The following is a 103,214-nucleotide window of genomic DNA, read 5'->3' as shown; positions in this document are numbered from 1 at the left end:
CGCTCGACTTGCATGTGTTAAGCACGCCGCCAGCGTTCGTCCTGAGCCAGGATCAAACTCTCCATTAAGGTCCAACGACCAACCAGAGGGCGAACTCCGGCCGGCCAAACCTCGAAGAAAATCCCAGCAAAAGCACAACCCCCATAGGAGGCTGCGCATTGCCTCAAAGAAATCCCCACCATCGACCCGACAAGGCCGACGGCCACGGGGCGACCCGACCCTGAAACAGAGTCGAGCCGATAAGGCACTGGCTTTTAACACGCTGTTGAGTTCTCAAGAAACGGATACCCACCGCGCCGAACCCCGCTCCCGCAGGCCCCGGCTCCGGGGCAACCCTTCTAACTTACCTGGCCCACACCCGCTGTCAAGCCGATCAATGAAGATCGTTTCGACGGTCGGAAGCGTTCCAGTCCCCCCGCGGCGACGACTCGCCCCCAGGCACTGAACCTGGCGATGATCGATCCGTAGGAGATGCCCTGCGGGCCGGCCACCTCGCGGCGTCCTGCATCCCGTCTGGGCTTGCCTATCCAGAGTACCCCGGCTCGAAGCAAGCTGCGAACCGTTTTCCTCTGTCGGCTTCCCCCGGGGCCGGCCGCCTCGTTCGGCGTCCCGCATCCCCTTGGGGCACGACAGAGATTAGGCAGCCCCGGAGGGCCCGTCAAATCAGCGCTGCCCGCGCATCCGGGCGCGGAGACCGCCGGCCGCCCCCGGGTGTCCGCTTCGTCCAACACCGACGGCAAAGGCAAGCCGCCGCCCAAAATTCCACCCCGAACGTCGAAGCCGCAGGTCAGGACCGCCTTTCCGGGTCGGCATCAGTGCGGCGTCAGCGGTCTGTCAGCGTCCGGACGCCGATGTACGCGGCATGTCAGCGCCTTCCCGCACGGTGGTGACCGTCACAGATGACGCAGATGCGAAAGGCGAGATCGATGGACGAAGTGATCCGCGCGGAGGGGCTGCGGAAAAGTTTCGGTGAGACCAGGGCCTTGGACGGCGTGGACATCACAGCGCGGCGCGGCACGGTGCTCGGGGTGCTGGGTCCGAACGGGGCCGGCAAGACGACCGCGGTGCGGGTGCTGGCGACGCTGCTCAAGCCGGACGCGGGCCGGGCCGAGGTGGCCGGCTACGACGTGGTCAAGGACTCGGCGCGCGTCCGGGCGAAGATCGGGTTGACGGGGCAGTACGCGTCGGTGGACGAGGAGCTCACCGGCACCGAGAACCTCGTGATGATCGCCCGCCTGCTGGACTTCAGCCGCAGGGAGGCGAAGGCCAGGGCCCGGCAGCTGCTCGACCGGTTCCGCCTCACCGACGCCGCGTCCCGCGCCGTCAAGACGTACTCGGGCGGCATGCGCCGGCGGCTGGACCTGGCGGCGAGCCTGATCAATCGGCCGGAGGTCATCTACCTGGACGAGCCGACGACCGGGCTGGACCCGCGGGCCCGCAACGAGGTGTGGGACACGGTCCGGGAGGTCGTCGCCGACGGCGCCACGGTGCTGCTGACGACGCAGTACCTGGAGGAGGCCGACGCGCTCGCCGACCGGATCGCGGTGTTCGACCACGGCCGCGTCATCGCCGAGGGCACGTCCGACGACCTGAAGGGGCAGATCGGGCAGCAGACCCTGGTGGTGCGCGCGACGGAGCCGCACCGCACCGCCCAGCTCACCGCGATCGTCGCCGAACTCACCGGCGAGCGGCCGGAGGTGCAGGACGCGACCGGGGTCGTCACGGCCGCGGTGAACGACCCGAAGCTCCTGTCGGCGCTGGTCCGGCGGCTGGACGACGCGTCCATCACGGCGGCGGAGCTGGCGCTGCGGCTGCCGAGCCTGGACGAGGTGTTCCTCACGCTGACGGGCCACCTCGCCGAAGAAGCACAGTCCGAACTCGTCCCCGAGGGGAGCATGGCATGACCACGATGACCGTCGACGTCCGCCCGGCGGCGGCCGAGCCGCCCGCGCGGATCAGCCCGCGCCGCACGCTCCGGCACGGCCTGACGCTGGCGTGGCGCAATGTCGCCCAGCTGAAGCACTCGCCGGAGAAGCTGCTGGACACGACGCTGATGCCGATCGTGTTCCTGATCCTGTTCCTGTACGTGTTCGGCGGCGCGGTCGCCGGCGACACGCACTCCTACCTGCAGAAGCTGCTTCCGGGGCTCGTCGCGCAGATGGCGATGTTCGCGACGATGGGGCTCGGGACGGCGCTGAACGAGGACATCCACCGGGGCGTGTTCGACCGGTTCCGCAGCCTGCCGATCGCGCGTTCGGCGCCGCTCATCGGGACGGTCCTCGGGGACACGGTCCGGTTCATCACCGTGATGACGATGCTCGTCGGGTTCGGTTCGATCCTCGGCTTCCGGTTCCACACCGATCCGCTGTCGGTGCTGGCGGCGTTCGGGGTGGCGTACGTGTTCTACCTCGCGATGTCGTGGGTCTCCGTCCTGGTGGGGCTGCTCGCGCCGTCGCCGGAGACGGTGCAGGGGCTCGCGTTCCTGTGGGTGATGCCGCTGACGTTCGGCAGCAGCATCCTCGTCCCGGACACGTCCACGATGCCGGGCTGGCTGGAGGCGTGGACGAAGGTCAACCCGGTCACGCACCTGGCGGAGGCGGTGCGGGCGCTGACGGTCGGCGGCCCGGTCGGCGACCACGTCTGGTACACGTTCGCCTGGGCCGCGGGCATCATCGCGGTCACGTTCCCCCTGGCGATGCGCATGTACTCCCGCCGCACCTGAGACGATCCCGCGCAGCGTTCCCGCCGGTGACCCGCCCGGGCACCCCCCGGCCCCTCCCCCCCGCCGCGGACCCGCCGTACCCCGCCCGGGCCCGGCCGCGTCCGCTGCTTTCGGAAGCCGGTCGCGCTCCTCGGGCGGCGCGGGCGCCTTCCGCGATCGGACGGCCGCCGCCGCGGGCGGAGGTCAGATGGAGGTGACCAGGTCGACGCCCAGCTCGAAGATCTCCTCGCGCGTGACCGAGCGGCCGCGCTCGTAGGCGGCGGTGAACGCGTCGCCGCCCAGTGCCCGTTTCGCGGTGGACAGCGTCCGGGTCACGTCGTAGGACGCCGAGTCCGGGTAGCCGTGCAGGTTGTGGGCGGTGCCGAGCAGTTCGGCGGCGCGGACGTGGTCGCCGCGCGCGGCGGCGTAGGCGGCGAGGCCCTCGATGAGGGTCGCCACGGTCGGGTTGCCCATGAGCGCGTCGCCCCCCAGGTTGCGGAACGCCGCGAGGTGCCAGCGCCGCGCCGCCTCCAGGTCGCCGTCCTCTTCGGCGAGGCAGCCGAGGCGGCTGTAGGTGCGGCGGGCGGACTGGACGACGTCGGGCCGGTGCTCGCGGTGCTCGATCCACTTGTAGGCGCGGTCCGCGTGGCCGCGTGCGGTCTCCCGGTCGCCCTCCTGGAGCGACAGCTCGCACAGCAAGAGGGAGGCGGCCGCGGCGTCGGCGAACTCGCCGATCCGTTCCGTCTGCGCCATGGCGCGTTCGAGGTCCTCGCGGGCGCGGGCGACATCGCCGAGCCGGGCCCGCGCGAGGCCGAGCTGGGTGAGGATCGCCGCGCCCTGCTCGTGGCTGACCCCGGTCGTGGCGTAGCCGTACGCCTCCTCGCCGAACCGGACGGCGTCGGCGAGCTCTCCGCGCGCCAGCGCGACCTGCATCATCCCGCTCAGGGCGACGATCATCCCGAAGCGGTCGCCGAGCTCCCGGAACCGGGCGTAGCCGTCGGCGGCCTCCGTCGCGGCCTCGTCGATGTCCCCGACGTTGATCCCCATGTGCGCCTGGAGGACGCGGGCGACGGCCCGGACCCACGGGTCGGGGTGCTCCCTGATGCCGCTCAGCCGCTCCCGCACCTCGTGGATGTCCCCGGTGAAGATGGCGGACGCCGGGCGGGCCAGGGCGAGGACGGGGTGCATCGGCGACTCGGGCACGACGGCGAGGATGTCGTCCATCATCGCCCGCAGCGACTCGGGCGTCGGCCCGGACTCCCTCTTCATCTCGCTGACGAGGCCGGCCGAGATGGTGCAGAGGGCGTACTCCTCCTCCAGGCCGGCGGGCGGGGCGCCGCCGGCCATCTCGCGGATGGCGACCGCCCAGCCGCCCCCCTCGACCTCCAGGTCGCGCAGCGTGTAGTACCACACCAGCGCCGCGATGAGCCGCAGCCCCATCCGGACGTCGCCGGTCTCGGTCAGGTGCCGGAACGCGACCGTGATGTTGTCGCGCTCGGCGGCGACACGTTCGACCCAGCGCAGCTGGTCGCGGCGGCGCAGCTCCGGTTCGGCGCGCTCGGCGAGCCCGACGAGGTAGGCGGCGTGAGCGTCGCGGACGCGCCGCTCCTCGCCGGCCTGGGCGAGCCGCTCCGCCGCGTACACGCGGACGGTCTCCAGCAGCCGGTAGCGGACGTCGGCGTCACCGTCGACCATCACCAGCGACTTGTCGATCAGCGCGGCGATCACGTCGATGACGTCGTGGGACTCGTCCCCGTCGAGCCCGCACACGTGGACGGCGGCCTCGGGCGTGGCGCCGCCCGCGAACACCGACAGCCGGCGCAGCACGGTGCGCTCCACGTCGTCCAGCAGGTCCCAGCTCCAGTCGACGACGGCGCGCAGCGTGCGGTGCCGGGGCAGCGCGGTGCGGCTGCCGCCGGTCAGCAGCCGGAACCGGTCGCCGAGCCGCGCCGCGACCTGGCCGGGGGTGAGGGAGCGCAGCCGGGCGGCGGCCAGTTCGATGGCGAGCGGGATGCCGTCGAGCGCCCGGCAGATCGCGACGACGTCGGCGACGGTGCCGGCGTCCACGGCGAAGCCGGGGCGGACGGCGGCCGCCCGGTCGGCGAACAGCCGCACCGACGCGTAGCCGAGGGCGTCGGCCGGGTCGGCGACGTCCTCGTCCGGCAGCGGCAGCGACGGGACGGGGCACAGCGACTCGCCGGTGATGCCGAGCGGCTCGCGGCTCGTCGCGAGGATCCGGACGCCGGGCGCCTGCGCGAGGACGTGGTCGACGAGCCGCGCGACGGCGTCGATGAGGTGCTCGCAGTTGTCCAGGACGACGATCATGCGCTTGGCGGCGAGGAAGTCGATCAGCCGTTCCATTGGCCGCACGCCCACGCGCGTCTCGCCCGGCCGGACGGTCTCGGGGACGCCCAGCGCGGACAGCACGGCCTGCACGGCGTCGCCCGGTTCGGTGACCGGGGCGAGCGGGACGAACCAGACGCCGTCCGGCATCTCCTCGACGAGCGCGGCGGCGCTCTCCCCGGCCAGCCGCGTCTTCCCGGCGCCGCCGGGCCCGGTGAGGGTGACGAGCCGGGTCTCGCGGAGCAGCTTGCCGACCCGCCGCGACTCCTCCTCCCGGCCGACGAAGCTGGTGAGCTGCGCGGGCAGGTTGGTGCGCGGCACGGGCGGCGCCTCCGCGGCCGCGGCCGGGGCGGGCGCCGGCGCGGGAGCAGGTGCGGGAGCAGGCGCGGGAGCAGGTGCGGGGCTCTCCCCCCGCAGGATGGACAGGTGGACGGCGGCCAGCTCCGGGGACGGGTCGACGCCGAGCCGGTCGGACAGGGCGCGCCGCGTCTCCTCGTACACCTCCAGCGCCTCGGCCTGCCGCCCCGCCGCGCACAGCGCCCGCATGAGGTGCCCGCGCAGCCGTTCGCGCAGCGGGTGCGCGGCGGCGAGCGGCTCCAGCTCGGCGACCGGCGGGACGGGCCGCCCGAGGGCGATCTCCGCGTCGACGCGGTCCTCGACGGCGGCGAGCCGCAGCTCCTCCAGCCGGGCGGCGATCCCGTACGCGAAGTCGGCGTCGGCGACGTCGGCGAGCGCGGGGCCGCGCCAGAGCTCCAGCGCCGCCCGCAGCCCGTCGGCGCGCCGCGCCGGGTCGTCCTCGGCGCGGGCCGCCGCCACGCCCCGCTCGAACGCGACCGCGTCGACCTCGGCCGGGTCGATGCCGAGCCGGTACCCGCCCGGCCCGTGCCCGACGACGTCCCGCCCGGCGACGCCGCGCAGCCGGGATACGAGCGCCTGCAGCGCGTTGCCGCCTCCCGCGGGCGGCGCCCCCTCCCACAGGTCGTCCAGCAGCCGCTCGGCCGACACGGGCCGCCCCGCCTCGGCCGCGAGCCGGACGAGCAGGGCGCGCAGCCGCCGGCCGCCGACCTCGACGGGCCGCCCGGCCTCGTCCCGCACTTCGAGCGGGCCCAGGATGCCAATGCGCACGACTCCCCTTCCCCGGAGTCGATTCTCTCCCATGTGTGGACCACGTGGGTCGGGTACGTGTCCGATATGCCTAGAGCACAGATCAAGGATGAGAAGACTTACCAGAAGCTCCGCGACAAGGGCGAGAGCAAGGAGAAGGCCGCGCGCATCGCGAACGCGTCCGCGAACCGCGGCAAGGGGAACGTCGGCCGCAAGGGCGGCAAGAACCCCTCCTACGACGACTGGACGAAGGACGAGCTGCTGAAGCGCGCCCGCGAGATCGGCATCGAGGGCCGCTCCTCGATGACCAAGTCGGAGCTGGTCAAGGCGCTGCGCGACCACTAGACGGAACCCCGGCGCGCCGGCCGGCTTCTGGGCGGCCGCGGAGGTCGCCCGCGGCCCGTTCGTGGCCGACGGGTGGCCGACCACGGTGCTCGCCGCCCCGTAGGGCAACGAGTTCTGCCCGATCGTCCCACCACGAACGGAGAACGGATCATGAACACGGTGGTCGACACGGCACGCCGGCAGAAGGAGGGGTACGCGGACGGCGAGGACCGCCCGCTCGGCTCCTACCTCGCCACCCTCGGCGTGTACGCGGTCACGGCCGGGGCGCTGGCGCTGCTCGGCCGCAGGCTGCGCGACCGGCCGCCGGCGGTCGGCTTCGCCGACCTGGCGCTGATGACGGTCACGACGCACAAGCTGGCCCGGCTGATCGCCAAGGACCCGGTGACGAGCCCGCTGCGCGCCCCGTTCACCCGGTACTCCGGGACGTCCGGTCCCGCGGAACTCGCCGAGGAGGCGCGCGGGAGGGGCGTCCGGCACGCCGTCGGCGAACTGGTCACGTGCCCGTTCTGCACCGCGCAGTGGGTCGCGACGGCGTACGCGGCGGGCTTGGTGTTCGCCCCGCAGGCGACCCGCCTGGCCGGCGCCACGATGACGGCGGTCGCCGGCTCGGACTGGCTGCAACTCGCCTACGCGCGCCTCCAGCAGTCAGCCGAGGGCTGAGCGCCCCAACGCCCGCCTTCTTTACGTTTGTCCCAGCTAGGAGGGGTACGGCCACCCTATGGAGCTGGCATTCCTCAAGACGCTGTATCAACGTCCGGGCCCGTACGCGTCGGTGTACGCCGACCTGACCCGGACCACCGAGGACGCGGCCAAGGCCGTGGAGCTGCGGTGGCGGGCGCTGCGCGCGGACCTGGAGGACCAGAACGCCCCGGAGGACACCCTGCGCGCGCTGGACCGGGTCATCGACGAGGAGATCGCGGAGCGCCGCTCGGAGGGCATCGTGGTCTTCGCCGCGGACGGCGAGGTGCTGTACCGCGAGCGGCTGCCCCGCCCGCCGCAGAACCCGCGCGCCACGTTCGGCCCGCTCCCGGACGTCCTGCCGTACCTGGCCGAGCGAGGTGAGAAGATCCCCCACCTGACGGCCGTCGTCGACCGCCGCGGCGGCGCGATCGACTGCGTGACGGCGAAGGACGAGCACTGGCACATCGACGTGGAGGGGGACGAGGAGTACCCCATCCGCAAGACGAAGGCCGGCGACTGGAACCAGTCGCGGTTCCAGCGCGCGGCGGAGAACACCTGGAAGATCAACGCGAAGAAGGTGGCGCACGAGATCGACCGCGCCGCCGACCGCTGCGGCGCGGAGGCCATCGTGATCGCCGGCGACACGCGCGTCCGGAACGCCGTCCTGGAGGAGATCTCGGAGAACGTCCTGGAGCACACCGTCGAGGCCGACAAGAACACCGACATCGACGACCCGGACCTGGACGCGGAGCTGCGCCGCCTCCTGAGGCTGAAGACGTACGAGCGCGTCATGACGGTCGCGGAGCGTTTCGACCGGGAGCTCGCGAACGGGGACCGCGCGGTGGCGGGCCTGCCGGAGACCTCGACGGCTCTGCGCCACGGCCAGGTGGAGACGCTGCTCCTCCCGGACGAGCTGGGCTCTGACGCCCGCCTGTGGATCGGCCCGGAGCCCGTGCAGGTCGCCGCGACCGCGGAGGAGCTCCGCGAGGAGTTCGGCGTCACCGATCCCGAGCAGGAACGGGCGGACGCCGCTCTCGTGAGGGCCGCCGTCGCGACGGACAGCGAGCTGGTGGTCCTGCCGTCGGACGACGGGGCGAGCACCCCCGTGGGAGCCGTCCTCCGCTTCAGCACGGTCCCCGCGCAATAGAAAAAGAGCGGCGATCGGCTCAGCCGACGCGCCACTCCGCTGTGGAGCTATGGGGATTCGAACCCCAGACCTCCTCCATGCCATGGAGGCGCGCTACCAACTGCGCCATAGCCCCTCGGTCGAGGAAGAGCTTAGTGCACTTTGGGAGCGCTCAGCACGCGGGGCCGCGGAGGGATGTCCCTCCGCGGCCCGCCGGCGTCAGCGACGGGACGTGTACGTGTACGTGCCGTCGTTGAAGGTCGGGACCTTGATGGTGAGGCTTTTGGGCCATTCCACCGGAAGGCCCAGGAGCCTGTTGTCCTTGACGGTGCGCCCTTGGGGATCGGTGTAGGTGCTCTCCACGGGCCCGGTCTGCGCGTCCTCGGGCTTCTGCTGCTCCTTCATGGAGCACACGGCCTTGGTGAGATCCTCACCGGCCGGCAGGCCGCTCAGCAGCGACGACAGGAAGCCCAGGGCCTTGCTGCAGTCGTCCACGGTGTAGCTCTGCGGGACGGGCGCGGGCGCCTCCTCGTAGGTCTGGGGCGCGGGCGGCGGCGCCTCGTCGGCGGACGCGGGCGCGGCCATCGCCGTGACGGCGGCCGCGACGAGCAGCGGCCCGGTGATCCGGCTTCTCATTGAGGTCAACCCTCTCGATCATGCATCGCCACGTCTTGGCTGTTCCCGCATGATCGACACCGCGAAAAGCGCCGGGTGGAAGGTTGGCGAAGCCTTTGCGGTCAGCTCCACCCGAGCTGTTCGGCGACTTCGTCGGGCGCGTACCCGCGATGCCCGCCGTCCCCGATCCACACCATGCCGTCGGCCTCCGCGACGGCCCCGACGGCGTGCTCCTGCGGCAACCGCGGCTGAATGGCCAGCCGCACCTGCGTCCCGGGCTCGAACCGGCGCAGTTCGTCGATGAGGTCCCCGACGGTGACCTCGCGAGTCGCCCCCCTGCGATGTCTTCCCATACCCCGCATGAAACCACTGTGAAGCCCAAGCTCAAGCCCCTCCGCGGCCCCAATTCGCCAGAAGATCCCAACCACAGGCCAAGGGCGCCCCAGCCAATAAGACACACCCAGACACCACCCCCCAAACCCCCACACAAGAAGCATCCCCCAGCCCACGGGGGCAAGGGGCGAAGCCCCAAAGGGGGCAAGGGGGCGAAGCCCCCAAAAGACCGCACCCCGCACCAACGAGAACCAACGAACAAAGAGAAACCAACAAGGGGGCGAAGCCCCCAAAGGGGGCAAGGGGCGGAGCCCCAAAAGACCGCACCCCGCACCAACGAGCACCGACGAAGAAAGAGAAACCGGCAGGGGGGCGTGGGGGGCGGAGCCCCCACATCGGGGGCCCGGGGGTCGCCCCCCGGATGAACACGACGAAGGAGTGGCGGGGAAGGAGCGCCAGCTCCGACCACACCACTCCCACACTCCGAGTGGAGCTATGGGGATTCGAACCCCAGACCTCCTCCATGCCATGGAGGCGCGCTACCAACTGCGCCATAGCCCCGCCGCCGCGTGGACGTTCATCCCGCAGCGCCCCGCCAGTGTATAGGACGGCGGGGCGTGGTCTCGAATCGTTTGCGGGTCAGGTGCCCGCTTCGGGGCGGTCGTCGCTGAGGACGGGTTCGGGGAGGGTGCCGGCGTTGTGTTCGGCGAGCCGCCAGCCGCCGTCGCGCATTTCGGTGATAACGGACCAGCAGCAGTTGGAGAGGCCGCCGAGGCGTTCCCAGGTCTCTTCGGGGAGGCCGAGGAGGTGGCACATGCCGAGGCGGAGCGCGGCGCCGTGGGAGGCGACGACGAGCTGCCCGTCGGGGGGCAGCTGGTCGAGGGCGCGTTCGAGGGCGGCGCCGACGCGTTTGGCGACTTGGGCGCTGGTCTCGCCGCCGGGGGGTTCCCAGGCGGCGTGCTCGGCGGGGTAGCGTTCGCGGATCTCGCGGGAGGTGAGGCCCTCCCAGGCGCCGCCGTCGCGTTCGATGAGGTCCTTGTCGTAGCGGATGGGGAGTCCGGTGATGTCGGCGAGGGCCTGGGCGGTGTCGGCGGCGCGTTTGAGCGGGGAGGCGAGCAGGGCGGTGGGGCGGAGCCCGGCGAGGAGCCGGGCGGAGCGCCGGGCCTGCTGGACGCCGGTCTCGTCGAGCGGGATGTCGGTCTTGCCCTGGAAGCGGCGTTCGACGTTCCACGCGGTCTGGCCGTGCCGCCAGAGGACGAGCCGCCGCCGGCCGGGTTCGCGGGCGGGGCGGGCGTCACTCACTCGGGCTCCCGACGGCGCGGGCGCGCTGGGCCTGGTGGGCGGTGACGCTCTCGGGCAGGTCGAGGAGGGGGCAGTCTTTCCAGAGGCGTTCGAGGGCGTAGTACATGCGGTCTTCTTCGTGCTGGATGTGCACGATGATGTCGGCGTAGTCCAGCAGGACCCACCGCCCTTCGCGTTCGCCTTCGCGCCGGACGGGTTTGGCGTCCGCCTCTTCGCGCAGGCGCTTCTCCACTTCGTCCACGATGGCGCGGACCTGCCGGTCGCTGGGGGCGGAGCAGAGCACGAAGGCGTCGGTGATGACGAGCTGCTCGCTCACGTCGTAGGCAAGGATGTCGTCGGCCAGCTTGTCGCCCGCCGCCTCGGCGGCGATCCGGACGAGCTCTGCCGCCCTCTCGGATGCGGTCACGATGCGCTCGCGATCCTCCCTGTAGGGGTCGTCTCCGTTGACACCCTCTCACGGGCGGCGGCGGACTGGCCCCCTTGTCGCTGTACGGCCGCGATGCTCATGCGGCCCTTCCCCCTCAAGGGTATGCGCCGCCACCGACACGCCCCGCGAACGGCGCGGTCAGTAAAGGTTGCGCTTGTTGATGTACTGGACGATGCCGTCGGGGACGAGGTACCAGATGGGTTCGCCGGCGTGGACCCGTTCGCGGCATTCGGTGGAGGAGATCGCGAGGGCGGGGACCTCCATGAGGGAGACGCGCCCGTTGGGCAGGCCGGGGTCGGCGAGGCGGTGGCCGGGGCGGGTGACGCCGACGAAGTGCGCGAGTTCGAACAGTTCGTCGGTGTCGTGCCAGGTGAGCATCTTCTCCAGCGCGTCGGCGCCGGTGATGAAGAACAGCTCGGTGTCGGGGCCTTCGATCCGGCGCATGTCGCGGAGGGTGTCGACGGTGTAGGTGGGTCCGGGCCGGTCGATGTCGATGCGGCTGACGGAGAAGCGGGGGTTGGACGCGGTGGCGATGACGGCCATGAGGTAGCGGTCTTCGGCGGCGGTGACGTCGCGGCCCTCCTTGTGGGAGGACAGGCCGGTGGGCACGAAGACGACCTCGTCGAGGGAGTAGAAGTGCGCGACTTCGCTCGCGGCCACGAGGTGCCCGTGGTGGATGGGGTCGAAGGTGCCGCCCATGACCCCGAGCCGCCGCTTTTGCGTCATGGCGACGAGAATAGCCAGCGGGGCCGGGGCCCGGAACGCCCGGGCCCCGGGGTCAGCCGAGCCCGGGGATCGGGGGGCGGCCGTCGTCCCAGGTCACGACGCGGACGGCTTTGCCGACCTCGACTCTCGGCACGGTGCCGGCGGGCAGGACGTGCACGTCGGCGGTGAGGCCCAGGGTCTCGTACAGCGCGTGGGCGAGGTCGTCCTTGGGGTCGCCGGAGAGGGCCTCGCAGGCGACGAGGAGCCGGGTGGTGGGGGTGCGCCGGTCGACGACGAGCTGGTAGTGCGGCCGGACGAGCCCGGAGCCGAGCAGGACGCGTTCGACTTCGCTCGGGTACACGTTGACGCCGCGGACGACGAGCATGTCGTCGGCGCGGCCGAGGACCTTGCTCATCCGGACGAGCGTCCGCCCGCAGGCGCATTCGCCGCGGGTGAGCGACGCGATGTCGCCGGTCCGGTACCGCAGCAGCGGCAGCGCCTGCTTGGTCGGCGTGGTGAAGACGAGCTCGCCGGGCGTGCCGTCCTCGACGGGGTCGCCGGTCTCGGGGTCGACGGCCTCGACGATGAAGTGGTCCTCGTTGACGTGCAGGCCGTCCTGTTCGAGGCATTCGGTGGCGACGCCGGGGCCGATGACCTCGGAGAGGCCGTAGATGTCCATGGCCTTGAGGGGGAGGACGGCTTCGATGGCGGTGCGCAGTTCCTCCGACCAGGGTTCGGCTCCGAACAGCCCGGCCTTCAGCGCGGGCAGCTCGACGCCCGCCTCGGCGACGGCCTCGCCGAGGCGCAGCGCGTAGGCGGGGGTGCAGGTGAGGATGTCGGCGCGCAGGTCGGCGAGCATCCGCACCTGCCGGTCGGTCATGCCGCCGGACATCGGCACGACGGTCGCGCCGAACGCGACGGCGCCCTGGTGGATGCCGATGCCGCCGGTGAACAGCCCGTAGCCGTAGGCGTTGTGGACGACGCTGCCGGGCGACGCCCCGGCGCAGGAGAGGGAGCGCGCGCACATCGCGGCCCACAGGTCGAGGTCGGCCTTGGTGTAGGCGACGAGGGTGGGGCGCCCGCGGGTCCCGCTGGAGCCGTGCACGGCGGCGACCTGGTCCTGCGGGACGGCGAGCATCCCGAACGGGTAGTTGTCCCAGAGGTCCTGCTTGGTGGTGAACGGGAGGTTCGGGAGGTCGGCGAGCGTGACGTCCGCCCCGCCGCCGACACCGGCCTCCTTCAGCCGCCTCCCCTGGACGCCGCCCGCGGCGAGGAGCCGGTCGACCAGCCCCCACAGCCGGTGCCGCTGCAGCGCGGCTCGTTCGTCCAGGGACATCGCCTCGGCTTTGGGGTCGAACATAACTCGCCTCCCGGGGAGGGCCATAACCGCTCGGGTCCCGCGGCGTGGAACCCTGCGGCACGCTGGATCGTCGGGACTACCATGCCAGACATGACGGAGAACACACCGGATCGAGCACGTACGCGGTTCCCGGGGATCAGTTCCCGGGCCTACGAACACCCGGCGGACCGATCGGCGCTCGTGGCGCTGCGCTCGCTCTCCGGGTTCGACGTCGTCCTGCGCAAGCTGTCGGGGCTGGTCAACGAGCGGTCGCTGCGGCTGATGTTCCTCGGCGGGACGGTCCGCGCCGGGGAGGACCAGTTCCGCCACATCCACGACATGGTCCGGGACGCCTGCTACATCCTGGACATGCCGGAGGTCCCGGAGCTGTTCGTCCGGCAGGACCCGACGCCCAACGCGATGGCGCTCGGCTCCGACCACCCGTTCATCGTGCTGAACACCGGCCTGATCGACCTGCTCGACGACGAGGAGCTGCGGTTCGTCATCGGGCACGAGGTGGGGCACATCCTGTCCGGCCACGCCGTCTACCAGACGATGATGCAGATCCTGCTGCAGCTCGGGTCGCGGCTCGCGTGGCTGCCGCTCGGCAACGTCGGCATCGCGGCGATCATCATCGGGCTGCGGGAGTGGTTCCGCAAGGCCGAGCTGTCGTCCGACCGGGCGGGGCTGCTCGCCGGGCAGGACGTGGACGCGGCGAAGCGGGTCAACATGAAGCTCGCCGGAGGGGTCCGGCTCGGCGAGATGAGCGCCGAGGCGTTCCTGGAGCAGGCGCGCGAGTACGACGCGGCCGGCGACGTGCGGGACGGGATCCTGAAGTTCCTGAACCTGCTCGGCCAGTCGCACCCGTACGCGGTGATCCGGTTCGCGGAGATCGACCGGTGGGCGCGCAGCGGCGAGTACGAGCGGATCCTCGGCGGGGACTACCCGCGCCGCGAGAACGACGGCAGCGCGTCCGTCCGGGACGAGATCAAGGACGCGGCGCGCGCCTACCGGGAGTCGTGGGAGCGCACGGCCGACCCGTTCGTGGGGAAGGTCCGCGACATGGCGGACGCGGCGGCGGGCGCGGCCGGCGGGCTGTTCGACCGGATCACCCGCCGCGACAACGGGCCGACCGGCCGGTAGCGAGGGCCGGGGCCGCCGCGACACGGACGCGGCGGCCCTCCTCCCGCCCGCCGGTCCTTCTCCCGCGCCCGGCGGCACCCCTAGAACGGCGCCGGGACGAGGAGCTCGACGTTGCGGTCGGAGACCTCGCCGCGCCGGCCGGAGTCGCGGTCCTGCCAGTCGTTGCCCGCCAGTTCCCGCGACAGGGACGCGAGCCGGACGGGGTCGGTGAGCCGGCCGCCGTAGGACGCGGGCCCCGCCGAGTCCAGGATCGTCGCGAAGATCGACAGGGTGCCGTCGCGGTTGTCGGCCAGCTCCACGATGCGGCTCTGCTGCGGGAAGTCGATGTGCGCGGCCGTGTTGACCTCCCAGAACCCCCCGCCCGTCTTGCGGGCGTGCGGGATGACCTGGTTGCGGTGCGTGTGGCCGTTCACCCACAGGACGACGTTCGGGTAGCGCAGCAGCAGCGCCAGGACCTCGTCGCCGAGGACGCGGTCGCCGCCCAGCGGGTTGTCCAGCGAGCCGACCGGGTGGTGGCTGAACAGGACGAACAGCCGGTCCTTCACCGCCTGCCTCACGACCGACCCGTCCGCGGCGAAGTAGCGGCTGGAACCGGCCTTCAGCTGCGACTCCAGCCACGCGAACTGCTTCTTGTCGAGGGAGCCCTCGGCGTAGCCGTTCGGGTTGACGGTGTCGAGGACGAGGCCGCGCACCACGCCCTGGTCGAACGCGTAGTAGGCGGTCCCGTCGCGGAGGTTCGCGGCGGTGAAGCCGTGGCCGCGCAGGGACGAGCTGGTCTTGAAGTGCTCGGCGACGACCTCGGCGCGCGACAGCATCCGCCGGTTCCAGTCGGGCGTCACGGGGCGGAACAGCCCGCCCGCGCCGCCCTGCTCGCGGCTGAGCCGGACGAGTTCGGCGGCGTCCGCCTTCTGGATCATGCGGGCGAGGCGCTCGGCCTGGCCGTCGTCCGCCGGGGCGCCGATCTTGATGCCGCCGGTGGCGAGGCCGGACACGAGCGGGTTCACCGGCAGGTTGCCCTGGATGAGGCCGTCGTGGTTGCCGAACGCGGCGAGCCACGGCATGTCCAGGCCGGTCGCCTGGAACGGCCGGCGCGCCGCGTCGATCAGGCCCGTGACGCGCGGAAACCCGTACTTGGTGATCGCGACGTCGGCCTGCGCGCCGGGCGGCGGGCCGTCCGGGTGCCAGTACGCGCGGTCGTAGGACGCCCAGTCCATGACGCCCTCGTACCTGTTCGGGTCGCCGGAGTCGGGGCGGACGCGGCCGCCGTCCAGCAGGTCGATGATCCAGCGGATCTCGTTGTACTGGACGTTGTCGGAGGCGTCGCCGGTGTTGATCGTGAACGCCAGCCCGAGCCCGGTCGCGGGCCCGCGGCCGACCTGGTTCACCGCCTGCACCATCGCCTCGGCGACCTGCGTCGACAGGATCTCCTGCGGCCGGTACCCGCCCTCGGGGAACCCGCTGATCAGGTCGCGGACGCGGTCGATGAACTCGACGCGGGCCGGGGACTGCGCGTCGATGATGTGCACGTCGGTGAGGTGGCCGAACGCGAGGATGCCGCGGCGGGTGGCGGCGCGGCGCGCGGCGGCGGTGCCGCCGAGGTCGCGGCGCAGCAGGTGCGGCTCCCCCGGCCCGGTGATCACCGGGCGGTAGCCGCCGGCGCCCGCCGCGCCGAGCACGTACGTCCGGTCGAGGGTGGTGCCGGCGACGGGGCCGGCGAGCGCGGGCGCGGCGGCGGCGGGACGCGCGGGGAACGCGGCCAGCCCGGTGGTGGCGATCCCGGCGCCGAGGGCGGCGCCCTTCAGGACACGGCGGCGGCTGTACTCACGAGTCACAATCGTGAATCAGACCACACCGGCAACGTGACATCAATGGCAAAAATGTCACAACTTGGGGCAATGCCCGGGGATCAGCCGCGGGTGTGGCCTTCACCGGTCACGACGTACTTCGTCGAGGTCAGCTCCGGCAGCCCCATCGGGCCGCGCGCGTGCAGCTTCTGCGTCGAGATGCCGATCTCCGCGCCGAACCCGAACTCCTCGCCGTCGGTGAAGCGGGTCGAGGCGTTCACCATCACCGCGGCCGAGTCGACGAGCGACACGAAACGCTTCGCGGCCGGCTGGGACGTCGTGACGATCGCCTCGGTGTGGCCCGACCCGTAGGTGCGGATGTGCGCGACGGCGTCCTCCAGGGAGTCGACCACGCGGCCGGCGATGTCGAGCGAGAGGTACTCGGCGTACCAGTCGTCGTCGGTGGCCTCGACGACGTCGGCGCTGTAGGAGCGGATGCGTTCGTCGCCGTGGACGGTGACCCCGGCGTTCTTGAGCGCCTCCAGCGCGCGCGGGACGAACGCGTCGGCGATGTCGGCGTGCACCAGGAACGTCTCCGCCGCGTTGCACACCGAGGGGCGCTGCGTCTTGGCGTTCAGCAGGATGTCGACGGCCATGCCGACGTCGGCGGCGGAGTCCACGTACACCGCGCAGTTGCCGACGCCCGTCTCGATCACCGGGACGGTCGACTCCTCCACCACCGAGTTGATCAGCGACGCGCCGCCGCGCGGGATCAGCACGTCCACCAGGCCGCGCGCCCGCATCAGGTGCTTCACCGACTCGCGGGACGTGCCCGGGACGAGCTGGACCGCGTCCGCCGGGACCTCGGTGCCGGCCAGGGCGCTCTGCATGACCTCGACCAGCACCGTGTTCGAGTCGTGCGCGGACGACGAGCCGCGCAGCATCGCCGCGTTCCCGCTCTTCAGGCACAGCGCCGCGGCGTCCACGGTCACGTTCGGGCGGCCCTCGTAGATCATCCCGACGACGCCGAGCGGCACCCGCACCTGCCGCAGCTCCAGGCCGTTCGGCAGCACGCTCCCGCGCACCGTCTCCCCCACCGGGTCCGGCAGGGCGGCGACCTTGCGGACGGCGTCGGCGATCGCGGCGATCCGCGCCTCCGACAGGGTCAGCCGGTCGATCATGTACTCGGAGGTGCCGTTGTCGCGCGCCCGCGCGACGTCCACCCCGTTCGCCTTGACGATCTCCGGGGCGGCGGCGACCAGCGCGTCCGCGACGCGGTGCAGCGCCGCGTCCTTCGCCGCGCGCGGCAGCGGCGCCAGCCCGGCCGCCGCCTCCCGCGCGCGCCGCGCAACCCGCAGGAACTCCTCGCGCTCGTCGCTCATCCCAACGCTCCCTCGTTCGAGTCGTACCGGGGACGGCCCCGGACCCCCGGTCAGTCCAGTATCACCAGATGGTCGCGGTGAATTATCTCGCGTTCGTACTCGGCGCCCAGCTCGCGGGCCAGCCAGCGCGTCGAGCGCCCCATCAGCTCCGGGATCTCGGACGCGTCGTAGTTCACCAGGCCGCGCGCGACGACGTGCCCGGCGGTGTCGCACAGGTCGACCGGGTCGCCCGCGGCGAAGTCGCCGTCCACGCCCGTCACGCCGGCCGGGAGCAGCGACTTGCGACGCCGGACCACGGCCTCGACGGCGCCCGCATCCAGCGTGACGCGGCCCTGGCCGGTGGTGGCGTGAGCGAGCCACAGGTTCCGCGTCGACATGCGGCGCCCCTCGGCCGGGTGGAACAGCGTGCCGACCCGGTCGCCGGCGAGCGCGTGCGCGGCGGACGCGGCGTTCGTCAGCACCACCGGGATGCCCGCGATCCGGGCCGCCTCCACCTTGGTGACCATGCCGCCCGTCCCGACGCGCCCCGACCCGCCGAGCTCGACGTCCTTCAGGTCGTCCGGGCCGCGTACGTCGTCGACGCGGCGGGCGCCGGGCCGCCGCGGGTCGCCTGTGTAGAGGGCGTCGACGTCCGACAGCAGGACGAGCGCGTCCGCGCGGGTCAGGTGGGCGACGAGCGCGGCGAGCCGGTCGTTGTCGCCGAACCGGATCTCGTCGGTGGCGACGGTGTCGTTCTCGTTCACGATCGGCAGGATCCCCATCGCGAGGAGCTGCCCGAGCGTCCGCTGCGCGTTGCGGTGGTGCGAGCGGCGCATCATGTCGTCGGCGGTGAGCAGCACCTGCCCGACCGTCATCCCGTACCGGGCGAAGGACGAGGTGTAGCGGGCGAACAGCAGGCCCTGCCCGACGCTCGCCGCCGCCTGCTGGGTCGCGAGGTCGCGCGGGCGGCGGGTCAGCCCCAGCGGCCCGAGCCCGGCGGCGATCGCGCCGGACGACACGAACACGATCTCGGTGCCGTCGGCGCGGCGCGCGGCGAGGACGTCCACCAGCGCGTCGATGCGGTTCGCGTCGATCGTCCCCCGCGCCGTGGTCAGCGACGACGACCCCGCCTTGACGACGATGCGGCGGGCCTTGGCGATCTCCTCGCGCTCGCTCATGAACCTGCTCCCTGCGGGGAGGCGTCTCCCCGGTCCGATCCGCCCATCACCGGCCGCCCAGGCGGCGGTCGGTGCCGCGCGGGCCCGCGGCGGCCTCGCCGGCCGGGACCTCCGGCTCCCAGTCGAACACGACCGAGTCGTCCATGGTGCCGATCAGGACGGTGGCGCCGGCGCTGGCGCCCGCCTCGGCGAGCGCGTCCTCCACGCCGAGCCGGGCGAGCCGGTCGGCGAGGTACCCGACGGCCTCCTCGTTGGCGAAGTCGGTCTGCCGCAGCCACCGGACGGGCTTGGTCCCGGTGATCAGGTAGGTGTTGTCGCCGAGGTTCCGCACCTCGAAGTCGGCGTCCCCGCCGACCGGCTCGGGCCGGATCACGATGCGGGTCGGCTCCGCCGGCGGCAGCGACGCGCGGTACTCCTCCACCATCGCCGCCATCGCGAACGACAGCTCCCGCAGGCCCTCGTGGGTCGCCGCCGACACCTCGAACACCTTCAGGCCGCGCGCCTCGAACTCGGGGCGCACCATCTCGGCCAGGTCCCGGCCGTCCGGCACGTCGATCTTGTTCAGCACGATGACGCGGGGGCGGTCCGACAGCGGGCGGTCGCCCAGCACCCGGTCGTACGCCCGCAGCTCCCGCTCGATGACCTCGAAGTCGCTGACCGGGTCGCGGCCCGGCTCCATCGTCGCGCAGTCCAGGACGTGCGCGAGGGTGGACGAGCGCTCGATGTGGCGGAGGAAGTCGAGGCCGAGGCCGCGGCCCTCGCTGGCGCCCTCGATGAGGCCCGGCACGTCCGCGACCGTGAACGCCGTGTCGCCCGCGCTCACCACGCCGAGGTTCGGGATCAGCGTGGTGAACGGGTAGTCGGCGATCTTCGGCTTCGCCGCGGACAGCGCGGCGATCAGCGACGACTTCCCCGCGCTGGGGAACCCGACGAGCGCGACGTCGGCGACGCTCTTCAGCTCCAGCACGACGTCCCGCTCCTCGCCCGGCTCGCCGAGCAGCGCGAACCCGGGCGCCTTGCGCTTCGCGGTCGCCAGCGCCGTGTTGCCGAGCCCGCCGTTGCCGCCCTTCGCGACCACGTACCGGGTGCCCTCGCCGACCAGGTCGGCCAGGACCCGGTCGCCCTCCTTCACGACGGTGCCGTCCGGGACGGGCAGGACCACGTCGGCGCCGTCCGCGCCGGTCCGCATGCCGCCCTGCCCCGGCCGGCCGTTGCCCGCCTTGCGGTGCGGGCGCCGGTGGTACTCCAGCAGGCTCGCGCAGTTGGAGTCCACGACGAGGACGACGTCGCCGCCGCGCCCGCCGTTCGCGCCGTCCGGGCCGCCGAGCGGCTTGAACTTCTCCCGGTGGATCGAGGCGCAGCCGTTCCCGCCGTTGCCGGCCGCGACGTGCAGCACCACCCGGTCGACGAACTGCGCGCCCGATCCCGCTCCAGCGGCCACGGTGAACTCTCCTCTGCGAAAACGGCGAAGGGACGGACCCGAAACGGTCCGCCCCTTCGTCAAAGCCTCTTCCCCCGGCGGACTATTCCGCCGGCGGGACCACGCTCACCGCGTTGCGGCCGCGGTAGCGGCGGAACTGCACCGCACCGGCGACCAGCGCGAACAGCGTGTCGTCGCCGCCGCGGCCGACGCCCGGGCCGGGGTGGAAGTGGGTGCCGCGCTGCCGGACGATGATCTCGCCGGCGTTGACGACCTGGCCGCCGAAGCGCTTCACGCCGAGGCGCTTGGCGTTGGAGTCGCGACCGTTGCGGCTGGACGATGCGCCCTTCTTGTGTGCCATGAGACCGCTCTCCCTTACTTCCCGGCCTTGATACCGGTGATCTTGACCTCGGTGTACGGCTGGCGGTGGCCCATCCGCCGCTTGTACCCGGTCTTGTTCCGGTAGTGCATGATGTTGATCTTCGGACCCTTGACCGCGCCGAGGATCTCGGCGGTCACCTCGTAGCGCGCGAGGTCGGCGGCCTTGCTGACGACCTTGTCGCCGTCCACGACGAGCACCGCCGGGAACGTGACGGTCGAGCCGACCTCACCGGCCAGCCTGTCGACGGTCAGGACGTCGTCGACGGCGACCTTCTCCTGCCTGCCGCCTGCGCGGACAATCGCGTACACCGCGGAAACCCTTCGTCTGCGCGCGCTTCCGGAATCAACCGGTCCCACGCGTGGCTTACCAGCCCCCGGATGGGGGCCTACCCCCGGCACCCGGCCGAGGGCGGCACACCAGGGCTGCCCCTGGCGCTCTCTGCTTGGCCTCACCGGATCGGTGAGGTGAGCACCGAACGACCCCCGGGACGGGGCTCGCGGTGCGAGTTCCGGCGACGCGCGCACGGCGCGCCGAAGTCCAAGGGTACCGGATGCCCTGACCGGATCGCGAACGCGTCCGGTCAGGGCATCGGGCCCCGGTCAGCGAGCCTCGTCAGCCGGCGGAGTCGCCGCCGTCGGCGGCCCGCGCGGCGGTGGCGCGGCGGCGGGTGCGGCGGCGGCCGGTCGTGCCGGCGTCACCGGCCTCGCCGGCCTCGCTCTCGGCCGGTGCGGAGCCGTTGGACTCGGCGGCCGCGGCGGCGGGCGCACCGGCGCCGTTGAGGTCCGGTCCGGCACCGTTGGCGGTCAGCGGGACGGGCTCGGCGTCGTCCAGCGCGCCCGGGGAGGTGCCGGCGGCCTCCGCGGCGGCTTCGGCGGCCTCCACGGCGGCCTGCGCCGGGGACTCGTCGATCTCCGGGGGCGGGCCCGCCGGGCGCTTCGCCGGACCCGACTTCTTCGGGCGGGAGCGGGCCGGCTCGGGCTGCGGCTCCGGCTCCGCCGCGGGCGCCGGCGCCTCGGCGGCGGGCTCGGGCTCCTTCGGCGCGGCCTCCTGCTGGGCCAGCTTCTCCTCGACGGCCTTCTCGACGTCGCCCTTGCGCTTGCGGCGGCGGCCGCTCTCCTTGCCGGCCGCCTTGTCGGCCTTCGGCTCGACCGGCGTCAGCTGGACGTGGATGCCGCGGCCGTTGCAGCACTCGCAGGTCTCCGAGAACGCCTCCAGCAGGCCCTGGCCGACCCGCTTGCGGGTCATCTGGACCAGTCCGAGCGAGGTGACCTCGGCGACCTGGTGCTTGGTACGGTCCCGCGACAGGCACTCGACGAGGCGGCGCAGCACCAGGTCGCGGTTGCTCTCCAGCACCATGTCGATGAAGTCGATCACGACGATGCCGCCGATGTCGCGGAGCCGGAGCTGGCGGACGATCTCCTCGGCCGCCTCCAGGTTGTTGCGGGTGACGGTCTCCTCCAGGTTGCCGCCCTGCCCGGTGAACTTGCCGGTGTTGACGTCGATGACCGTCATGGCCTCGGTCTTGTCGATCACCAGGGAGCCGCCGGACGGCAGCCACACCTTGCGGTCGAGCGCCTTGGCGATCTGCTCGTCGATGCGGAACGCGGTCAGGACGTCCTGGTCGCCCGTCCAGCGCTCGACGCGGTCGGCGAGGTGCGGGGCCACGTACTGGACGTACTCGGAGACGGTGTCCCACGCCTCGGCGCCGGACACGACCAGCTTGGAGAAGTCCTCGTTGAAGATGTCGCGGACGACCCGGATCGTCAGGTCCGGCTCGCCGTACAGCAGCGACGGCGCCGACGCCGTCTTCACCTTCTTCTGGATGTTCTCCCACTGGGCGGCGAGGCGCGACACGTCGCGGGCGAGCTCCTCCTCCGTCGCGCCCTCGGCCGCCGTGCGGACGATCACGCCGGCGTTCTCCGGCATGACCTTCTTCAGGATCGACTTGAGCCGGCTGCGCTCCTTGTCGGGCAGCTTGCGGCTGATGCCGGTCATCGAGCCGTCCGGCACGTACACCAGGTAGCGGCCGGGCAGCGAGACCTGGCTGGTGAGCCGGGCGCCCTTGTGGCCGAGCGGGTCCTTGGTGACCTGGACGAGCACCGACTGGCCGGACTTCAGCGCCGACTCGATGCGGCGCGGCTGCCCCTCCAGGCCGGAGGCGTCCCAGTTGACCTCGCCCGCGTACAGGACGGCGTTGCGGCCCTTGCCGATGTCGACGAACGCCGCCTCCATCGACGGCAGGACGTTCTGGACCTTGCCCAGGTAGACGTTGCCCACGTACGACTGGTGCGTGGCGCGGTTGACGTAGTGCTCGACGAGGACGTCGTCCTCCAGGACGGCGATCTGGGTGCGCTCGCCCTCCTGCCGCACCACCATGACGCGCTCGACGGCCTCGCGGCGGGCGAGGAACTCCGCCTCGGTGATCACCGGCGGGCGGCGGCGGCCCTGCTCGCGGCCCTCGCGGCGGCGCTGCTTCTTGGCCTCCAGCCGGGTCGAGCCGCGCACGGACTGGACCTCGTCCTCGGCGGCGGCGCGGGCCTCCCGGGCGGTGCGGACGTGCACCACGGTGTTCGGCGGGTCGTCGGTGCCGTTCCCGCCCTCGCCGTCGGTCCCGGAGCGGCGCCTGCGGCGGCGCCGGCGGCGGCTCGTGCCGGTCTGGCCGCTCTCGCCGTCGTCCTCGCCCTCGGCGGCCTCTGCCTCGGCCTCCTCCGCCTTGGCCTCCTTCTTGGCGGCCTTGTCCTTCTTGCCGCTCTTGGCCGCCTTGCCGCCCTTGGGCTGCTCGTCCTTGGGCTCCTCGGCCTCGGCCTCGTCGGTGTGCGCCTCGTCCTCGGCGCCCTCCTTGCCGCGGCCGCGGCCCCGGCCGCCGCGGCGGCGCCGCCGGCGGGACGGGCGGTCCTCCGACTCGTCGTCGTCCGACGGGCCGTGGTCGTGCTCGTCTTCGCCGGTCTCGGGCTCGGGCTCGGCGGCCTTCTGGCGGGCGGGGGGCTCGGCCGTCGGCTGCGGCGGCTGGAAGACGACCATGGGCGGCTGGAACGTGACTCCGGGGACGCCCACGCCGCTGGCGGGCTCGGTCTCCGACACCTGCTCGGTGGACGCCTCGGCGCCCGCGACGGGGACGGCGGGGACCTCCGGCACCGGCGGGACGGCCGGGGGCTCGGCGGCGGCGCGGCGGCGGGTCCGGGTGCGGCGGGGGGTCCTCGCGGCGGGCTGCTCCTCGGCGGGCTGATCCTCGGCCGGCTGCTCGGCGGCGGGGGGCTCGTCGGGCCGGGTCCCGGTTTCGGTCTCGGTGCCGGGGGAGGTCTCGGCGCCGGTCGCCTGGGCGGGCTCGGGGGTCTCGGCGGCGGCCTTCGCGCCCCGGGTCCGGGTGCGGGTCCTGGTCCGCTTCGGCGGCTCGGGGGCCTCCCGCTCGGCGGCCTGCTCCTCGGCGGCCTGTTCCTCGGCGGGCTGTTCCTCGGCGGCCTGCTCCTCGGCGGCCTGCTCCTCGGCGGGCTGTTCGTCAGCGGGCTGTTCCCTGGCGGCCTTTTCGGCGGGCTGCTCCCCGGCGGCCTGCTCCTCGGTGACCTGCTCCTCGGTGACCTGCTCCCGGGCGGTCTCTTCGGCGGGTTGCTCGTCGGCGGGCTGCTCGTCCGCAGCCGCGGCGGGCTCCTCGGCGGCCTCTTCACCGGGCGGCTCTTCGGCGGCGGCCGCCTCCTCGGCGACCGGTTCCGCGGCGGTGTCATCCTCCGCCTCGGCCTCCGGGGCGGCGGGCTCCTCGGTCACAGATTCCTCGGCCGCAGGCTCCTCGGCTGCGGGCTCCTCTGCGGCGGGCTCCTCTGCGGCGGGGGGCTCGTCGGCGGGCTCGTCGGCCGCGGGGGGCTCGGCCGCGGGAGGTTCGGCCGGGCTCTCGTCCACCTCGGGCGGCGGGCCGGCGGGGCGGCTCGCCCGGCGCGGGCGCGACGTCACCCCGGTCGCCGGGGTCTCCTCGGTGTCGGTCGTCTCGCTATCGATCGTTTCGTTATCCGTACCTTCGGCCGTGGCCGAATCGGCTTCGTTCTCAAGCATCCGGGCAATCTCCCGTCAGGCTCCCGGGCGCGTCCGCTCGCTCCGCCCGGGGGCGGATCGGTGCGGTGCGCCGCACGAGAGCACCTCGTCAGTCATCGGCGTCGTCACCGCCGGACGGTGGTCCGGCCATGACGACGAAGTCGTCGGGGGTGCGCCGGCCGTACCCTGCGGAACCGGTTCCGTGCTCCCACGGCTTCGGTTCCCCGGTCAGGCGCTGACGGCATCCGCGCTCGCGGCGTCCCCGGGCTGCGGCCGCGCAGGGCCGCGGGCCGTCTCGGCGTCGTCGCCGGACGGCAGGCCGATCTCCCGGTCGGGATCCAGGGGATCCGCGAGGCCACCGGTGTCCGCGTCGAGGGGCCCCTGCGCCAGCCTGGTCACCAGCGGCGGTGACGGCGGCGCGAGGTCGGCTACCTGGCGCAGTCCGGTGAGGATGTCGTCGGGTCGTACGGCCGGTGTGGAATGCCGAACAACCATTCGAAGTATCGCACAAGGGGCATCCGCCGCCTCCGCGGCGCGCCGGTCCAGCTCGCAGGCGGACACGGCGGCGCGCACGTCGAAACGGCGCCGTCCCTTCTTCGTGAGGCGTTCCACCTCGATGTGCTCGGCGGCCATGAAGGCGGCCACGGCCGCGGCGGCGTCGTCGTCGGACACGCCGTCCAGCCTGATCCGCCATTCGGACGCCTCGAGCCGATCGGCGAACGCGCTCGGCTTCGCCGCCGCGTCGTCCCGTCCCGCCCGCACCGGCACGACATCGACGATGTCGAGCCCGGGGGGCAGGGCCGCGTCGAGATCGGCCCGCACCCGCGCAGGGTCGCGGGTCTCGGTGAGCCCGAGTTCGAGGTATTCGGCCTCACTGGCCACCCCTGTCGCCGCCGCACCCGCGTACGAGATCTTCGGGTGGGGGGTGAATCCGCCGCTGAACGCGACAGGGATCCCGGCGCGCCTGACGGCGCGTTCCACGGCCCGGGAAATGTCGCGGTGGCTCGTGAACCGCAGCCTGCCCCGCTTGGCGTAGCGGACGCGCAGTCGCTGGGTCACGGGGGCCGGCGCCGGACCCTCCGGCATGGGTGCCAGGGCTCTTGTCCTTCCTACTCGTGTCGAGTCGAAAAACTAGGTCTCCCTATAGAGTACGGGTCCCCGAGCATCGTTCCGCCAAGCACGGGCGCCGTCGTGCCCGGACCCCCGCAGCTCAGGGCGTTCCCGCAACCGGTTCCGGACATGCGGACGCCCGCGCGGGTCGCCGCGCCCCGGGCCGGGCCGCCGCGGGTCAGACCACCGACAGCGGCAGCAGCTTCCGGCCGGTCGGGCCGATCTGGATCTCGGTGCCCATGGTGGGGCAGACGCCGCAGTCGTAGCAGGGCGTCCAGCGGCAGTCCTCGACCTCGGTCTCGTCGATGGCGTCCTGCCAGTCCTGCCAGAGCCACTCGCGGTCGAGGCCGGCGTCGAGGTGGTCCCAGGGCAGGACCTCCACCTCGTCGCGCTCCCGGACGGTGTACCAGGCCAGGTCGACGGGCTCGTCGGCGAGGGCCTTCTCGGCGCAGGCGGTCCAGCGCTCGTAGGAGAAGTACTCGCTCCAGCCGTCGAAGCGGCCGCCGTCCTCCCAGACGGCGCGGATGACCTTGCCGACGCGCCGGTCGCCGCGCGACAGCAGGCCCTCGATGATGGAGGGCCGCCCGTCGTGGTAGCGCAGGCCGATGGCGCGGCCGTACTCCTTGTCGGCGCGCAGCAGGTCCTTGAGGGCGTGCAGGCGGCGGTCGACGGTCTCGTGGTCGCACTGCGCGGCCCACTGGAACGGCGTGTGCGGCTTCGGCACGAACCCGCCGATGGACACGGTGCAGCGGATGTCCTTGCGGCCGGTGGCCTCGCGCCCCGCCTGGATGACGCGCCTGGCCATGTCGGCGATCGCGAGGACGTCCTCGTCCTCCTCGGTGGGCAGGCCGCACATGAAGTACAGCTTGACCTGCCGCCAGCCGTTCTCGTAGGCGGTGCTGACGGTGCGGATCAGGTCCTCCTCGGTGACCATCTTGTTGATCACCTTGCGCATCCGCTCGGAGCCGCCCTCCGGCGCGAACGTCAGCCCGGAGCGCCGTCCGCCGCGGGAGAACTCGTTGGCGAGCGTGATGTTGAAGGCGTCCACGCGGGTGGACGGCAGCGACAGCGAGGTGTTGGTGCCCTCGTAGCGGTCCGCGAGGCCCTTGGCGATGTCGCCGATCTCGCTGTGGTCGGCGCTGGACAGGCTGAGCAGCCCGACCTCCTGGAAGCCGGACTCCTTCAGGCCCTGCTCGACCATGCTCCCGATCGTGGTGATCGACCGCTCGCGGACCGGGCGGGTGATCATCCCGGCCTGGCAGAACCGGCAGCCGCGGGTGCAGCCGCGGAAGATCTCCACGCTGTACCGCTCGTGCACGGTCTCGGCGAGCGGGACGAGCGGCTTCTTCGGATACGGCCACTGGTCGAGGTCCATCACGGTGTGCTTCTCGACCCGCCACGGCACGCCCGGCCGGTTCGGCGCGACCCGCTGGATGCGGCCGTCCGGCAGGTAGGTGACGTCGTAGAAGCGGGGCACGTACACGCCGCCGGACGCCGCGAGCCGCATCAGCAGCTCGTCGCGCCCGCCGGGCTCGCCCTCGGCCTTCCACTCGCGGATCACCTCGGTGATCGCGAGGACGATCTCCTCGCCGTCGCCGAGGACGGCCGCGTCGATGAAGTCGGCGATGGGCTCGGGGTTGAACGCGGCGTGCCCGCCCGCGATCACTATCGGGTGCTCGCCGGTGCGCTCGGCGGCGTCCAGCGGGATGCCGGCGAGGTCGAGCGCCGTCAGCATGTTGGTGTAGCCGAGCTCGGTGGAGAACGACACGCCGAGCACGTCGAACGCGCCGACCGGGCGGTGCGCGTCCACGGTGAACTGCGGGATGCCGTGCTCGCGCATGACGGCCTCCATGTCGGGCCAGACCGTGTAGGTCCGCTCCGCGAGGACGCCGTCGCGCTCGTTCAGGATCTCGTAGAGGATCTGGACGCCCTGGTTCGGCTGCCCGACCTCGTAGGCGTCCGGGTACATCAGCGCCCACCGGACGTCGGTCTGGTCCCAGTCCTTGATCTGCGAGTTCAGCTCGCCGCCAACGTACTGAATCGGCTTCTGCACGCTCGGAAGCAGCGGCTCCAGGCGCGGGAAGAGCGACTCGACCGGCATGACGGAATCCTCCGTGCAGGGGACGTTGGGATGAACGTCCAGCCTACGCGCTGGACGGTCGCTAATCGAACGCGTGCCGCCGGACGTGCACGGCCTGCAGCAGCCCGAACGCGATCATGTTGGCGAAGGTGGCGGACCCGCCGTAGGAGATGAACGGCAGCGGCAGCCCGGTGATCGGCATGATCCCGATCGTCATGCCGATGTTCTCGAACGCCTGGAAGCCGAGCCAGCACACGACCCCGGTCGCGACGAGCGTGCCGAACAGGTCGGCGGCCTGGGTGGCGATCCGCAGCCCGCGCCACAGCACCACGCCGAGCAGCACGACGATGACCGCGGCGCCGACGAAGCCGAGCTCCTCCCCCGCCACCGTGAAGATGAAGTCGGTCTGCTGCTCGGGGACGAAGTGGCCGCCGGTCTGCTCGCCGTTGAACAGGCCCTTGCCGAGCACGCCGCCCGACCCGACCGCGATGCGCGCCTGCTGGGCGTTGTAGCCGGCGCCGCGCGGGTCGGCCTCCGGGTGCAGGAACGCGATGAACCGGTCGACCTGGTAGTCCTTCAGCAGTCCGAAGAACCACACCGCGGCGCCTGCGAGCGCCCCGCCGCCGACCAGGCCGGCGAGCCAGCGCTTCTGCGCGCCGGAGATCGCCAGCATGCCGAGCACGACGGCGATGAACACCAGCGTGGTGCCGAGGTCCGGCTGCAGCATGATCAGAACGCCGGGCACCCCGGCGAGGACGAGCGCGAGCAGCACGTCGCGGCGGCCCGGCCCGATCTCGCCGTCCCGCGGCTCGCCGAGGATCATCGCGAGCAGCACGACGAGCCCGACCTTCGCGAACTCCGACGGCTGCACCTGGAACCCGCCGCCGAGCACGATCCACGAGTGCGACCCGTTGATCGTCGAGCCGAGCGGGGTCAGCACGGCCAGCAGGCCCACGCACGCCACCCCGTACAGGATGGGCACGTAGGCGCGCAGGAGCCGGTAGTCGAGGACGGTGACGATGCCGCCGAGCAGGAACCCGATGAGCAGGTTCAGCACATGCCGCTTGAGCATGCTCTCCGGGTCCTTGCCCTGCTCGGCGAGCAGGTGGAAGGTGGCCGAGCGCACCAGCAGCGCGCCCACCACCGACAGCGCCAGCACGGCGACGAACAGCGGCCAGTCGAGCCGGCGCAGCCCGGCGAGGCGGCCCCGCCACGTCCGCCGCGCGCCGTACCCCTCGACCGGCCCCACGCCGGTTCCGGCGATCACGGGGCGGCTCCCTGGCCCGGCATCCGCGGCAGCTCGGAGGGGAGCTTCCCGTCCTTGAGGATGGGCTTCCTGTCCTTCGTGCCGTACATGGCCTCCCAGATCTCGCGGACGGCGGGGGCGGCCGTGGAGGCGCCGAAACCGCCCTGCGAGACCATCACGACGACCGCGAAGCGCGGGTTCTTCACCGGGCCGAACGAGGCGAACCAGGAGGTGTCCTGCTTGCCGTAGACCTCGGCGGTGCCGGTCTTGCCGCCCACGTCGACGCGTTTGAAGTCGAAGCCGCCGAACGCGCCCGCCGCGGTGCCCTCCTTGGGGACCTGGGCCAGGGCGTTGCGGATGTACTTCAGCACCTTCTGGTCGACCGGGAGCTTCTCCGCCGGCGGGGGCTGGATCCGCTGGACGACCGTGCCGTCCGGCCGGACGATCGCGACCCCGAGCCGCGGCGTCAGCAGCTTGCCGCCGTTGGCGAGCGCCGCGTACGCGCGGGCGAGCTGCAGCGGCGTCACCAGGACGTTGCCCTGCCCGACCGAGAAGTTGGCCGCGTCACCGGGGCGCCACACGTAGCCCTCGGTGCAGTTCTCCGTCGCGACGGCCTTCAGGTAGGCGGCGCGCGCCGGGTCGGTCTTGGCGACCTCGGGGTAGCCCTCCTTAGCGCCCTTGCAGTTGGCGGCCTTGGTGGCCTCCCAGTAGTTCCGCTTCCACTCCCGGTCCGGGATGCGGCCGGCGCTCTCGCTGGGGAGGTCGATCCCGGTCTTCTTCCCGAACCCGTACTGGCGGGCCATCTTCACCATCGGGTCGGACGGGTTCTTCTTCGGGTGCATCCCGCCGTCCGCCTTCCACTCCAGGTAGGCGAACCGGTAGAACACCGTGTCGCAGGACTTCACGAGGGCGGTGTGCAGCGTCATCGGGCCGTACCCGGTGCCTCCTGCGTTGCTGAACGCCCGGTTGCCCACGTTGTAGGAGCCGGGGCACGGGTAGATGCCCTTCAGGCTGGCCCCGTCCTTCACCGCGGCGGCCACCGAGGAGATCTTGAAGGTGGAGCCGGGCGCGAACTGCCCCTGGGTGACGCGGGAGATCAGCGGCTCGCCGTTCTTCTTGCCGAGCAGCGCGTCGTACTTCTCCTGCGAGATGCCGCCGGTCCAGATCGCCGGGTCGTAGGTCGGGTAGCTGGCCATCGCGACCATGTGGCCGGTGCGCACGTCCATCACGACCGCGGCGCCCGCGTCGGCCGGCTTGCCCCCCTTGCGCGCATTGTCGATCGCGTGCTTGAGCGCCTTCTCCGCCGCGCCCTGCACGCCCGCGTCGATGCTGGTGACGAGGTTGCTGCCGGACGTCGGCTGCTGCTCCTCGGCGGTGCCGGTGACGCGGCCCTGGCTGTCGACGAGGACCCGGCGGTACCCCGGCTCGCCGCGCAGCGCCCGGTCGTACTGGGCCTCCAGCCCGGCGCGCCCGACGAGGTCGACGCCGCTGTACCCGGTGACCTTCAGGCCCTTGCGCTTGTCCAGCTCGTCCTGCGTGACGGGCTGGAGGTAGCCGAGCACCTGCGCGGCGCTCGCGCCCTCCGGCTCCGGGTAGTCGCGGACGGCCTGGATCTGCGCGGTGACGCCGGGGAAGTCCTCCTGCCGCTCCATGATCTGCAGGGCGCGCTTGGGGTCGACGTGGTCGTCGACGGGGATCGGCTGGTACGGGGACCCCGGCCAGCACGGCCGCTTCACGGTGGGGCTGCACAGCCGGATCCGCTTGGAGATGTCGTCGTAGGTCGTCCCGAGGACGCCCGCGAGCCGTTTCAGGACGGCCTCGCCGCCGTCGTCCAGCCGGGACAGCGTGGTCCGGTCGACCGACACGACGAGCGCGCTGCGGTTCCGGACGAGGGGCCTGCCGCGGTCGTCGAGGATCATGCCGCGGACGGCGGGGACGACGATGTCGCGGGTGCGGTTCTGGGCGGCGATCTCCCGGTAGTGCTCGCCCTCCAGGACCTGGAGGGTCCACATGCGGCCGACGAGGACGAGCAGCAGCGCGCCCACGAGGACGTACAGGACGACCAGCCGGAAATGGGTGCGGGGGTTCACAGGATCCCGCCCCGCCCGGACATGGCGCGGTAGCGGGCGGCGGGCACCGCGAGGCGGTCGCCGCGCGGTCGTTCGCCGCTCTCGTACCGGCGGGTGGCGCGCAGCACCGCCCAGACGACGAACGGGCTGGCGATGATGTCGTACAGGACCTGCAGCGGGACCATCCGGGAGACGGTGTCCCACCCGGCGCGCGGGTCGCCGAGGATCATCCCGGTCGCCGCGTACAGGACCGTCCCGGCGAGCGCGCCCGCGGCGACGGCGAAGAACGGCACGACCGACTGCCGGTCCATCTCGGTCGCGGCGGCGCCGCACAGGTAGCCGATGAGGCAGTACACCAGCGCGTACCGGCCGATGGTGTGGTCGGCGGGCGGGATGATGTCGGCGGCGAGGCCGGCGAGGAACCCGGTGACCATGCCGGTCATCGACCCGGCGACCAGCGCCAGCGCCACGACGGCCAGCAGCACCAGGTCGGGCTGCACGCCGCCGGGCAGCGGCAGCCGGTTCGCCACCGACACCTGCAGGATCAGGGTCACGACGATCACCACCGCGGCGACCGCGGTGCGGCCGGCCGGCGACGCCTCGGGCGGATTCAGCACGTCAGTCCCTCGCGCTCGGTTCGGTGGACGGGCTCGCGGAGCGGCGGGGCCGCGCGTCGCCGCTCTCCCGGGCCTTCGGGCTCTTGCTCGCCTCCGGGCTCGTGCTCGGGCTCGGCGTCGCGGGCGGTTTCGGCTTCGGCGGGAGCACCGCGTCCCGCGGGTCGGTCTTCGGCGGGGCGACCACGACGCCGACGACGTCCAGGCTGGTGAACTTCACGAACGGCCGGACGTAGGCGGTGCGGGTCAGCCCGCCGGTGGCCTTCTCGATGCGCGCGACCTCGCCGATCGGGACGCCGGGCACGTACGGGCGCTGCCCCTGCGACCCGAGCGTCACGATCCGCTGCCCGACCTGGATGGGCGCGGCGGCGTCCAGGAGCTGGAACCGCAGCGGCGTGTCGCCGCCCCCGCCGAGGCCGCGGCGCCCGCGGCCCTGCACGATGCCGATCTCCTTGGACGCCTCCAGCCGGGAGCCGATGGACGAGGTCTGGTCGGTGGCGAGCAGGACGGTCGAGGTGGCGGGCCCGACCCGGGTGACGCGGCCGACGAGCCCGGCGGCGCTGATCACCGTCATGTCGGGCTTGATGCCGGCGCGGCTCCCGGCGTCGATGGTGACGGTGTCCTCGAAGCCCTGGCCGGCGGAGATCACCTGCGCGGCGCGGATCTTGTAGCCGCCCATCCCGGCGGTGCCGAGCAGCCGCTCCAGCTGCGCCGACTTGTCCTTGTCGAGCCGGCTGGAGCGCAGCTGCTCGCGCAGCTTCTGGTTCTCCCGGGCGAGCCGGTCGGCGCGGCGCCGCTCGCCGGGCGCGTCGGTGATCGCGTCGAAGGCGTTCCCCACCGGCCGGACCACCGACGCCGACGCGCGCTCCACGGGGCCGAACACGGTGGCGCCGAGGCCGCGCAGCCCGCGCAGCGGCGAGTCCGCGCCGCCGCGGTAGTCCACGGTGATCATCGTGAGCGCCACGACGAGCAGCACGCCGAGCACCATGCGGGTGCGCCGGGTGTCCTTCACGCACCGACCTCCGGTTTCCTGTGTACGCCGGGAGCCCGGCGCCGGCCGGCTCCTCCCCGAGGGGTGACGCCCCGGCGCCCCCGGCGGACCACGTCCGATCTAGTGCCGCGGCTCCGGGACGAGGACCTGGCGCAGCGACTCGAAGTCCTCGACGCACTTGCCGGTGCCGAGCACCACCGAGTCGAGCGGGTTGTCCACCAGGTGGATGGGCATCCCGGTCTCCTCGCGGAGCCGCTCGTCGAGGTTCTTCAGCAGCGCGCCGCCGCCGGTGAGCGCGATCCCGCGGTCCATGATGTCGCCCGACAGCTCGGGCGGGCACTTGTCCAGCGTGGTCTTGACCGCGTCCACCACGGCGTTGACGGGTTCCTCGATCGCCCGGCGCACCTCCTCGGCGGAGATCACGACGGTCTTCGGCAGCCCGCTCACGAGGTCGCGGCCCCGGATCTCGGCGTGCGGCTCCTCGTCGCCGCCGGGATAGGCCGAGCCGATGGCCATCTTGATCTCCTCGGCGGTCCGTTCCCCGAGCATCAGGGAGTATTCCTTCTTGGAGAAGGAGATGATCGCCTGGTCCAGCTCGTCGCCGCCGACGCGGACCGACTGGCTGGTGACGATGCCGCCGAGCGAGATGATCGCGACCTCGGTGGTGCCGCCGCCTATGTCGACGACCATGTTGCCGGTGGGCTCGTAGACGGGCAGCCCGGCGCCGATCGCGGCGGCCATCGGCTCCTCGATGATGTAGACGCGGCGGGCCCCTGCCTGGTAGCCCGCCTCCTTCACCGCGCGCTGCTCCACGCCGGTGATGCCGCTCGGCACCGCGACGACGATCCGCGGCTTGGCGAAGTGCCGGCGCTTGTGGACCTTCTGGATGAAGTAGCGCAGCATCCGCTCGGTGACGTCGAAGTCGGCGATGACCCCGTCCTTGAGCGGCCGCACGGCGACGATATTGCCGGGCGTGCGGCCGATCATCCGTTTGGCCTCGATGCCGACCGCCACGATCTTCCCGGTGTTGGTGTTGATCGCCACCACGGATGGTTCGTTCAGGACGATGCCACGCCCGCGCACGTACACCAGTGTGTTGGCGGTACCAAGATCGACGGCCATGTCCCGGCCAAGAAACGACAGCTTGTTACCCATGAAGAAAGGGAGCCCTTCATGATTGACGGGCGTGTATAGCGGCGCGTCCATCGTAACGTGCGCCCCCGTCCGCGGGCAGTCACCCCGCCGTCGCGCGTCGCGGAAAAAACGCGTCCTGACCAGCTCGGTTTTCGCTAAAGAAGACGCGGGCCGGAGTTCCGGCCCGCGCTCGAGAGTCGTCCCCCCGGACGCGTCTCAGCCCAGTTCGGGGAAGAACAGCTTGATCTCGCGCTCGGCGGAGTAGGTCGAGTCGGAGCCGTGCACGATGTTCGCGCCGATCTCCAGCGCGAAGTCGCCGCGGATGGTGCCGGGGGCGGCGCTGACCGGGTCGGTGGCGCCGGCCAGGGAGCGGAACGCCTCGATGGCGCGGGGGCCCTCGACGACCATGGCGACGAGCGGGCCGCCGGTGATGAACTCGACCAGCTCGCCGAAGAACGGCTTGCTCGCGTGCTCCTCGTAGTGCGCCTCGGCGGTCTCGCGGGAGAGCGTGCGGAGTTCCAGCGCGACGAGCGTCAGGCCCTTGCGCTCGATCCGGGAGATGACCTCGCCGATGACTCCGCGGCGGACGCCGTCGGGCTTGACCAGGACAAGAGTGCGCTCGGACACGGGTGGTTCTCCTTGCGGAATTTCGGTTTCGGTAAGCGCGCGAATACTACCCGCCCCGCGCGCCGGAAGTGGCATTCCGGCGCCGGAGGCCGGGCCGGACCGCCGCGGCGGCGAGCACCGCGGCGAGCATTCCGGCGGCGGCGAGCCAGCCGCGGTAGCCCTCCAGAAGGGCCTGGACCTGCTGCGTTTCGGTGACCGGAAGCCGCCCCCGCAGCCGGGACGCCTGCAGCGACAGCACGATCAGCTGCCCGGTCAGCACGGCCGGGAAGCACAGCGTCAGGCCGAACAGCGCGGCGCCGGGCGCGGCGTCCCGCAGCGAGCCGGCCAGGGCCAGCCCGGCGCCCGCGCCGAGCGGGACGAGCATGGCGAGCAGCGTCCACCGGTCGCGGGGGTCGGCGGCGAGGCCGAGCGGCGGCGCCGACGCGAGCAGCAGCAGGCCGGTGCGGACGGCGCCGCGGGCGGGCGCGCGGGTCGCGGCGAGGGCGCCCGCCAGGGCGGCGACGGCTGCGGCGGCGAACGGGAGCAGCGGCGCGCCGCCGGGCCCGCGGGCGGTGGCGGCGAGCCCGGCGAGCGGTCCGGCGACCGGGTAGCCGAGCAGCCCGACGGCGACCATGGCGAGGGCGCAGCCGTGCGGGCTGCCCGTCTGCGCGTCGCGCCCGCCGACGGCGGCGAGGCCGAGCAGGGCGGGCACCGCGAGGCCCCCGACGAGCAGCCGCGCGCCGGGCGACCAGCCGTCGGCGGCCACGACGGCGAGGAACGCGAAGCCCGCCGCCGGGACGAGCGGGACCAGGAGCCGGCCGCGCTCGGTGTGCCGGGCCGGGGGGAGCGTCCACGGGACGCGGCCGCGCAGCAGCGGGCGGGCGGCCGCCGCGCCGGCCGCGGCGACGGCGAGCCACGGGAAGGGCGCGAGCGCGACGCGCCAGTCGGGGACGGGCGCGCCGCCGGCGGGCACGGCCGCCAGCGCGAGCGGCATCGCCGCGATGAGCGTGCCCGCGAGCACGCCCGCCCAGGCGGCGGCCAGGACGTGGTCGCGGCGTTCCCAGACCAGCACGAGGGAGGCGGGCAGGACGGTGCCGGCGCCCGCGCCCTGGACCGCCCGGACCGCCCCGGTCAGCAGCACGGAGTCGGCGAGGCGGGCGGCGCCGAGGCCGGCCAGCAGCACGGCCAGGCCCGCGGCGAGGACCGTCCAGGCGGGGAACCGGCGGGCCGCCGCGGCGGCGGGCGGGACGGCGAGCAGCAGCGCGGGCAGCGACAGCCCGGTGGCGCGCAGCAGGCCGGCGACGCCCGCGCCGCCGAGGCCGAGGGCGTCCGCCGCGGCGGGGACGACGTTGGCGGAGGCGTCCGGCACGGTCAGCACGGCGGCGGGCACCGCGGTGCCGGTCAGCAGCAGCGCGCCGAGCGCCGCGAGCCGCCGCCGCGCGGCGCCCTCGCCGGGGCGCTCCCGGGCCGGGGTCGCCGCCGCACTGGGGGACGCCGCGCTGGACGCCGCACTGCCGTACGCTGCATGGGTGGACACGGCCTGCTCCTCTGGAGGGTCGTCATCCGCCGGACGCGTTTTTCCTGAAAAGGAAAGATGTCCAAGTTGTGGTGATATTCGGAATACGCGGTAATCGGCGGGATGATTGTGCTGCCGTTCCGACCGAACTTAGCGCGGCCGCGCGCTCGCCGCCTTGCGTCCGAGCCAAATCGCCGTCCACCAAAGCGCCCCGAAAACGGCGCCGAGGAAGAACATGGCCGGCACCATGAAGCCGGTCGCGATGATGAGCACCTGCAGCGCGGTGCCCGCCGGGACCGCCCAGGGCCGGCGCAGCAGCCCGGCCAGCACCACGCAGGCGACCGCCAGGCTCCCGCACACCGCGCCCGCGGTCGCGCCGTCCACGTCCAGCACCGCGACGGCGACCGGGATCGCCAGCGCGATCACGATGGCCTCGCACGCCAGCACCATGGCGAACAGCCGCCGCGCCGGGTTGCCGGCGGCCCCGCCCTCGGCGGCCCCTGTGCTCATCGGCGGCCCTCCTCGACGCGCAGCAGGGTGCGGGCGTCGCCCGCCGTGACCACCGACCCGGTGATCAGCACGCCGGCGCCGCGGTACTCGCCGGTCTCCTCGGCGAGGCCGATCGCCCGGTCGATGGCGTCGTCCAGCCGCGGCTCGACATGGACGCGCTCGGCGCCGAACACGCCCTCGGCGATCTCGGCCAGCTCGTCGGGCGGCATCGAGCGCGGCGAGGAGTTCCGGGTCACCACCAGCTCCGCCAGGACGGGTTCGAGCTGGTCCAGGACGCCCGCGACGTCCTTGTCGGCGGCGATCGCGAGCACCCCGGCGAGCCGGGTGAAGCCGAACGACTCGGTGATCGTGGCGACGGTCGCGGCCATCCCGGCGGGATTGTGCGCGGAGTCCAGCAGGACGGTCGGGCCCGTCCGGGCGATTTCCAGCCGGCCCGGCGACGCGGACCCGGCGAAACCGCTGCGCACCAGCGCCGGGTCGAGCTGCCCCTCGTCGCCGCCGAGGTAGGAGTCGCCGGCCGCGATGCGGGTCGCCGCCTCCAGGTTGTGCTCCCCCCTGGTCGGCGCGCCGGAGGCGAACGCCTCGACGGCGGCGAGGGCCGTCGCGGCGTTGCCCGCCTGGTGCTCGCCGAACAGCGGCAGGAAGATCTCGTCGTAGACGCCATGCAGGCCCTGCAGGCGGAGCTGCTGGCCGCCGACCGCGACGTCGCGGCCGAGCACGCCGTACTCGATGCCCTCCCGGGCCGCCGCGGCGCCGACCTCCACGACCCGCCGCAGCAGCACCTCGGCCGCCTCGACCGGCTGCTGCGCGAGGACCGCGACCGCGCCGGTCTTGATGATGCCCGCCTTCTCGCCGGCGATCTCCTCCAGCGTGTCGCCGAGGTAGCGGGTGTGGTCCAGGCCGATCGGGGTGATCACCGCGACCGCGCCGTCCGCGACGTTGGTCGCGTCCCAGGTGCCGCCCATGCCCGTCTCGACGACCGCGACGTCGACCGGGGCGTCCGCGAACGCCGCGAACGCCATCGCCGTCAGCACCTCGAAGAACGACAGCCGCGCCGGGTGCTTGCCGTCGACCAGCTCGACGTAGGGCAGGACGTCCTCGAACGTCTCGACGAAGCGCTCCTCGCTGATCGGCTCCCCGTCGATCGCGATGCGCTCGCGCAGCGTGGTCAGCTCGGGGCTGGTGTAGAGGCCGGTGCGCAGCCCGCGCTCGCGCAGCAGCGCCTCGATGAGCCGGGCCGTGCTGGACTTGCCGTTCGTCCCGGCGATGTGGATCACCGGGTACGCGCGGTGCGGCTCGCCCAGGACGTCGACCAGGTCGCGGATCCGGTCGAGGGTGGGGTCGATCTCCCACTCGACGCCGCGCGCCATGATCGCGGCGACGGTCGCCCGGTAGCCCGCCGGTTCGGTTCGCTGACTCACGGTTTCAGAGCCTACTCGGCGGCGCGCGACGCTCCGTCCGCCCCCACACTGGAGATATGGACGTATTCTTCCGGGAATGGGAGCGGCGCGCTCCGGGCGAGACCCGCGACGTCGGGCGGGCCCGCGCGCTGGCGGACGCCCTGGGGGTCCTGGACCCGGGAGTGCCCGTCCTGACCGTGGTGGGGTCCAAGGGGAAGGGCACCGCGGCGACCTACGCGTCGGCCTTCCTCGCCGCGGCCGGGCGCCGCGTGTGCACCGTCACGAGCCCCGGCCTGCGCACCGACCGCGACCGCATCAGGATCGACGGGCGCGCCGTCTCCGACGACGAGCTGGCCTCCCTCGCGGACGCCCTCGACGAGGCCGCCCGCGCCCTCCCGCCGCCCTCGGCGGGCTACCTGTCGCCGTCGGGCCTCTTCCTGCTCGCGGGCGTCCTGCACGCCCGGCGGGCCGGCGCGGACGTGCTCGTCCTGGAGGCCGGCATGGGCGGGCGGTCGGACGAGGTCGCCCTGTTCCCGCCGGACGTCGCCGCGATCACCCCGGTGTTCCTGGAGCACGCCGGCGTCCTCGGCGCCACCGAGGCGGAGATCGCCCGGGAGAAGCTCGGGGTGGCGGGGCCGGGAACGGTCGTGCTGTCGGCGCCGCAGCCGCCGCCGGTCGCCGAGGTGCTGCGCGGCGCCGAGGTCGTCGGGCCCGGCGTCGTGCCCGCCGGCCTCCTGCCCGCCGGCCTCGGCCGGGCCGCCGCCGAACTGGGCGTCGCCGCCGCCCGCCGCATGCCGGGCGTGCCCGAGCCCCCGGCCGGGACGCTCCGGGAGGTGCTGGCGTCGGTCGTCCTGCCGGCGCGGTCGTCCTGCCACGACGTGCCCGGATCCGCGACGAGGGTGCTCATCGACTCGGCCGTCGACCGCACCGGCGTCACCGCCGCGCTGGCCGCCGCGCGGGAGGCGTGGGGGACGATCGACCACGCCGTCGTCTGCCTGCCCGACCACAAGGACGTGGACGGGGCGGTCGCCGCGCTCGGCTCGCTGCCCGTGACGTCGGTCCGGCTGGCGCTGCCGCACCTGCGGTTCACCCGCCCGGCGCCGCCCGGCTGGGACGTGGTCGACGCGGCCGCCATCACGCCGGAGTCGCTGGCCACGCTCGGGCACCGCGTGATCGTCCTCGGCACCGGCTACTTCACCGGGCACGTCCTCGGCGTGGTCGACGCCGACACCGAGCGGCTGTTCGTCACTTCGGCCGCTCGACGTCCTTCCTGATGCGGCGCATCACGTCGGCCATCAGCGTGAACTGCGGGTTCCGCGTCGGGCGGTTGGACGCGACGACGCCGTAGGAGTCCTCGGTGGCCCACGCGCAGTACGTGTGCGTCTCGGCCAGCACCGCGAACGTGCCGCACACCGCCTTCCCGCCCCTGCCGCCCGCGTCGGCGTCCTGGCCGGCGATGAACGTGGTGGGCTGGATCCGCTGCAGGAAGTCGGCCGGGTCGCCGACCGGGCCCGTCCCGCCCATGAACAGGACGTTGACGTCGCGCACGGGCTCCTCGGTGTAGACGGCCGTGCCGTGCTTCGCGACCGGGACGCCGCCCGCCTCGACGGCGGCCGCGATGAACGGGTACGCGGCGCTCGCCTGCGGCGCCGTCAGGCCGTCCTTGTGCAGCCCGCCGGCCGCCGGGCCCGCGCTGATCACCCGCTTGGACGCGGGGACGGCCGTGGTGCGGGCGTCCTCGGCGCCGCCGCCGTCGGTCCGGAACGCCAGCGCCCCGGCCAACAGCGCGACCGCCGCGACCGAGGCGGCGCCGGCGACCAGCAGCAGCCTGGGGACGCGCCTCCTCCTCTTCGCGGGACCGGGGACGACCGGCACCGGGCCTGTGCCGCCCTGGACGATCGGGTGCCCGCCGGTGCCGACCACCGGGTGCCCGCCCGTGCCGACCACGGGATGGGCGCCGGAGCCGACCACCGGATGCGCACCCGAGCCGACCACGGGATGGGCGCCAGACCCCACCACCGGGTGGGCGCCGGAGCCGACCACCGGGTGGGCTCCCGAACCGCCGACCATCGGGTGCCCGCCCGTGCCGTTCACCGGCGGGAGCGGGCCGGTCCCCTCGCCCGTGTCGAGCGACCACCACGGGCGCGCCCTGCCCCAGGGCGCGCGAGCGGCCTCCGGCGCGTCCCCGTCCTCGACGACCTGTGCCGCGTCCAGGTCGTCGCCCGGCGCGGAGTCCGGCGCACCGGACCGAGGAGGTGATTCGGCCATTGCACTCCCGAAGGTTCATGTACCGCCAAAGCCCGCGGGCCCACCGGGATCGTAACGGCGGCGGGCCCGCCGCGCCGACGGTTCACGGTGCCGAGTCCGACCCGTCACCGGGCCGGGACCGGTCAGCCCGCCGGAAGCGCGGCCAGCTGCGACTCCAGCCGGGTGATGTCGGCCTCCGCCTGGGCGAGCCGGTCGCGGTTCTTCGCGACGACCGCCTCGGGCGCCTTCGCCATGAACGCCTCGTTGCCGAGCTTGCGGCGCGCCTGGTCGGCCTCCTTGCGGGCGGCGGCCAGGTCCTTCTCCAGCCGCTTGCGCTCGGCGGCGACGTCGATCGCGCCGGCGGTGTCGAGCCGGACGGTGACGCCCTCGACGGGCAGCGACGCGGTCGCGGAGAACCCGTCGCCGGGCGCGGTGAGGCGCAGCAGCGCGCGGATGCCCTCCTCGTGCGCGGCGAGCGGCGAGCCGCCCCACTCCAGCGCCGCCGCGACCCTCTGGCCGGGCTTGAGGCCCTGGTCGGCGCGGAACCGGCGGACCTCCGTGACGAGCCGCTGCAGCGACTCCACGACGGCCTCGGCGTCCCGGTCGGCGCGGGCGGGCTCGGCGGCCGGCCACGGCGCGGTGACGATCGTGTCGCCGCCGGTCAGGGACGTCCACAGCTCCTCGGTGACGAACGGGATCACCGGGTGCAGCAGCCGCAGCAGCTTGTCGAGGACCTCCCCGAGGACCCGCCGCGTCGCCTCGGCGCGCTCGTCGGCCAGCTGGACCTTCGCCAGCTCCACGTACCAGTCGCAGACCTCGTCCCACGCGAAGTGGTAGAGCGCCTCGCACGCCTTCGCGAAGTCGTAGCCCTCAAGGTGCTCGTCGACCTCGGCGATGACCGACTGGAGCCGGGACAGGATCCAGGAGTCGACGGTGGTCACCTCGGCGGGCATGTCGCCGCGGACGTGCGCGCCGTTGATGAGCGCGAACCGCGTCGCGTTCCACAGCTTGTTGCAGAAGTTCCGCGACCCCTGCGCCCACTGCTCGGCCACCGGGACGTCGCCGCCGGGGTTCGCGCCGCGCAGCAGCGTGAAGCGGGTCGCGTCGGCGCCGTAGGCGTCGACCCAGTCGAGCGGGTCGATGACGTTCCCGAACGACTTGGACATCTTCTTGCCGTACTGGTCGCGGACCATGCCGTGCAGGGCGATGGTGTCGAACGGCTGGACGCCGTCCATCGCGTACAGGCCGAACATCATCATCCGGGCGACCCAGAAGAACAGGATGTCGTACCCGGTGACCAGCACGGACGTCGGGTAGAACCGCTCCAGGTCGGGCGTCTTGTCGGGCCAGCCGAGCGTGGAGAACGGCCACAGCGCCGACGAGAACCAGGTGTCGAGGACGTCGGTGTCCTGCGTCCAGCCGGCGGGGGGCTCCTCGTCCGGGCCGGGGCAGACGGTCTCGCCGTCCGGGCCGTACCAGACCGGGATGCGGTGCCCCCACCACAGCTGCCGGCTGATGCACCAGTCGTGCATGTTGTCGACCCACTCGAAGTAGCGGGCCGCCATCTCCGGCGGGTGGATCGTGACGCGGCCGTCGCGGACGGCGTCGCCGGCGGCCCGCGCCAGCGACTCCACCTTCACGAACCACTGCAGCGACACGCGCGGCTCGACGACCGTGGCGCAGCGCTGGCAGTGCCCCACGGCGTGCTTGTAGGGGCGGACCTCCGCGACGATGCGGCCCTGCTCGCGCAGCGCCGCCACGACCGCCGGGCGCGCCTCGAACCGGTCGAGGCCCTCGAACGGGCCGACCGCGGTGACGACGCCGCGCTCGTCCATCACGGAGATGGACGGCAGGTCGTGCCGGCGGCCGATCTCGAAGTCGTTGGGGTCGTGCGCCGGGGTCACCTTGACCGCGCCGGTGCCGAACTCGGGGTCGACGTGCTCGTCGGCGACGACCGGGATGCGGCGGCCGGTCAGCGGAAGCTCGATCTCCCGCCCGACCATGTGCCGGTACCGGTCGTCGTCGGGGTGGACGGCCACGGCGGTGTCGCCGAGCATCGTCTCGGCGCGGGTGGTCGCCACGACCAGCTCGTCCTCGCCGGAGCCGTACCGGATCGAGACCAGCTCGCCGTCGACCTCGTCGTGCTCGACCTCGATGTCGGACAGGGCCGTCAGGCAGCGCGGGCACCAGTTGATGATGCGCTCGGCGCGGTAGATGAGGCCGTCGTCGAACAGCCGCTTGAAGATCGTGCGGACGGCGCGGGCGCGGTCGTCGTCCATCGTGAACGCCTCGCGCGTCCAGTCGACGCTGTCGCCGAGGCGGCGCATCTGGCCGAGGATCCGGCCGCCGGACTCGGCCTTCCACTTCCAGACCCGCTCGACGAACGCCTCGCGGCCGAGGTCGTGCCGGGAATGGCCCTCCTTGGCCAGCTCGCGCTCCACGACGTTCTGGGTGGCGATGCCGGCGTGGTCCATGCCCGGCACCCACACGGTCTCGTACCCCTGCATGCGGCGGCGCCGGATGAGGGTGTCCTGGATGGAGTGGTCGAGGGCGTGCCCCATGTGCAGCGAACCGGTGACGTTCGGCGGCGGGATCACGATCGAGTACGCGGGGCGCTCCGGCGCGCGCACGGGGTCGGCGGTGAACAGCCCCGCCGATACCCAGCGCTCGTAGAGCCGGCCCTCGACATCGGCCGGGCGGTACTGGGTGGGCAGGTCGACGTCCGCGGCGGCCCCTCGGCCGCGCTCACTGCTGGGCTGTGTCACGGCTGACGATTCTACGGGGGCGGCGGGGGTGACCGGCCCCGGGGACGCTCACGCCTGCGCGAATCTCCCCGGCGAGCACCTGAGAGCGTTTTCCCGCCGCGATCGGGACACTGGTCACCTGACACCGGGTCGCCCCGTCCGAAAAGGTGATCCTCGAAGGTCCGCGAACGAACCGGGGCGGAGAGAGAGGGACGGGATGCGAGCGGTACTGGCACGCGCCGCCGTGCTGGCCGGCGCGTTCACCGCGGGGGCCGTGGCGGCGCGTGCCGCGACCATCCCTCACCTCCGCAGGCTCACCGCCGACCTGCAGCGCTCCAGGGAGCGGATCCTCGCCAGCCGGGAGGAGGAGCGGCGGCGCCTGCGGCACGACCTGCACGACGGGCTCGGGCCGACGCTCGCCAGCCTCGCCATGTCGCTGGACGCGGCCCGGATCACGCTCGCCTGCGAGCCGGAGCGGACCGACCCGCTGCTCGCCGACGTGCGGGACCGGCTGGCCACCGCCGTCGGCGAGATCCGGGACCTGGCGCACGGGCTGCGCCCGCCCGCCCTGGACGACCTCGGCCTCGTCGCCGCCATCGAGTCCCTCGCGGAGGGCTGCTGCGAGCGCGTCGACGTCCGGTTCGACGGCGAGCCGTCGGGGCTGCCCGCGGCGGTGGAGGTCGCGGCGTACCGGATCGCGCAGGAGGCGCTGACGAACGTCCGGCTGCACGCCCCGGGCAGCTGCGCGTCCGTCCGGCTGAAGCGGGACACCGAACTGCACCTGGTGGTGGCCGACAGCGGCCCCGGCCTGCCGGACGCCGCGCGCAACGGCGGCCGGCCCGGGACGCGCCGCGGGCTCGCCGCGATGAAGGAATGGGCGGCCGAGGTCGGCGGCAGCTGCACCATCACGTCCCGGAACGGCGGCGGCACCCTCGTCGCCGTCCGGCTTCCGCTCGGCGTCCCGGAGACCGCCGGATATCATCGGCCTTCGGTCGGGAGAAGGCGGGCGTAGATGACGGAGACCATCCGGGTCCTCATCACCGACGACCACCCGGTGTTCCGGCAGGGCCTGAAGGGTCTCCTGCACGCGCTGGGCGTCGAGGTCGTCGGCGAGGCCGAGAACGGGCCGGAGGCGGTGAAGCTGGCCGCGGAGCTGCAGCCGGACGTCGTCGTCATGGACCTGCACATGCCGGGCGGCAACGGCATCGAGGCCACCCGCACCATCACCCGCACGAGCCCGCGCATCGGCGTGCTCGTGCTGACCATGTTCCGCGACGACGACTCGGTCTTCGCGGCGATGCGCGCCGGCGCCCGCGGCTACCTGCTGAAGGAGTCCGGCGCCGAGGAGATCGCCCGCGCCGTCCGCGCGGTCGCGGCCGGCGAGGCCATCTACGGCCCGGAGATCGCGCGCCGGGTGCTCACCTACTTCACCGACATGCCCGACCCGAGGCAGGCCGCGTTCCCCGAGCTGACCGAGCGGGAGCGGGAGGTCCTCGAACTGATCGCGCAGGGCCGCAGCAACGCCGAGATCGCCGCGACGCTCTTCCTCAGCCAGAAGACCGTCCGCAACCACGTCTCGAACATCTTCATGAAGCTGCACGTCGCCGACCGGGCGCAGGCCATCGTCGTGGCCCGCGAGGCCGGCCTCGGCGAATCCCGGGCCTGACCGCCCCCGCCCCTGCACGGAAAACGCGGACGCCTCCGGCCGGCGGCCGGAGGCGTTCGGAACGCGGCGCGCCCTACGCGCTCTTCTCGCGCGGTTCGCGCTTGGGCCGGTCGCGCGGGACGAGGGTCGGGTTGACGTGCTCCAGGACGGCCTCGCGGGTGATGACGACGCGGGCGACGTCCTGCCGGCTCGGGACCTCGTACATCACGGAGAGGAGGACCTCCTCCATGATGGCGCGCAGGCCGCGGGCGCCGGTGCCGCGCAGGATGGCCTGGTCGGCGATCGCCTCCAGTGCGTCGTCGGTGAACTCCAGGTCGACGCCGTCGAGCTCGAACAGGCGGTGGTACTGGCGGACCAGCGCGTTCTTCGGCTCGGTGAGGATGTTGATGAGGGCGTCGCGGTCGAGGTTGTGCACCGACGTGATCACCGGGAGCCGGCCGATGAACTCGGGGATCATCCCGAACTTCAGCAGGTCTTCCGGCATGACGTCGCCGAGCACGGCCGACGACTCCTCGAAGTCGGACTTGGAGCGGATCTGCGCGCCGAAGCCCATGCCCTGCTTGCCGACCCGGGACTCGACGATCTTCTCCAGCCCGGCGAACGCGCCGCCGCAGATGAACAGCACGTTCGTGGTGTCGATCTGGATGAACTCCTGGTGCGGGTGCTTGCGGCCGCCCTGCGGCGGGACGCTCGCGGTGGTGCCCTCCAGGATCTTCAGCAGCGCCTGCTGCACGCCCTCGCCGGAGACGTCCCGGGTGATCGAGGGGTTCTCGCTCTTGCGGGCGACCTTGTCGACCTCGTCGATGTAGATGATGCCGGTCTCGGCCTTCTTGACGTCGTAGTCGGCCGCCTGGATCAGCTTGAGGAGGATGTTCTCGACGTCCTCACCGACGTATCCGGCCTCCGTCAGCGCCGTGGCGTCCGCGATGGCGAACGGGACGTTGAGGAGTTTGGCGAGCGTCTGCGCGAGCAGCGTCTTGCCGGATCCGGTGGGGCCGAGCAGCAGGATGTTCGACTTGCCGATCTCGACCGGGTCGTCCCTGCCGGTGTCGCCCGACTGGATCCGCTTGTAGTGGTTGTACACGGCGACGGACAGCGCCTTCTTCGCCGTGTCCTGCCCGATGACGTAGGAGTCGAGGAACTCGTAGATCTCCCGCGGCTTGGGCAGGTTGTCCCACTTGAGGTCGGAGGTCTCGGAGAGCTCCTCCTCGATGATCTCGTTGCAGAGATCGATGCACTCGTCGCAGATGTACACGCCCGGACCCGCGATGAGCTTCTTGACCTGCTTCTGGCTCTTCCCGCAGAACGAGCACTTGAGCAGATCACCACCGTCGCCGATGCGTGCCACCCAACTGTCTCCTTTTCGTGGGGCCGCCCGCCTTGGAGGATGCGGCGCAGCTCGGTTGCGTCCCGAAGGCTTTCGACGTTGGACTCGACGTTACCGCCTCCAACGGGCTTGGAAAGCCCCTCGCCCGGAAGTGTGGCGCCCGGGCTCGGGGACCTCCCGCGTCCTTGTGCCGTCTCAGGACGACACTACCTCTGCTTTCCGCTTCCTGCTGGCGAAGACGTCGTCGATGAGACCGTAGTCCTTCGCCTCGTCCGCGGTGAGGATCTTGTCGCGCTCGATGTCGCGGCGCACCTGCTCGATGCTCTTGCCGCTGTGCTCGGCCAGGATGCTCTCCAGCAGCTCGCGGATCCGCATGATCTCGCGCGCCTGGATCTCGATGTCGCTGGACTGGCCGTAGGTGCCCTCGGTCGCGGGCTGGTGGATCAGGATCCGCGAGTTGGGCAGCGCGGCCCGCTTGCCCGGCGTGCCGGCCGCGAGCAGCACGGCGGCGGCCGACGCGGCCTGGCCGATGCACACGGTCTGGATGTCGGGCTTGACGAACTGCATCGTGTCGTAGATCGCCGTCATGGCGGTGAACGAGCCGCCCGGCGAGTTGATGTAGATGCTGATGTCGCGGTCCGGGTCGATGGACTCCAGCGTGATCAGCTGGGCCATCACGTCGTTGGCGGACGCGTCGTCGATCTGCACGCCGAGGAAGATGATGCGCTCCTCGAACAGCTTGTTGTACGGGTTCATCTCCTTGACCCCGTACGTGGTGCGCTCGACGAACGACGGAATGATGTAGCGGTTGTCGACCGGCATCGGACCGGCGCCCGGCCGGACGATATCGGTGAAACCGGGGCGGATCAGGTCGCTCATGTGTGCCTCCGATAAGTGGTCAGTGTCCTGCGGGGGGCGGCCCCCGGACCCCCGCCGGGGCGGGCGGACGATCCTCGCCCGCCGGCGCTCGCTGCGGTCATCCGCGCACCGTCAGGAGACGGGGCCCTCGGAGGGCACCTGGTTGGCGCTGAGCACCACGTGGTCGACGAACCCGTAGTCCTTGGCCTCGTCGGCGGTGAACCAGCGGTCGCGGTCGGAGTCGCGCTCGATCTGGTCGAGCGGCTGGCCGGTGTGCTCGGAGATCTTCTCGGCGAGCGTCCGCTTCACGTACAGCATCTGCTCGGCCTGGATCTTGATGTCGGAGGCCGTGCCGCCGATCCCGCCGGAGGGCTGGTGCATCATGATGCGCGCGTGCGGCAGGGCGTAGCGCTTGCCCCGGGTGCCCGCGCACAGCAGGAACTGGCCCATCGACGCGGCGAGCCCCATGCCCACCGTGACGATGTCGTTCGGGACGTACTGCATGATGTCGTAGATCGCCATGCCGGCAGTGACGGAGCCACCTGGCGAGTTGATGTAGAGCGTGATGTCGCGGCGGCCGTCCTCGGCCGACAGCAGCAGGAGCTCGGCGCAGATGCGGTTGGCGATGTCGTCGTCGACCTGCTGGCCGAGGAAGACGATGCGCTCGCGCAGCAGCCGCTGGAACAGCTGGTCGCCCAGAGGCAACAGGGGCGCCTCGGCGACCCGCGCCTGGATCCGCGACGACTCGTCGAAAGTCGGAGGCATGCTCACCGGGTGTTCCTCCGGTCCTTTTAATCGGTTCGGATGATTGGACATTAACGCGCCACCGGGCCCGCTTAAGCCCGGGGGGCCGCCTTTTCGCCAGGGGCGTACCCGCGCGGCGCCGGACCCCGCCCCGCGTTCCGGACGATCTTCGCCAACGGGACGGCCGCGCGGGGGCCGTCCTCCTCATCCCCCGGCTCGCCCCCCTCAAGCGAACGCCCCGCATCCGGGGTACGGATGCGGGGCGTGCCGCGGACGCGCGGGAGGACGCTCAGGCGTCCTTGTCCTTGGCGGCCTGCTCGTCCTTCGCCTCGGCGGCCGGGGACTCCTCAGCGGCGGCCTCAGCCGCCTCCGCGGGGGCCTCCTCGCCCTCGGCGGCCTCCTCGGCCTGGACGGTCTCGCCCGTCTCGCCGTTCAGCTCGCGCCGGACGGCCTCGACGTCGATCTCGTTGCCCGACTCGTCCTTGACGGCGACGTGCTCGACGACCAGGTTCAGCGCCTTGCTGCGCAGCACCTCGGAGACGATGGCCGGAAGCTGGTTGTTCTGCGTCAGGTACTCGGCGAGCTGCTGCGGCTGCACGCCCATCTGCATGGCCTGGCTGACGACGTACTCGCTGAGCTCCTCGTTCTCGACGCCCAGCTCCTCCTGGACGGCGAGCTGGTCGAGGACGAACCCGCCCTTGACCGCGAGCCGGGCCGCGTCGGCGACCTCGGTGTCGAACTCCTCGGCGGTCTTCTCCTCTTCCTTGAGGTAGTCCTCCTTGGACATGCCGGCCATCTGGAGCTGCTGCTCCAGCTGCTGGTTGCGGCGGCCGATCTCCTCTTCCACGACCTTCTCGGGAAGCGGGATGTCGACCTTCTCCAGCAGCGCCTCCAGGGCCTTGTCGCGCGCCTCGGACAGCTGCTGCAGCTTCACCTGCCGGCCGAGCCGGGCGCGGACGTCCTCGCGCAGCTCCTCCATGGTGTCGAACTCGCTGGCGAGCTGGGCGAACTCGTCGTCCAGGTCGGGCAGGTTCTTCACCTTGACGCTCTGCACGGTGACGGTGATCTCGGCCTCCTCGCCGGCGTGCTCGCCGCCGGTCAGGGTGCCGGTGAACGTCTTCTCCTCGCCCGCGGAGAGGCCGATGATCGCCTCGTCCAGGCCCTCGACGGAGGAGTTGCTGCCGACCTCGTAGGAGTAGCCGGTGGCGGAGGCGTCCTCGACCTCCTCGCCGTCGATCCGGGCGACGAGGTCGATGGTGGCGAAGTCGCCCTCCTCGGCGGCCCGCTCGGCGTTGGTGAGGGACGCGAACCGCTCGCGCAGGTTGCCGATGGTCTCCTCGACCTGCTCGTCGGTGACCTCGGCGTCCTCGACGACGACCTCCAGGCCGTCGTAGTCGGGCACCTCGAACTTCGGCCGGATGTCGACCTCGGCGGTGAACGCGAACTGGGTGCCGTCCTCCAGCTCGGTCACCTCGACGTCGGGCTGCCCGAGCACGAAGATCTCGGACTCCTCGACGGCGCGGCCGTACAGCTCGGGAAGCGCGTCGTTGACGGCCTCCTGCAGCACCGCACCCCGGCCGACGTACTTGTCGATCAGCGGGGCGGGGACCTTGCCGGGCCGGAAGCCCTTGATCCGCACCTGCTGCGAGATCTCCTTGTACGCCTTGTCGAGGTTCGGCTTGAGCTCGTCGAACGGAACCTCGACGGTGAGCTTGACCCGCGTGGGGGTCAGCTCCTCGACATCGGTCTTCACTGGGGTAGGTCTCCTTGATCGGGCGCTGTCTCGGCCGCGGCGTTCGACGCGTGCTCAACTCGAGGGGCGCGGGCACACCGAATCACGGCTCCGCGCCTTCGCGCGCCAAGTCTATGGGGTCGCGGCCCCGGCTGCGGACATCGGACGCCCACAAGGACGGCGGAATCAGCGTCAGCGATACCGCACAGGCAGTGACATGCACGCCCGGAACCCCCATACTCGTCCGGGATGAACGGGATAGCTGCGGCCTTCAGTGCGACCGGTCTCTACTACCTCGGGTTCGCCGTCTTCAAGCTGGCGGCGGACCGGATGCCCCCTGTGCGCGGCAACCGCATCCTGCACATGATCTGGTCGATCGTGAGCAACTGGATCTTCCTGATCGCGCTAGGGATCGTGCTCGGCGGGCTCAGCCTGCAGATCCTGGCGCTGCGGAACCTGCCGCTGTCCCAGGCCGTGCCCATCTTCATGTCCGGCATGGTGCCGCTGCTGCTGATCGCGCTGGTGTTCTTCGGCGAGCGCCTCACCGCGCGCGAGTGGCTGAGCCTGCTGCTGATCGGCGCGGCGATCCTGCTGCTCACCGCGTCCCTCAGCGGGGACGAGCCGATCAGCGGGGCGGACGCGCCGCTGTGGAAGATCGCGGTGGTGGTCGCCCCGGCCGTGCTGGTCCCGGTGCTGATCCTCGTCCTCGGCGACTACCGGCCGGACGGCCGGCACGCCCGACCGATCACCGGGATCGCCTACGGGCTGAGCGCCGGCTTCCCCGTCGGCACCGCCGAGCTGGCGATCAAGGGATGGAGCGACGCCCCGGACGCCACCAGCCTGCGGATCGCCGCGACGGCCTGGCCGTGGCTGACCGTGCTGGCGGCGGCGATCGGGTTCGGGATCATGGTGGCGGCGTTCCAGCGCTGCCGGGTGTCGATCGTGTCGACGGTCATGACGGTGGCCGCCAAGTCCTACCTGCTGACCATGGGCACGTTCCTGTACGGGGAGCCGTGGCCGCAGGACGCGGGGCACTCGGCGATGCGGCTCGGCGCGCTGGCGCTGGGCGCGGTCGCCGTCCTGCAGTTCCCCCGGCACCGGCCCGTCCGGGACGACCGGCGGGGCTCCGGCGAGGACGACCGCGCGGCGCGCGACCCGTTCGGCGGCCCGGCGATCGGCGGCCCCGCGCTGGGCGGGCCGCAGTTCGGGCAGGGCCACGGCGCGGCGCTGCCTCCGCAGCCCTCCCAGTACGCGCGGGACCCGCTGGGCCAGGGCCCCTACGACCCTCCCGAGGGGTACGGCGGCGGGCCGGAGCAGACGCCGCCGCGGCGCCCCGTCCGCCCGCAGAGCTCGGCCGAGACGGGGTCCGACGGGCGCTGGCGCGGCTTCAGCGAGTGAGCCCCGACCGGCGGTCCCCGGCCTCGCGGTGAGGCCGGGGACCGCCGCGTTTCAGCGGCCCTTGCGGTCGCCGCCCGGGAGGCCCTTGTCGAGGCCGGCGCGGCGCAGGGCGTCGGCCATGGCGCCGCCCCCCTGCCCGCCGCGATCCCGGCCGCCGCCGCGCCCGCCGCGCCGGCCCTGGCCCCGGTCCTGCCCGCCGCGGTTCTGCCCGCCGCGATTCTGGCCGCCCCGGTCCTGCCCGCCGCGGTCGCGCTGCTCGCCGCGCCTGCCGCCGCCCTGCCGGCCGGCCCCCTGCCCGCCGCCGCCCTGCCTGCCGCCGCCCTGCCTGCCCGCGCCGGGCTCGTCGTCCAGGCGGAGCGTGAGCGAGATGCGCTTGCGCTGCAGATCGACGTCCAGCACCTTCACCCGGACGATGTCGCCGGGCTTGGCGACATCGCGCGGATCCTCCACGAACTTGTCGGACATGGCGGAGATGTGGACGAGCCCGTCCTGGTGGACGCCGACGTCCACGAACGCGCCGAACGCCGCGACGTTCGTGACGACGCCCTCCAGCAGCATGCCGGGTTCGAGGTCGGCGATCTTGTCGACGCCCTCCTTGAACGCGGCGGTCCGGAACGCCGGGCGCGGGTCGCGGCCGGGCTTCTCCAGCTCGGCGAGGATGTCGGTGACGGTCGGCAGCCCGAAGGCGCCGTCGACGAAGTCGGCGGGCTTCAGCGAGCGCAGCACGGCGGTGTTGCCGATGAGGCCCTTGATGTCCGTGCCGGCCGCGTCCAGGATCCGGCGGACGACCGGGTAGGACTCCGGGTGCACGCTGGAGGCGTCCAGCGGGTCGTCGCCGCCGCGGATGCGCAGGAAGCCGGCGCACTGCTCGAACGCCTTCGGGCCGAGGCGCGGCACGTCCTTCAGCCCGGCGCGGCTGCGGAACGGGCCGTTGGCGTCGCGGTGCGCGACGATGTTCTCCGCGAGGCCCTCGCCGATGCCGGACACGCGGGTGAGCAGCGGCGCGGACGCGGTGTTGACGTCCACGCCGACGGCGTTCACGCAGTCCTCGACGACGGCGTCCAGGGAGCGCGACAGCTTCACCTCGGAGACGTCGTGCTGGTACTGGCCGACGCCGATCGACTTGGGGTCGATCTTGACCAGCTCGGCGAGCGGGTCCTGCAGCCGCCGGGCGATCGACACGGCGCCGCGCAGCGACACGTCCATGCCGGGCAGCTCGCGGCCCGCGTACTCCGACGCCGAGTACACCGACGCGCCCGCCTCCGACACCATGATCTTGGTGAGCTTGAGGTCGGGGTGCCGGGCGATCAGGTCGGCGGCGAGCTTGTCGGTCTCCCGTGACGCGGTGCCGTTGCCGATGGAGACGAGCTCGACCTTGTGCTCGCGGGCCAGCGCGGCGAGCGTCGCGATCGACTGGTCCCACTGCCGCCGCGGCTCGTGCGGGTAGATCGTGTCGGTGGCGACGGCCTTGCCGGTGGAGTCCACGACGGCGACCTTCACGCCGGTGCGCAGGCCCGGGTCGAGGCCCATCGTCGCGCGGGACCCGGCGGGCGCGGCGAGCAGCAGGTCGCGCAGGTTCGCGGCGAACACGCGGACCGCCTCGTCCTCGGCCTCCTGCCGCAGCCGGGTCCGCAGGTCGATGCCGAGGTGCACGAGGATCCGGGTGCGCCAGGCCCAGCGGACGGTGTCCGACAGCCACTTGTCGGCGGGGCGGCCCTGGTCGGAGATCTGGAACCGGCGCGCGATCTCCACCTCGTAGGAGCTGCGCGCGGACGGGTCGTCGGCGGCCTCCTCCGGCTCCAGGTCGAGGTCGAGGACCTCTTCCTTCTCGCCCCGGAACAGCGCGAGGACGCGGTGCGAGGGCAGTTTCGCGAACGGCTCGGCGAAGTCGAAGTAGTCGGAGAACTTGGCGCCGCTCTCCTGCTTGCCGTCGCGGACCCGCGAGACCATCCGGCCCTGGTTCCACATGCGCTCGCGCAGCGCGCCGATGAGGTCGGCGTCCTCGGCGAACCGCTCGACGAGGATGGCGCGGGCGCCCTCCAGCGCGGCCGCCTCGTCCGCGGCGCCCTTCTCCGCGTCCACGTAGGCGGCGGCCTCGGCGTGCGGGTCGCGGGCGGGGTCGGCCAGCAGCAGCTCGGCGAGCGGTTCGAGGCCGGCCTCGCGGGCGATCTGCGCCTTGGTGCGCCGCTTCGGCTTGTAAGGGAGGTAGATGTCCTCCAGCCGGGCCTTGGAGTCGGCCGTCATGATCTGCGCGCGGAGCTCGTCGGTGAGCTTGCCCTGCGACTCGACCGACTCCAGGATCGCGGCGCGCCGCTCGTCCAGCTCGCGCAGGTAGCGCAGCCGCTCCTCCACGGCGCGGAGCTGCGCGTCGTCGAGCGTTCCGGTCGCCTCCTTGCGGTAGCGGGCGATGAACGGGACGGTCGCCCCGCCGTCGAGCAGGTCCACCGCGACCCGCACCTGCCCCTCGCGGACGCCGATCTCGTCGGCGATGCGCTGGGTGATGGACGGCGTGGACGGCCCGTTCCGGCCGGCGGACGTCTGGCTGATGGTCGCTGTCACAGCTTGGATTCGCTTTCTCCCCTGGGTATCGCCTGTGCATTGTCCAGGGAACTGGTCCGGTTGTCTTGTCACCGCACGAATGAGGGCCGGTCGGGGACGGGCGGTGGGGCCGGGACCCGCTCCTGGACACCGCCTGGGAACGGTAGGGCTAACTCCCCCGCGATGCGCGCGGATTCGGGACTTAGCCCTACTGGCCGAGCCGCCGTCCGGCGACACAATGGTCGCACCTGGCGCCGCCGCGGTGGCGGGCGCACGACGGAACCCAGGGGAGGACGGGTGGACGGCAGCACGCGTTTCATCGGACGGGCCGGCGCGCTCGCCCGGGCGACGTTACTCAACGTCGTCCGCGGGCTGGTGCACATCGTCCTCGCCTATGCGGTGAACCTGCCGCTGTTCATCCTCGGCGTGCTGTCGGTCGTCCTGATCCCGCTGGGCCTCGGGGTGGTGCTGGCGCCGGCGGTGCTGGTCGCGATCCGGACGGTGACGAACCTGCAGCGGAACCTCGCGATGGACTGGCACGGCGTGCGGATCCCGGAGCCCTACCGGCCGGAACCGGCCGACGCGGCCGGCCCGGTCGGGCGGCTGAAGTGGGTGCTGAGCGATCCGGCGACATGGCGCGACCTGCTGTGGTCGCTGCTGAACGTCCCGGTCGCGCTCGTCCTCGGGTTGCTGGCGGCGGGCCTGACCGTGTACGGGCTGGAGGGCGCGTTCGTGGCGTGGTGGGTCGCGCTGCTGGCCGACTACGGCTGGGGGCCCTTCTGGATGATCGGCGACTACGGGACGGCGGGGGTCGCGGGAACGGCCGTCCTCGGCGTCGCGCTGACGGCGCTGTCGGTCCCGCTGGGCGGGATGTTCCTGAAGGCGCACGCCCTGTTCGCCCAGTCGCTCCTCGCGCCGGCCAAGCACGCGCTGGAGGAGCGGGTGCAGCGGCTCACCGAGACCCGTTCGGAGACGGTGGACGCCTCCGCGGCGGAGCTGCGCCGCATCGAGCGCGACCTGCACGACGGCGCGCAGGCCCGGCTGGTGGCGCTCAGCATGAACATCGGGCTCGCCGAGGAGATGATGAAGCACGACCCGGAGACCGCGCAGCGGCTCCTCGCCGAGGCGCGCGAGGCCAGCGGGACGGCGCTGACGGAGCTGCGCGACCTGGTGCGCGGCATCCACCCGCCGGTGCTGGCCGAGCGCGGGCTGGACGGGGCCGTGCGCGCCCTGGCGCTGACCCTGCCGCTGCCGGTGGACGTCCACATCGACCTGCCGGGGCGCGCGGAGGCGCCGGTCGAGTCCGCCGCGTACTTCGCGGTCGCGGAGACGCTCGCCAACGTCGTCAAGCACTCCGGCGCGCGGCGGTCCTGGATCCAGATCGAGCACTCCCGCGGCCGGCTGCTTATGATCGTCGGTGACGACGGGACGGGCGGCGCCGACCCCGGCGCGGGAAGCGGGCTGCGCGGCATCGAGCGCAGGCTCGCGGCCTTCGACGGGACGATGGCCGTGACGAGCCCGCCCGGCGGACCGACCGTCGTGACCATGGAGCTGCCGTGCGCGTTGTCATCGCCGAAGACCTCGCCCTCCTCCGGGACGGGCTGATCCGCCTGCTCGGCGCGTTCGGCTTCGAGGTCGTCGAGGCGGTGGACAACGGGCCGTCGCTGCTGCGGGCCCTCACCGCCCACCGCCCGGACGTCGCGGTCGTGGACGTCCGGCTCCCGCCGACGTTCACCGACGAGGGGCTCAAGGCGGTGCTGGAGGCCCGCAAGGAGGTCCCCGGCCTGCCGGTGCTGGTGCTGTCGCAGCACGTCGAGCAGCTGTACGCGCGCGAGCTGCTGTCCGACAGCCGCGGCGGGATCGGCTACCTGCTGAAGGACCGCGTGTCCGACGTCAAGGTCTTCGTGGAGGCGGTGCGCCGGGTCGCCGGCGGCGGCACCGCGCTCGACCCGGACGTGGTGGCGCAGCTGCTCACCCGGCACGCCCGCGAGGAGCCGCTGCAGCAGCTGACTCCCCGCGAGCGGGAGGTGCTCGGGCTGATGGCGGAGGGCCGGTCGAACGCGGCCATCGCGGCGAAGCTGTTCGTCACCGAGAAGGCGATCAGCAAGCACACCAACAGCATCTTCGGCAAGCTCGGGCTGCCGCCGTCCGAGGACGACAACCGGCGGGTGCTGGCCGTCCTCGCCTATCTGGGCGCCTGACCCGCCGCCCGGCCGCCGCCCGGCACCGCCCGGGTCACCGCCGGGTCATCTCGCCCAGGGCGGGACGAGCCGCTCGTCGCCCTGCGGCGCGAGCTCGCACTTGCCGTCGTCCACCACCTGGTCGGGGTCGTAGGCGAGGCAGCCGGCGTGGGCGGCGACGACGGCGGTGAAACCGGTGTCGCCGGTGGTCATCTGGCGGGGCGCGTCGGCCGGGAGGACGACGGTGTCGCCCGGCGCCGCCTCCAGCTTGCGCCCGTCCAGGTCGATGGTCGCGGCGCCGTCCAGGAACGTCCACACCTGCTCGGTGTCGAACGCGTGCAGCGGGCCGGTCCTGCGGGGCAGCATGTCGACGCGCCAGACGGCGATGCCCCCGGTGCCGCCCTGGGTGGGCGTGGCGAGCGTGGTCATCGTGCCGTTCGGGGTGTCCGTGCGGCGGGTCTCGGCGTTGCGGATGAGCGTCATGGGCTCCGATCCCCTAGGTTTAGACAACATGGTTGTCCATATAGTCAATGAGGTTGTCTTTCATGTCAAGCGACGTCCCCGGCTTCGAGCTGCCGCTGCGCCTGTTCCTCGCGTTCCGCGTGATCATCGATGAGCTGCACGCGGAGCTGGCCCGCCAGGGCCATCCCGACCTGCGCCCGATGCACGGCTTCGTCTTCCAGGCCATCGGCCCGGACGGCACGACGGCCGTGGAGCTGGGGCGGCGGCTCGGGGTGTCCAAGCAGGCCGCGGGGAAGATGGTGGAGTCGCTGGAGCGGGCCGGGTACGTGGAGCGCGCCGCCGACCCGCGGGACGCCCGGCGCAAGATCGTCCGGCTGACCGCGCGCGGGACCGACTCGCTCGTCCGTGCCGCGCAGATCTTCGACCGGATCCGGGACGACTGGGTCCGGGCGCTCGGCGCGGACCGCGTCCGGGCCCTGGAGGAGGACCTGCGCCGCATGACCCCGGCCGACCTGTGGCGGCTCGACATGCCCGGCTGGTTCGGGACGGCGTGAACTTTCCCCGACCCGGTGACCGTATGAGTCCAGGCAGTCGCTTAGACCACCCGGAAAGCCGCGCGCGAGCTCTCCGCAAGCCCTTGAACGGCACGTTCCACCCGGTTACCATCCTCCCAATTCTTAGGAAACTTTCCTAAGAATAGAGCGGGGATTCCTGTTTGCTCGGGGGCCGGACGAACGGAGAATCATGTCAAGACCGGGCGGACGGCGGGCCATCGCGCTCGCCGGCGCAGCGACACTGGCGGTGGCCACCGCCCTCCTGACGGCGCCCCCGGCGTCCTCGGCGGGGACGGTGACCGCGACCTGCAAGAAGGGATCCGACTGGGGCACCGGCTTCGACGGCACGTGCACCATCACCAACGGGACCGGCTCGGCGATCAACGGCTGGCGGCTCGAGGCGGACATGCCGTCCGGGACGTCCATCGGCAACGTGTGGGACGCGACGAAGGCCGTCTCCGGGAACCACTACACGTTCACCAACGCGAGCTGGAACGGTACGATCGCGGCCGGCGCCAGCACCAGCTTCGGGTTCGGCGGCAGCGGCCCCGGTTGGTTCACGAGCTGCACGGTCAACGGCGCGTCCTGCGACGGCTCCGGCACCCCCGGCGGCGACACGCAGGCTCCCACGGCCCCCACCGGCCTCCGCTCCACGGGCAAGACCGCCACGAGCGTGTCGCTGGCCTGGAACGCGGCAACCGACAACGTCGGCGTCACCGGCTACGACGTGTACAACGGCGGCGCGAAGGCGGCGTCGGTCACCGGGACGAGCGCCGACATCGGCGGGCTGTCGCCCGAGACCGCCTACACCTTCACCGTCAAGGCGCGCGACGCCGCGGGGAACACCTCACCCGCGTCGGCCTCCCTGTCGGTCACCACCGAGGCGGGCAGCGGCAACCCCGGCGGCGGCGACAAAGTCGTCGGCTACTTCGTCGACTGGGGCGTCTACCAGCGCAACTACCACGTCAAGAACATCGAGACGAGCGGTTCCGCCGGCAAGCTGACGCACATCAACTTCGCGTTCGGCAACGTCACCGGCGGCAGGTGCGCGGTCGGCGACTCCTACGCCGACTACGACAAGGCCTACACCGCCGACCAGAGCGTCGACGGCGTCGCCGACACCTGGGACCAGCCGCTGCGCGGCAGCTTCAACCAGCTGCGCAAGCTGAAGAAGATGCATCCGGGCCTGAAGGTGATCTGGTCGTTCGGCGGCTGGACGTGGTCCGGCGGCTTCGGCCAGGCCGCGCAGAACCCGGCCGCGTTCGCCGAGTCCTGCTACAACCTGGTCGAGGACCCGCGCTGGGCGGACGTGTTCGACGGCATCGACATCGACTGGGAGTACCCGAACGCCTGCGGCCTGTCCTGCGACACCAGCGGGCCGGACGCGCTCTCGAAGGTCCTGTCGGCGCTGCGCGCCAAGTTCGGGTCGGGCAACCTCGTGACGGCCGCCATCACCGCCGACGCCAGCTCCGGCGGCAAGATGGACGTCGCCGACTACGCGGGCGCATCCCGGTACGTCGACTGGTACAACGTGATGACGTACGACTTCTTCGGCGCCTGGGCCCAGCAGGGGCCGACCGCGCCGCACTCGCCGCTCACGTCCTACCCGGGCATCCCGCAGGCCGGGTTCAACAGCGCCGACGCCATCGCCAAGCTCAAGGCGAAGGGCGTCCCGGCGAGCAAGCTGCTGCTCGGCATCGGCTTCTACGGGCGCGGCTGGACGGGCGTCACGCAGTCCGAGCCGGGCGGCACCGCGACCGGGCCCGCGCCCGGCACGTACGAGGCCGGCATCGAGGACTACAAGGTCCTCAAGACCAAGTGCCCCGCCACGGGCACCGTCGCCGGCACGGCCTACGCCAAGTGCGGCAGCGAGTGGTGGAGCTACGACACCCCGTCCACCATCCGCGGGAAGATGGCCTACGCCAAGGACCAGGGCCTCGGCGGCGCCTTCTTCTGGGAGCTCACCGGCGACACCGCGAACGGCGAGCTGATCAGCGCCATGCGCGGCGGGCTCGGCTGAGCCGAGCGCAGAGCGGTCTCGGCTGAGCTGTTCGCAGAAGGGGTACTCCCAGCCCCTCAGACGGCCGAGACGATCGGGCCCCTGACTCAACGGACGCCGGGTCAGGGGCCCGCCCATTCATCTGGGGACCGGTTCATGTGGGGACCGGTTCATCTGGGGACCGGTCATGCGGGGACCAGCCATGCGAGGGACCGGTCATGCGAGGGATCGAGGCGGGCGCCGCGTCAACCGGATGGTTTAATTCGGGCGTGAGCTGCGACGCCGAGGCGACCCGCCGGCGGATCTTCGAGGCCGCCTCCGCCGCGTTCGCCGCCTGCGTCCTCGCCGAGGTCCGCGGGGCCGGCCCCACCGGGGCCGCGCGGTGATCGACGCGGTGCTGTTCGACCTCGACGGGACGCTCCTCGACCACGAGGGGGCGGCGGGCGAGGCGATCGTCCGGCTGTTCCCGGACGTGGACGAGGCGTGGCTCGTCCGGCGCTGGTACGAGCTGACCGAATCGGCGGTCGACCGGTACCTGGCGGGCGAGCTGGACTTCGTCGCCCAGCGCCGCGTCAGGATCGTCACGCTCGCCCGGGAACTGGGGCTCGGCGACTGGGACGACGCCCGCGCCGACGCCTGGCTCGCCGAGTATGTGGCGCTCTATAAGGCGGCGTGGCGCCCGTTCCCGGAGGTGCGGCGGGTGCTGGACGTCCTGGCGGGGCGCGGGCTGCGGCTCGGGGTGATCACCAACGGGGACGCCGCGCAGCAGCGCGCGAAGGTCGAGGCGATCGGCCTCGCGGACGTCCTGCCCTATGTCGTGGCGTCCAGCGAGGCGGGTTCGGCGAAGCCGGCGGCCGGGATATTCCGGACGGCCTGCGCGGGCCTCGGCGTCCCCCCGGACGAGGCCGCCTACGTGGGCGACCGCCTCGTCACCGACGCACAGGGCGCCGCGGCGGCGGGCCTGGCAGGCGTGTGGCTCGACCGCTCCGGCTCCGCGGCGCCGGAGGATCTGACCGTCCCGCGCATCACGACGCTGGAGGCGCTCCCCCGGCTGCTCGGGAGCCGCTGACCCGCGCAGCCCCGCCGCGCCGCTCAGCGCGGGCCTGCGCGGGTCAGCGCGGGTCAGCGCGGGCCTGCGCGGGCTTGTGCAGGCCGGCCGCGAGCCTCACTCCGTGCGGAGCGCCGCCTGGATCTCCAGGATGATCTGGATCTTCTCCCCCAGGCCGAGCCCGCTGCCGCCGGGGACCTTGGCGGTGTCGCCGACCCCGAACTCCAGCCGGCTGATCTCGCCGGTCGCGGTGAACCCGGCGCGGGCGCCCTTGAACGGGTCGTCCTCCCGGAAGGGGTCGGGGCCGAACCCGCCGATCTCCAGCTTCAGCGGGACCTGCCTGGTCAGGCCGCGCAGCGTCAGCTCCCCGTCCAGGATGTAGTCGCCGCCGTCGGGCCGCACGCCGGTGGAGCGGTACGTCATCGTCGGGTACTTCTCGACGTCCAGGTAGTCGGCGGACCTGACGTGCTCGTCGCGCTTGGCGATGCCGGTGTCGATCGAGGCCAGGTCGATCGTCGCGTTCACGGACGAGTCGAGGGGGTCCTCGCCGGTCACGATCGTCCCCTCGAACGTCCCGAACCGGCCGCGGACCTTGCTGACCATCAGGTGCCTGACGGTGAAGCCGACGTCGGAGTGCAGGGGGTCGATGGTCCAGGTGCCGGCGACGTAGCCCGGGATCTCGACAAGCTCGGCCGTCATGGTGTCTCCTTGGTTATGAATGGTAAGGCGGTTCCGTTCGGTAACCGCACCCATCCTGCGGACACCCGCGGGGCCGGCACAAGAAGGCACTTTTTTCTGCCTCGGTCACCTGGAGATAACCATGGAGCACACTGCGATGAGATGCCGGGCCCGGGAGGTACTCGACCGGGTCGGCGACAAGTGGTCGCTACAGGTGATCGCGCTCCTCGGCGAGCGCACCAAGCGGTTCACCGAACTGAGGCGCGAGATCGAGGGCATCAGCCAGCGGATGCTCACCGTCACGCTGCGCGGCCTGGAACGCGACGGCATCGTCACGCGGACCGTGTACCCCGTGGTACCGCCCCGCGTGGAGTACTCCCTCACCCCCATGGGCGAGACGCTGATGGACGCGGTCAAGACCCTCGTCGGCTGGGCGGAGAGCCACCTGAGCGAGATCGACGCCGCGCGCGCCGCCTACGACGCCCGAGTCCGCGCGGAAGAACCCCTCAAGGCTCGATGAGGCCGCGTCGCAGCGGAATTCGTGTGCCGGCGCTCCGGGCGCCGAGGTAGCTTGGGGCGTGATGGTCATTCACGAGGTGGGACGGCGAGCTAGCCGCGCCGAGCTGGGGAACGAGCAGTCGTGCCCGGCCCGGCTCGGCGGTGTGCGCCGTCATCCCATCGACCTCGTGAGGCCGTCCCATGCGCTCTTCTGACATCCGCGCGACCTTTCTCGACTTCTTCTCCGAGCGCGACCACCGAGTCGTGCCGTCCAGCCCGCTCGTCCCGTCCGACCCGACGCTGCTGCTGACGAACGCGGGCATGAACCAGTTCAAGCCGTACTTCCTCGGCGAGACCGTTCCGGAGCACCCCCGGGCGGTGTCCGTGCAGAAGTGCGCGCGCACGTCCGACATCGAGAACGTGGGCCGCACCACCCGGCACGCGACGTTCTTCGAAATGCTCGGCAACTTCTCCTTCGGCGACTACTTCAAGGCGGAGGCGATCGCCTGGGCGTGGGAGCTGTTCACCCGCCACTACAACCTCGACCCAGAGCGCCTATGGGTCACCGTGTACCTGGACGACGACGAAGCCGAACGGCTCTGGCGGCGGATGGGCGTCCCCTCCTCGCGGATTCAGCGGCTCGGAATGGAGGACAACTACTGGTCGATGGGCGTGCCCGGCCCATGCGGACCGTCCTCCGAACTGCACTACGACCGGGGCCCGTCCTTCGGACGCGAAGGCGGCCCGGCGGTCGACGGCGAGCGCTACCAGGAACTGTGGAACCTCGTCTTCATGCAGAACCTCCGCGGTCCCGGAAAGGACGACTATCCGATCCTGGGCGAGCTGCCCTCCCGCAATATCGACACGGGCCTCGGCCTCGACCGCCTGGCGGCGATATTGCAGGACGTGGACACGGTCTGCGAAACCGACCTGCTCTCCCCGACCTTCTCCCTCGTCCAGGAAATGGCGGGCCGGGCCTATCCCGGCCGCGACGGAAGCGACGACTCGACGTCGTTCCGCGTCGTCACGGAGCACGCCCGCTCGATCGCGTTCCTCATCGCCGACGGCGTGCTGCCGTCCCGCGACGGCCGCGGCTACGTCCTGCGCCGCCTGATGCGCCGCGCGATCCGGCACGCGCGCCGGCTCGGCATCGACCTGGCGCTGCCCGACCTGACGTCCAGCGTGATCGGCACGCTCTCCGGCACGTGGCCGGAACTGTCCGAGCACTCCGGCCTCATCCGCCAAGTGGTCACGGCCGAGGAGGAGGGCTTCGACCGCACGCTCCGCCAGGGCTCCCGGCTCCTCGACACGGCGATCAGCCGCGCGACCTCGACCATCTCGGGCCGCACCGCGTTCGAACTGCACGACACCTACGGCTTCCCGATCGACCTGACCATCGACGCGGCCCGCTCCGCGGGGCTGACCGTCGACGAGGAGGCGTTCGCGGAACTCCTCGAAGCCCAGCGCCGCCAGGCGCACGAGGCGAGCCGGAACAAGAAGGACGAGGCGGTATCCCGCCGGGATCTCTACCGCCGCGTCACCGCCGAGCGCGGCCGCACCGACTTCGTCGGCTACGACTCCCACTCGGCGGAGACGACCGTGCTGGCGCTCATCGCCCCGCACGGCGAAACCCGCGCCGCGGCCGCAGGCGACGAGATCGACGTGATCCTCTCCCGCAGCCCGTTCTACGCGGAATCGGGCGGCCAGGTCGGCGACACGGGCGAACTGCGCACCTCCACCGCGCGGGCGCGGGTCGTCGACACCCGCCTCGGCCTGGACGGCCTGCACGTCCACACCGTCCGCGTACTGGACGGCGAACTCGTCCCGGGCGACGCGGAAGCGACAGTCGACGCGTCCCGCCGGGAGGCGACCGCGCGCTCGCACAGCGCCACCCACGTCCTGCACGCGATGCTGCGCCGCCTGCTGGGCGACCACGCGACCCAGCGCGGCTCCCGCGTGGAACCGGGCCGCCTGCGCTTCGACTTCACGCACCACTCACCGCTTGAAACGACGCCCCTGCAAACCCTGGTGAACGACTACCTCCTGGACGACCCGTCCGTGCACGTCTGGGAGGCGTCCCGGACAGAGGCCGAAAGGGCGGGCGCCATAGCGCTGTTCGGCGAGAAGTACGGCGACACCGTCCGCATCGTCGACATCGGCGACGCGTCCCGCGAACTGTGCGGCGGCACCCACGTGGGCCACGGCTCGCAGGCCGGCCCCGTCCACATCGTCAGCGAATCCTCGATCGGCACCGGCCTACGCCGCGTCGAGGCGCTCACCGGCGCCGACGCACTCCGCCACTACGACCACGAACACCGCGTCCTCACCGAACTGGCGACGCTCCTGAACGTCCACCCGGATGAGGCCCCCGACCGCCTACGCCGACACCTGCAAACCCTGACCGAAACCCAGAACCAGCTCGACAGACTTCACCAAGCGGAACTGAACACCCACGCACAACGCCTCGCGTCCCATGCCGAGCGCCTACCCAGAGGCTGGCTGGTAGCCCAACTGGTGCCCGAGATGACCGACAAGGACCTCCGCAGCATCGCGACGGGCCTGCTGGACCCGCGCGGCGTCGTCGTCCTGGCCACGGAGTCCGACGGCAAGGCGGTACTGACGGCCGCGGCGGGCGCGGACACCGGCATCAGGGCGCGCGACCTGCTGACCCACGCCGCCCGCGAGGTGGGCGGCGGCGCAGGCGGCAAGGGCCCGATCGCCCACGCGGGCGGCCGCCGCCCCGAGAACCTGCCCAGAGCAATCGCCGAGGCCGCGAAACAAGCCCGCGAACTCCTCAAATAGCAAGAAACCGGGTGCGCCTCACGCGGGCGCACCCGGCCATCCCTTGTCGGGCTGGCGGGATTTGAACCCACGACCCCTGGCACCCAAAGCCAGTGCGCTACCAAACTGCGCTACAGCCCGCACGCCACCGCCGACCGCGATGACGGGAGCAGTCTAGACCCGATCACACTCCGCCCGCTGCGCGCTGCCCACCGGCCACGTCCACCCCGGGAACCCTGTACGCTACGGGATGGCGATCGAGGGCCCACGCGGGCCCTCCATCTGCTCGCGGGCGTAGCTCAATGGTAGAGCCCCAGTCTTCCAAACTGGCTACGCGGGTTCGATTCCCGTCGCCCGCTCTCTCGTCTCCCCAGGTCAGAGCCCTGTGGCCGATCTTGAAAGCCCCTCCCAAGATCATTTGTCAGTTGGCTATGAGGAACAGCAGATCGACGGTGAGGTTCCTCTTGTGTTCGCGTCGATCTCCCCAGCGCACGTTGGTGACCGCGAGTGTCCGCGCTACCGCGCGCAGGGCGCTTCCGTACGGAGTGACCGGAGGCAGACGACCGTACGGTTCTCTTGCCGCGCGGTCGTAGGAGTCGGCGGCCTTGGCCGGTTCGCGGTTGCCAGTGATGTCCGCGGTGACGTGCAGGACGTCAGAGGCCGCCTGAATCGCAGCCGCACCGCCAGCCCGCGGTCGCAAACCGGCGAAGGACGCCTCTTCGCTATCAGATGATGCAGCGACCGTGCCCACCTGCCGACGCAGCGCGGTGCGAGGAGGTTCCCCCAGCCCGGCGCGTTCGGCTCGCTCCAGTTCAGCACGCGAAGGTCGGGGCGCCGTCGTCCGGTCCGCGCGGGCGCGGTACGGCACAGCCGGTACGGTTCCTGGACCCTGGGCACGAGGACGCCTCTACGCGTCCTCGTCGCCGTTCAACGCGCGCATGAACCAGTCGAGAGAGCCGGTCTTCTGCGCCTCCTCGGCGAGTCGCTTGGCGGACGCGGTCTGGAGCTGGGCGAATGAGCTGTCTACCCACGGTTGGGTGTTCTGATTGCCGTGCTCTCGGTACTCGATAGCTTGAATGAGGCACTCGAGCTTGTCCGCGTCACGGGCGCACATCGCCTCGGCGCTGGCATTGCCTTCGTACTCCGCGACGACACCCGTGATCATTGCGGTGACCACCTCCGGCAAACCGCGGGTCTGGCGCTCGGTGACCTGCTCGTTGGACGCCTTCTTCACATACGGCTTGGCCACATAGGGGATGTCGGTGAGGCGGGTCTCCTGGCTGTCGTGAAAGAGGCTGAGCAGTGCAGCACGCTCGGGGTTGGCCCCCTCCATCGCAGCCAGGACGCTAGCGATGATCGCCGTACGGAGCGAGTGATCGGCGATGCTCTCGGGATCGTTCACGCCCGCTACAAGCCACCCGGTGCGCTTGTAGCGCTTCAGAAGCCCGATCTCGTACAGGAACCCCGCCAACCGCTCCGTCTCGTTCGCCATGCTCACCCTTCTCTCGCTTAACGCCCGTCCGCGATACGTAGACCGTAGAGGACCTCTTCCAGCTCCCGTCGCGACTGGACGGAGACCGCAGCTTCGTCCAGGACCCGCGCTGCCCGTTCCTGCAACCGACCGAGCGTGCCTGGCTCGTCGTGGACGATGGCGGGGCGGTGCTGAAGAAGCGCCCAGACCGTATGAGCGACGACATCGATGTAGACGTTCTTCGGCTCCAGCTTGCCCACCAGATGAGCAAGCAGCTTCGTGCCTCTCCAGGACCGAGTGGGCAACTCGACCATGAACGTGTCGGCTGTCTGCGGCTCGGTGATCTCCCCCAGCCAGTACGCCCAGTAGTTGAGGTTGGCCGTCTCGCACCTGTCGGTCTTCATCGCCTGGCCGATGAACGCTTGAAGCGCCTCGGGGTCTCCCTTGCGAGCAAGGGAGTGCGCTCCGGACCGCACAACAGCCCAGGACAGCGACCAGTCGGCGGATCGTTGAGACCTGCGCTCCTCTTGGCGCTGCATTCCCGCCAGCCATTCCGCCGTCTCTACGGAATCATCGAAGCTCGCGACGTAATGTGCTTGCCTACGAAGCAGCATCCCGTCGACAGTGCCGACATCGGCTCTCTCTGCGGCGCTCTTAAGGTGCTCGAAGAAGTGAACGTTTTCCACCAGCGCTTGTGGGTGGGTGATCACAGCATGATCGCGGGCGGCGTGGCAGGCCCTGAAACATGAAGAAGCCCTGGTAGGACGGGTGATCTCTCACAACCGACCGATCCCACCAGGGGCTTCACATGCTTTTCTATCGTTCTTCGCTGCCGTTGTCGCGTCAGACGCTGCAGTACGTGACCGGGGTCGTCGGCCGGCACCGCAAGCAGGTCGGCAGCAAGGGCCGGGCCCTGCCGGCGGGCATGCAGGCGCTGATGGCCTTGGCGTACTTGAAGAACGGGGAGACGTTCGCGCAGCTCGGCGCCGGGTTCGGAGTCGGAACCACCACCGCCTGGCGCTACGTCAACGAGACGGTGACGCTGCTGTCGGCCCGATCACCCAAACTCGGCCGGGCGCTGGCCAAAGCCCGCAAGGACGGCCTGCTCTACCTGGTCATGGACGGCACGCTCATCCCGATCGACCGCGTGAAGGCCGACCGGCCGTTCTACTCGGGCAAACACAAGAAGCACGGCATGAACCTGCAGGTGATCGCCTCACCGGACGGGACCATCGTGTGGGTGTCGGGGCCGCTGCCCGGCTCGGTCCACGACCTGAAGGCCGCCCGGATCTGGGGCCTGGTCCGCGCACTGGCCGCCTCCGGGTTCCTGGTGCTGGCCGACAAGGGCTACGTCGGCGCCGGCCCGCACGTCAAGACGCCCTACAAGGGCAAGGACAAGCCCGAGCCGCTCAAGGACGCCAACCGCTCCTACGCCAAGCTCCGCAGACCCGGTGAACGAGCCAACGCCCAGCTCAAGCAATGGAAGATCCTGACCAAGCTACGCTGCTGCCCCCACCGAGCCGGTCACCTGGCCAAGGCCATCCACGTCCTCCAGAACCGCGAGCTCAACCCACGTTGAAAAAGGTTCCATGATCGACAACCGCCGGTGAACGCTTGAGTGAAGTAAACTCGCTTCCCGCGACCGGGAAACATGACCATAAAAATACACTCTCTTGAGTGGATTCCGCTAGCGCCCCTTTTTCATCCGGCTGCCGCGTTCAACGCTGAACTACCTGGCCGAAGTGATCCGGCGGCGCTCAGGCCGCCGCGCGGCCCCGCGCATCGCGGCGCGTCCGCCGACCCCGCCCCGTCCTGTCACCACGGGGCCGCGCCGACGCTACAGGCAATGGCCAAGGCACCGCTCGACGCGGGCACGTACATCGGAACCCAGCTCACCCGCCAGAGCCGTCATCTCCGCCCGCTCAGCTTCGGTGAGGGACCGGTCTTCCTCCGCCAGCCAGTCCGCAACCGATTCGATCGCCAGGCCGTACTCAGCGTGCTTGAGGAAGTCCATGCCCCAGGCGAGTTGGTCGTCAGTCAGCCGATCCGCCACCAGATGCAACAGCGCCGCCATGCGCATCTCCCATGCACGGACGGCGGTGTAGTCCTCGTGCCTGCGGTACGAGCCCATGAGGCATCCCTATCGGCATCACGCGCCACCTCCAAGGGGCTGAGGTGTGCCGTCGGTTGAGCTAAAGGATGCGGGGCTCCCCCGACTCCGCGCTATCAAGGATGGCGGCGGGGACCGGTCCCCACCCGACCCGCAACTCGACGCCGTCGCCGGCTAGGACACGCGGACGAGGAACCGGCTACCTCCAACGTGCTCCATGACCACACGAGGGCGCTGGCCCCGGTGTGTCTCCCGCAAGCCAGGTGGTGGCCACCACCTGGCTTGCGGGAGGAGCATTGGCGTGCCCGGCGGCGGGCCGCCCCCTTGGAGGCACGCGTCCACCTGGGCGGTCAGTCCCGCCGCCGGAGTGGGTTCGGCGGGCCGTGGGCGCGGTCGACGGATCCCGGTCTCGCCATTTTTCATTTGTTTCACGCGTGCCACCAGCGCATTTCATGGTGCTTCCACATTGTTCTGGGCAGTCGCGTGTGTTGCAGGTATAGAAGTCACATGCACGAATGCGTCATACCTGCATGCCGCCGATGAGGGCTGCGCAGCACCTCATTCCGGGGCGGGCGAAGTGGCCGATCGTCGAGACGGCCGGTGGATCGTCACCGCGTATGACGGGCTTCCATCAGGGATCGGTCGGAGGCGCCGCCCTGGCATTGATCGACGCCTCACACGGAAAGGATGGATCATGTCCGATCATCCGCGGGGTGACGGCCGCCGGCGAGCGGTGATCGCCGCCATCGCCGCCGCCTGTCTCGCCGCCGCCGGCCTGGTCGTCGGCGGCCAGGCGAGCGCCGGCACGCTGTCCGGCACCCTCTACCGCGATCCGGACTCGCAGGTCGTTCGGTGGGTCGCGGCCAACCCGAACGACTCACGGACACCTGTCATCCGCGACAGGATCGCCAGCCAGCCGCAGGCGCGCTGGATGTCGGTGTTCAGGCCGGACACCGTGACATCGGAGGTCTCCTCGTTCGTCAACGCGGCGAGCGCGGCGAACCAGACTCCCGTGCTCTCGGTGTACGAGATCACCAACCGCGACTGCGGCGGCGCCAGCGCCGGCGGTGCCCCCGACCTCGGCCAGTACCAGCAGTGGATCTCGCGGTTCGCGCAGGGCCTGAGCGGCCGTCCGGCCATCATCATTCTGGAGACCGACGCGCTCGCGCTGCAGACCTGCCTGGACGGCTCCGAGCTCGCGGCGCGCAACCAGGCGCTCACCCAGGCGGTGCAGACGATCAAAGGCGCCGACCCGAACGCGAAGGTCTATCTCGACGGCGGCCACTCGGCCTGGAACTCCGCCGCCGAGCAGGGCAGCCGGCTGAAGGCCGCCGGTGTCCAGTACGCCGACGGCTTCTTCACCAATGTGTCGAACTTCCAGCCGCTGTCGAGCGAGGCGGCGTACGGCCGGTCGATCATCTCCTACCTGCAGTCCCAGGGCATATCCGGCAAACACCAGGTCATCGACACCAGCCGCAACGGCGGGTCCCCCGGCGCCCAGGGCGACTGGTGCGCCGACGACAACACCGACCACACCATCGGCACCTACCCGACCCTCGACACCGGCGACCAGAACATCGACGGCTACCTGTGGGTCAAGCCGCCGGGTGAGGCGGACGGCTGCGCCTACTCGGCCGGGTCCTTCGTCCCCGACCTCGCCTACAACCTCGCGCGCAACGCGCCCGACCCGCCTACCTCGTCCGACCCTTCGACTCCCCCGCCGGGCGGTGACGCCTGCACGGCGACCTACCAGACGGTGAACTCCTGGGGAGGCGGCTTCCAAGGTCAGGTCACCGTCACCGCCGGAGCCTCCGCGATCAACGGCTGGAAGCTGACCTTCTCGCTGCCCAGCGGCGTTTCGATCAACCAGCTCTGGAACGGGACGCTGACCACCAGCGGGTCCACCGCCACCGTCACCAACACCTCGTGGAACGGCTCACTCGCCCCCGGCGCGTCCGTCGAGGTCGGCTTCACCGCGACCGGTACGGCCACATCGCTCAGCCCCACCTGCACCTCATCGTGAACGGCGCACCGAGTCTCACGGTGTGACTGCCCCGGCGCCCCGGTCTGGTACAGCGTCTACCGGACCGGGGCGCTTCGGTCTCATCGGCACACGTCGCCGCGGGGTGCGCGGGCTGAGGACTCGCGGCCCGACTCATGGGGACCTTGGTCCGTGGGCGCGGGCGGCGGGCGGGCTCACGCTGAAGGCAGCCGGCGAGCGGTCGCCGCGCCGCACCTCTTGGAGGAACCATGCAGACCAAAGTCGAGGAGGTCATGACGACCGGGGTGTTCGCCGTCTCGGAGCGCGCCTCGTTCAAGGAGATCGTCAACGAGCTGCGACTGCACGGCGTGGACGCCGTCCCGGTGCTGCGGGAGGACGGGACGGTCTCCGGGCTGGTGTCGTCCACCGACCTGCTGCTCAAGAAGGCCGACCCCGACGCCGCCGAGGCTCCGCATCCGTTCGCCGGGCCGCGGCGCCGCCGGGAGCTGCGCAAGGCGGCCGGCACGACGGCGGCCGACCTGATGACGGCGCCCGCCGTCACGATCACCCCCGGCGCGAGCGTGGAGGAGGCGGCCGGGCTGATGCGCCGCAGGCGCGTGAGCCGGCTCCCCGTCGTGGACGCCGATACCGGGCGGCTCGTCGGCATCGTCAGCCGCGCCGACGTCCTGCGCGTGTACAGCCGCCCCGACGAGCAGATCCGCCGGGACGTCCTGGACGAGGCGGTCGCCCGCCGTTTCGGGGCGGAGGCCAAGGGCTGCGCCGTCACGGTGACCGACGGCCGGGTGACGGTCCAGGGCACGGTCGCCCGCCGGTCGATCGTCCCGGCGCTGCTGCACGGCATCCGCCGCGTCGAGGGCGTCGTGTCGGCCGAGGCGCAGGTGGGGTGGGAGGTCGACGACACCTACGCCGGCCGGCACGCCTAGCGCAGCTCGGCCAGGGCGGCGGTGTACAGGTGGGCCGGGTCGGTCGCCAGGGTGCGGGACGTCCAGCCGGGGATCGGTGCCACGTCCCGTATCCAGGGGCGCAGCCGGGCGTAGACCTCCAGCGCGTCCGAAGGGCGTGTCTCCGGGGCCTTGGACAGCAGCTCGTCCACCAGGGCGGCGAGTTCGGCGGGGACGTCGGGCAGCGGCGGAGGCGGTTCCGACTGGCTGCGGGTGATCTCCTCGACGATGTGCTGCGACTCGAACGGCCGCGACCCGGCGAGCAGCTCGTACAGCAGGCAGCCGACGGCGTACAGGTCGCTGGCGCGGCTGGCCTCCTCGCCGCGCAGCAGTTCGGGCGCCATGTACCGCGCCGTGCCGGGGACCTGGCCGGTCTGGGTGATGCGGGAGAACTCGCCGCCGGTCGAGGTCGCCAGCCCGAAGTCGATCAGCTTGACCGCTCCGTCCGGGCAGAGCATGAGGTTCTCCGGTTTGACGTCCCGGTGGATCAGGTCCACGGAGTGGGCGGCGGCCAGCACCGCGCACGCCTGGGCGCCGATGAAGGCGGCCCAGGAGGCGGGCAGCGCGCCGTGCTCGTCGAGGAGTTTGCCGACCGAGTCGCCCGGCAGCCACTCCATGATCAGGAACAGGTCTTCGTCCTGGCCGAAGTCGTAGACGGCGGGGACGCCCGGGTGGGTGAGCCGGGCGGTGATCCGCGCCTCGCGGTGGAAGCGGCGGCGCAGTTCCCGGTCGTCGTCCGGCACCCCGATCAGCTTGATCGCGACGGGGCGGTTGAGCCGCAGGTCGGTGCCGGTCCAGACCTCCCCCATGCCGCCGCGTCCGATGGGCGAGGTGACCCGGTACCGGCCGGCGATGTCCCTCACGGCAGGAACTCGCTCTTCGTCCCGTGCCAGGTGATGACGGCGTTGTCGCGCGCCCGGGTGACGGCGACGAACAGCAGGGAGCGGGCGGTGCGCAGGTCGCGGCGGTAGCGCAGCGGGTCGTCCTCGCGGAACCGGGTGATCCGGGCGGCGGGGACGAGGCCCTCGGCGACCCCGGCGATGATCATGTTCTGGTATTCGAGGCCCTTGAACCGGTGCATGGTGCCGACGTGGACGGGCGCCTCGACGTACCGGGGGCCGTCGGCGGTGATGGCGCAGGCGACGATGCCCTCCTTGGCGAGGCGGGCCTCGACGTCGGCGACCATGCGGCGTTCGGGGACGCACACCGCGGTCGAGTCGCCGTCCCACGCCCTGACCTGCTCGACGATGCCGTCGAGTTCGGCGTCCCAGATGGGGAAGCCGCGCAGTTCGGGGACGGCGCCGCGCAGCACCGACCGGTAGCCGGCGAGGTCGTCGCGGCCGTCGTCCAGGTCGTCCCACTGCTCCCCGCCGAGGACGCGGACGGCGGTGCTGAGGATCTCGTGGGTGGTGCGGTAGCTGAGCGTCAGCCGGGACGACCGGCCGCGGATCGCGATGCCGAGGTTGCCGAGCGACACGTGGTTGCCGTAGATGCGCTGGTGGGTGTCGCCGGTGATGAACATGTCGTTCGGGCCCGGGTCGACCATCGCGCGCAGCATCCGCCAGTGCGCGGCGGACAGGTCCTGCGCCTCGTCGACGACGACGTGCCGGTAGCGGGGGCGCAGCCGCATGCCGGACTCGTCCTGCAGCTTCGGCGAGTCGGCCTGCCGCGCCCGGTACGCGGCGCGGTCCCGGGCGCGGGCCGCCTCGATCTGCGCGGCCCGCTCGGTGACCTGCCGGAGCGTCGACAGGTTGTTGTTCTCCAGCCGCATCACGTACCGCTCGGTGAGGTTCCAGATCCGCTTGCGGTCGGCGCGGTTGAGGGGGCGGCCCCGCCCGGCGCGGCGGGCCCGGAAGTACTCGGCCTGCGTCCGCAGCCCCTGCCCGAGGATCACCTGCGACCATTCCTCGTGCAGGAACCCCGCGTCCCAGCGGGTCTCGTTCTCCTCCGCGAGCAGGTCGTCCCACTCCTTGCGGGCCTTCTCGTCGTCGAGGCGGCGGCGCGCCCGGCCCCGCTCGGTCTCCGCGACGATCTCGCTGGCGAGCTTGTCCACGTTGGTGATGTGGACGCGCGCGGCCACCTCCTCCCCCGCGAGGGCGATGAGCCGCTGTTCGAGGTCGGCGGCCAGGTTCTTGTTGAACGTGGTGAGGAGGACGGCCTTGCCGCCGCCGGCGGGAAGCCGCTCCACGAGGTGCTTGACGCGGTGCAGCGCGACGATCGTCTTGCCGGTGCCGGGTCCGCCGCTGACGCGCGCCGGGCCGGTGTAGTCCTTCTCGACGAGCTTGCGCTGCGTCGGGTGCAGGTACACCTTCCAGCGGCCGAAGTCGCCCTGTTCGAGCACCTCGCGCAGGTCGGCGTCGGCGGTGGTGACGGCCGTGGCGGGACGGGCGAGGGCCGCCGCGTAGTCGTCGGTGTCGACCTCGTCCTCGGCGGCGACGGGCGCGGTCACCTGTTCCAGGACGTCTTCGGGGGACGCGCCGTCGTGCAGCGCGAGCAGCACCTCCCCGGTCAGCTGCGGCGCGTAGGACACGAGCCCGAGCAGCTCGTCCTCGGTCGTGATCTTCGCGATGAGCGGCAGCAGCGGCTCGGCGACGCCGAGGTCGAGGAGCTGCTCGGACGGGTACGCGGCGAACAGCGGCGCCGCCTCCACCGGTTCCGGCGAGGGCTCCGGCGAGGGCGCGGGCTCCGGCGAGGGCGCGGGTTCCGCCTGCCCGTTGCCGGCGACGACCTCTTCCGCCACGACGAGGTCGAGGAACTCGATGCCGCCCGTGACCGGGTTGATCTGGTACCGGTACCGGTCGAGGTGGTCGTACACCTCGCCGCGCGGCTTGACCGCGACGAGGATGTACTCGGTGCCGCCGGCGTGCAGCAGCAGCGCCCGGTAGTCGTCGTTGACGCGCGCCGAGTACAGCTGCGAGTTCTTCAGCTGCTTGAACCGAAGCCCCTTGTTGCGGGGGTCGGTGCGGAACTTGTGCTGGAAGTCGTAGATCGCGCCCTTCACCGACCGCGGGAGCTTCAGGATCTCCTTCTCGGCCCGGTCGAGCAGCCGCAGCGTCGCCCCGCTCACTTCGCTTCCTCGTTTCGTTCGGCCAGTCGTTCGGCGAGTTCCTCGTAGGTCCATTCAGCCGCCGGACGGACCTCCCAGCCCGCCTCCGCGAACGCGGTGTCGCGCCGCCGCGCCTCCTCGTCGTCGCCGGCGAGGACGATGGCGACCTTGCGGTCCGGCCAGGCGATCTCGGCCTGCCATCCTTGTTCGCCCAGTTCGTAGCCGACCGCGTCGGCCGGCGGGGTGGGGAAGTCCCCGGCGTCGCGGGCGAAGGCGGCGAGGCCGCGTACGAACGCGGCCAGGCCGGGCTCCTCGGGGTCGATCAGGTCGAGCACGTTCACCCAGCTGTCGGTCAGCACCGTCGGCTCGGCCGCCGGTCCGGGGCCGGCCGTGTCGACGCGGGTCGGCGCGGGCTGCTCCGGGACGGGCGTCGAAGCCGGGCCGGCCGGAGACGGGCCAGCCGGAGACGGGCCAGCCGGAGGCAGGACGGCCGGAGGCAGGCCGGCCGGGGCGGGTTCCGGGGCCGTCTTCGACTCGTCCCGCAGGCCCTCGTCCCGCAAGTTCTCGTCCCGCAGATCCTCGTCCCGCAGGTCTTCGTCGAGCGGGAGGAGGCTGAGCGCGGCCTGCCGCCCCGCGCCGCCGGCCGCCGCGAGCAGCGCCGGGTCGAACCGGTCGATCTCCGACAGCGCGAGCTGCCCGCCGTCGCCCTCACCGTGGTCGAGGAATTGCAGCAGGTTGCCCCAGTACAGCCAGGCCGCCCACCGCCGCCTGTGCGCTTCGGTGTCGGCGACGATGGTGTCGTGCCGGTCGTCGATGACGACGAAGGCGCTCCACACGGGGGCGGCCGCACGGCTCTTATCGAGAATCACCGTGAGCGGATCGGCCGCGTACACCTCGACCGTTCCCTGTTCCAGCGCGGGCAGCGGCTCTCCGCGCAGCGCGGCGTTCACGCGGGCGGTCACGCCGGCGCGGTCGCTCCGCGTCCCGCCCTTCCGGAGGCTGGACTTCAGTACTCCGAAGGTGACGGCCTCGGCGCGCCGCAGCCACAGGCCGCGGTCCGGTTCGGCGAGGTAGGCGAGCAGCGTGTCGACCGGGTTGGTCCACATCGTGCGCGGCAGCTCGTCGGGGTCGCCGACCCGCCCGTACAGCTCCCTGGCCGCGAGCCGCGCGTTGCCCTGGTACGGGCTGTACGCCTCGACGCCGTCGCACGGCTCGTGGCGGCGCGCCTCCCACTCGTCCAGGTCCTTCCACGTGAGGGCGAAGACGACGCGGCCGTGCGCCCGGAGCTGGGCGCGCTTCGCCGCGTCGTCGGCGAGCCGGTTGATCTCCGGCGCCGCGTGGTAGTTGTACCCGTCGAGGTACACCGCGACCTGCTGCGGCTCGTCGTCGATGAGCCGGAACACCACGTCCGGCCGCGTCCCCCGGATCGTGTTCTGCAGCGTGACCCGCCACCGCCGGACGGTCGCGCCGCTCGACTCCGGGTCCGGGATCTCGATGCGCAGGTCGGCGGTCTTGCGGCCGCCGACGACCGGGCCGCGCGTCAGCGAGGCGTTGCCGCCGTCCCGCTTCGCCCAGTTCTCCAGCCCTTCCAGGAACCGCGCTTCGAGTTCGCTCTCGACCTGGTCCCACAGGGAGATCTCGCTCGTGTCAGCGACGGAGGCGGTCTGCCAGCCGTCCAGCAGTTCGTCCAGCATGTCGACGGCCTCGGCCCGGCTGACCTTGTCGAACAGCGTCCCCGGGACGTGCGACAGCAGGCACCGGTGGCAGGCGCGCTTGGCCGGGTCCTCCCGGCACGGGCATTCGGCGGCGCGGGCGCGGGCCGCCTCCAGCACCCGCCGGAACTCCGCCGGGTCGGCGAGGCGGTGCAGGTAGCCGGTGCCGCCGGGCAGCGTGTCGTGCAGGACGAGGAAGCGGCGCCGCCGCCCGGTGGCCTGGTCCGGCATCGTCGCCGTGACGATCTCCAGGTGGTCGGGGTCGCCGCCGTAGCGGGCGGCGACGCCCGCCATCAGCGCCGCCTGGAACGACGCCGTCCGCTCCTCCACGTACAGCGTCGCCACGGGGAGCAGGATGCGCAGCGCCTCCGTGCGGAGTTCGTGCGCGAGGATCATCTTGTGGTGGTCGGCGTCCCGCGACGCGCGCCGGTACGGGCACCAGGTGCGGTGGTGGCGCCGGCTGCGGTCCGCGGAGGACGTGCCGACCAGCGCGTCGCGGCCGTTCCCGTCGTCCTGGCCCGGCGGCCCGTCCACGGTCGTGCCGCCGCAGGACGGGCACACGTGGAAGTGCGCGACCTGCCGCTCCTCCCCCGCGAACCGGGTCGCGTCGCGCCGGTCGGTGCGCCGCACGCCGAGGTTGAAGCGGCGCACGACGGCGTGCCGGGTGAAGTCGACGCCGAACACGGCGTCGGCGTGCCGCCAGGAGCCGGGCGCGATGTCGGCGCGGTCGATGTCGACGGCGACGGCGTCCTCGTAGAAGCGGCGCTGCCGCTCGTCGGAGTCGTCGCTGATCCGGGCCTCGTCGCGCCGGTCGTGGGCGAACACCCGCGTCGGCTTCAGCACCTTGTGCAGGTTCTGCACGGCGCCGATGGCGGGGTCGCCGCACCGCGCGCACGCCGAGATGTCGTCGGCGGCGTCAAGGCCGGTCCGGACGTGCCCGCAGCTCGGGCAGACCCGCCAGTGCTCCCATGAGGGACGCGACTCGGTGCCGATGTCCAGGCCGCTGACCTTGTGCTGGTAGCCGCGGATGTAGAAGGAGTTGCCGGGCGCCAGCTCGGTCAGCGCGAGGCGCGCCGACCGCCCGTACTCGCGGACCTCGCTGTGGTAGGTGCGGTCCTCGCCGACCTCCTCCTCCCACGTGATCGTCGCTTCGAGGGTGGTGACGTTGTCGAGCAGCGAGTAGTTCGGCAGCAGCCCGAGTTCGACGAGCGTGCCCTGCGCGCTGCGGCGCCCCATGTCGCCCATCAGCCGCGCGATCTCACCCCGCTCGGAGCGCAGCGACCGGCGGACGGCGTTCTGCGAGGGGTCCGATTCGAGCAGCGAGTCGATGGCCTCGTCGATGCGGTCCAGCCGGTCCTTCAGGTCGGCGCGGCGGGCCTCCCACCGCTCCTCGACGCCGCGGACGGCGTCCTTCAGCCCGGCGGTGGCGAACGCGCGCAGGTCGGCGGCGGCGTCCGGCGACACCGAGTCGCCGAACAGGTCGAGGAACGGCTCGACGGCGCCGCTTTGCAGTGCGGCGGCGGTGAACGCGGCGAGCCAGCCCGTCTCGCCGAACAGCGCGGACGTGCGGCGCGGCAGCGGCAGCACGCCGGGCAGCCGGCCGCGGGCGCACAGGTCGACCAGGTGCGCGGCGTACTGGCGGCGCAGGATCTCGATGGCGGACAGGTAGCTGCCGGGCGGCACGATCCGGCCCGCGATCATCGCCTCGGGCTCGTCGATGAAGTACAGGTCGCGGGGGTGCCGGCCGACGAGCGTCACCAGGAACGCGTTGCCGGTCTTGCGCCCGGCCCGCCCGACCCGCTGGACGTAGTTGGCGGGGCCGGGCGGCAGCGACGCGAGGATCACCGCGGACAGGTCGCCGATGTCGATGCCGAGTTCCAGCGTCGGCGTGCACGCCATCACGTTGGGGTCGTTGTAGCGCTGCTCCTTCTTGCGGAACCGGGCCTCGACGTCCTCGCGCTGCCGGCGGGTGAGCGCGCCGGTGTGCTCGGCCGTCACCACCCGGAACGGCTCCTCCCCGAGGTACAGGCGGCGGTAGTAGTCGTCGCGGTGGCTGCGGGTGCCGCGGTCGGTGAGGGTTCCGCCGCACCGGTAGCGGGGGCACGGCTGCCCGTACCAGGCGTCCACCAGTTCGGGGCGGAGGGTCTGCTGCCAGGCGCACCGGTCGCAGCCGAGCCCGGCGTCGTCGGCTTCGGCGTCGGTCAGGGCGTGCACGAGGACGTGCCCCGGCTGCAGCCCGTACACCCCGGTCGTTCCGTCGATGACGCGCTTGGCGACGAGGCCCTCTTCGGCGAGGACGGGCAGCAGCCGCCGCAGGTACTCACCGGCCTGCCGCCGGTCGAGGGCGAGGCAGCGGGCGGCCCAGTCCTGCGACCAGCCCTGGTCGGCGTCGATCCGGTCGAACTCCGACCGCCGCTTCTGCCGGTCGAGCAGGAACGTCGGGGCGCTCAGCCCGCGCGGGAACGCGGGCATCCCGTCGGGCCGCCGGCCCCAGATCGCGCCGAACCGGCTGCTGCCGCCGTTCGCGATCCACGCGTCCAGCCACCGGTGCTTGATCGCGCCCCGGTAGCGGAGCCGCTCCAGCAGCCCCCGCACGAACGTCGCGTACCGCTGCGGGGACTGCGGCTCGATCATGCCGGTGACCTGCGTGTGGACGTCCCTCGCGAGCGCCGCGACCCGGCCGGGGTCGGGCAGCGCGACCTCGGCGACGGCGGTGCGGGTGAGGTCGAGGGTGCGTCCCTGCCGGGACCGCAGCCCGAACTCCAGGATCGTCTGGAACGCCAGCCGCTCCCCGATCAGCTCCCACGCGGCGGGGGTGCCGCTGGTGGTCTCGGCGAGGATCGCGTCCACTTCGGGGCGTTCGTGCAGGTCCGGGGGGACGACCGCGGGCAGCACCCCGGACTGGCTGGCCGCCGCGGCGAGGTCCCCGATCACCTCGTTCAGCGGCGTGCCCTTCCCCGGCTCCAGCCGCGAGTTGATCAGCCGCCGCAGCGAGAACGCGTAGGAGCGGTTCGCCACGAACCCGGCCCGGTGCGCCGCGTCCTGCACGGAGTCGTTGAACAGCAGCGTCTTGCGGCGGCGCGGGTCGGCGGACAACTGCCGGCCCGCCATCAGCTGCGTGACCGCCACCGCCGCCAGCGACGCCAGCCCCGCACCGAGGTACCGGATGCCCTGGTCCATCGCGCACGCCGGGCACCGGTCCTGCATCGCGGCGTTCTCGGACGCCTCGTCGTGCGTGATGTCGGTGAGGACGAACACGCCGTCGTCGAGCGCGCCGTACCGGTGCCGCGCCGGGTCGAACGGCTTCACCCCGTCCCCGGTGAGGATGGCGAGGCCGCGTACCCGCGCCTCGACCTCCGCCTTCGTCGCCGCGATGAGCGGGCGGACGCGCTTCTTCTCCGGCCCGGTGGACGCCCGGTAGATCCGCTCGGGAACGGTGACGAGGTCGCCGGGGTCGCGCTGCGGGGAGAACGCCGCCCACCCGGACCGCCCGCAGTGCCGGCAGTAGACGGCCGGGAGCATCGTCCTGTCGTAGGGGTCGAAGCCGGACTCGGCCTCCAGGACCGGCGGCTCCCCGATCCACGCGAACGCGGCCCTGTCGTCCACCATCCGCAGCAACCGCGACACCGCCCGCACCCACAGATGCGTCTCCACCAGCAGGAATGGTGTCTCCGGGTCGTCGGCCTCGGGATCGCGCGCCTCGGAGATCAGCGCCACGAACCGCGCCAGCGCCTTCGCCGCCTTGGACGGGTTGTCGCGGATGGACGCGCCCCACGCGTACGCGCCCATCTTCGGCAGCAGCTTCAGCATCTGCTCGGGTGTGAGCGGGTCGCCGTCCTTGAGCAGTTCCAGGACGGCGCGGGTGAGGATGTGCCGCTTCAGCGCCTGCGCGAGCTGCGCCGGCGTCAGGTCGGCGCGGCCGGTGACCTCGCGCTGGATGCGGGCCAGCGCGCCCGGGTCGTGGATCGGGTCGCCGCACGCGATGAGGTCGTCCGGGGACGGCAGCGGGAGGTCGTAGTCGAGGGGGTCGAGGAACTCGTCGACGGTGCAGCGGTCCTCCCCGATCACGGCGTCTTCGGGGAAGGGCGTCCCGAACACTTCCCGCGCCGCCGCCCGGATCTCCGCGCCGTCGCCGCCCTCGCCCAGCGTCGCGGACGTCGCGACGGGGCAGATGTCCCCCAGCGGCCTGCCCGGCTCGGCCTTGCCGGTGACGGCCGCGAGCCGGCGCAGCAGCATCGCCACGTCGGTGCCCTGCGCGCCGTCGTAGGTGTGGAACTCGTCCACCACCACGTAACTGAGATTCGCGTCCTTCCACAGCGGCACGTCGTCGCCGCGCTGGAGGAGCAGGTCCAGCATCTTGTAGTTCGTGATCAGGATGTCGGGAGGGTTCCGGCGGATCTCCGCCCGGTCCGTCATGACCCGCGGGTAGCCGATCTCCGGGGTGTCCCCGATGTAGAGGCCCGCGGTGACCTGCTCCAGCCCGGACTTGTGCAGGTAGTCGTTGAGCCGGTTCGCCTGGTCGGTGGCGAGCGCGTTCATGGGGTACAGCAGGACGGCCTTGGCGCCGCCGCGCCCCTTCGACCGCTCCCGCCGGCAGTGGTCCAGCACGGGGATCAGGAACGACTCGGTCTTACCGGACCCGGTTCCCGTCGTGATCAGCGTCGGCTTCGCCGGGCCGTGGAGGGTACTGAGCCGCTCGAACGCCTTCGCCTGGTGGCGGTGGGGACGGAAGCCGAGCTTGTGCCACTCAAGGCAGTCCTGCCAGCCGGACTCGGCTTTCCGGAACGGCGTCCGGATGCGCAGGTAGGGGCCGCGGAAGATGCCCTGCACCGGGTCATTGAGGAACCGTTGCAGCGCCTCCCGCGCCGACGGGTCGCTGAGCGCGAACGTCGTCGACAAGTACTGGGTCAGGTTCTCCCGCAGCTCCTCCGCCGCCAGCGTCGGCTTCACGTCTCAGCGCCTCCGAAGTCACCAGCAGGCACTCAGTGCCGAGCCCTGCGCACCGAAAAGACCGGCAGCACTGCGCGACTCTACTGGGTCCATACGACTTTATGCCGCCGCGGCGGTCACCCGTCCAGCCTCGGTCAGGAGCGTGTCAGGAGGGAGCAGGCAAGGATGGCGTCGCGGTAGGCCATGCGGTGTTCAGCGTCTTGATCTATTCCGTGTCCGGCGGGTGAGGGCGCGCGCGAGGATGGAGGCCAGCGTCAACCCGACCGCGGTGCCTGTCATGAGTGCCCAGGGACGGCGGGAGCGGGGACGGTCCGGCGGCGGAGCGGGGGCCCGGTTGTACTCCTCGTCGAGAATCCGGTGGAAACGGCGGGCGCGCTTGGTGTCCGAGGTGCTCAGGCGGGCTTGGCGGGCCTCGCGCCAGTAGGCGCGTCCGGGATGGGCGCTGAACATCTCGCGGGAGATGGCGCGCAGGCGTGTCTCGGGGAGGGCCTTCGTCTCGAACGACATCTGCCATTCCGAGATGATCATGTTGATGTACATGAGCTGGCGCCGGGCCTTGCGGCTCTCCCCCGCCGGAACCGGCCCCCACGCCTCATCGAGGTCGGGATCATCCATGGCCATCTTGAGCAGTTCGGCGATCGCTATGCGACGTGCCTCTTCACGCGCGATCTTCGTTTCGCGCGCCTGGAAGATGAGCGTCGCCACGATGCCCACCAGCGCGACAGCGGCCAAGAGCGCCGACGCAGCGCCGTAGGTCTGGCCGATGAAGCTCAGTCGTTCCCAGCGGGCGGTGGACCCCCCGAAGGCTTGCAGGGCCCACGGTGATGCACCGATCAGACTGAGGACCACAAGGGCGAGGAGACTGAGGCTGAGCGTTCCCAGCCTTGTGCGACCCGTGCGAACGGAAGCCATCTAGGAACGATAGATCAAACCGCAGGCGCAGGCAGGGGAGCCACTTCCCGCTCGAAGAAGTCGAGCAGAAACTCGCCCTTTTGGAAGAGGCGGGAGATCTCGGCCGCGGCCGTGCTGATCACGTAGTCCCCACTGAGGCGCTTGGCGCCGGCGGGCGTCCAATCGGGCAGGTAGCGAACCTCATAGAGGACTCGTCTCCCGATGACCACGATCTCGGGCAACTGCCGGCGAGTTTCGAGTGATGCGAGATCAGCGGCCGGGAGCACGCTCAGTTCGAAGCCTTCCTCCGCGAGCATCCGCAGTGCGTACAACTCCCATTGGAGGTACGGGGTCAACGGATATTCGACCACTCGGACACGCTTGATCTGCAATCCCTGCCGTTTGTTGTGGCGAGCCTCCGCGCGCACGGCTTCGCGATCCTGCTCCAGGAGGTCCAGGGATCGTTGCCAGTCACCGGAAAGGAACGCCTCCCAGCTGGGGTCGTCCACTTCCCGGAAGGTCTGGGAGCGCTCGAGCTTCCAGATCACACCTCGCAGACCTTCGACCTGGCGGGCGAAGTCGCTGTGGTAGGCGGCGTGGTCCAGCTCATCCCCGGAGAGCCGGTGGATCTCGTCAAGCATCGCGGATGTCCGGTTTGGCGGCGGCCAGCAGGCGACCGGAGATGATCACAAGGCGCTCATCGGAGCCGATGCGGACGCCGGGCGGAAGCCGGTCACTGTAGGCACCGGTAGCGTCCCGGCCGATCACGGCGATGTCGCCGTTGTCCAACTCCCAGATCTCCGGGCAGTCCTGCGTAGTGCGGCTGTCACCCACCTCGGCGGCCGTCTTCCCCAGCCTCCGATGGAACCCCGCACCATGGTCGGCTTCCCAAGGCCTGGCCATGCTGTAACTCGCTTCCGGTCGCTGGTGTTAGTAGAAAGTTTCTCTCGGCAGCGCTGAACCGACAAGGCCTGTCCAAAACGTTCTTTCGACGGTGAGTTGTACACAAAGGGGACGTGAACGCCCGAAATGTTCGCGTCGGAGACGACGGCCGCCCCTCTTCGCTGGTAGACGGCTTTGCCGTATGGCGAACTGTTTTTTGGAAGACAGATGAACGATTTTGGAACTGGGCTCAGACGAGGTGGAGTTGTCCTCTTCCGGCCACACGAAGCGGTAGCTTGAAGAGGCGTTGTGCTTCGCCGGTGGCTCCGGCGATGCGGCGGCCATGCGCGCCCGCCAGGGCGAGGCGTGCGCCAGGCTCACCGTCCAGCGGCCAGTCGATGGACGGGGTCAGCCGCGTGACGGCCGCCGCGTCCCCGGCACCGGCCGAACTGGCGGCGCGGGTCGGCCGGGCGCGGTCGCTGATCATGAGCAAGCACATAGCGCTTGCCGCCTCGGGCCGCGACCCCGGGTGGCGACCGGACGCCCGCTGACCGTCACCCATCTCGGCCGGTGCCTGGGCGGTCATCACACGGTCCAGTTCGTGGGCGGCACGGCCCGATTCAACGGCCGCGCGGAGGGCTGCCGCGGTCAGACGATGTCGCCGGGATGGTCCAGCCAGACGCGGTCGCCGGTAGGTGACACGGTCAGGCCGAAGCGGTCGCGGCCGGGGCTGCGATGGGCGATCCAGTCGAAGTAGGCCGACACCGCCAGATCCCACAGGGACCGGTCTCCGCCCTGTACGACATCGAAAGAGTCGCGGCCCGGTTCGTAGTGAGCTTCGGCCCACGCGTCCGCGCTCCACAGGCGCAGCGTGTAGGCAGCGCCGTCGTGTGCGCCCCTGGCGCACACACCCGGTAGCGCCGCCCCCATCGCCAGGTCGGCTCCCGCCGGGGCGTAGCCGATGGTCCGGGGGTCGATGTCGGTCGTGGACCGGTCCCCGTGCCGGTCGGAGGCGTACCATTCGGGGTGACGCTGCGTCCGCATCATCATGTACGAGGCGTACCCGGTGAACCGGCCCACGGCGGTACCGTCCGGCATCACCACGAGCCGCAGTTCATGGCTGGACCCGAACCCCGGGGCGTAGGGCGTCACGATGACCCCGCCGGGGCGGGTCTGCTCCACCCACGCATACGGCACGCGGGCGACCGCGCAGGTGGCGTGCACTCGGTCGTAGGGTGCTCCCTGCGCCCAACCGTGAGCGCCGTCCCCCACGATGAGCCGAGGCGCAAGGCCGGCCCCCTTGAGGTTGACGGCGGCCCGCGCCGACAGCGCAGGATCGACCTCCACGCTAGTGACGTTCGCCGAGCCGACCAGATGCGACAGCAGCGCGGCCGTCCAGCCGGTACCGGTGCCGACGTCCAGCACCCGATGCCCCGGCTCGACATCCAGCAACTCCAGAAGGGACACGACGGTGCTCGACGCGGACAGCGACGAGGTGAAGCGGCCCGCGCCGGTCGTGAGGTCGGTCGCGCCGTCGTCGAGTTGGGTGATGATCGCGTCGTCGCCGTAGACCAGATCAAGCCAGCCTTCGGGATCGGCCTCCTCGCTCACCCGGTCGCCGTCGCCGGTCCAAGCCACGGGCGGCGCGAACACGTGCCGGGGGACGTCATGCAGCGCCGCCCTGACGCGGTCCTGCGTCAGCCACCCGGCGGCGGTCAGCCGCTCGGTCAGCGCCTCGACGCGCTGCATGACATCTCTCATCAGCCGATCACTTCCCCCGCTTGCCGTCGCCCTTGTCGTCCTTGTTCGGCGGCGGAATGGGCTTGTCTGGTTTGTGGCCGTTCTTCTCGGCGGAGTCCTCGTGCTTACCCATGGTGCTGCACCTCCTCGAAGTTGTCCTCACAGCCGAGGAGACCCCCGATACAGTCGGGGACGCCACGCTGACGGGACCTCATTCACGGTTCATTCACACCCTCATCCCGGAATGGAGAGAGGATCGGGCCATGGCTTCCCAGCAGCCCGCCGGCAGGCCGGAGTCCCCGTCCACCCAAAGAACCTCCTTCGGCGCGGCCCTGACTCGGTGGCGCGAGCAGCGGACTATGTCGAAGAAGAAGCCGGCCGCCGCGATGGGCTTCGACCCCTCATACGTCAGCCACGTGGAGGCGGGACGCCACCCGGCGAGCGAGGACTTCGCCCGGAAAGCCGACAGCGTGCTCAGTGCCGGCGGCGCACTGTGGCAGGCGTGGCGGAGCGACGGGCCGCTCCGAGCTGCCGGCTCCGGTGCGAGCGACGCCGATGGCCTCGTGGTGGAGGAGGACCATGCCCGGCTGGAGTACGACGGGACGGTTTACCGGCCGATACAGCGGCGCCGTCTGTTCAACGGCGGCGCCGAACCGGTCACCCGCTACCTGATCCGCATCAGCGTCGACCGCTACCCCGGCCGCCCGGACCGGTCCAACGCGCTGTACCGGGCCAGGCCGCTCACCTGGGACGAACTCGCGCTGACCGCGTCCTGCGACGGAGAGCCCATGAGCTGGCGCCCCAAGCAGGACCGCGACTCCTTCAAAGAGGCATGGCTCTGCCTAGAGAACGACCGCGGACGCTTCCCCCTCTACCCCGGTCAGCGCTCGACCATCGAGTACGGCTACCAGGTCGACGACGGGCGGTGGGGCCCGTGGTTCCAGCGCGCGGTCCGCCTGCCGACCCGGCGCCTGTCGGTCGAGCTGGTGTTCCCTGCCGGACTGGACCCGGTGGTGTGGGGCACCGAGACCTCCACCACCGCAGAGGCCGTCCCGCTGCGCACTCCCATCACCCGCACCGAGGACGGGGACCGGCTGGTGTTCTCCTGGGCCACCCAGGATCCGCCGATGGGCGCCCGCTACCGGCTGGAATGGCGGTTCCGGACCAGCGACGACGACACCGAGCAGCACCGTCCCCAATTGCGCACGGCCAGCGACCGGATGAGGGCCGCCGGCATCGTCCAGCGTGGCGAACCGATCCTGGCCACCACCGCGCGCCCGTTCGATCTGCCCGCCGAGGCCGGTGAGGCCAACGACGTCGTCGACCAGTTGTTCGCCGCGATGCAGCGAGTCCGAGAACACCACGTGTTCGGCAAGGGCATGGGCTTGGCGGCCCCGCAGATCGGGATCAGCCGCGCCGCCGCCGTCATCGCCCCGCCCGATCCGGACGCCGAACCGCTCGTGCTACTCAATCCCCGCGTGATCAGCGCATCGGCCGAAACCGACGAGCAGTATGAAGGCTGCCTGAGCTTCTTCGACGTCCGCGGCCTTGTGCCCCGTCCGCTCAGGTTGGAGGTCGCCCACACTCGGCCGGACGGACGGCAGGTGGTGGCCGTCCTGAACGCCGCACTCGCGCGTCTGGCCGGGCACGAGATCGACCACCTGTACGGACAGCTCTACACCGACCGGATGCGTGAGGGCGTCCACCCGATCCCCGTCGAGGACTACCGAGGTACCGGTCAAGCCTGGACCTACCGCTGAACCGCGGCCGTTGTCTTGTGGGCGGCGGTCGCAATGCGTGGTCGTGGGGCCGTTCGGGGCGGCAGGAGGGCGTGCCATCGGGTGACGCGTGGCTTGCTCCGACCTGCCATCAGGGCAGATCATGTGCTCCGCACTTGATATCGGCGGCCAGCCGGCGGAAGCGCTCGGCCGGGAGCGTGATGCGGGGGCCGCTCGGGTCCTTGCTGTCTCGCACGCCGACCGCACGGGGAAGCGCGCCAGTTCGACGCAATCGGAGGTGGCACTGCCGCCGCTGCGGCTCGACTAGCGCCAGTTCATCATCGGTAGTTCGCCGGTAGGAGGCAAGATCACGGAAGGTCTACCCGCGACACGGGCGCCGTTCGGTCATGGAGATGCCAGCACCGAGACGAGCCGCTGAAGTCCCGCCTCGGCGCCAGTGCACCGGCTACGGCCGGTCGAGTGATCCCGCCCAATCCGCTGGAGCAGCCTGCCGGGGGGACGGGTACTGCCCCGCCTGGGTTGGGGGACGGTGTAGGGCGTGGCCATGAGGAAGGTGGCGGTGCGGCGGGTCGTCCGGGCCGGGGGGACGGGACGACTCGCCGCTATTCCGGCGGGGCGGGCCGCCGGGATGGTCGGTGGTGGGGGTCAGTGCGTGCTGGTGGCGGACTGGACGGCCGTGCGGAGGGCCGCGCGGGTCAGCAGGAGGACGGGACCGTCCGGGTCCTTGCTGTCCCGCACCGCCACCGCACCGGCCACGTCCGCCAGCTCGACGCAGTTGCCGCCGTTGGAGCCGCTGTAGCTGCTCCTGCGCCACTTGGCGTCTGTCAGGTCCATTTTTCTCGGATGACCTTTCGGATCAGTTCGCAGGACATTTCTTGTGTAAGTGCCCGGGAACGGAGGTCAATCAAGGTACGGGCCACGATGGAAAGTTCTGCGGGGTTGTCCGTCGTGATGCCGCGGATTGCAGTCTCGATGTATGCGACCTCGCTGCGATCCTCCATCGTGGCGACCACGAAAGCCCCCATGTTGCCGTCATGCTCGCCACTCCCCAAGACTACTTGAACCGTGACGTTGGGCAACGTGCTCATGCTGATCAAGTGCTCCAGCTGCTCCCTCATCGTTTCGGGGGTGCCTACCTGCCGGGTGAGCACCTGCTCGTCGATCAGCAGCAGCAACGAGGGGGGAGCTTTGCCGTCGTCCCTGGTGAGGATGGCCTGGCGCTTGATCCGAGCGTCTGCGGCCTCCTGGTTGCCGCGCAAGATCGCCAGTGCGTAGGCCGGAGTCTGAGCCAGACCAGGAATCACCGAGTGCTCGTAGCAGACCAGGATCGCTGCGTCTGCTTCGCTCTGGGGCCAGTCGAACCAGATCGGGACGGGGTGACCGTCCTTGTTGAGGTCCTCCCACAGGCTGACGAGCGAGCCGCCAGCCTCCAAGTGGTCATCCACGATCTCGACGAAGGATCGGGTGGCTCGCCTCTTCCCGTTCTCGATTCGGCTGATCTGGGCACCGCTCATCGTTGTCACTTGCGCGATGCTCTCCTGCTTGACCCCTTTCGCCTCCCGCATTCGGCGCATCTGACGGCCGAAGGCAACGAGGGCCGGGGACTCACGGGGGCGCTGACGCCGTGGGGGCATGGCTCTTGCCTCTCGATGGAACCTACCAGCAGTGATCATGCACTTCCCAAGACCTACCAGTAAGTCTTGGTAGCCACATCGTAGTCTGAAAATGGCGCACTGTGTGCTGTACGCCACACACAGTGAGGAGAGGTCATGGGTCAGGCGGCGACGCGTAACGAGATGGTGGTGAAGCAGGACCTCAAGGTCGTCGCAGAGGTTCGGCAATTCGTGCGGCTGGTCACAGCCGAGTACGGGATGGACGACTTCGTCCCGTGCCTGGTGGCCAGCGAGCTGGTGACGAACGCCCTGCACTACGCGTCCGAGAAGGACGGCGACGTGACGCTGCGGCTGGACCGCACCGTGGACGACGCGCTGTGGATGGAGGTCCAGGACGCGACCTGCGACCTGCCGCACGTCCAGCAGACCGACACGGACAGCGAGGTCGGCCGGGGCCTGTTCATCGTCGACCAGTTCTCCCGCCGCTGGGGCGTCCGCCCGCTGGCGGATCAGGCCGGCAAGGTCGTCTTCGCGGTCATCGACCGCACGTGAAGAGCACGCGGAGGGACGACCCCCAGTTCGTCCCTCCGCTATCCACCGGACCGGCCCCGGATCTTCCGCGACGTCCGTGCGGACATGCGGTGATCGAGGTGTAGGCCGAGGCCCACTGACTGATGTCGCGAGGTGGGCACGACTGGGGAACCCGACCGATCACGGAAAGGCAGAAAGATCGCATGGGCCAAATGCGCCCTTTGAACGTCCAGGTTGAGCGGCACGTCCTGCGGTGGCGAACGTACCGGGGCCGCGCTACGGCGGAAAGGTTCCTGAGTGTGTTGGCCGTGGCTCTGGCGCCTCGGGGATGGCGCCTCGTCCGGCTCTATCGCGCGCAGGATTTCCCGGTGCCGTTGCTGTGGGTCTACGCCGGCGGCCTCGACGATGGCGTCGGGCTCGGAGTGGTCGTGCTGGCCGTTCCGGGTGGCGCCTGGGCCTACCACGACGCCGAGCGGGGACGACGCGGCTACCTGGCCCCCTGCGGTGACGCCAAGGCCGCCGCCGAACAAGTCGAGGACCTGCTCAAGCACCGCATGTATCCCGGCACCTGGTAAGCCGCAAGAGGGAAGCTCCTTGGGGTGGGGCTCAGAGATCGGCCCCCTACTCTCGGCGGTGACGCACCGCCCTGGCTGGGGAAATCAGGCCCTCGTCGTCACCGCCCGCCCGCCTCTCTGCCTCACCCCCGGAGCAGAGAGGCGGGGCACCCTGAGGATACGAGCCCCGCCGCCCGCGTGAGGATGCCCTACCTGCCCCAGCCACCGGACCAAGCCCAGGCAACCTGCCGATCAACTCAGCCACTGCCCGGCCCTACGACACAAGGCTGATCAAAGGTTGGAAAGTCACAATGATCAACGCATCAACCCACCCCCATAGTTTCAAGACCTACGAGTCAGGAAAATCGTTACCAGCGACTACCAATAGATCGCTACAATCTCCGCGTCAAGAAGCCGACCATCCTTCTGGTTTGCTGGCTGCGGGTTCGGAGCAGGAATAGAGTCACTGCCGTTGAAGGTTTCAAGCCCCGCCTGTCGCCGGGCGTTCATCCGCAACTTAGCGGCGACCACGGGTTCGATCTCGCCTCCACGCCGCGAACTAATGAACTCACTGATGGCCCGAAAGCCTTCACGGCTTTCAATCACGGAAACGAGCAACTCCGCATTTTCGCCGGCGAGAACTTCCAGGCGGGACCGATCAGCCTCATCGAGGGCAATCCCGTAATGCTGCGCCAACAACTCTCCATAGGAGACAAGCGCAGAAAATCTCGGCTCAACGAACCCACTCTGCACCTGGCCCCCTTGAACTATGGAGCGGAGCACATTAGGCCCAAGCGATTCCAGTTCTTGTGCAATCTCGGCAGACACTTCGCCCAGCACATTTACCAATTTTACCGCAGTCCACGAGTCTCGAAGTCCGTTTTGATTTAGCCTACAAAGAACACGCATTCGCGACCCTGAAAAGAGTACGCGCCTGACGTCCTTCCAAAAGAGGTTTTGCTCTGCAACCCCAACCAAATAGGTGGGCTTCAAATTTGACAGTGCAGAAGCAGGCAATTGCGCAGCCACATCACGGTGAATCAAGTACTCCCCACTCGCCATGGTGAGCGAAGAATAATCAGGGATGAGACAGTAAATAGGGACGAGTCCACCCATCAGCCTATCTAGCAACTGACTCATTTCGGTCGCCTTGCGAAGCCCATCCCTGTCTATGACAGATGAGAAGTCCGCACTACTGGCGGCCATCTCCGCAAAAGACGAGAGTATCGCATTCACCCGGTACAGGTCGTCCGCCCTCAGTTCGACCTCGACTTCAGCCAATTTGCCACGATCTAGAGTGCCAGCCTCGATTATCCAGGGACGGAACTCGGTTGGAGCAGCCAAAAAGCTTCTGATATCGACTTCTACAGGAACTCTGCCTTCAACCGGTCGCATAGCGAGTGACTCTCGCTCGTTGATATAGAGATCCCTAAAGGTGGCCTGAATAGTAGCTTTTCGCAGTACCTGACTATTCTGAGTGCGTGTTGTCTCCAGTCGTGACCCGATTCTAGGCTTGATAACGCCCGCACTGCCCGCGAACTCGCTGTTTAGTTCAGCTCGTGTACTGTCCGTCAAAGTATCCGTGAACTCGCTCGGTAACGCGCCCAACCGAGAAGAAAGCAGGCTGGTAACACTAACCTCATCCAGATACACGAACTCCCGAAGTGTACGTAGTTCTTCTGCGGCAGCTCTGGCCTTCTGCCTGCGACGCCTCCACCATGCCTTGATGCGCTTTATCATGCCTTTTCCCTCTCTTGTTGAACCTTAGCGCTCGCGGCTCTCTCACGAAGCTTGCGCTCTAGGACGCGCTCGAAGCCTCCGAGGTAATCCTCAGCAAGAAGACACTCCCGGTCGTCACGGATTGCCAATGGGGCGGCTTCACGCCATATGGCTGCAAGGTCCGCTGGCGTCCAACCATCGGTTCGTTCGGCAACTAGTGCATGTGGCAAATCTTCCTCGATATTCAAGGAACGCGCAGACACTCTAAGAATAGCCTCACGATCTTGCCTGGAAGGCAGCGGGAATTCGATCTCCCAATCGAACCGGCCAGGACGGCGTAATGCCGGATCGATAGACTCCAGCCTGTTCGTGGCAGCCACAACCACTACATTGGCGTCCGACCTGAAGCTATCCAAAGAAGTGAGCAGTTGATTGACGAGCCGCCGAGATGCTTCATGGGCGTCGTCGGTCCTCCTGGAACCAATGCTATCAATCTCATCAAAAAAGATAACAGCACGTTCCTGAAGGGCAGCGTCCTCAAAAATATTCCGTATTAGCTCCTCACTTTCACCCAGCCACTTACTGACAATCTCTGGCCCATTAATGAGATAGAAAACTGCGTCCGCATTATCGGCAATAATTTGTGCCAGCATAGTCTTGCCGGTACCTGGAGGGCCCGTGAAGAGCACACCCTTGATAGGTTTCGCTCCGATCTTCTCGAACGCCCTATGATACTCGAGTGGTAGGTTAATCAATTCCTTTGCACGTTCCACGATCTCCGGATAGCCGCCAAAATCCTCAAACCTGGTCCTGCTTGGTGACGAGATCTTGAACCGGTCGGGCGATAGGTCATCACTCAGCGAGATATCGAGAAGCTTTATAGGCTTCTCTGAGATAATGCCGATGATGTGATCAGGATGATCAAAGCCCTCAACCGTATAGCCTTCTCTAAGGTTGAGCTCTGGAGGCTTGGGGTAAAATTTCAACTGTCCGCCGACATCAACAACGACTCGTTGCTCGCCCACAAACTTAACTACCCCGAGCCAAGGTTCTTTCGGCCAGATGTCGTCCGGAGCTTTGTCCAAGCTGCCACGCTCAAGGTCGATCAGTACTACATCGCCAACCACCAGCCTAGCTTCGCCAATATTATCGGAGCTCAAAGTTTGCCCATTGCGCATCTCGAAATATGCAGTGGATCCATTTTCGCTTAGATGAATAACACGGGCCACCGTCCGCGGTTCACTAAATTCTGCATACATGGCGCTTAAACAACCTTCCAGCTATCAGTATCTTTTGTTAAGACAAGTATCGAAAACGCTGCCCTTGTGGCCGCTCCATTTTCAGTCCCTTCGATCGAGAGCGGCTGATCGCACCGCCGGTGATCTACAAGGCGAGCCGCTCCCGGCCAATGGGTCGTTGAGCGCGAAGTTGATGGACAGGTGTTTGATCAGTGTCGGCTTCACACCTCAGCGCCCCCAGCATCGTCGGGCGAGATGCGCCCTTCCCACCCGGACGCGCGAAGACGTTCGGCGAACACCGCGTGCGCTTGACGGTACTCCGCCTCCCGGTCGGCCTTGTAGAAGGGCGCCTCGTAGCCGTCCGGGACGGGCCCGTTGATCTCGGGGTCCAGGTGGTCTTGGAGCTGCTTGAAGTGCTCCTTGGTCTGCCCGCAGCCGAACGTGTTGTGGTTGCCCGCGATCTTCCGCCCGTTGGCGTCGAACCACATCTGCGCCTCGTAGTCGGACATGACCGGGTACCGAGACCTGTAGATCGCGACAAGCTGGTCAGCCGTCATCCCGAGCCAGAGAGCAACCATCGCATCCAACTCAACGAGTGCCGCCCTTCGCTCGCGTTCCGTACGGAGTGGCGTGTCGTACTTCCACTCAGGCGTCAGGATGGCTGAGTGATTTAGCGGGGTCAGCTCCGGCCAGTCCACCGCCCATGTCTCGTCACTCCAGGCGGAGTTATAAAGCTCAGCCCAGAGATCGCCGTAAGCACTGGTTAGGCAATTGAGCCGGAGCGCACGAAATAGTAGAGCTGACGCGAGCGGGTGAGAGGGTGCCGGCGCTGGCATTGCCTTGGCCTCAGCGTATTGAAGATCCCCTCGACCGGTGATTCTGAGTAGGTAGTCGAGGGGCAGTGCAGCCCAGAAGCCAGCAGCTAATGCGGTTTCTTTATTGCCCGGAAGCGCCAGGGTGTGTACCGCATGAACATGGGCAGGCCCGGGGGGGATCAAAGCGGCGAAAAGGGAGCGCTCTCCGTTGAACGGAATCATTCGGCGCCAGGCAAGCCGGTAGAACTTGGTGTACCGACGTAGGGTACTGTCAGGCGCTCGCCACTTGTCTTGGGCGGCCTTATAGGCTTCATTGTCCGCGGCTTGCACGTAGTTTGTTGCGGGTACAGCATTGATCTCAAGTGTCGTGAGATCCTGAGGCTGATCTGAACTTTTGAAACGAGGCGGCTGTTTGGCGAATGGAGTAGCCACGCTAAAATGCGGACCTTGAAGGATTACTGCATCCCACGTCTCCGGGCTCCCCGTCTCCCATCGAATCAACCCAGCCGCACGCGCACGCGCCTCGTCATGTCCTCTACTCACGCCCAAAATATTTGACCCGAGTCGATTATCATATGCAGCGAGTGCTGTGATAGCGCCCGCCTCTGCAGTAGTTACCGGATACAGCAATGGAGTCTGCTCCACAGGGAAGTCGCTAGTACCAAGGAGACGCCTCCATTCCCGCAAGGCAACCTCATCCACCTCGACGACCCTGGCACGATGAGGACGAATATCCCATTTGCCAGCATGCTTGATCCCTGGTATCTCACCTGAACCGTCATGATTAAGGGACTCCGGGACCAGTTCCACACCATAGAGCTCACTCAGATGACGGAAGGCGATATCACTATCAGACCCATAGATGTGAAGCCCAAACTCTTGAGTTCTACTCAGATCTTCGAAAGCCCAGTTGGCTGCATTTATGAAGTTCGCGTGGACTCTTAGGTGACGATAAGCTGCGGCGCGCAGATCGCGAGCTTCCTTCATCCCACCGAAGTGCGTATCCGGATGAATGAGTCCTGCCGCCCCCGCATACTTGAGATTACTCCACACGCGACACATAAAGGCCCGATAGAGATCGGGTTGCATCCCAACCAAGAGTGGATAGGTAGGAGTGGAGCCAAGGAAAGCCAGCATTGCGATGGTGACAACCATTTCATCTAGATAGAATCGCTTATGTCTATCCCTTGCAAACAGTTGCACCTTGCGTGCACGCCAATCCTCCGTGCTCGGGTTTTCGGTCAGAATGAACCATGGCTCAATTTCAGCAAGGACCGGTGCCTCGATCCAGCGAGGGCGGACCCACGGTGGGTTACCTACTTGGAGGTCGAAGCCGCCTTCCTTGTAGATCTGGGCGAACATGAGTTCCCAGTGGAAGAAGCCCTGCTCTTTGGCGATCCGCTCTGCGATGGTCAGCCAGGGGAAACGCGCGTTGAGTTGCTCTGGGGTATCCATCCCCGTCCACTTCGGAACATCGTCCTCATAGTCTTCGAGCTCCCGGAGGTCTGCAAATTGGTCTGAGAGGGTCTCTTTCCTTACATCTTCTCGACCGAGGACAGCTTCGGCGAAGTCGAGCCAGTCGTCTAGTCCCATGAGCGGGATCACACGGCGTACCGGGGCGAGCTTGGGCCTGTAGTTTCTAAAGGTCTTCCACCTGGCACCGCCTGCGGTGACGACCTTGGCCTCAGTAAGGGCCGCGTGCTCGATACCAAGCTGTTCGTGGCCGAGGCTGATAAGGGAGTCCATCGTGTAGGTCTTTGGGACACCGATGTCCGCACTCAACGGCGCAGAAGCATCTTCATCGTCATCCACCGGATAACGGACCGGCTCCAACTCGCCTGCGTCCGCGTCGTACTTCTCATCGGTGCCGTCCAGAAGGCCAACATCGTTGAGTGGCCAGAACCAGAGAGCGCACCAGGCGTCCATGACCGTCTTCAACCGCCAGTACGGCGTTCCGGGCGCGGTGAGGTCCGAGTAGACCTTTTCCTTAGCGAAAACCTCTTTCGGCTGCTTGATCCAGTCTGCGCCCCACACATCAATGGCGCGGCTGATCTCGCGTTCGGAGATGGAGAGCCGCTGGATGACCAGTTTCCACAGGTACTCAGCACGCCGGGAGAGAGCCTGGAGGCGCTTGAGCTGGGAGGTCTTGCGGCCCTTGTCCGAGACCCTCGCCCTCATCTTCTTGCGCCAGGCGGCGAGCTGCTTGGCCTGCTTGGGCGCCAGGTTCTTGGCCTCCTTCGCCCCCGCGACGGCTCCCCAGCCTTCGGCGGGCACCAGGAAGTGGTGGACCTTGCCGGACGGGATCTCGCCATCCCGGAACGGAATCTCCTCCGGGGCCTCCTTCAGCCAGGTGCCCTTGGTGAGCTGCGCAGCGTCGTAGACCTTGCGGCCTGCGCCGATCAGGGAGTTGCCGCGTCGCAGATGCAGCCCGAACCACGGGGCCTGGAGGCCGGGGTGCATGACGTTCAGCCACAACGACACCTCGGCCAGCTCGATCGCCGTGTCGTTGAGGTCCACCCCGTACGAGTTGTGCAGCGCGATGTACGCCTTGACCCGCTGCAACTCCTCCTCGTACTTCTCCGGGTCGATGTCCTTGCCGAGTTCCTTCTGACGACGCTTGAGGTACTCGGCGGCGACCTGGTTGATCGCCTCGTTGAGGAACGCGCCCGACCCGAGGGCGGGCTCGCAGATCTTCCAGCCGAGGATCTCGCGGGCCGTCGTGGTCGTCCCGTCCTGGTCGAGTCGGTACTTGAGCGCGAGCTGGACGGTGACCTGCGTCAGCGACTCGGGCGTGTAGTACGACGCCGACGTCTCGCGGTCGCGGCCGGCGAGGCGGTAGACGAACGACCCCTTCTCATACCGGAGGAACTCCTCCTCGCCGTGAAGGTCGTCGTCCTCGCTGCGGCGGACGAAGACGTCCTGCGGGTAGTCGCCGGCCTTGGACGCCGGGATCATCCACGAGCCGTCCTTCGGGTCGCCGTTCTTCGCGACCTCGTACAGGTCCTCGCTCGCGATGAACCCGGTGTACGACATCAGCCCCTCGTACACCGCGCCAAGCTGGTTGATGCCGAGCTGCGCGTACGAGATGAACCCACCACGTTCTTTACGCCGTCCCTTGGTGAGCATGAGGCGGCGCAGCACGCGATGGAGCGTCTCGTTGCGGAGGCGCGTGTCGATGACGCGCTCGTCCTCGTCGTCGTCCACCGAGATCGAGCCGATGAGCTTCACCGACTTCGGCTCGAACAGGTCGGAGCGGAGGGGCTCGAAGCGCAGGCCCTCGCCGTCCGGGCCGTCGTCGCCGCGGGCGGTGCGGGGCCGGTAGCCCTTGTTGACCATCCGGAACAGCAGGTCGAGCGACTCGTACAGGTGGAACGAGTTGCGGGCCTGCTCGCCGGACAGGTCGTTGACGACCAGGTCGCCGAGGCGGGCGAGGCTGTACCCCTTCAGGTAGTCCTGGTCGTTGGTGGGAAGGATGCCGAGGTCGGGACGCGCCTCCGCGTACAGCAGGAACAGGATCCGGTACAGGTACCGCAGCGACTCGCGGCCGAGCTGGGCGGCCAGCTCGCGCGACTCCATGATTTCCTCGGGGTCGGCGCCCTGCTCGCGGATGCGGTGGAGGACCTCGTTGGCGATCAGTTCGACGGACTCCTTGAGCCCGTCCCGCAGCTCCTTGGAGACGCCGACCGCGTGGTTGCGGGAGCTGGTGAGGAGTTCGGCGAGCGGCTCGTCGCCGCCCTCGGCGGGCGGCAGCAGCGAGTCGGCGCCGAACAGGGCGGCGATGACCTCCAGTTCGGCGTTGTCGTTGCGGCCGAGGGCGACGTCCAGGCTGACGGCGATGTACCGGCCTTCGCCCCAGCTCGCGCGGTCGGCCAGCACCAGCACGCCGCCGGCGAGGATCAGCACGTAGCGGGGCGGCTCGTCGGTGGCGAACAGCCAGGACGCGAGCTTGGTGCCGTCCTCGATCCGCTCGTTGCCGTCGAGCTGGAGCTGGTGGAGCAGGCCGGAGTCCATCGCGGCGTCCACGTCGGTCGCCCAGCCGCACTCGATGGCGATGAGGTGCTGGTCGGCGTAGGCGACCTGGACCACATGCTCCTCGTCCGTCCGCCGGACGGTCAGCGCGCGCGGCTCCGCCTCGTACCCGAGGGCGCGCAGGATCGTGCCGTGCAGCTCGCCGAGCTTCTTCCGCCATTCCGGCAGGTCGTCCGGGACGAACTCCTCGTCGCGGAGCTGCTCGTCGAAGTCGGCGAAGTACTTGCGGTCGGCGAAGTAGGGCTTGCCGAGCGCGCGGAGCCCGCGGCGCGGGGTGACGCGGCCGTCCTTCTCCTCGTCCGTCCAGCGGGCGTGCAGTCCTCGTTTGATGTCCTTCGGGAGCACCTCGGCCAGGTAGTGCGCCGAGAAGTAGTCGCCGCGGTTGACCAGCGAGTCGAGCCTCACTGCGTGGCCTCCTGGGGGACGAGGACGGCGAGGACCCGCAGCAGCGGCTCCCCGGTGGTCTGCAGGGAATCGAGCAGGCGCCGCTGCCGCTCGACGGTGTCGTCCACGCGTTCCTTCGTGCGCTGGGTGGTGTGCGTGCCGTCGAGGGTGAGCTGCCGCCACGACTCCAGGTGGTCGCGGTAGTCGTTGAGCGGCGCGACGATCTCGGCGTCGTAGTGGGCGCGCCTTTCCTCAAGGTGGCGGCGGGCGGTGGCGACGGCGTCCGGGATGCGGGCGGTGAGCGGGGCGAGGTCGATGGGGCGGCCCGTGTTCGTCATGTCCGGGCCGACGCCGGCGGCCGTCAGGATGTCGGGCATCTTCCCGGGCAGGACGCGGCCGGACGCGACCGCCATCCACTCCACGACGGTCGGCTGGCCGAAGTGGTTCGAGTACACGCCCTGCACCAGGTACGTCGGCTCGTCCACCTGCGCGACGATGACGGGCGCGGTCTGCCGGCCGAGCTGGACCAGCACCTTGTCCGTCACCCACTCCACGAGGGGATGCAGGTCGGACAGGTAGGCGATGTCGGGCCACAGGGTCTTCTGGTCGCGGGCCTCGGCGAGCTTCCGCTTCGCGAGCTCCTCGTCGAACGTGACCTTCATGCGCTTCTTGATGTCGTGCGTGCGCAGGTAGTCGGCGGGCAGTGCGGACAGCCGGTGCACGAGGTCCTTCGGCGGGGCGAAGGCGAGGAGCTCGCCGTCGTCCTCCAGGCCGGGCAGCAGGTTCAGCGTGTCGATGGCCTCGCCGACGAACTCGCGCGTGTCCGCGAACAGCCGGGGGACGTCCGCGCGGGGCGGGGCGCCCTCGGTGACCTGCCCCTCGATGGGGCCGAGCAGGTCGCCTAGCAGGTCGTCGATGGGGACGTCCGGGACGGACTCCTCGACGGTCTTGCCGGCGAGGAGGTCCTGGATGAGGCGCCGCTCCTCCGCCTCCGGCCGGTACTCGCCGGTGATGGCCTCGGCGGTGCCGAACGCGCGGTGCGCGGTCTCCTCCTTCTCCAGCAGCTTCGCCGAGACCGTCCGGTCGTCCTTGACGCCGTCGAGGCGGGAGGTGAGCAGGAGAGCGGAGAACTGGGGCTGGTGGCGCTGCCCGTACCGGTCGATGCGGCCGTTGCGCTGCTCGATCCGGATCAGGCTCCACGGCACGTCGTAGTGGATCAGGTGGTGGCACTGCCGGTGCAAGTTGACGCCCTCGGACGTGACGTCGGTCGTGACCAGCAGCCGGACGTCGCTGCCGCTCAGCCCGAACCGCTCGATGATCTCCATCTGCTGCTGGTCGGTCATGCCGCTGCCGAGCATCTTGTCGACGGCCTTGGCGGGCAGCTTCAGCCGCTTCGGCAGGACCTCCGCCAGCCAGTTCACCGTCTCGACGCTCTCGGAGAACACCACGGCGCGGTTGCCGTCCCGGACGACGATCCTCTCCAGCTCGGTGACGAGCGCGTCCAGCTTGGACGAGTCCCTGTCGGTGATCTGGTCGGCGAGTTCCTTCAGCGTGGTGAGCGCCCGGATCTCGCGCTCCTCCTTGGCGTTGCGGAGCCGGTTCGCGACCGTGCTCTGCAGCGCGCGGTGCGACGACAGGAACGCCTTGAGCAGCGTGTACGGGAACAGCCGGTTGCGGGAGCCGGCGACCGGGCCGCCGGTGCGCTCGTCCCCCGCGAGCCACACCCGCGTCAGCTCCTCGAAGACCTTCTCCTCTTTCGGCGTGGCCTGGCAGGTGATCGGGACGGACGGCCCCCGGTCCGGCCACTTCGCGCCCATCTGGTCGCGGACCTCCGGGCTGATCTTGGTGCGCCGGATGTAGAGGTGGTCGATCTGCTTGGCCTCGTAGTTCTCCGCGTCCACGATGGCGGCCGGGTCGAGCATCCGGATCAGCTCGGCGAAGGACTCGGCCTTGCCGTTGTGGGGGGTGGCGCTGGCCAGCAGGAGGGCGTCCGTGCGGCGGGCCAGCAGCTTCGCCAGCCGGTTGCGCAGGGTGCGCTCGCCGATCAGGTTGTGCGACTCGTCGATGACGACCGCGTCCCAGTGCATGTGCTCCAGGTGCTGGCCGTACTTGCCCTCGTTCTTCAGCGTGTCGACCGAGACGATGATGCGCTTGTAGTGCGTGAACGGGTTGCGTCCGGCGGGAAGCTCCTGCTGGATGCGCTCGATGCCGACCGAGTCGAGGCGGATCAGCGGGATCGCGAACCTCGTCCACAGCTCCCGCTGGAACTGTTCGAGAACCTGCTGCGGAGTGACGACCAGGATCCGCTCGCCGCGACCGCGCCGGATCAGCTCCGCCAGGATCAGGCCGATCTCCAGGGTCTTGCCGAGGCCGACCACGTCCGCGATGAGCAGCCGGGGGCGGACACCGCGCAGCGCCAGCTCGGCGGGGCGCTGCTGGTAGACGAGCGGGTCGAGCAGGAACCGGTCGGACAGCGCTAGGCCGCGCTCCGTCTGCGGCAGCGGGGTGCGGCGCAGGACCGCTTCGAGGAACAGCCGACTCTTCGCGAAGCGCGGCGTGTCGTCCTGTTCCAGGACGGTCTCCTCCGGGCGGAGCAGGCTCACGTCCTCCAAGTCGGTGAAGAACACCGCCTCCTCGTCCCGCACGAACTCCGAGGCGCCCACCGCCGTGATCTTGTGCCCCTCCGCCACGCGGGCGCAGGTGCGGACGATCCACTCCGCGTCCCGGACCTCGATACGGGCGCCGGGCGGATAGGCGGTGTCGGTCACGAACGTGCCTTTCTCAGAACGGGGCGGTCACGGCGTAGGCGGCGCGGAGGCGGTCGGCGAGGCGTGCCACCACCGAGCCCGGCGGCGCGACCTGCGACAGGTCGACGCGGCGGCGCGGGGGCGGCGGGACGTCCTCGGGATCGGACTCGCGCTCCACATAGGTTGCCAGCGTCAGCGCCCGGATCGCCGTCGGCAGCGGGCCGCACAGCGCCTCCAGCGTCGTCCGGGCCTCCGCCACCGTGGGCCTGGCATGCGGATCGTGGGCCAGCATCGCTGCGACCGGTTCCGCGAACGCGTCCGGCAGGCCGCTGAGGTCGGGCGGGGCCTCCGCGGAGATGATCTTCGCCATCAGGGCCACGACGGTGTCGGCCTTGTAGGGGTAGTGGCCGGTCAGCGCGTAGAGAAGGGTCGCGCCGAGCGCGTGGACGTCCGCCGCGGCGGTGATGTGCTTGGGCGTGACGGCCTGCTCCGGCGCCATGCACGCCGGCGTGCCGAGCGTCGCCGTGGACGTCGTCAGATCGGTGGGGCCCTCGGCGAAGGCGACCAGGCCCAGGTCGATCAGCGTAGGGCCGTCGCGTCCGAGGATGACGTTGGCGGGCTTCAGATCGCGGTGCAGCAGCTCGGCCGCGTGGACGTCGCGCAGCGCGTCCGCGAGCAGGACGCCGAGGGCGGCCGCCTGCTCGACGTTCAGCGGGCCGCGTTCGCCGACGAACTCCTTGAGCGTGAGGCCGCGCACGTACTCCATCGCCAGCCACGGCTGCTCGTCGTCCGCGCCGGACGCGTCGACGAGCGAGGCGATGTGCGCGCCCTGGACGGTGCGGAGCGCCTCCGTCTCGCGGGCGAAGCGCTCCCGGACCTCGTCCCGGTCGATGAGATCGGCGCGGATCACCTTCACCGCGACCTGCTCGCGGTCGTCGGTGACGCCGTAGTACACGCGCCCCATGCCGCCGAAGCCGAGGCGCCCGTGCAGGGTGATGCGGCCACCGATCCGCCTGGGATCAGACCGGTCCAAGCCCTCCACGCTCACCCGCCCCGTCGTCGCCGCCGGCCGTCCACGCCGCCGTTCGTGCGAGCAGGTTAGCCCCCGGAGCGGCGTGATCGGCAGACACCACCAAGATCAGCTGGAATCCGCGCACCCGTCGCGTCCAGCGTGTCTCGATATATACAGGAAATTGCGTGTTGACTCAATACACAAGGCCGGAAGAGGTCATCGCCGGACCTTCCGGTCGCCGTCCCCAGTACCAGCTAGACGGCTGAACCCCCCGACCCGTTGGCAAGCGGGCCCCTCCTTTCACCCGGAACAGCGGCAGAGCCCCGCCGCAGCGATTCCTTTTGCGCGGCTCCGCGGTCTGTATTGGTATGAGCCTCGACATGCCGGCCGAGCCGGCGGGAGCCGTCAGCACGGACCGGGGAGAGTTCGCGCGTCTGACCGGCGTGTTCCGGCGCGAGCTGCTCGTGCACTGCTACCGCATGCTGTGCTCAATGGACGAGGCGGAGGACCTCGTCCAGGAGACCTACCTGCGGGCCTGGCGGTCCTTCGAGGGGTTCGAGGGCAGATCGTCGTTGCGGACGTGGCTCTGCCGGATCGCGACCAACGCGTGCCTGACGGCCCTGGAGCGGCGCGGGCGGCGTCCGCTGCCGTCCGGGCTCGGCGGGCCGGGCGGCGACCCGCGCCTGCCCCCGGATCCGGCGCGGCCCGAGATCGACTGGCTGCAGCCGCCGCCCGACCGGCTCCTGGACGACTCGCGTTCCGACCCCGCGGCGATCGTCGCGTCGCGGAGCAGGCCGCGGCTCGCCCTCATCGCGGCCAGGGTGGTGGAGGGCGCCGGCGCGGCCGTGCTCCTCCCGCTGACGCTCACCCTGATCAGCGAGGTCTTCCCGGTGGAGAGGCGGGGCGCCGCGATCGGGATCTGGGGCGGCGTGTCCGGCCTCGGCGTGGCCGCCGGCCCGGTGCTGGGCGGGGCGATCACGGAGGGCCTCGCCTGGCAGTGGATCTTCTGGATCAACGTCCCGGTCGGCCTCGTGATGATCCCGCTCGCCGCTCGCCTGCTGCGGGAGAGCCGCGGCCCGCGGCCGCAGCTCGACATCACCGGGCTGCTGCTGGTGGCGGCCGGAGTGGCCGCGGCCTGGCCCGCCCGCCCCGCAGGGGTCCTATTCGGATCTGGCCCGGCGGGCGCGGGCCAGGGCCAGTGAGCCGATGGCCGTGCTGATCAGTCCGACCACCACGGCCACGTAGGCGCCGCCCAGGCCGTTGCCGGTGCCCACGCCGCCGTCGGCGGTGGCCGCGACCACGGCGGCCAGCACCACGGCCGCCACGCCCGCCGCCAAGGCGGTGACGGCTCTGTGCCGCCGGTCCCCGCCGGTGAGGCGGCGCAGCGCCGTCCCGCCGATGACCGCACCGGCCAGCCCGATCAGTACGGCCGCAGCGGCCCCGGCGCGACCGGCGCTCATGTCGTAGGCGGCGGCCGGGCGGAGCGCTTCCTGCAGGGCGAATGCGACTGACATGATCTGTTCCTCCTGGTCGCGGGACTGGATGTGAGCCGATCATGTCGTTTTCGGGCCCGCCCGTCGTCCGGCGGACGCAGGCATTTCCGGCTGCTGCCGATGGCGCAGCCGCCTGCTGCGGGCGCAGCAGGCGGCCCGCCAGCCGGGGTTGGGGGCGGGGTCCAGGTCTGCCGCAGCGCCGTGGAGAGGCTGGACCAGTTCTTTCAGAGGACGAACCCCTCCGGGAAGGGGTCGGTCGGGTCGAGCAGGTAGGTGGCCGTGCCGGTGATCCAGGCGCGGCCGGTGAACTCCGGGACCACGGCGGGGAGGCCGCCGACGTCGGCGGTGCCGACGAGGCGGCCGGTGAAGCGGGTGCCGATGAACGACTCGTTGACGAACTCGGTGTGCAGCGGTAGCTCGCCGCGCGCGTGGAGCTGGGCCATGCGGGCGGACGTGCCGGTCCCGCAGGGCGAGCGGTCGAACCAGCCCGGGTGGATCGCCATGGCGTTGCGGGAGTGGCGGGCGGTGGAGCCCGGCGCCAGGAACTGGACGTGCTTGCAGCCGGTGATCAGCGGGTCGGCGGGGTGGACGGGCGGGTCGGCCTCGTTGATCGCGGCCATGATCGCCAGACCGGCCCGGATGATGTCGTCCTTGCGGGCGCGGTCGAAGGGCAGGCCCAGGGGCTCCAGGCCGGTGATGGCGTAGAAGTTGCCGCCGTAGGCCAGGTCGTACCGGACGTCGCCCAGGCCGGGCACGGCGACGGCGGCGTCCCGGCGCAGCGCGAACGAGGGGACGTTGCGCAGGGTGACGTTCTCCGCGGCGCCGTCGCGGACGGCCACGCGCGCCTCGACGAGCCCGGCGGGGGTGTCCAGGCGGACGACCGTCTCCGGCTCGGTCACCGTCACCATCCCGGTCTCCACCAGGACGGTCGCGACCCCGATCGTGCCGTGGCCGCACATCGGCAGGAAGCCGCTGACCTCGATGTAGACGACGCCCCAGTCGGCGTCCGGGTGCGTCGGCGGCTGGAGGAGCGCGCCGCTCATCGCCGGGTGGCCGCGCGGCTCGTCCATCAGGAAGCGGCGCAGCCCGTCCAGGTGCCGGACGGCGTGGTCGCGGCGCTCGGCCATGGTGGCGCCGGGGATGGGCGGGACGCCGCCGGTGACGACGCGGGTCGGCATGCCCTCGGTGTGCGAGTCGACGGCGGTGATGGAACGGATCGAGCGCATCAGGCGGCCCGGCGGCGCAGCGCGGTGATCGCGCGGTCCATGTCGGCGGCGACGGCGGCGCGATCGTCCGCGCCGAGCGGGCCGCGCGGCGGGCGGCAGGGGCCGCCGTACCGGCCGACCAGGTCCATGCCGAGCTTGATGGCCTGGACGAACTCGGTCCGCGAGTCCCAGCGGAACGCGGCGACCAGGGGTTCGTACAGGGCGCGGGCCTCCTCCAGCCTCCCGGCCGCGCCCAGCTCGTACAGCCGCGCCGATTCGGCGGGGAAGACGTTCGGGAACCCCGCGAACCAGCCGGTCGCGCCCATCAGCAGGGACTCCAGCACGACGTCGTCGGCGCCCGCCACGACCTCCAGGCCCGGCGCCCGCTCCTTGATCTCCAGGACGCGGCGGACGTCGCCGGAGAACTCCTTGACCGCGACGACGCCGTCGATCTGCGCGATCTCCGCGAGCAGGGCGGGGGTGAGGTCGACCTTGGTGTCGATCGGGTTGTTGTAGACCATGACCGGCAGCCCGGCGGACGCGACGGCCTCGTAGTGGGCGACGACCTCGGCGGCGTTGGCCCGGTACATGGTCGGCGGCAGGCACAGCACGCCGTCCGCGCCGTCCTCGGCGGCGAGCTCCGCCCAGTGCCGCGCCTGGTGGGAGCCGGGGCCGTGCACGCCGACGACCACCAGGCCGTCGCCGCCGACGGCCTCGACGGCGGTGCGGGCGACGCGGCGCCGCTCCTCGCCGGTGAGCGACGAGTACTCGCCCAGCGACCCGTTCGGGCCGACCCCGCGGCAGCCGTTGTCCACCAGCCAGCGGCAGTGCTCGGCGTAGGCGTCGTAGTCGACGGCGAGGCCGGCGGGCGCGGCGGCGTCCGCGCGGTAGGGCAGCGCCGTGGCCACGACGACTCCCCCGAGACTCGGCGACGTGCTCATCGGGCGCTCTCCTCCTGGTCGGAGACGGGGGGACTCGCGAGTTCGCCGAGCCGGATCGGCTGGGCGACGGGCCGGTGGTGCGGGTTCCCCGCGTCCACCAGGCCGGTGAGCAGCTCGGCGACCGCCGGGCCGCAGATCCGCGCCTGGCAGGGGCCGAGGCCGGCGCGGGTCCGCAGCTTGACGGCGCGGGCGGAGGCGAGGGCGCCGGCCGCGCTGAGGAGGTCGCCGTAGGAGGCGTCCTCGCAGCGGCAGACGATCGTGCCGGGGCGCAGCCAGCCGCGCCAGCCGGGGCCGATCGGGTGGGCGGCGGCCAGCCGGCCGGCGAACGCGCGGGCCCGGTCGCGGCGGCGGCGGACGCCCGCCCCGAACCGGGCGCCGGGGGCGCCGCCGCCCCCCGCCCACCCGGCGAG

The 103,214-nt window shown here is 71.0% G+C and carries 82 protein-coding genes, 4 tRNA genes and 1 rRNA gene; 25 read left to right on the top strand and 62 right to left on the bottom strand.

Going from position 1 to position 103,214, the window contains the following annotated elements; translation table 11 throughout:
- Window positions 1-68: ribosomal RNA gene (locus ABTW95_RS26580) — 16S ribosomal RNA — on the bottom strand; the annotation flags it as partial.
- An 858-nt stretch (window positions 69-926) separates the two neighbouring features.
- Between ABTW95_RS26580 and ABTW95_RS26575 the strand changes: the two genes are divergently transcribed.
- On the top strand, window positions 927-1,904 hold the full coding sequence (locus ABTW95_RS26575) for an ATP-binding cassette domain-containing protein (RefSeq protein ID WP_500227712.1): 978 nt from the start codon (window positions 927-929) through the stop codon (window positions 1,902-1,904).
- Window positions 1,901-2,722, top strand: a complete 822-nt coding sequence (locus ABTW95_RS26570) for an ABC transporter permease (protein ID WP_396449617.1) — start codon at window positions 1,901-1,903, stop codon at window positions 2,720-2,722. Before ABTW95_RS26575 ends, ABTW95_RS26570 begins: the two co-directional genes overlap by 4 nt.
- Window positions 2,723-2,905: 183 nt before the next feature.
- Here ABTW95_RS26570 and ABTW95_RS26565 read toward each other — a convergent pair whose 3' ends face one another.
- Window positions 2,906-6,169, bottom strand: coding sequence for an ATP-binding protein (locus ABTW95_RS26565; RefSeq protein ID WP_500227711.1), 3,264 nt, complete (start codon window positions 6,167-6,169; stop codon window positions 2,906-2,908).
- A 66-nt stretch (window positions 6,170-6,235) separates the two neighbouring features.
- On the opposite strand from ABTW95_RS26565, the gene ABTW95_RS26560 reads away from it, so the two are divergent.
- The 3 genes from ABTW95_RS26560 (at window position 6,236) to ABTW95_RS26550 (ending at window position 8,321) form a co-directional block, all read left to right on the top strand.
- A complete protein-coding gene (locus ABTW95_RS26560) occupies window positions 6,236-6,493 on the top strand; it encodes a DUF7218 family protein (RefSeq protein WP_396449615.1) in 258 nt (85 codons plus the stop codon).
- Between the two features lie 150 nt (window positions 6,494-6,643).
- Window positions 6,644-7,153, top strand: a complete 510-nt coding sequence (locus tag ABTW95_RS26555; protein ID WP_500227710.1) for a DUF1360 domain-containing protein — start codon at window positions 6,644-6,646, stop codon at window positions 7,151-7,153.
- Window positions 7,154-7,211: 58 nt separating this feature from the next.
- Complete coding sequence (locus tag ABTW95_RS26550) at window positions 7,212-8,321, top strand: baeRF2 domain-containing protein (RefSeq protein WP_500227709.1); 1,110 nt, start codon at window positions 7,212-7,214, stop codon at window positions 8,319-8,321.
- Window positions 8,322-8,363: 42 nt separating this feature from the next.
- Here the strand turns inward: ABTW95_RS26550 and ABTW95_RS26545 are convergent.
- From ABTW95_RS26545 to ABTW95_RS26510, 8 genes are all read right to left on the bottom strand, one after another.
- Window positions 8,364-8,436, bottom strand: a tRNA-Ala gene (locus tag ABTW95_RS26545).
- An 83-nt stretch (window positions 8,437-8,519) separates the two neighbouring features.
- Entirely contained in the window at window positions 8,520-8,936 is a 417-nt protein-coding gene (locus ABTW95_RS26540) for a hypothetical protein (RefSeq protein WP_396449612.1), read from the bottom strand.
- A 101-nt stretch (window positions 8,937-9,037) separates the two neighbouring features.
- Window positions 9,038-9,268 (bottom strand): hypothetical protein, encoded by a 231-nt coding sequence (locus ABTW95_RS26535; protein WP_396449611.1) that lies wholly within the window; start codon window positions 9,266-9,268, stop codon window positions 9,038-9,040.
- A 468-nt stretch (window positions 9,269-9,736) separates the two neighbouring features.
- Window positions 9,737-9,809 (bottom strand) — tRNA-Ala (locus ABTW95_RS26530).
- A gap of 78 nt (window positions 9,810-9,887) precedes the next feature.
- Window positions 9,888-10,550, bottom strand: a complete 663-nt coding sequence (locus ABTW95_RS26525) for a histidine phosphatase family protein (protein WP_396449610.1) — start codon at window positions 10,548-10,550, stop codon at window positions 9,888-9,890.
- Complete coding sequence (gene rsfS, locus ABTW95_RS26520; RefSeq protein ID WP_396449609.1) at window positions 10,543-10,956, bottom strand: ribosome silencing factor; 414 nt, start codon at window positions 10,954-10,956, stop codon at window positions 10,543-10,545. The genes ABTW95_RS26525 and rsfS overlap by 8 nt, the downstream gene beginning before the upstream one ends.
- Window positions 10,957-11,115: 159 nt before the next feature.
- Window positions 11,116-11,703 (bottom strand): nicotinate-nucleotide adenylyltransferase, encoded by a 588-nt coding sequence (gene nadD / locus ABTW95_RS26515; protein WP_396449608.1) that lies wholly within the window; start codon window positions 11,701-11,703, stop codon window positions 11,116-11,118.
- 52 nt (window positions 11,704-11,755) lie between these two features.
- Window positions 11,756-13,042 carry a phenylacetate--CoA ligase family protein gene (locus ABTW95_RS26510; RefSeq protein WP_500227708.1) on the bottom strand — a complete coding sequence of 429 codons (1,287 nt, stop codon included), beginning with the start codon at window positions 13,040-13,042 and terminating at the stop codon, window positions 11,756-11,758.
- A gap of 90 nt (window positions 13,043-13,132) precedes the next feature.
- On the opposite strand from ABTW95_RS26510, the gene ABTW95_RS26505 reads away from it, so the two are divergent.
- Window positions 13,133-14,164: a M48 family metallopeptidase gene (locus ABTW95_RS26505; protein WP_500227707.1), complete on the top strand. Its 1,032-nt coding sequence runs from the start codon at window positions 13,133-13,135 to the stop codon at window positions 14,162-14,164.
- 80 nt (window positions 14,165-14,244) lie between these two features.
- On the opposite strand, the gene ABTW95_RS26500 is transcribed toward ABTW95_RS26505, so the two are convergent.
- From ABTW95_RS26500 to ABTW95_RS26415, 18 genes are all read right to left on the bottom strand, one after another.
- A complete protein-coding gene (locus ABTW95_RS26500) occupies window positions 14,245-15,996 on the bottom strand; it encodes a TIGR03767 family metallophosphoesterase (RefSeq protein ID WP_500227706.1) in 1,752 nt (583 codons plus the stop codon).
- A gap of 74 nt (window positions 15,997-16,070) precedes the next feature.
- Window positions 16,071-17,330 carry a glutamate-5-semialdehyde dehydrogenase gene (locus ABTW95_RS26495; protein ID WP_500227705.1) on the bottom strand — a complete coding sequence of 420 codons (1,260 nt, stop codon included), beginning with the start codon at window positions 17,328-17,330 and terminating at the stop codon, window positions 16,071-16,073.
- 50 nt (window positions 17,331-17,380) lie between these two features.
- Entirely contained in the window at window positions 17,381-18,487 is a 1,107-nt protein-coding gene (gene proB, locus ABTW95_RS26490; protein ID WP_500227704.1) for a glutamate 5-kinase, read from the bottom strand.
- Between the two features lie 46 nt (window positions 18,488-18,533).
- On the bottom strand, window positions 18,534-19,928 hold the full coding sequence (gene obgE, locus ABTW95_RS26485; protein WP_500227703.1) for a GTPase ObgE: 1,395 nt from the start codon (window positions 19,926-19,928) through the stop codon (window positions 18,534-18,536).
- 82 nt (window positions 19,929-20,010) lie between these two features.
- On the bottom strand, window positions 20,011-20,268 hold the full coding sequence (gene rpmA, locus ABTW95_RS26480) for a 50S ribosomal protein L27 (RefSeq protein WP_131986394.1): 258 nt from the start codon (window positions 20,266-20,268) through the stop codon (window positions 20,011-20,013).
- A 14-nt stretch (window positions 20,269-20,282) separates the two neighbouring features.
- Window positions 20,283-20,597 carry a 50S ribosomal protein L21 gene (rplU, locus tag ABTW95_RS26475; RefSeq protein ID WP_396449601.1) on the bottom strand — a complete coding sequence of 105 codons (315 nt, stop codon included), beginning with the start codon at window positions 20,595-20,597 and terminating at the stop codon, window positions 20,283-20,285.
- Between the two features lie 304 nt (window positions 20,598-20,901).
- Window positions 20,902-24,330 (bottom strand): Rne/Rng family ribonuclease, encoded by a 3,429-nt coding sequence (locus ABTW95_RS26470; RefSeq protein ID WP_500227702.1) that lies wholly within the window; start codon window positions 24,328-24,330, stop codon window positions 20,902-20,904.
- Between the two features lie 207 nt (window positions 24,331-24,537).
- Complete coding sequence (locus ABTW95_RS26465) at window positions 24,538-25,395, bottom strand: TIGR03936 family radical SAM-associated protein (RefSeq protein ID WP_396449599.1); 858 nt, start codon at window positions 25,393-25,395, stop codon at window positions 24,538-24,540.
- Window positions 25,396-25,597: 202 nt separating this feature from the next.
- Complete coding sequence (locus tag ABTW95_RS26460) at window positions 25,598-27,520, bottom strand: TIGR03960 family B12-binding radical SAM protein (RefSeq protein WP_500227701.1); 1,923 nt, start codon at window positions 27,518-27,520, stop codon at window positions 25,598-25,600.
- Window positions 27,521-27,581: 61 nt separating this feature from the next.
- Window positions 27,582-28,766 carry a rod shape-determining protein RodA gene (gene rodA, locus ABTW95_RS26455; protein ID WP_500227700.1) on the bottom strand — a complete coding sequence of 395 codons (1,185 nt, stop codon included), beginning with the start codon at window positions 28,764-28,766 and terminating at the stop codon, window positions 27,582-27,584.
- A complete protein-coding gene (gene mrdA / locus ABTW95_RS26450) occupies window positions 28,763-30,835 on the bottom strand; it encodes a penicillin-binding protein 2 (protein ID WP_500227699.1) in 2,073 nt (690 codons plus the stop codon). The genes rodA and mrdA overlap by 4 nt, the downstream gene beginning before the upstream one ends.
- On the bottom strand, window positions 30,832-31,431 hold the full coding sequence (mreD, locus tag ABTW95_RS26445) for a rod shape-determining protein MreD (RefSeq protein WP_500227698.1): 600 nt from the start codon (window positions 31,429-31,431) through the stop codon (window positions 30,832-30,834). The genes mrdA and mreD overlap by 4 nt, the downstream gene beginning before the upstream one ends.
- A 1-nt stretch (window position 31,432) precedes the next feature.
- A complete protein-coding gene (gene mreC / locus ABTW95_RS26440; protein ID WP_500227697.1) occupies window positions 31,433-32,440 on the bottom strand; it encodes a rod shape-determining protein MreC in 1,008 nt (335 codons plus the stop codon).
- Between the two features lie 99 nt (window positions 32,441-32,539).
- Window positions 32,540-33,574, bottom strand: a complete 1,035-nt coding sequence (locus ABTW95_RS26435) for a rod shape-determining protein (RefSeq protein ID WP_396449593.1) — start codon at window positions 33,572-33,574, stop codon at window positions 32,540-32,542.
- Window positions 33,575-33,769: 195 nt separating this feature from the next.
- On the bottom strand, window positions 33,770-34,180 hold the full coding sequence (gene ndk, locus ABTW95_RS26430; protein ID WP_500227696.1) for a nucleoside-diphosphate kinase: 411 nt from the start codon (window positions 34,178-34,180) through the stop codon (window positions 33,770-33,772).
- A gap of 46 nt (window positions 34,181-34,226) precedes the next feature.
- Entirely contained in the window at window positions 34,227-35,696 is a 1,470-nt protein-coding gene (locus tag ABTW95_RS26425) for a hypothetical protein (protein ID WP_500227695.1), read from the bottom strand.
- Window positions 35,697-35,825: 129 nt separating this feature from the next.
- Window positions 35,826-36,185 (bottom strand): DUF4233 domain-containing protein, encoded by a 360-nt coding sequence (locus ABTW95_RS26420; protein WP_500227694.1) that lies wholly within the window; start codon window positions 36,183-36,185, stop codon window positions 35,826-35,828.
- A complete protein-coding gene (locus tag ABTW95_RS26415; RefSeq protein ID WP_396450397.1) occupies window positions 36,182-37,555 on the bottom strand; it encodes a bifunctional folylpolyglutamate synthase/dihydrofolate synthase in 1,374 nt (457 codons plus the stop codon). Before ABTW95_RS26415 ends, ABTW95_RS26420 begins: the two co-directional genes overlap by 4 nt.
- 107 nt (window positions 37,556-37,662) lie before the next feature.
- Between ABTW95_RS26415 and ABTW95_RS26410 the strand changes: the two genes are divergently transcribed.
- On the top strand, window positions 37,663-38,859 hold the full coding sequence (locus tag ABTW95_RS26410; protein ID WP_396450392.1) for a folylpolyglutamate synthase/dihydrofolate synthase family protein: 1,197 nt from the start codon (window positions 37,663-37,665) through the stop codon (window positions 38,857-38,859).
- Here the strand turns inward: ABTW95_RS26410 and ABTW95_RS26405 are convergent.
- Both ABTW95_RS26405 and ABTW95_RS26400 read right to left on the bottom strand, forming a co-directional pair.
- The gene (locus tag ABTW95_RS26405; protein ID WP_500227693.1) at window positions 38,831-39,853 is read right to left on the bottom strand and encodes a hypothetical protein; all 1,023 of its coding nucleotides are present in this window, start codon (window positions 39,851-39,853) and stop codon (window positions 38,831-38,833) included. The genes ABTW95_RS26410 and ABTW95_RS26405 overlap by 29 nt on opposite strands.
- Before the next feature lie 122 nt (window positions 39,854-39,975).
- Window positions 39,976-42,597 carry a valine--tRNA ligase gene (locus tag ABTW95_RS26400; RefSeq protein WP_500227692.1) on the bottom strand — a complete coding sequence of 874 codons (2,622 nt, stop codon included), beginning with the start codon at window positions 42,595-42,597 and terminating at the stop codon, window positions 39,976-39,978.
- Window positions 42,598-42,793: 196 nt separating this feature from the next.
- On the opposite strand from ABTW95_RS26400, the gene ABTW95_RS26395 reads away from it, so the two are divergent.
- Together ABTW95_RS26395 and ABTW95_RS26390 are read left to right on the top strand one after the other, a co-directional pair.
- Window positions 42,794-43,588, top strand: a complete 795-nt coding sequence (locus tag ABTW95_RS26395) for a sensor histidine kinase (protein WP_396450386.1) — start codon at window positions 42,794-42,796, stop codon at window positions 43,586-43,588.
- The gene (locus tag ABTW95_RS26390) at window positions 43,589-44,242 is read left to right on the top strand and encodes a response regulator transcription factor (RefSeq protein ID WP_396450385.1); all 654 of its coding nucleotides are present in this window, start codon (window positions 43,589-43,591) and stop codon (window positions 44,240-44,242) included.
- A gap of 73 nt (window positions 44,243-44,315) precedes the next feature.
- Here the strand turns inward: ABTW95_RS26390 and clpX are convergent, their stop codons facing one another.
- From clpX to tig, 4 genes are all read right to left on the bottom strand, one after another.
- Window positions 44,316-45,590, bottom strand: a complete 1,275-nt coding sequence (clpX, locus tag ABTW95_RS26385) for an ATP-dependent Clp protease ATP-binding subunit ClpX (RefSeq protein ID WP_067794130.1) — start codon at window positions 45,588-45,590, stop codon at window positions 44,316-44,318.
- A gap of 174 nt (window positions 45,591-45,764) precedes the next feature.
- On the bottom strand, window positions 45,765-46,448 hold the full coding sequence (locus ABTW95_RS26380) for an ATP-dependent Clp protease proteolytic subunit (protein WP_396450381.1): 684 nt from the start codon (window positions 46,446-46,448) through the stop codon (window positions 45,765-45,767).
- Window positions 46,449-46,559: 111 nt separating this feature from the next.
- Window positions 46,560-47,192, bottom strand: coding sequence for a ClpP family protease (locus ABTW95_RS26375; RefSeq protein WP_396450395.1), 633 nt, complete (start codon window positions 47,190-47,192; stop codon window positions 46,560-46,562).
- Between the two features lie 268 nt (window positions 47,193-47,460).
- Window positions 47,461-48,924 (bottom strand): trigger factor, encoded by a 1,464-nt coding sequence (gene tig / locus ABTW95_RS26370; RefSeq protein WP_500227691.1) that lies wholly within the window; start codon window positions 48,922-48,924, stop codon window positions 47,461-47,463.
- Window positions 48,925-49,152: 228 nt separating this feature from the next.
- On the opposite strand from tig, the gene ABTW95_RS26365 reads away from it, so the two are divergent.
- Window positions 49,153-50,301: a hypothetical protein gene (locus ABTW95_RS26365; RefSeq protein ID WP_396450377.1), complete on the top strand. Its 1,149-nt coding sequence runs from the start codon at window positions 49,153-49,155 to the stop codon at window positions 50,299-50,301.
- 51 nt (window positions 50,302-50,352) lie between these two features.
- On the opposite strand, the gene ABTW95_RS26360 is transcribed toward ABTW95_RS26365, so the two are convergent.
- Window positions 50,353-52,860 carry a Tex family protein gene (locus tag ABTW95_RS26360; RefSeq protein WP_500227690.1) on the bottom strand — a complete coding sequence of 836 codons (2,508 nt, stop codon included), beginning with the start codon at window positions 52,858-52,860 and terminating at the stop codon, window positions 50,353-50,355.
- A gap of 276 nt (window positions 52,861-53,136) precedes the next feature.
- On the opposite strand from ABTW95_RS26360, the gene ABTW95_RS26355 reads away from it, so the two are divergent.
- A complete protein-coding gene (locus tag ABTW95_RS26355) occupies window positions 53,137-54,444 on the top strand; it encodes a sensor histidine kinase (RefSeq protein WP_500227689.1) in 1,308 nt (435 codons plus the stop codon).
- On the top strand, window positions 54,396-55,040 hold the full coding sequence (locus ABTW95_RS26350; RefSeq protein ID WP_396450369.1) for a LuxR C-terminal-related transcriptional regulator: 645 nt from the start codon (window positions 54,396-54,398) through the stop codon (window positions 55,038-55,040). The genes ABTW95_RS26355 and ABTW95_RS26350 overlap by 49 nt, the downstream gene beginning before the upstream one ends.
- 45 nt (window positions 55,041-55,085) lie before the next feature.
- Here ABTW95_RS26350 and ABTW95_RS26345 read toward each other — a convergent pair whose 3' ends face one another.
- Window positions 55,086-55,502 (bottom strand): cupin domain-containing protein, encoded by a 417-nt coding sequence (locus ABTW95_RS26345; RefSeq protein WP_396450367.1) that lies wholly within the window; start codon window positions 55,500-55,502, stop codon window positions 55,086-55,088.
- Between the two features lie 62 nt (window positions 55,503-55,564).
- Between ABTW95_RS26345 and ABTW95_RS26340 the strand changes: the two genes are divergently transcribed.
- The 3 genes from ABTW95_RS26340 to ABTW95_RS26330 all read left to right on the top strand — a co-directional run bounded on the left by ABTW95_RS26340 (window position 55,565) and on the right by ABTW95_RS26330 (window position 59,103).
- Window positions 55,565-56,035: a MarR family winged helix-turn-helix transcriptional regulator gene (locus ABTW95_RS26340; protein WP_396450365.1), complete on the top strand. Its 471-nt coding sequence runs from the start codon at window positions 55,565-55,567 to the stop codon at window positions 56,033-56,035.
- 190 nt (window positions 56,036-56,225) lie between these two features.
- The gene (locus ABTW95_RS26335) at window positions 56,226-58,055 is read left to right on the top strand and encodes a glycosyl hydrolase family 18 protein (protein ID WP_500227688.1); all 1,830 of its coding nucleotides are present in this window, start codon (window positions 56,226-56,228) and stop codon (window positions 58,053-58,055) included.
- Window positions 58,056-58,416: 361 nt separating this feature from the next.
- Window positions 58,417-59,103, top strand: a complete 687-nt coding sequence (locus ABTW95_RS26330) for an HAD family hydrolase (RefSeq protein WP_396450361.1) — start codon at window positions 58,417-58,419, stop codon at window positions 59,101-59,103.
- Between the two features lie 96 nt (window positions 59,104-59,199).
- Here the strand turns inward: ABTW95_RS26330 and ABTW95_RS26325 are convergent, their stop codons facing one another.
- Window positions 59,200-59,781, bottom strand: coding sequence for a YceI family protein (locus ABTW95_RS26325; protein ID WP_396450359.1), 582 nt, complete (start codon window positions 59,779-59,781; stop codon window positions 59,200-59,202).
- 136 nt (window positions 59,782-59,917) lie between these two features.
- Here ABTW95_RS26325 and ABTW95_RS26320 point away from each other — a divergent pair, with 136 nt between their 5' ends.
- Both ABTW95_RS26320 and alaS read left to right on the top strand, forming a co-directional pair.
- A complete protein-coding gene (locus ABTW95_RS26320) occupies window positions 59,918-60,280 on the top strand; it encodes a winged helix-turn-helix transcriptional regulator (RefSeq protein WP_396450357.1) in 363 nt (120 codons plus the stop codon).
- 179 nt (window positions 60,281-60,459) lie between these two features.
- Window positions 60,460-63,060 (top strand): alanine--tRNA ligase, encoded by a 2,601-nt coding sequence (alaS, locus tag ABTW95_RS26315; protein ID WP_500227687.1) that lies wholly within the window; start codon window positions 60,460-60,462, stop codon window positions 63,058-63,060.
- A gap of 46 nt (window positions 63,061-63,106) precedes the next feature.
- Here alaS and ABTW95_RS26310 read toward each other — a convergent pair.
- A tRNA-Pro gene (locus ABTW95_RS26310) sits at window positions 63,107-63,180 on the bottom strand.
- Window positions 63,181-63,327: 147 nt separating this feature from the next.
- Here ABTW95_RS26310 and ABTW95_RS26305 point away from each other — a divergent pair.
- Window positions 63,328-63,398 (top strand) — tRNA-Gly (locus ABTW95_RS26305).
- Between the two features lie 62 nt (window positions 63,399-63,460).
- On the opposite strand, the gene ABTW95_RS26300 is transcribed toward ABTW95_RS26305, so the two are convergent.
- From ABTW95_RS26300 to ABTW95_RS26290, 3 genes are all read right to left on the bottom strand, one after another.
- Complete coding sequence (locus tag ABTW95_RS26300; RefSeq protein WP_500227686.1) at window positions 63,461-63,790, bottom strand: hypothetical protein; 330 nt, start codon at window positions 63,788-63,790, stop codon at window positions 63,461-63,463.
- A 156-nt stretch (window positions 63,791-63,946) separates the two neighbouring features.
- Complete coding sequence (locus ABTW95_RS26295; protein ID WP_500227685.1) at window positions 63,947-64,531, bottom strand: HD domain-containing protein; 585 nt, start codon at window positions 64,529-64,531, stop codon at window positions 63,947-63,949.
- A gap of 17 nt (window positions 64,532-64,548) precedes the next feature.
- Complete coding sequence (locus ABTW95_RS26290) at window positions 64,549-65,220, bottom strand: hypothetical protein (protein ID WP_500227684.1); 672 nt, start codon at window positions 65,218-65,220, stop codon at window positions 64,549-64,551.
- A gap of 98 nt (window positions 65,221-65,318) precedes the next feature.
- Between ABTW95_RS26290 and ABTW95_RS26285 the strand changes: the two genes are divergently transcribed.
- A complete protein-coding gene (locus ABTW95_RS26285; RefSeq protein WP_500227683.1) occupies window positions 65,319-66,089 on the top strand; it encodes a transposase family protein in 771 nt (256 codons plus the stop codon).
- A 258-nt stretch (window positions 66,090-66,347) separates the two neighbouring features.
- Here ABTW95_RS26285 and ABTW95_RS26280 read toward each other — a convergent pair whose 3' ends face one another.
- Entirely contained in the window at window positions 66,348-66,641 is a 294-nt protein-coding gene (locus ABTW95_RS26280) for a MafI family immunity protein (RefSeq protein ID WP_396451307.1), read from the bottom strand.
- 673 nt (window positions 66,642-67,314) lie between these two features.
- Between ABTW95_RS26280 and ABTW95_RS26275 the strand changes: the two genes are divergently transcribed.
- Window positions 67,315-68,643, top strand: coding sequence for a glycoside hydrolase family 6 protein (locus ABTW95_RS26275; protein WP_396454135.1), 1,329 nt, complete (start codon window positions 67,315-67,317; stop codon window positions 68,641-68,643).
- A 227-nt stretch (window positions 68,644-68,870) separates the two neighbouring features.
- Complete coding sequence (locus ABTW95_RS26270) at window positions 68,871-69,545, top strand: CBS domain-containing protein (RefSeq protein ID WP_396451311.1); 675 nt, start codon at window positions 68,871-68,873, stop codon at window positions 69,543-69,545.
- Here the strand turns inward: ABTW95_RS26270 and ABTW95_RS26265 are convergent.
- The 8 genes from ABTW95_RS26265 to ABTW95_RS26230 all read right to left on the bottom strand — a co-directional run bounded on the left by ABTW95_RS26265 (window position 69,542) and on the right by ABTW95_RS26230 (window position 82,805).
- Window positions 69,542-70,426 carry a serine/threonine-protein kinase gene (locus ABTW95_RS26265; RefSeq protein ID WP_396451313.1) on the bottom strand — a complete coding sequence of 295 codons (885 nt, stop codon included), beginning with the start codon at window positions 70,424-70,426 and terminating at the stop codon, window positions 69,542-69,544. The genes ABTW95_RS26270 and ABTW95_RS26265 overlap by 4 nt on opposite strands.
- The gene (locus tag ABTW95_RS26260) at window positions 70,423-72,630 is read right to left on the bottom strand and encodes a UvrD-helicase domain-containing protein (RefSeq protein WP_500227682.1); all 2,208 of its coding nucleotides are present in this window, start codon (window positions 72,628-72,630) and stop codon (window positions 70,423-70,425) included. The genes ABTW95_RS26265 and ABTW95_RS26260 overlap by 4 nt, the downstream gene beginning before the upstream one ends.
- A complete protein-coding gene (locus ABTW95_RS26255; protein ID WP_500227681.1) occupies window positions 72,627-79,271 on the bottom strand; it encodes a DEAD/DEAH box helicase in 6,645 nt (2,214 codons plus the stop codon). Before ABTW95_RS26255 ends, ABTW95_RS26260 begins: the two co-directional genes overlap by 4 nt.
- 192 nt (window positions 79,272-79,463) lie before the next feature.
- Window positions 79,464-80,183 (bottom strand): DUF6082 family protein, encoded by a 720-nt coding sequence (locus tag ABTW95_RS26250; protein WP_396451319.1) that lies wholly within the window; start codon window positions 80,181-80,183, stop codon window positions 79,464-79,466.
- Between the two features lie 14 nt (window positions 80,184-80,197).
- Window positions 80,198-80,803: a DUF6879 family protein gene (locus tag ABTW95_RS26245; protein WP_396451321.1), complete on the bottom strand. Its 606-nt coding sequence runs from the start codon at window positions 80,801-80,803 to the stop codon at window positions 80,198-80,200.
- A complete protein-coding gene (locus tag ABTW95_RS26240; RefSeq protein WP_111831261.1) occupies window positions 80,796-81,065 on the bottom strand; it encodes a hypothetical protein in 270 nt (89 codons plus the stop codon). The genes ABTW95_RS26245 and ABTW95_RS26240 overlap by 8 nt, the downstream gene beginning before the upstream one ends.
- Before the next feature lie 229 nt (window positions 81,066-81,294).
- The gene (locus ABTW95_RS26235; protein ID WP_500227680.1) at window positions 81,295-81,531 is read right to left on the bottom strand and encodes a hypothetical protein; all 237 of its coding nucleotides are present in this window, start codon (window positions 81,529-81,531) and stop codon (window positions 81,295-81,297) included.
- 161 nt (window positions 81,532-81,692) lie between these two features.
- Complete coding sequence (locus ABTW95_RS26230) at window positions 81,693-82,805, bottom strand: methyltransferase domain-containing protein (RefSeq protein WP_500227679.1); 1,113 nt, start codon at window positions 82,803-82,805, stop codon at window positions 81,693-81,695.
- A gap of 242 nt (window positions 82,806-83,047) precedes the next feature.
- Here ABTW95_RS26230 and ABTW95_RS26225 point away from each other — a divergent pair, with 242 nt between their 5' ends.
- Window positions 83,048-84,544: a peptide deformylase gene (locus ABTW95_RS26225; protein WP_500227678.1), complete on the top strand. Its 1,497-nt coding sequence runs from the start codon at window positions 83,048-83,050 to the stop codon at window positions 84,542-84,544.
- Window positions 84,545-84,653: 109 nt separating this feature from the next.
- Here the strand turns inward: ABTW95_RS26225 and ABTW95_RS26220 are convergent, their stop codons facing one another.
- The 3 genes from ABTW95_RS26220 to ABTW95_RS26210 all read right to left on the bottom strand — a co-directional run bounded on the left by ABTW95_RS26220 (window position 84,654) and on the right by ABTW95_RS26210 (window position 86,157).
- Window positions 84,654-84,758 (bottom strand): DUF397 domain-containing protein, encoded by a 105-nt coding sequence (locus tag ABTW95_RS26220; RefSeq protein WP_500227677.1) that lies wholly within the window; start codon window positions 84,756-84,758, stop codon window positions 84,654-84,656.
- A 410-nt stretch (window positions 84,759-85,168) separates the two neighbouring features.
- Window positions 85,169-85,357: a DUF397 domain-containing protein gene (locus ABTW95_RS26215; protein ID WP_500227676.1), complete on the bottom strand. Its 189-nt coding sequence runs from the start codon at window positions 85,355-85,357 to the stop codon at window positions 85,169-85,171.
- The gene (locus ABTW95_RS26210) at window positions 85,348-86,157 is read right to left on the bottom strand and encodes a helix-turn-helix domain-containing protein (protein WP_500227675.1); all 810 of its coding nucleotides are present in this window, start codon (window positions 86,155-86,157) and stop codon (window positions 85,348-85,350) included. Before ABTW95_RS26210 ends, ABTW95_RS26215 begins: the two co-directional genes overlap by 10 nt.
- Before the next feature lie 135 nt (window positions 86,158-86,292).
- On the opposite strand from ABTW95_RS26210, the gene ABTW95_RS26205 reads away from it, so the two are divergent.
- Complete coding sequence (locus ABTW95_RS26205; protein WP_500227674.1) at window positions 86,293-86,688, top strand: ATP-binding protein; 396 nt, start codon at window positions 86,293-86,295, stop codon at window positions 86,686-86,688.
- Between the two features lie 347 nt (window positions 86,689-87,035).
- On the top strand, window positions 87,036-87,242 hold the full coding sequence (locus ABTW95_RS26200; protein WP_500227673.1) for a hypothetical protein: 207 nt from the start codon (window positions 87,036-87,038) through the stop codon (window positions 87,240-87,242).
- Between the two features lie 357 nt (window positions 87,243-87,599).
- Here ABTW95_RS26200 and ABTW95_RS26195 read toward each other — a convergent pair whose 3' ends face one another.
- The 5 genes from ABTW95_RS26195 to ABTW95_RS26175 all read right to left on the bottom strand — a co-directional run bounded on the left by ABTW95_RS26195 (window position 87,600) and on the right by ABTW95_RS26175 (window position 99,186).
- On the bottom strand, window positions 87,600-88,961 hold the full coding sequence (locus ABTW95_RS26195) for a DUF6414 family protein (protein ID WP_500227672.1): 1,362 nt from the start codon (window positions 88,959-88,961) through the stop codon (window positions 87,600-87,602).
- On the bottom strand, window positions 88,958-90,199 hold the full coding sequence (locus ABTW95_RS26190) for an ATP-binding protein (RefSeq protein WP_500227671.1): 1,242 nt from the start codon (window positions 90,197-90,199) through the stop codon (window positions 88,958-88,960). The genes ABTW95_RS26195 and ABTW95_RS26190 overlap by 4 nt, the downstream gene beginning before the upstream one ends.
- A gap of 200 nt (window positions 90,200-90,399) precedes the next feature.
- On the bottom strand, window positions 90,400-95,427 hold the full coding sequence (locus ABTW95_RS26185) for a class I SAM-dependent DNA methyltransferase (RefSeq protein ID WP_500227670.1): 5,028 nt from the start codon (window positions 95,425-95,427) through the stop codon (window positions 90,400-90,402).
- Window positions 95,424-98,174: a DEAD/DEAH box helicase gene (locus ABTW95_RS26180; RefSeq protein ID WP_500227669.1), complete on the bottom strand. Its 2,751-nt coding sequence runs from the start codon at window positions 98,172-98,174 to the stop codon at window positions 95,424-95,426. Before ABTW95_RS26180 ends, ABTW95_RS26185 begins: the two co-directional genes overlap by 4 nt.
- 13 nt (window positions 98,175-98,187) lie before the next feature.
- Window positions 98,188-99,186: a serine/threonine-protein kinase gene (locus ABTW95_RS26175; protein ID WP_500227668.1), complete on the bottom strand. Its 999-nt coding sequence runs from the start codon at window positions 99,184-99,186 to the stop codon at window positions 98,188-98,190.
- Between the two features lie 347 nt (window positions 99,187-99,533).
- Between ABTW95_RS26175 and ABTW95_RS26170 the strand changes: the two genes are divergently transcribed.
- Entirely contained in the window at window positions 99,534-100,367 is an 834-nt protein-coding gene (locus ABTW95_RS26170; protein ID WP_396451267.1) for an MFS transporter, read from the top strand.
- Here ABTW95_RS26170 and ABTW95_RS26165 read toward each other — a convergent pair.
- From ABTW95_RS26165 to ABTW95_RS26150, 4 genes are all read right to left on the bottom strand, one after another.
- Window positions 100,326-100,679: a DUF6223 family protein gene (locus tag ABTW95_RS26165; RefSeq protein ID WP_500227667.1), complete on the bottom strand. Its 354-nt coding sequence runs from the start codon at window positions 100,677-100,679 to the stop codon at window positions 100,326-100,328. The genes ABTW95_RS26170 and ABTW95_RS26165 overlap by 42 nt on opposite strands.
- A gap of 203 nt (window positions 100,680-100,882) precedes the next feature.
- Window positions 100,883-101,884 (bottom strand): proline racemase family protein, encoded by a 1,002-nt coding sequence (locus ABTW95_RS26160; protein ID WP_500227666.1) that lies wholly within the window; start codon window positions 101,882-101,884, stop codon window positions 100,883-100,885.
- Window positions 101,884-102,804 carry a dihydrodipicolinate synthase family protein gene (locus ABTW95_RS26155; protein ID WP_500227665.1) on the bottom strand — a complete coding sequence of 307 codons (921 nt, stop codon included), beginning with the start codon at window positions 102,802-102,804 and terminating at the stop codon, window positions 101,884-101,886. The genes ABTW95_RS26160 and ABTW95_RS26155 overlap by 1 nt, the downstream gene beginning before the upstream one ends.
- Window positions 102,801-103,214 (bottom strand): (2Fe-2S)-binding protein (locus tag ABTW95_RS26150; protein ID WP_500227664.1); only part of this gene is annotated, 414 nt, incomplete at its 5' end. The genes ABTW95_RS26150 and ABTW95_RS26155, both read right to left, overlap by 4 nt.

The sequence above is a fragment of the Spirillospora sp. NPDC127506 genome (assembly GCF_040302145.1).
Taxonomy (GTDB): domain Bacteria; phylum Actinomycetota; class Actinomycetes; order Streptosporangiales; family Streptosporangiaceae; genus Spirillospora.
This window is presented reverse-complemented; position numbering and strand designations above follow the sequence as displayed.

Excerpts from the sequence above, each read along its gene's own strand:
- proB (WP_500227704.1), bottom strand. The coding sequence starts at position 18,487 with ATGAGCGAGCGCGAGGAGATCGCCAAGGCCCGCCGCATCGTCGTCAAG.
- ABTW95_RS26205 (WP_500227674.1), top strand. The coding sequence starts at position 86,293 with ATGGGTCAGGCGGCGACGCGTAACGAGATGGTGGTGAAGCAGGACCTC.
- ABTW95_RS26550 (WP_500227709.1), top strand. The coding sequence starts at position 7,212 with ATGGAGCTGGCATTCCTCAAGACGCTGTATCAACGTCCGGGCCCGTAC.
- ABTW95_RS26155 (WP_500227665.1), bottom strand. The coding sequence starts at position 102,804 with ATGAGCACGTCGCCGAGTCTCGGGGGAGTCGTCGTGGCCACGGCGCTG.
- ABTW95_RS26560 (WP_396449615.1), top strand. The coding sequence starts at position 6,236 with ATGCCTAGAGCACAGATCAAGGATGAGAAGACTTACCAGAAGCTCCGC.
- ABTW95_RS26225 (WP_500227678.1), top strand. The coding sequence starts at position 83,048 with ATGGCTTCCCAGCAGCCCGCCGGCAGGCCGGAGTCCCCGTCCACCCAA.
- ABTW95_RS26555 (WP_500227710.1), top strand. The coding sequence starts at position 6,644 with ATGAACACGGTGGTCGACACGGCACGCCGGCAGAAGGAGGGGTACGCG.
- ABTW95_RS26335 (WP_500227688.1), top strand. The coding sequence starts at position 56,226 with ATGTCAAGACCGGGCGGACGGCGGGCCATCGCGCTCGCCGGCGCAGCG.
- ABTW95_RS26235 (WP_500227680.1), bottom strand. The coding sequence starts at position 81,531 with ATGATCAGCGACCGCGCCCGGCCGACCCGCGCCGCCAGTTCGGCCGGT.
- ABTW95_RS26295 (WP_500227685.1), bottom strand. The coding sequence starts at position 64,531 with ATGGCGAACGAGACGGAGCGGTTGGCGGGGTTCCTGTACGAGATCGGG.
- ABTW95_RS26165 (WP_500227667.1), bottom strand. The coding sequence starts at position 100,679 with ATGTCAGTCGCATTCGCCCTGCAGGAAGCGCTCCGCCCGGCCGCCGCC.
- ABTW95_RS26340 (WP_396450365.1), top strand. The coding sequence starts at position 55,565 with ATGTCAAGCGACGTCCCCGGCTTCGAGCTGCCGCTGCGCCTGTTCCTC.
- ABTW95_RS26410 (WP_396450392.1), top strand. The coding sequence starts at position 37,663 with ATGGACGTATTCTTCCGGGAATGGGAGCGGCGCGCTCCGGGCGAGACC.
- ABTW95_RS26510 (WP_500227708.1), bottom strand. The coding sequence starts at position 13,042 with ATGTTCGACCCCAAAGCCGAGGCGATGTCCCTGGACGAACGAGCCGCG.
- ABTW95_RS26285 (WP_500227683.1), top strand. The coding sequence starts at position 65,319 with ATGCTTTTCTATCGTTCTTCGCTGCCGTTGTCGCGTCAGACGCTGCAG.
- ABTW95_RS26540 (WP_396449612.1), bottom strand. The coding sequence starts at position 8,936 with ATGAGAAGCCGGATCACCGGGCCGCTGCTCGTCGCGGCCGCCGTCACG.
- ABTW95_RS26435 (WP_396449593.1), bottom strand. The coding sequence starts at position 33,574 with ATGGGTAACAAGCTGTCGTTTCTTGGCCGGGACATGGCCGTCGATCTT.
- ABTW95_RS26365 (WP_396450377.1), top strand. The coding sequence starts at position 49,153 with ATGAACGGGATAGCTGCGGCCTTCAGTGCGACCGGTCTCTACTACCTC.
- ABTW95_RS26230 (WP_500227679.1), bottom strand. The coding sequence starts at position 82,805 with ATGAGAGATGTCATGCAGCGCGTCGAGGCGCTGACCGAGCGGCTGACC.
- ABTW95_RS26505 (WP_500227707.1), top strand. The coding sequence starts at position 13,133 with ATGACGGAGAACACACCGGATCGAGCACGTACGCGGTTCCCGGGGATC.
- ABTW95_RS26570 (WP_396449617.1), top strand. The coding sequence starts at position 1,901 with ATGACCACGATGACCGTCGACGTCCGCCCGGCGGCGGCCGAGCCGCCC.
- ABTW95_RS26375 (WP_396450395.1), bottom strand. The coding sequence starts at position 47,192 with ATGCCTCCGACTTTCGACGAGTCGTCGCGGATCCAGGCGCGGGTCGCC.
- ABTW95_RS26215 (WP_500227676.1), bottom strand. The coding sequence starts at position 85,357 with ATGGACCTGACAGACGCCAAGTGGCGCAGGAGCAGCTACAGCGGCTCC.
- ABTW95_RS26195 (WP_500227672.1), bottom strand. The coding sequence starts at position 88,961 with ATGATAAAGCGCATCAAGGCATGGTGGAGGCGTCGCAGGCAGAAGGCC.
- ABTW95_RS26470 (WP_500227702.1), bottom strand. The coding sequence starts at position 24,330 with ATGCTTGAGAACGAAGCCGATTCGGCCACGGCCGAAGGTACGGATAAC.
- ABTW95_RS26535 (WP_396449611.1), bottom strand. The coding sequence starts at position 9,268 with ATGGGAAGACATCGCAGGGGGGCGACTCGCGAGGTCACCGTCGGGGAC.
- nadD (WP_396449608.1), bottom strand. The coding sequence starts at position 11,703 with ATGACGCAAAAGCGGCGGCTCGGGGTCATGGGCGGCACCTTCGACCCC.
- ABTW95_RS26320 (WP_396450357.1), top strand. The coding sequence starts at position 59,918 with ATGAGATGCCGGGCCCGGGAGGTACTCGACCGGGTCGGCGACAAGTGG.
- ABTW95_RS26405 (WP_500227693.1), bottom strand. The coding sequence starts at position 39,853 with ATGGCCGAATCACCTCCTCGGTCCGGTGCGCCGGACTCCGCGCCGGGC.
- ABTW95_RS26275 (WP_396454135.1), top strand. The coding sequence starts at position 67,315 with ATGTCCGATCATCCGCGGGGTGACGGCCGCCGGCGAGCGGTGATCGCC.
- ABTW95_RS26250 (WP_396451319.1), bottom strand. The coding sequence starts at position 80,183 with ATGGCTTCCGTTCGCACGGGTCGCACAAGGCTGGGAACGCTCAGCCTC.
- rpmA (WP_131986394.1), bottom strand. The coding sequence starts at position 20,268 with ATGGCACACAAGAAGGGCGCATCGTCCAGCCGCAACGGTCGCGACTCC.
- ABTW95_RS26420 (WP_500227694.1), bottom strand. The coding sequence starts at position 36,185 with ATGAGCACAGGGGCCGCCGAGGGCGGGGCCGCCGGCAACCCGGCGCGG.
- ABTW95_RS26240 (WP_111831261.1), bottom strand. The coding sequence starts at position 81,065 with ATGGCCAGGCCTTGGGAAGCCGACCATGGTGCGGGGTTCCATCGGAGG.
- ABTW95_RS26415 (WP_396450397.1), bottom strand. The coding sequence starts at position 37,555 with ATGGCGCGCGGCGTCGAGTGGGAGATCGACCCCACCCTCGACCGGATC.
- ABTW95_RS26495 (WP_500227705.1), bottom strand. The coding sequence starts at position 17,330 with ATGAGCGACGAGCGCGAGGAGTTCCTGCGGGTTGCGCGGCGCGCGCGG.
- ABTW95_RS26245 (WP_396451321.1), bottom strand. The coding sequence starts at position 80,803 with ATGCTTGACGAGATCCACCGGCTCTCCGGGGATGAGCTGGACCACGCC.
- ABTW95_RS26160 (WP_500227666.1), bottom strand. The coding sequence starts at position 101,884 with ATGCGCTCGATCCGTTCCATCACCGCCGTCGACTCGCACACCGAGGGC.
- ABTW95_RS26460 (WP_500227701.1), bottom strand. The coding sequence starts at position 27,520 with ATGCCGGTCGAGTCGCTCTTCCCGCGCCTGGAGCCGCTGCTTCCGAGC.
- ABTW95_RS26280 (WP_396451307.1), bottom strand. The coding sequence starts at position 66,641 with ATGGGCTCGTACCGCAGGCACGAGGACTACACCGCCGTCCGTGCATGG.
- ABTW95_RS26190 (WP_500227671.1), bottom strand. The coding sequence starts at position 90,199 with ATGTATGCAGAATTTAGTGAACCGCGGACGGTGGCCCGTGTTATTCAT.
- ABTW95_RS26210 (WP_500227675.1), bottom strand. The coding sequence starts at position 86,157 with ATGCCCCCACGGCGTCAGCGCCCCCGTGAGTCCCCGGCCCTCGTTGCC.
- ABTW95_RS26390 (WP_396450385.1), top strand. The coding sequence starts at position 43,589 with ATGACGGAGACCATCCGGGTCCTCATCACCGACGACCACCCGGTGTTC.
- ABTW95_RS26575 (WP_500227712.1), top strand. The coding sequence starts at position 927 with ATGGACGAAGTGATCCGCGCGGAGGGGCTGCGGAAAAGTTTCGGTGAG.
- ABTW95_RS26325 (WP_396450359.1), bottom strand. The coding sequence starts at position 59,781 with ATGACGGCCGAGCTTGTCGAGATCCCGGGCTACGTCGCCGGCACCTGG.
- ABTW95_RS26395 (WP_396450386.1), top strand. The coding sequence starts at position 42,794 with ATGCGAGCGGTACTGGCACGCGCCGCCGTGCTGGCCGGCGCGTTCACC.
- ABTW95_RS26345 (WP_396450367.1), bottom strand. The coding sequence starts at position 55,502 with ATGACGCTCATCCGCAACGCCGAGACCCGCCGCACGGACACCCCGAAC.
- ABTW95_RS26380 (WP_396450381.1), bottom strand. The coding sequence starts at position 46,448 with ATGAGCGACCTGATCCGCCCCGGTTTCACCGATATCGTCCGGCCGGGC.
- alaS (WP_500227687.1), top strand. The coding sequence starts at position 60,460 with ATGCGCTCTTCTGACATCCGCGCGACCTTTCTCGACTTCTTCTCCGAG.
- ABTW95_RS26270 (WP_396451311.1), top strand. The coding sequence starts at position 68,871 with ATGCAGACCAAAGTCGAGGAGGTCATGACGACCGGGGTGTTCGCCGTC.
- ABTW95_RS26170 (WP_396451267.1), top strand. The coding sequence starts at position 99,534 with ATGAGCCTCGACATGCCGGCCGAGCCGGCGGGAGCCGTCAGCACGGAC.
- ABTW95_RS26465 (WP_396449599.1), bottom strand. The coding sequence starts at position 25,395 with ATGCCGGAGGGTCCGGCGCCGGCCCCCGTGACCCAGCGACTGCGCGTC.